The 110868-nt window shown below is 69.8% G+C and carries 112 protein-coding genes and 2 pseudogenes (1 of these 114 only partly in view); 60 read left to right on the top strand and 54 right to left on the bottom strand.

Translation table 11 applies throughout. The features are described from left to right. The 10 genes from AUC47_RS01870 to sigJ all read right to left on the bottom strand — a co-directional run. Positions 1-808, bottom strand: the 5' portion of a protein-coding gene (locus AUC47_RS01870; protein ID WP_096713541.1) for a LysR family transcriptional regulator. It extends 110 nt beyond the left edge of the window; the window shows 808 of its 918 coding nt (coding positions 1-808); the start codon lies at positions 806-808; its stop codon lies beyond the left edge, outside the window. A gap of 3 nt (positions 809-811) precedes the next feature. Continuing rightward, the gene (locus tag AUC47_RS01865; RefSeq protein WP_096713540.1) at positions 812-2497 is read right to left on the bottom strand and encodes an ABC transporter ATP-binding protein; all 1686 of its coding nucleotides are present in this window, start codon (positions 2495-2497) and stop codon (positions 812-814) included. Then, positions 2494-3339: an ABC transporter permease gene (locus AUC47_RS01860; protein WP_096713539.1), complete on the bottom strand. Its 846-nt coding sequence runs from the start codon at positions 3337-3339 to the stop codon at positions 2494-2496. Before AUC47_RS01860 ends, AUC47_RS01865 begins: the two co-directional genes overlap by 4 nt. Continuing rightward, positions 3336-4289: an ABC transporter permease gene (locus tag AUC47_RS01855; RefSeq protein ID WP_218838191.1), complete on the bottom strand. Its 954-nt coding sequence runs from the start codon at positions 4287-4289 to the stop codon at positions 3336-3338. The genes AUC47_RS01860 and AUC47_RS01855 overlap by 4 nt, the downstream gene beginning before the upstream one ends. Before the next feature lie 7 nt (positions 4290-4296). After that, the gene (locus AUC47_RS01850) at positions 4297-5877 is read right to left on the bottom strand and encodes an ABC transporter substrate-binding protein (protein WP_096713538.1); all 1581 of its coding nucleotides are present in this window, start codon (positions 5875-5877) and stop codon (positions 4297-4299) included. Between the two features lie 234 nt (positions 5878-6111). Then, positions 6112-6717: an HD domain-containing protein gene (locus AUC47_RS01845; RefSeq protein WP_096713537.1), complete on the bottom strand. Its 606-nt coding sequence runs from the start codon at positions 6715-6717 to the stop codon at positions 6112-6114. Positions 6718-6882: 165 nt separating this feature from the next. Beyond that, positions 6883-8262 carry an LLM class flavin-dependent oxidoreductase gene (locus tag AUC47_RS01840; protein WP_096713536.1) on the bottom strand — a complete coding sequence of 460 codons (1380 nt, stop codon included), beginning with the start codon at positions 8260-8262 and terminating at the stop codon, positions 6883-6885. A 68-nt stretch (positions 8263-8330) separates the two neighbouring features. After that, positions 8331-9062, bottom strand: coding sequence for a nicotinamide riboside transporter PnuC (gene pnuC / locus AUC47_RS01835; protein WP_096713535.1), 732 nt, complete (start codon positions 9060-9062; stop codon positions 8331-8333). Then, positions 9059-9616, bottom strand: a complete 558-nt coding sequence (locus tag AUC47_RS01830) for a GNAT family N-acetyltransferase (protein WP_096713534.1) — start codon at positions 9614-9616, stop codon at positions 9059-9061. Before AUC47_RS01830 ends, pnuC begins: the two co-directional genes overlap by 4 nt. Before the next feature lie 83 nt (positions 9617-9699). Next, entirely contained in the window at positions 9700-10608 is a 909-nt protein-coding gene (gene sigJ / locus AUC47_RS01825; RefSeq protein ID WP_256999400.1) for an RNA polymerase sigma factor SigJ, read from the bottom strand. Between the two features lie 146 nt (positions 10609-10754). Between sigJ and AUC47_RS01820 the strand changes: the two genes are divergently transcribed. Beyond that, positions 10755-11507 carry an SDR family oxidoreductase gene (locus AUC47_RS01820; protein WP_096713532.1) on the top strand — a complete coding sequence of 251 codons (753 nt, stop codon included), beginning with the start codon at positions 10755-10757 and terminating at the stop codon, positions 11505-11507. 98 nt (positions 11508-11605) lie between these two features. Then, complete coding sequence (locus AUC47_RS01815) at positions 11606-12955, top strand: HNH endonuclease (protein WP_096713531.1); 1350 nt, start codon at positions 11606-11608, stop codon at positions 12953-12955. Between the two features lie 47 nt (positions 12956-13002). On the opposite strand, the gene AUC47_RS01810 is transcribed toward AUC47_RS01815, so the two are convergent. Beyond that, the gene (locus AUC47_RS01810) at positions 13003-13920 is read right to left on the bottom strand and encodes a DUF808 domain-containing protein (RefSeq protein ID WP_096713530.1); all 918 of its coding nucleotides are present in this window, start codon (positions 13918-13920) and stop codon (positions 13003-13005) included. Between the two features lie 166 nt (positions 13921-14086). Here AUC47_RS01810 and msrB point away from each other — a divergent pair, with 166 nt between their 5' ends. Beyond that, positions 14087-14563 (top strand): peptide-methionine (R)-S-oxide reductase MsrB, encoded by a 477-nt coding sequence (gene msrB / locus AUC47_RS01805; protein WP_096713529.1) that lies wholly within the window; start codon positions 14087-14089, stop codon positions 14561-14563. After that, positions 14560-15102, top strand: coding sequence for a peptide-methionine (S)-S-oxide reductase MsrA (msrA, locus tag AUC47_RS01800; RefSeq protein ID WP_096713528.1), 543 nt, complete (start codon positions 14560-14562; stop codon positions 15100-15102). The genes msrB and msrA overlap by 4 nt, the downstream gene beginning before the upstream one ends. A 175-nt stretch (positions 15103-15277) precedes the next feature. On the opposite strand, the gene AUC47_RS01795 is transcribed toward msrA, so the two are convergent. Beyond that, complete coding sequence (locus AUC47_RS01795; RefSeq protein ID WP_096713527.1) at positions 15278-16087, bottom strand: alpha/beta fold hydrolase; 810 nt, start codon at positions 16085-16087, stop codon at positions 15278-15280. Positions 16088-16211: 124 nt separating this feature from the next. Beyond that, on the bottom strand, positions 16212-17681 hold the full coding sequence (locus tag AUC47_RS01790) for a catalase (protein ID WP_096713526.1): 1470 nt from the start codon (positions 17679-17681) through the stop codon (positions 16212-16214). Here AUC47_RS01790 and AUC47_RS16990 point away from each other — a divergent pair. Beyond that, positions 17680-17955: pseudogene (locus tag AUC47_RS16990) on the top strand (hypothetical protein); the annotation flags it as partial. The gene AUC47_RS01790 and the pseudogene AUC47_RS16990 overlap by 2 nt on opposite strands. Here AUC47_RS16990 and AUC47_RS01785 read toward each other — a convergent pair. Beyond that, positions 17875-18168, bottom strand: a pseudogene (locus AUC47_RS01785) (Fur family transcriptional regulator); the annotation flags it as partial. The pseudogenes AUC47_RS16990 and AUC47_RS01785 overlap by 81 nt on opposite strands. Positions 18169-18266: 98 nt before the next feature. Between AUC47_RS01785 and AUC47_RS01780 the strand changes: the two are divergent. Both AUC47_RS01780 and AUC47_RS01775 read left to right on the top strand, forming a co-directional pair. Further along, a complete protein-coding gene (locus AUC47_RS01780; protein ID WP_096713524.1) occupies positions 18267-18938 on the top strand; it encodes a hypothetical protein in 672 nt (223 codons plus the stop codon). Positions 18939-18958: 20 nt separating this feature from the next. After that, positions 18959-19486 (top strand): hypothetical protein, encoded by a 528-nt coding sequence (locus AUC47_RS01775; RefSeq protein ID WP_143740683.1) that lies wholly within the window; start codon positions 18959-18961, stop codon positions 19484-19486. A 16-nt stretch (positions 19487-19502) separates the two neighbouring features. Here the strand turns inward: AUC47_RS01775 and AUC47_RS01770 are convergent, their stop codons facing one another. The 10 genes from AUC47_RS01770 to cycA all read right to left on the bottom strand — a co-directional run bounded on the left by AUC47_RS01770 (position 19503) and on the right by cycA (position 31427). Next, on the bottom strand, positions 19503-20462 hold the full coding sequence (locus AUC47_RS01770; RefSeq protein WP_096713614.1) for a squalene cyclase: 960 nt from the start codon (positions 20460-20462) through the stop codon (positions 19503-19505). A gap of 57 nt (positions 20463-20519) precedes the next feature. Continuing rightward, complete coding sequence (locus AUC47_RS01765; protein ID WP_256999399.1) at positions 20520-21176, bottom strand: histidine phosphatase family protein; 657 nt, start codon at positions 21174-21176, stop codon at positions 20520-20522. A 182-nt stretch (positions 21177-21358) separates the two neighbouring features. Next, positions 21359-23398 carry a hypothetical protein gene (locus tag AUC47_RS01760; RefSeq protein WP_096713522.1) on the bottom strand — a complete coding sequence of 680 codons (2040 nt, stop codon included), beginning with the start codon at positions 23396-23398 and terminating at the stop codon, positions 21359-21361. Beyond that, positions 23395-24372, bottom strand: coding sequence for a glycoside hydrolase family 130 protein (locus AUC47_RS01755; RefSeq protein ID WP_096713521.1), 978 nt, complete (start codon positions 24370-24372; stop codon positions 23395-23397). The genes AUC47_RS01760 and AUC47_RS01755 overlap by 4 nt, the downstream gene beginning before the upstream one ends. Positions 24373-24401: 29 nt before the next feature. Then, on the bottom strand, positions 24402-25244 hold the full coding sequence (locus AUC47_RS01750; protein ID WP_096713520.1) for a carbohydrate ABC transporter permease: 843 nt from the start codon (positions 25242-25244) through the stop codon (positions 24402-24404). Then, positions 25241-26203 (bottom strand): carbohydrate ABC transporter permease, encoded by a 963-nt coding sequence (locus AUC47_RS01745; protein ID WP_256999398.1) that lies wholly within the window; start codon positions 26201-26203, stop codon positions 25241-25243. Before AUC47_RS01745 ends, AUC47_RS01750 begins: the two co-directional genes overlap by 4 nt. Positions 26204-26213: 10 nt before the next feature. Next, complete coding sequence (locus AUC47_RS01740) at positions 26214-27479, bottom strand: extracellular solute-binding protein (protein WP_096713519.1); 1266 nt, start codon at positions 27477-27479, stop codon at positions 26214-26216. A gap of 52 nt (positions 27480-27531) precedes the next feature. Then, on the bottom strand, positions 27532-28524 hold the full coding sequence (locus AUC47_RS01735) for a LacI family DNA-binding transcriptional regulator (RefSeq protein ID WP_096713518.1): 993 nt from the start codon (positions 28522-28524) through the stop codon (positions 27532-27534). Between the two features lie 330 nt (positions 28525-28854). Continuing rightward, entirely contained in the window at positions 28855-29784 is a 930-nt protein-coding gene (locus AUC47_RS01730; protein WP_096713517.1) for a J domain-containing protein, read from the bottom strand. A 182-nt stretch (positions 29785-29966) separates the two neighbouring features. After that, complete coding sequence (gene cycA / locus AUC47_RS01725) at positions 29967-31427, bottom strand: D-serine/D-alanine/glycine transporter (RefSeq protein ID WP_096713516.1); 1461 nt, start codon at positions 31425-31427, stop codon at positions 29967-29969. 103 nt (positions 31428-31530) lie between these two features. Between cycA and AUC47_RS01720 the strand changes: the two genes are divergently transcribed. Both AUC47_RS01720 and AUC47_RS01715 read left to right on the top strand, forming a co-directional pair. Next, the gene (locus AUC47_RS01720) at positions 31531-33009 is read left to right on the top strand and encodes an MATE family efflux transporter (protein WP_096713515.1); all 1479 of its coding nucleotides are present in this window, start codon (positions 31531-31533) and stop codon (positions 33007-33009) included. A 145-nt stretch (positions 33010-33154) separates the two neighbouring features. After that, positions 33155-33520, top strand: coding sequence for a hypothetical protein (locus AUC47_RS01715; protein ID WP_143740682.1), 366 nt, complete (start codon positions 33155-33157; stop codon positions 33518-33520). 13 nt (positions 33521-33533) lie between these two features. Here AUC47_RS01715 and AUC47_RS01710 read toward each other — a convergent pair whose 3' ends face one another. Next, positions 33534-34010: an acyl-CoA thioesterase gene (locus AUC47_RS01710; RefSeq protein ID WP_096713513.1), complete on the bottom strand. Its 477-nt coding sequence runs from the start codon at positions 34008-34010 to the stop codon at positions 33534-33536. A 34-nt stretch (positions 34011-34044) separates the two neighbouring features. After that, the gene (locus AUC47_RS01705) at positions 34045-34626 is read right to left on the bottom strand and encodes a hypothetical protein (RefSeq protein WP_096713512.1); all 582 of its coding nucleotides are present in this window, start codon (positions 34624-34626) and stop codon (positions 34045-34047) included. Between the two features lie 107 nt (positions 34627-34733). Between AUC47_RS01705 and AUC47_RS01700 the strand changes: the two genes are divergently transcribed. Together AUC47_RS01700 and AUC47_RS01695 are read left to right on the top strand one after the other, a co-directional pair. Further along, the gene (locus AUC47_RS01700) at positions 34734-35348 is read left to right on the top strand and encodes a ClpP family protease (protein WP_096713511.1); all 615 of its coding nucleotides are present in this window, start codon (positions 34734-34736) and stop codon (positions 35346-35348) included. Then, positions 35345-35938: a ClpP family protease gene (locus AUC47_RS01695; RefSeq protein WP_096713510.1), complete on the top strand. Its 594-nt coding sequence runs from the start codon at positions 35345-35347 to the stop codon at positions 35936-35938. Before AUC47_RS01700 ends, AUC47_RS01695 begins: the two co-directional genes overlap by 4 nt. Positions 35939-35944: 6 nt before the next feature. Here AUC47_RS01695 and AUC47_RS01690 read toward each other — a convergent pair whose 3' ends face one another. Both AUC47_RS01690 and AUC47_RS01685 read right to left on the bottom strand, forming a co-directional pair. Continuing rightward, positions 35945-36283 carry a helix-turn-helix domain-containing protein gene (locus tag AUC47_RS01690; RefSeq protein ID WP_096713509.1) on the bottom strand — a complete coding sequence of 113 codons (339 nt, stop codon included), beginning with the start codon at positions 36281-36283 and terminating at the stop codon, positions 35945-35947. Positions 36284-36814: 531 nt separating this feature from the next. Beyond that, positions 36815-38149, bottom strand: a complete 1335-nt coding sequence (locus tag AUC47_RS01685; protein ID WP_096713508.1) for a right-handed parallel beta-helix repeat-containing protein — start codon at positions 38147-38149, stop codon at positions 36815-36817. A gap of 36 nt (positions 38150-38185) precedes the next feature. On the opposite strand from AUC47_RS01685, the gene AUC47_RS01680 reads away from it, so the two are divergent. Continuing rightward, complete coding sequence (locus tag AUC47_RS01680) at positions 38186-39349, top strand: Dyp-type peroxidase (protein ID WP_096713507.1); 1164 nt, start codon at positions 38186-38188, stop codon at positions 39347-39349. A gap of 280 nt (positions 39350-39629) precedes the next feature. Here AUC47_RS01680 and AUC47_RS01675 read toward each other — a convergent pair whose 3' ends face one another. Continuing rightward, positions 39630-39812 carry a hypothetical protein gene (locus AUC47_RS01675; protein WP_096713506.1) on the bottom strand — a complete coding sequence of 61 codons (183 nt, stop codon included), beginning with the start codon at positions 39810-39812 and terminating at the stop codon, positions 39630-39632. 83 nt (positions 39813-39895) lie between these two features. On the opposite strand from AUC47_RS01675, the gene AUC47_RS01670 reads away from it, so the two are divergent. Continuing rightward, positions 39896-43768 carry a DUF11 domain-containing protein gene (locus AUC47_RS01670; protein WP_179297479.1) on the top strand — a complete coding sequence of 1291 codons (3873 nt, stop codon included), beginning with the start codon at positions 39896-39898 and terminating at the stop codon, positions 43766-43768. Here the strand turns inward: AUC47_RS01670 and AUC47_RS01665 are convergent. From AUC47_RS01665 to AUC47_RS01655, 3 genes are read right to left on the bottom strand one after another with little or no spacing between them, the layout of a single operon-like run. Next, positions 43746-44228, bottom strand: coding sequence for a MarR family winged helix-turn-helix transcriptional regulator (locus AUC47_RS01665; protein WP_096713504.1), 483 nt, complete (start codon positions 44226-44228; stop codon positions 43746-43748). The two genes, AUC47_RS01670 and AUC47_RS01665, sit on opposite strands and share 23 nt — an antisense overlap. Beyond that, positions 44228-44887, bottom strand: a complete 660-nt coding sequence (locus tag AUC47_RS01660) for a GTP cyclohydrolase II (protein ID WP_096713503.1) — start codon at positions 44885-44887, stop codon at positions 44228-44230. Before AUC47_RS01660 ends, AUC47_RS01665 begins: the two co-directional genes overlap by 1 nt. 27 nt (positions 44888-44914) lie before the next feature. Beyond that, a complete protein-coding gene (locus tag AUC47_RS01655) occupies positions 44915-45832 on the bottom strand; it encodes a DMT family transporter (RefSeq protein ID WP_256999397.1) in 918 nt (305 codons plus the stop codon). A 113-nt stretch (positions 45833-45945) separates the two neighbouring features. On the opposite strand from AUC47_RS01655, the gene AUC47_RS01650 reads away from it, so the two are divergent. Beyond that, the gene (locus AUC47_RS01650) at positions 45946-46782 is read left to right on the top strand and encodes a sulfurtransferase (RefSeq protein WP_096713501.1); all 837 of its coding nucleotides are present in this window, start codon (positions 45946-45948) and stop codon (positions 46780-46782) included. 18 nt (positions 46783-46800) lie between these two features. Here the strand turns inward: AUC47_RS01650 and AUC47_RS01645 are convergent, their stop codons facing one another. Further along, positions 46801-47709, bottom strand: coding sequence for a helix-turn-helix domain-containing protein (locus tag AUC47_RS01645; RefSeq protein WP_096713500.1), 909 nt, complete (start codon positions 47707-47709; stop codon positions 46801-46803). A gap of 301 nt (positions 47710-48010) precedes the next feature. Between AUC47_RS01645 and AUC47_RS01640 the strand changes: the two genes are divergently transcribed. The 3 genes from AUC47_RS01640 to AUC47_RS01630 all read left to right on the top strand — a co-directional run bounded on the left by AUC47_RS01640 (position 48011) and on the right by AUC47_RS01630 (position 50527). After that, positions 48011-48649 (top strand): acyl-CoA synthetase, encoded by a 639-nt coding sequence (locus AUC47_RS01640; protein ID WP_096713499.1) that lies wholly within the window; start codon positions 48011-48013, stop codon positions 48647-48649. Beyond that, positions 48646-48999, top strand: coding sequence for a hypothetical protein (locus tag AUC47_RS01635; RefSeq protein WP_096713498.1), 354 nt, complete (start codon positions 48646-48648; stop codon positions 48997-48999). The genes AUC47_RS01640 and AUC47_RS01635 overlap by 4 nt, the downstream gene beginning before the upstream one ends. A gap of 64 nt (positions 49000-49063) precedes the next feature. After that, positions 49064-50527 (top strand): MFS transporter, encoded by a 1464-nt coding sequence (locus tag AUC47_RS01630; protein ID WP_179297478.1) that lies wholly within the window; start codon positions 49064-49066, stop codon positions 50525-50527. 80 nt (positions 50528-50607) lie between these two features. On the opposite strand, the gene purB is transcribed toward AUC47_RS01630, so the two are convergent. Together purB and AUC47_RS01620 are read right to left on the bottom strand one after the other, a co-directional pair. After that, positions 50608-51990 carry an adenylosuccinate lyase gene (purB, locus tag AUC47_RS01625; protein ID WP_096713497.1) on the bottom strand — a complete coding sequence of 461 codons (1383 nt, stop codon included), beginning with the start codon at positions 51988-51990 and terminating at the stop codon, positions 50608-50610. After that, positions 51987-52526 carry a low molecular weight protein-tyrosine-phosphatase gene (locus AUC47_RS01620; protein WP_179297477.1) on the bottom strand — a complete coding sequence of 180 codons (540 nt, stop codon included), beginning with the start codon at positions 52524-52526 and terminating at the stop codon, positions 51987-51989. The genes purB and AUC47_RS01620 overlap by 4 nt, the downstream gene beginning before the upstream one ends. 155 nt (positions 52527-52681) lie before the next feature. Here AUC47_RS01620 and AUC47_RS01615 point away from each other — a divergent pair, with 155 nt between their 5' ends. Then, a complete protein-coding gene (locus tag AUC47_RS01615; protein ID WP_096713496.1) occupies positions 52682-52942 on the top strand; it encodes a hypothetical protein in 261 nt (86 codons plus the stop codon). Further along, positions 52939-54219, top strand: a complete 1281-nt coding sequence (locus tag AUC47_RS01610) for a hypothetical protein (protein WP_096713495.1) — start codon at positions 52939-52941, stop codon at positions 54217-54219. The genes AUC47_RS01615 and AUC47_RS01610 overlap by 4 nt, the downstream gene beginning before the upstream one ends. Before the next feature lie 17 nt (positions 54220-54236). Here AUC47_RS01610 and AUC47_RS01605 read toward each other — a convergent pair whose 3' ends face one another. Together AUC47_RS01605 and AUC47_RS01600 are read right to left on the bottom strand one after the other, a co-directional pair. After that, positions 54237-54641 carry a phage holin family protein gene (locus AUC47_RS01605; RefSeq protein ID WP_096713494.1) on the bottom strand — a complete coding sequence of 135 codons (405 nt, stop codon included), beginning with the start codon at positions 54639-54641 and terminating at the stop codon, positions 54237-54239. Between the two features lie 64 nt (positions 54642-54705). After that, on the bottom strand, positions 54706-54900 hold the full coding sequence (locus tag AUC47_RS01600; RefSeq protein ID WP_256999396.1) for a hypothetical protein: 195 nt from the start codon (positions 54898-54900) through the stop codon (positions 54706-54708). A 29-nt stretch (positions 54901-54929) separates the two neighbouring features. Between AUC47_RS01600 and AUC47_RS01595 the strand changes: the two genes are divergently transcribed. The 6 genes from AUC47_RS01595 to AUC47_RS01570 all read left to right on the top strand — a co-directional run bounded on the left by AUC47_RS01595 (position 54930) and on the right by AUC47_RS01570 (position 60315). Then, a complete protein-coding gene (locus AUC47_RS01595) occupies positions 54930-55997 on the top strand; it encodes a histidinol-phosphate transaminase (protein ID WP_096713493.1) in 1068 nt (355 codons plus the stop codon). An 86-nt stretch (positions 55998-56083) separates the two neighbouring features. Next, the gene (locus AUC47_RS01590; protein ID WP_096713609.1) at positions 56084-57211 is read left to right on the top strand and encodes a thiamine pyrophosphate-dependent dehydrogenase E1 component subunit alpha; all 1128 of its coding nucleotides are present in this window, start codon (positions 56084-56086) and stop codon (positions 57209-57211) included. A gap of 115 nt (positions 57212-57326) precedes the next feature. Further along, positions 57327-58307 carry an alpha-ketoacid dehydrogenase subunit beta gene (locus tag AUC47_RS01585; protein ID WP_096713608.1) on the top strand — a complete coding sequence of 327 codons (981 nt, stop codon included), beginning with the start codon at positions 57327-57329 and terminating at the stop codon, positions 58305-58307. Between the two features lie 53 nt (positions 58308-58360). Further along, complete coding sequence (locus tag AUC47_RS01580) at positions 58361-59716, top strand: dihydrolipoamide acetyltransferase family protein (protein WP_096713492.1); 1356 nt, start codon at positions 58361-58363, stop codon at positions 59714-59716. A gap of 60 nt (positions 59717-59776) precedes the next feature. Continuing rightward, complete coding sequence (locus AUC47_RS01575) at positions 59777-60019, top strand: hypothetical protein (protein ID WP_096713491.1); 243 nt, start codon at positions 59777-59779, stop codon at positions 60017-60019. Continuing rightward, a complete protein-coding gene (locus AUC47_RS01570) occupies positions 60016-60315 on the top strand; it encodes a hypothetical protein (protein ID WP_096713490.1) in 300 nt (99 codons plus the stop codon). The genes AUC47_RS01575 and AUC47_RS01570 overlap by 4 nt, the downstream gene beginning before the upstream one ends. 5 nt (positions 60316-60320) lie before the next feature. Here AUC47_RS01570 and AUC47_RS01565 read toward each other — a convergent pair whose 3' ends face one another. Beyond that, positions 60321-60857: a 2'-5' RNA ligase family protein gene (locus AUC47_RS01565; protein ID WP_096713489.1), complete on the bottom strand. Its 537-nt coding sequence runs from the start codon at positions 60855-60857 to the stop codon at positions 60321-60323. 46 nt (positions 60858-60903) lie between these two features. Here AUC47_RS01565 and AUC47_RS01560 point away from each other — a divergent pair, with 46 nt between their 5' ends. After that, the gene (locus tag AUC47_RS01560) at positions 60904-61953 is read left to right on the top strand and encodes a dipeptidase (RefSeq protein ID WP_096713488.1); all 1050 of its coding nucleotides are present in this window, start codon (positions 60904-60906) and stop codon (positions 61951-61953) included. A 133-nt stretch (positions 61954-62086) separates the two neighbouring features. Here AUC47_RS01560 and AUC47_RS01555 read toward each other — a convergent pair whose 3' ends face one another. Continuing rightward, positions 62087-63307: an ROK family protein gene (locus AUC47_RS01555; protein ID WP_096713487.1), complete on the bottom strand. Its 1221-nt coding sequence runs from the start codon at positions 63305-63307 to the stop codon at positions 62087-62089. A gap of 100 nt (positions 63308-63407) precedes the next feature. Between AUC47_RS01555 and AUC47_RS01550 the strand changes: the two genes are divergently transcribed. The 15 genes from AUC47_RS01550 (at position 63408) to rpsN (ending at position 76688) form a co-directional block, all read left to right on the top strand. Continuing rightward, on the top strand, positions 63408-64769 hold the full coding sequence (locus AUC47_RS01550; RefSeq protein WP_373557841.1) for an ABC transporter substrate-binding protein: 1362 nt from the start codon (positions 63408-63410) through the stop codon (positions 64767-64769). Then, complete coding sequence (locus AUC47_RS01545) at positions 64766-65701, top strand: carbohydrate ABC transporter permease (protein WP_096713485.1); 936 nt, start codon at positions 64766-64768, stop codon at positions 65699-65701. The genes AUC47_RS01550 and AUC47_RS01545 overlap by 4 nt, the downstream gene beginning before the upstream one ends. Next, positions 65701-66579: a carbohydrate ABC transporter permease gene (locus AUC47_RS01540; RefSeq protein WP_096713484.1), complete on the top strand. Its 879-nt coding sequence runs from the start codon at positions 65701-65703 to the stop codon at positions 66577-66579. The genes AUC47_RS01545 and AUC47_RS01540 overlap by 1 nt, the downstream gene beginning before the upstream one ends. Before the next feature lie 40 nt (positions 66580-66619). Next, entirely contained in the window at positions 66620-68311 is a 1692-nt protein-coding gene (locus AUC47_RS01535; RefSeq protein ID WP_096713483.1) for a glycoside hydrolase family 13 protein, read from the top strand. A gap of 191 nt (positions 68312-68502) precedes the next feature. Then, on the top strand, positions 68503-69522 hold the full coding sequence (locus AUC47_RS01530; RefSeq protein WP_096713482.1) for a metal ABC transporter solute-binding protein, Zn/Mn family: 1020 nt from the start codon (positions 68503-68505) through the stop codon (positions 69520-69522). Then, positions 69519-70361: a metal ABC transporter ATP-binding protein gene (locus AUC47_RS01525; protein WP_096713481.1), complete on the top strand. Its 843-nt coding sequence runs from the start codon at positions 69519-69521 to the stop codon at positions 70359-70361. The genes AUC47_RS01530 and AUC47_RS01525 overlap by 4 nt, the downstream gene beginning before the upstream one ends. Beyond that, entirely contained in the window at positions 70358-71236 is an 879-nt protein-coding gene (locus tag AUC47_RS01520; RefSeq protein ID WP_179297476.1) for a metal ABC transporter permease, read from the top strand. The genes AUC47_RS01525 and AUC47_RS01520 overlap by 4 nt, the downstream gene beginning before the upstream one ends. 54 nt (positions 71237-71290) lie before the next feature. Further along, on the top strand, positions 71291-71707 hold the full coding sequence (locus tag AUC47_RS01515) for a Fur family transcriptional regulator (protein ID WP_096713480.1): 417 nt from the start codon (positions 71291-71293) through the stop codon (positions 71705-71707). Between the two features lie 65 nt (positions 71708-71772). Next, complete coding sequence (locus tag AUC47_RS01510) at positions 71773-72738, top strand: permease (protein ID WP_096713606.1); 966 nt, start codon at positions 71773-71775, stop codon at positions 72736-72738. Further along, positions 72731-73519, top strand: coding sequence for a TIGR03943 family putative permease subunit (locus tag AUC47_RS01505; protein WP_096713479.1), 789 nt, complete (start codon positions 72731-72733; stop codon positions 73517-73519). The genes AUC47_RS01510 and AUC47_RS01505 overlap by 8 nt, the downstream gene beginning before the upstream one ends. Further along, positions 73509-75113 carry an Ig-like domain-containing protein gene (locus AUC47_RS01500; RefSeq protein ID WP_256999395.1) on the top strand — a complete coding sequence of 535 codons (1605 nt, stop codon included), beginning with the start codon at positions 73509-73511 and terminating at the stop codon, positions 75111-75113. Before AUC47_RS01505 ends, AUC47_RS01500 begins: the two co-directional genes overlap by 11 nt. Positions 75114-75118: 5 nt before the next feature. After that, the gene (locus tag AUC47_RS01495; protein WP_096713605.1) at positions 75119-75817 is read left to right on the top strand and encodes a DNA-3-methyladenine glycosylase; all 699 of its coding nucleotides are present in this window, start codon (positions 75119-75121) and stop codon (positions 75815-75817) included. A 155-nt stretch (positions 75818-75972) separates the two neighbouring features. After that, positions 75973-76209 carry a 50S ribosomal protein L28 gene (gene rpmB, locus AUC47_RS01490; RefSeq protein WP_025102729.1) on the top strand — a complete coding sequence of 79 codons (237 nt, stop codon included), beginning with the start codon at positions 75973-75975 and terminating at the stop codon, positions 76207-76209. Beyond that, the gene (gene rpmG, locus AUC47_RS01485; RefSeq protein ID WP_017203558.1) at positions 76209-76379 is read left to right on the top strand and encodes a 50S ribosomal protein L33; all 171 of its coding nucleotides are present in this window, start codon (positions 76209-76211) and stop codon (positions 76377-76379) included. Before rpmB ends, rpmG begins: the two co-directional genes overlap by 1 nt. Positions 76380-76382: 3 nt before the next feature. Beyond that, entirely contained in the window at positions 76383-76688 is a 306-nt protein-coding gene (gene rpsN / locus AUC47_RS01480) for a 30S ribosomal protein S14 (protein WP_067195802.1), read from the top strand. A 122-nt stretch (positions 76689-76810) separates the two neighbouring features. Here the strand turns inward: rpsN and AUC47_RS01475 are convergent, their stop codons facing one another. Continuing rightward, positions 76811-77638, bottom strand: coding sequence for an alpha/beta hydrolase (locus AUC47_RS01475; protein ID WP_096713478.1), 828 nt, complete (start codon positions 77636-77638; stop codon positions 76811-76813). A 149-nt stretch (positions 77639-77787) separates the two neighbouring features. Between AUC47_RS01475 and AUC47_RS01470 the strand changes: the two genes are divergently transcribed. The 3 genes from AUC47_RS01470 to AUC47_RS01460 all read left to right on the top strand — a co-directional run bounded on the left by AUC47_RS01470 (position 77788) and on the right by AUC47_RS01460 (position 80954). Then, complete coding sequence (locus AUC47_RS01470; RefSeq protein ID WP_096713477.1) at positions 77788-78372, top strand: TetR/AcrR family transcriptional regulator; 585 nt, start codon at positions 77788-77790, stop codon at positions 78370-78372. A 199-nt stretch (positions 78373-78571) separates the two neighbouring features. Continuing rightward, positions 78572-78859, top strand: coding sequence for an HU family DNA-binding protein (locus AUC47_RS01465; RefSeq protein ID WP_050724056.1), 288 nt, complete (start codon positions 78572-78574; stop codon positions 78857-78859). Positions 78860-78944: 85 nt separating this feature from the next. Then, positions 78945-80954: a cytochrome c oxidase assembly protein gene (locus tag AUC47_RS01460; protein ID WP_096713476.1), complete on the top strand. Its 2010-nt coding sequence runs from the start codon at positions 78945-78947 to the stop codon at positions 80952-80954. Here the strand turns inward: AUC47_RS01460 and AUC47_RS01455 are convergent. Next, positions 80951-82015: a hypothetical protein gene (locus AUC47_RS01455; protein WP_096713475.1), complete on the bottom strand. Its 1065-nt coding sequence runs from the start codon at positions 82013-82015 to the stop codon at positions 80951-80953. The two genes, AUC47_RS01460 and AUC47_RS01455, sit on opposite strands and share 4 nt — an antisense overlap. A 104-nt stretch (positions 82016-82119) precedes the next feature. Between AUC47_RS01455 and AUC47_RS01450 the strand changes: the two genes are divergently transcribed. Continuing rightward, positions 82120-83517, top strand: coding sequence for an ATP-dependent DNA helicase (locus tag AUC47_RS01450; RefSeq protein ID WP_179297474.1), 1398 nt, complete (start codon positions 82120-82122; stop codon positions 83515-83517). A gap of 88 nt (positions 83518-83605) precedes the next feature. Here the strand turns inward: AUC47_RS01450 and AUC47_RS01445 are convergent, their stop codons facing one another. Further along, positions 83606-84253, bottom strand: coding sequence for a biliverdin-producing heme oxygenase (locus AUC47_RS01445; protein WP_096713473.1), 648 nt, complete (start codon positions 84251-84253; stop codon positions 83606-83608). A 182-nt stretch (positions 84254-84435) separates the two neighbouring features. Beyond that, a complete protein-coding gene (locus AUC47_RS01440) occupies positions 84436-84750 on the bottom strand; it encodes a DUF2470 domain-containing protein (RefSeq protein ID WP_096713604.1) in 315 nt (104 codons plus the stop codon). An 86-nt stretch (positions 84751-84836) separates the two neighbouring features. Here AUC47_RS01440 and AUC47_RS01435 point away from each other — a divergent pair, with 86 nt between their 5' ends. Both AUC47_RS01435 and corA read left to right on the top strand, forming a co-directional pair. After that, on the top strand, positions 84837-86120 hold the full coding sequence (locus tag AUC47_RS01435) for a serine hydrolase domain-containing protein (RefSeq protein ID WP_096713472.1): 1284 nt from the start codon (positions 84837-84839) through the stop codon (positions 86118-86120). 34 nt (positions 86121-86154) lie between these two features. Beyond that, positions 86155-87171: a magnesium/cobalt transporter CorA gene (corA, locus tag AUC47_RS01430; RefSeq protein ID WP_096713471.1), complete on the top strand. Its 1017-nt coding sequence runs from the start codon at positions 86155-86157 to the stop codon at positions 87169-87171. Here corA and AUC47_RS01425 read toward each other — a convergent pair. Together AUC47_RS01425 and AUC47_RS01420 are read right to left on the bottom strand one after the other, a co-directional pair. Next, the gene (locus AUC47_RS01425; RefSeq protein WP_096713470.1) at positions 87168-87413 is read right to left on the bottom strand and encodes a multidrug transporter; all 246 of its coding nucleotides are present in this window, start codon (positions 87411-87413) and stop codon (positions 87168-87170) included. The two genes, corA and AUC47_RS01425, sit on opposite strands and share 4 nt — an antisense overlap. Next, the gene (locus tag AUC47_RS01420) at positions 87400-88803 is read right to left on the bottom strand and encodes an APC family permease (RefSeq protein WP_096713469.1); all 1404 of its coding nucleotides are present in this window, start codon (positions 88801-88803) and stop codon (positions 87400-87402) included. Before AUC47_RS01420 ends, AUC47_RS01425 begins: the two co-directional genes overlap by 14 nt. A 163-nt stretch (positions 88804-88966) precedes the next feature. Here AUC47_RS01420 and AUC47_RS01415 point away from each other — a divergent pair, with 163 nt between their 5' ends. Next, positions 88967-89656: a GOLPH3/VPS74 family protein gene (locus AUC47_RS01415; protein WP_096713468.1), complete on the top strand. Its 690-nt coding sequence runs from the start codon at positions 88967-88969 to the stop codon at positions 89654-89656. 11 nt (positions 89657-89667) lie between these two features. On the opposite strand, the gene AUC47_RS01410 is transcribed toward AUC47_RS01415, so the two are convergent. Further along, positions 89668-90402 carry a DeoR/GlpR family DNA-binding transcription regulator gene (locus AUC47_RS01410; RefSeq protein WP_096713467.1) on the bottom strand — a complete coding sequence of 245 codons (735 nt, stop codon included), beginning with the start codon at positions 90400-90402 and terminating at the stop codon, positions 89668-89670. Positions 90403-90467: 65 nt separating this feature from the next. Between AUC47_RS01410 and AUC47_RS01405 the strand changes: the two genes are divergently transcribed. After that, positions 90468-90824, top strand: coding sequence for a DUF4406 domain-containing protein (locus AUC47_RS01405; RefSeq protein ID WP_096713466.1), 357 nt, complete (start codon positions 90468-90470; stop codon positions 90822-90824). Here the strand turns inward: AUC47_RS01405 and AUC47_RS01400 are convergent. Next, positions 90821-91723 (bottom strand): SDR family NAD(P)-dependent oxidoreductase, encoded by a 903-nt coding sequence (locus AUC47_RS01400; RefSeq protein ID WP_096713465.1) that lies wholly within the window; start codon positions 91721-91723, stop codon positions 90821-90823. The two genes, AUC47_RS01405 and AUC47_RS01400, sit on opposite strands and share 4 nt — an antisense overlap. A gap of 56 nt (positions 91724-91779) precedes the next feature. Here AUC47_RS01400 and AUC47_RS01395 point away from each other — a divergent pair, with 56 nt between their 5' ends. Beyond that, positions 91780-92412 (top strand): DUF1684 domain-containing protein, encoded by a 633-nt coding sequence (locus AUC47_RS01395; protein ID WP_096713464.1) that lies wholly within the window; start codon positions 91780-91782, stop codon positions 92410-92412. Positions 92413-92441: 29 nt separating this feature from the next. On the opposite strand, the gene AUC47_RS01390 is transcribed toward AUC47_RS01395, so the two are convergent. The 3 genes from AUC47_RS01390 to AUC47_RS01380 are packed head-to-tail and all read right to left on the bottom strand — an operon-like array spanning position 92442 to position 96573. Next, on the bottom strand, positions 92442-93857 hold the full coding sequence (locus tag AUC47_RS01390; RefSeq protein WP_096713463.1) for an FGGY family carbohydrate kinase: 1416 nt from the start codon (positions 93855-93857) through the stop codon (positions 92442-92444). Further along, positions 93854-95038, bottom strand: a complete 1185-nt coding sequence (locus tag AUC47_RS01385; RefSeq protein WP_096713462.1) for an NAD(P)/FAD-dependent oxidoreductase — start codon at positions 95036-95038, stop codon at positions 93854-93856. The genes AUC47_RS01390 and AUC47_RS01385 overlap by 4 nt, the downstream gene beginning before the upstream one ends. A 41-nt stretch (positions 95039-95079) precedes the next feature. Further along, positions 95080-96573, bottom strand: coding sequence for an APC family permease (locus AUC47_RS01380; RefSeq protein WP_096713461.1), 1494 nt, complete (start codon positions 96571-96573; stop codon positions 95080-95082). 88 nt (positions 96574-96661) lie between these two features. Here AUC47_RS01380 and AUC47_RS01375 point away from each other — a divergent pair, with 88 nt between their 5' ends. The 6 genes from AUC47_RS01375 to AUC47_RS01350 all read left to right on the top strand — a co-directional run bounded on the left by AUC47_RS01375 (position 96662) and on the right by AUC47_RS01350 (position 102031). After that, on the top strand, positions 96662-97402 hold the full coding sequence (locus AUC47_RS01375; RefSeq protein WP_218838190.1) for a GntR family transcriptional regulator: 741 nt from the start codon (positions 96662-96664) through the stop codon (positions 97400-97402). After that, positions 97399-98055: an HAD family hydrolase gene (locus tag AUC47_RS01370; protein WP_096713459.1), complete on the top strand. Its 657-nt coding sequence runs from the start codon at positions 97399-97401 to the stop codon at positions 98053-98055. Before AUC47_RS01375 ends, AUC47_RS01370 begins: the two co-directional genes overlap by 4 nt. Before the next feature lie 104 nt (positions 98056-98159). Next, positions 98160-99467, top strand: a complete 1308-nt coding sequence (locus AUC47_RS01365) for an ABC transporter substrate-binding protein (RefSeq protein WP_096713458.1) — start codon at positions 98160-98162, stop codon at positions 99465-99467. Positions 99468-99538: 71 nt separating this feature from the next. Next, positions 99539-100411 (top strand): carbohydrate ABC transporter permease, encoded by an 873-nt coding sequence (locus AUC47_RS01360; RefSeq protein ID WP_096713457.1) that lies wholly within the window; start codon positions 99539-99541, stop codon positions 100409-100411. Beyond that, the gene (locus AUC47_RS01355; protein WP_096713456.1) at positions 100408-101304 is read left to right on the top strand and encodes a carbohydrate ABC transporter permease; all 897 of its coding nucleotides are present in this window, start codon (positions 100408-100410) and stop codon (positions 101302-101304) included. Before AUC47_RS01360 ends, AUC47_RS01355 begins: the two co-directional genes overlap by 4 nt. Before the next feature lies 1 nt (position 101305). Then, on the top strand, positions 101306-102031 hold the full coding sequence (locus tag AUC47_RS01350) for an alpha/beta fold hydrolase (RefSeq protein WP_096713455.1): 726 nt from the start codon (positions 101306-101308) through the stop codon (positions 102029-102031). Between the two features lie 90 nt (positions 102032-102121). Here AUC47_RS01350 and AUC47_RS01345 read toward each other — a convergent pair whose 3' ends face one another. Genes AUC47_RS01345 through hisD (AUC47_RS01335) form a run of 3 tightly spaced genes read right to left on the bottom strand, consistent with a single transcriptional unit; the run spans position 102122 to position 104948 of the window. Next, positions 102122-102865: an HpcH/HpaI aldolase family protein gene (locus AUC47_RS01345; protein ID WP_096713454.1), complete on the bottom strand. Its 744-nt coding sequence runs from the start codon at positions 102863-102865 to the stop codon at positions 102122-102124. Then, positions 102862-103620, bottom strand: coding sequence for an SDR family NAD(P)-dependent oxidoreductase (locus tag AUC47_RS01340; protein ID WP_096713453.1), 759 nt, complete (start codon positions 103618-103620; stop codon positions 102862-102864). Before AUC47_RS01340 ends, AUC47_RS01345 begins: the two co-directional genes overlap by 4 nt. Then, positions 103617-104948 (bottom strand): histidinol dehydrogenase, encoded by a 1332-nt coding sequence (hisD, locus tag AUC47_RS01335; RefSeq protein WP_096713452.1) that lies wholly within the window; start codon positions 104946-104948, stop codon positions 103617-103619. The genes AUC47_RS01340 and hisD (AUC47_RS01335) overlap by 4 nt, the downstream gene beginning before the upstream one ends. A 100-nt stretch (positions 104949-105048) precedes the next feature. Here hisD (AUC47_RS01335) and AUC47_RS01330 point away from each other — a divergent pair, with 100 nt between their 5' ends. The 3 genes from AUC47_RS01330 (at position 105049) to AUC47_RS01320 (ending at position 108455) form a co-directional block, all read left to right on the top strand. Beyond that, positions 105049-106050, top strand: coding sequence for a LacI family DNA-binding transcriptional regulator (locus AUC47_RS01330; protein ID WP_096713451.1), 1002 nt, complete (start codon positions 105049-105051; stop codon positions 106048-106050). Positions 106051-106273: 223 nt separating this feature from the next. Then, the gene (locus tag AUC47_RS01325) at positions 106274-107254 is read left to right on the top strand and encodes a nuclear transport factor 2 family protein (protein WP_096713450.1); all 981 of its coding nucleotides are present in this window, start codon (positions 106274-106276) and stop codon (positions 107252-107254) included. Between the two features lie 31 nt (positions 107255-107285). Next, positions 107286-108455, top strand: coding sequence for a cupin domain-containing protein (locus AUC47_RS01320; RefSeq protein WP_096713449.1), 1170 nt, complete (start codon positions 107286-107288; stop codon positions 108453-108455). A gap of 64 nt (positions 108456-108519) precedes the next feature. Here AUC47_RS01320 and AUC47_RS01315 read toward each other — a convergent pair whose 3' ends face one another. Beyond that, on the bottom strand, positions 108520-109446 hold the full coding sequence (locus tag AUC47_RS01315; protein WP_096713448.1) for a LysR family transcriptional regulator: 927 nt from the start codon (positions 109444-109446) through the stop codon (positions 108520-108522). Positions 109447-109523: 77 nt separating this feature from the next. Here AUC47_RS01315 and hisD (AUC47_RS01310) point away from each other — a divergent pair, with 77 nt between their 5' ends. Beyond that, entirely contained in the window at positions 109524-110840 is a 1317-nt protein-coding gene (gene hisD, locus AUC47_RS01310) for a histidinol dehydrogenase (protein ID WP_096713447.1), read from the top strand. Positions 110841-110868: the final 28 nt, after the last annotated feature.

The following is a 110868-nucleotide window of genomic DNA, read 5'->3' as shown; positions in this document are numbered from 1 at the left end:
TGGAGGTCGTGAGCCCCACCGAGGGGTTCACGAGCGTGCGGTACACGACGTTGTGCTGCGGAATGTCCGACAGCGACTTCGGGATGAAGCAGACGCCCATCCCGGCAGACACCATCGCCGCCTGGTCGAGGTACGAGCCCATGACCTCGAGCGAGCGCGGTGAGAACCCGGCGCGCATGCAGGCAGTGACGACCGCGTCGTAACCGGTCGGGTTCGCGGTGCGCGGTCCCTGCAGGATGCGCTCGTTGCGCAGCATCGCGAAGTCGACCTCGTCCACCCCCGCGAGGGGGTGATCGTCGGGGAGCGCCACGAGGTACTCCTCGGCGAACAGCGCGGTCGAGGAGAGGTCCTTGATGTCCGGCTCGGTGAGCAGGATGGCGACGTCGATCGACCCCTGTTCCAGCTCATCGACGAGAAGCGAGGTCGGGATGCTGCGCACCTGCACCGTCGCGGTGGGGTGCGTGCGGATGAAGCTGCGCACGGCGCCAGCGGGGGTGCTGAACATCATCGCCGGCACGATGCCGACGCGCACGCGCCCGAACTCGTGGCTGCGCTGGTCGTCGAGCAGCTGCGTGATGTGCTGCATGGCCTCCAGCACGCGACGGCAGCGGTAGTAGAACTCGCGGCCGGCTTCGGTGGGGGTGATCGGGCGTGTGGTGCGGTCGATCAGCGCGACGCCCACGTCCTTCTCCAGCCGCGAGATCTGCTGCGACAGCGCCGGTGCCGTGATGAAGAGGCTGTCGGCCGCCTGCTTGAAGCCGCCGGCATCCACCAGCGTCACGAACAGCTCGAGTCGTCGTGTCTCCATCTGCTACGCCCTCCTCAGCGCGAGGCGCTCTGCGCGCCGCACCCGCTGGACCTCGGGGTCGGGCACCGGGGCCGCGGCGATCAGGCGTTTCGTGTACTCGTCGCGCGGGTGGTGCAGCACCTCTTCGGTCGGTCCCTCCTCGACGACGTCGCCGTGCCGCAGCACGACCACGCGATTCGAGAGGGTCTCGACCACCGACAGGTCATGGCTGATGAACAGGCACGAGAAGCCGAGCTCGCGCTGCAGGGCGAGGAACAGATCGAGCACCTGCGCCTGCACCGACACGTCGAGGGCGGAGGTCGGCTCGTCGGCGATCATGAGCACCGGATCCGTCGCGATCGCACGCGCGATCCCGATGCGCTGTCGCTGCCCGCCCGAGAGCTCGTGCGGGTAGCGGTCCGACCAGTCGGGGTTCAGCTGCACGCGCTCCAGCAGTTCCTTCGCCCGTGCCCGTCGTGCGCGCGGGTCGCGCACGAGCCCCTGCCACAGCAGCGGATCGGAGATGGCCTGCCCGATCGTGCGGCGAGGATTGAGGGAGGATGCCGGGTCCTGGAAGACCATCGTCACGTGCCGTCGCAGCTGGCGCAGGGCACGCCCCGGGCGCCCGGTGATGCGTTCGCCGCGCACCTCAAGGGTGCCCTCGGTCACCGGGAGCAGCCCGATCGCGGCCTTGCCGATCGTCGATTTCCCCGATCCGGATTCGCCGACGAGGCCGACGATCTCGCCGCGCTGCACCTCGAGGTCGATGCCGTTGATGGCCTGGAAGCCGGGGCGCCGCCAGCGTCCGGGGTAGCGGATCACGGCATCCTGCAGTCGCAGCACCGTCTCGGGCAGCGGCGTCGTCGCCGTCACGCCGTCGATGCGCAGCTTGTTGCGGGCGGCCGAGAGGAAGTCGTCGGCCTTGCCCAGGTGCGGGACCGCGGCGAGCAGCGCCTGCGTGTACGGCTCCTGCGGGGTCGCGAAGAGCTGCGCTGACGGCGCCTCCTCCACGACCCGACCGTCCTTCATGACGACGACCTCGTCCGCCACGTCGGCGACGACGCCCATGTCGTGCGTGATGATGAGCACCGCCATGCCCATGCGCTCCTGGATCTCGGCGATGAGGTCGAGGATCTCGGCCTGCACGGTCACGTCGAGCGCGGTGGTCGGCTCGTCGGCGATCAGCAGGTCGGGCTCCGACGAGATCGCCATCGCGATCATCGCGCGCTGTCGTTGACCGCCCGAGAGCTGGTGCGGGTAGTGGTCGACCTTCTCCTCGGGCGCGGGCATGTGCACGTCGCGCAGGAGCTGCACCGCGCGCTCGCGCGCCACCCTGTGGTCGAGGTCGTGGTGGCTGGTGAGGGCCTCGATCAGCTGGTGACCGATCGTGTAGACGGGGTTCAGCGCCGTCATCGGCTCCTGGAAGATCGTCGCGATGCGCGACCCTCTCAGCGGCCGCAACCCCTTGTCGCGCAGCGGCACGAGGTCGGTGCCGTCGAACAGGATGCGTCCTCGGCGCCGGGCGTTGGGCGGGAGCAGGTCGAGGATCGACATCGCCGTGACCGACTTGCCGGAGCCCGACTCGCCTACGAGCGCGAGCGTCTTGCGACGGTCGACGCTGAACGACACGTCGTAGGTGACCTGACGCCAGCCATCCGGGGTGGCGAACTCGACGGACAGGCCGTCGACCTGCAGCAGCGGTTCGTTCATGAGCGCTTCTTCGCTTTCGGGTCGAGGAGGTCGCGGAGGGCGTCGCCGAGGATGCCGAACGCGAGGATCGTGAGCACGATGACCGCGCCGGGCACGAGCAGCACGTGCGGATCGGTCGTCAGGTACCGCTGGCCCTGGGCGACCATCGAACCCCAGGACGGGGTCGGCGGCACGACGCCGAGTCCGAGGTAGCTGAGACCGGACTCCATGAGGATCGCGGCGGCCATCGTCAGTGAGAACTGCACGATGATCGGCGCCGAGACGTTCGCGAGAACGGTGCGGAACAGGATGACGACGGTCGGCGCCCCGAACGTGCGTGCCGCGTCGACGTACTCCTCGCGCTTCGCGGAGAGCACCTGGCCGTAGGTGATCCGGGCGAAGATCGGGGCGAACAGCACGCCGATCGCGATGATGAGCGTCACCGGCCCCGGTCCGTACAGCGTCACCGCGAGCAGCGCCAGCACGATGGGCGGGAACGCGAGGATGACGTCCACGATGAGTCGCATCGTGACCACCTCGGTGATGCCGTTGAAGTAGGCGCCGAGAAGCCCGAGCAGCGTGCCGAGCACGGTGGCCAGCACCGTGGCGCCGAGCGCGATGAACAGCTCGACCTGCGCGCCGAACATGATGCGGGACAGGATGTCGCGGCCGAGTTCGTCGGTGCCGAGCAGGTGCCCTGGGCTGAACATCGGCTGCAGGCGGATAGCGACGTTCTGCGCGATCGGGTCGTACGGGGCGAGCAGCGGCGCGAAGGCCATGAGCACGAGGATGACGACGAGGTACACCACCATGACGGCGCGGAGCGGGGTGATCGCCTGACGGAGGCGGGGGCTGAGTTTCATGCTCGCCTCACTCGGGGGTCGAGGATTCCGTAGGTGATGTCGACGACGATGTTGATCGCGATGAAGAGCATGGCGATCACGATCACGACGCCCTGCACGACCGGGTAGTCGCGGGTCGTGACGCCGTCGACGAGCAGGCTCGACAGGCCCGGATAGTTGAACACCCGCTCCACGAGCACGGTCGATCCGAGCAGCGTGCCGAACCCGATGCCCACGACCGTGACGACCGGGGTCAGAGAGTTGCGCAGCACGTGCCGGCGGAACACCGTCATCGGGGCGAGACCGATCGACTTCGCGGTGCGCACCCAGTCCTGGGTCTGCACCTCGAGCACGGCCGACCTCGTCATGCGGGCGATCTGCGCCGCGAACCCGACCGCGAGCGAGATCGCGGGAAGGGTGAGGCTCTTGATCGCGCCGAGGAAGTCCTTCGAGGGATCCACGTATCCGCCTGCCGGGAAGAGGCCGAGGGTGATCGAGAACACGAGGATCAGCACGGCTCCGAACACGAACACCGGAAGGGCCACGCCGATGGAGCTGAGCGCAGTGACGAGAGTGTCCACCCAGCCACCGCGGCGGGCGGCCAGGGCGCCCATGGCGACTCCGATCACGATCGACAGGATCGTGGCGTAGGCGACGAGCAGGAGGGTGCGAGGGAGGCGGGCGCCGATGGCCTCGAGTACGGGCTGCGAGGTGCGGAACGACTCGCCGAGGTCGCCGGTGAAGACACCGCCGAGGAATGAGAAGTACTGCGCGAGCAGCGGCTGGTCGAGGCCCAGCTGCTCACGGAGCGCCGCGACGGCCTCCGGGCTGGGCGCCCCGCCGTCACCGGTGCTGAGCAGCAGCACAGCGGGGTCGCCCGGAACGAGTTGCAGTGCGGAGAAGATGAGGGTGAGGACCAGTAGGACCAGTCCCACCCCCATCGCCAGCCGCTTCGCGATGAAGAGGATCACGGTCTGGTCACTCCACGGAGGCGTGAGCCAGGTTGAGGGAGCTGTAGAAGACGAGGAATCCGGGCAGCGTCTCGAAGCCCTTCACCTTGTCGTTGTAGGCGTACGCCTGCTCGCGGGTGTTGATCGACGCGAAGGGTACGTCCTCCGCCCAGATGTCGGCGATCTGCGCGTAGATCTCCTTCTTCGCCGCGTCGTCGTCGGCGGCGCGAAGGCCGTCTTCGATCAGGCCGCGCAGCGTCTCGTTCGAGTAGCCCCAGCCGACGTTGAAGTTGCGGCTGTCGACGACCCAGTTCAGAAGGTACGACGGGTCGGTGATGACGCCGGCGTCGCCGGAGACGGCGAGGTCGTACTCGCCCGCGTTGCCCTTGCTGACCCGCGTCGACCAGTCAGGAGCGTCGAGCGTGACGTCGATGCCGACGGCGCGCAGGTCCTCCTGCACCGACAGCGCGTTGTCCTGCAGGAAGGTGTACTGCGAGGTCGAGAGAAGCGTCGCGGAGAAGCCGTCGGGGTACCCGGCATCCGCCAGCAGCTCCTTGGCCTTCTCGGGGTCGTAGCTCCACAGCTCGGCCGCCTTCGGGTCGTATGCGGGGTCGTCCTCCGGGATCACGATGCCGTCGAGCGGGGCGCCGTTGCTCTGGAACGCCGCGGTCACCGCGTTCTCGCGGTTCAGCGCATAGGCGACCGCCTGGCGCACCTTCGGGTCGGCGAACGGGCCGTCGGTGACGTTGAACTGGACGTACTGGAACGGGCCCTGCTGCGCGTCGACCGTGAGCCCGGCATCCGACACCCGCTGGAAGTTCTCCCACGGCACGTACTCGATCATGTCGACGTCGCCGCTCAGCAGCGCGTTCGTGCGGGCCTCGCCGTCGGGGTAGAACTTCACCTCGATGCTGTCGAGCGACACCTCGTCAGCGTCGTAGTAGTCCTCGTTCTTCTCGACCGTGAGGCCGATGCCCTGGTCGAGGTTCGTCATCTCGAAGGGGCCGGCGCCGACCCAGTTCGCCGTGTCGGCGTTGAGCGACGAGTCGGGCACGATCGCGGCGAACGGCAGGGCCAGGTACTGCAGGAACGCGGTGTTCGGCTGCGCGAGCGTGATGGTGACGGTGTCGCCGTCGGCGGTGATATCGGTGATGTCCTTGAGACCGGCGGCGAGCTGCGAGCCGTTCGCGGGGTCGCGGTAGTAGTCGAGGGAGTTCTTCACGTTGTCGGCCGTGAGCGGGGTGTCGTCGTGGAACGTCAGGTCGGGACGCAGCGTGAACACGTACTTCGTGGGGTCGCTCGTGTCGACCGATTCGGCGACACCGGGCACCACGGCGCCCTTCTCGTCGTACGTCATGAGTCCGCGATGCACCATGGTGAGCAGCTGGTTCACGGCACCGCCCTGCTGCATGCCGGTGATGGGGGTGGCCGGCTCGGCGGAGAGACCGAACACGAGGGTCTGCGATCCGCCCTCGCCGCCCGAGTCACCGGAGTCGCCCGACCCGCCGCAGCCGGCGAGGACGAGGACGGATGCCGCGCCGAAGGCGACGGCGCCGATCCAGCGGGCCGGAGTGCTCCCGTGACGGCGGAGATGCTGTGAAGCAGGCATGACGAAGTCCTTCCATGGCGCGCCGAGGCGCCATCGCTCGAGGTGTCACGAAACACGGAGCGTCGTCATCGACGGCTCCGTTGCTCGTCGGGTGAGGGGATCTCGGGTGTGGCTGAACCCTTCGAGATCGATTATGTCCACCACGCAGATAAGTGGAAAGTTCGACTTCTCAGCGCGACATAACGGATTGCTTAACCTGTACCCGCGACCTGGGGTTTTCCCGAACCGCCCGTGTCAGGTCAGGCTCTCGAGGGGATTGTCGCGGAGCTTGCGCACGACGCCGCCGTCGACGAGGCGGCAGGCGGAGGTCGACGGCTTCCGCTCGGCCTGGTCGACCACGGCGGCGCCGAACTCGTGCGCGAGCTCGAGACGCGGATGGGCGGCGAGCACCTCGTGGAGGAACTGGGCTGGCAGGCCATCCGGCCGCGCGCCCGAGATGTCGAGCGCGGTGGCGATCTCCAGCAGGTAGCCCTCGGCATCCTGCGCCGGATCCACGACCGGCCAGTTGTGCTCGATGATCACGTCGAGCACGCGGCGGCGCCGCACGGCATCCCATCCCGCTCCTGCCGTCAGCGCGACGCCGACGTGCCCGCCCGCATGCTCGTACGCGAGGGTGTGGTTGTCGAACTCGGGCGTGAGGCCGATGTCGTGCAGCATCGCCGCGACGTAGAGCAGCTCGTGATCGATGGCATCGAACCCCTCGATGGCCGCGAACGCCTCGGCCCACAGCCATGAGCGCGTGACGTGGTTCAGGATCGAGGGCGAGTGGTACTCCCGCGCCAGGGCGAGTGCGCCGCGCGCGGCGGCCGTGTCGGGAACGGGGAAGTCGTCGATGCGCATGGCGCCAGTCTCACTCGCAGCCGGAGATGACGCGAGCGGGCGGGCGGACAGCATCCCTCGGAATCCGGCCAACGGCCGACACGATCTGCGGAGATGGGCAGGAATTGCGGATGCTGTGCGCGCCGGCATCCGCGATTCGTGCCCTCCACCGCAGAAGTGGCAGGCTCAGCCGACGCGCGCGCCCACCCGGTACCGGGCCGCGCGATGCGTGTCCTGCACCCGGTCGCCCTTGCCGTGCAGTTTGTGACGCAAAGTGCCGGGCGTGTACTCCTCGGGGTAGGCGCCGCGTGCACGCAGCACCGGGATGACGTGCTCGATCACGTCCTGCCAGGTGCCGGGCGTGACGGCGTAGGCGAGGTTGAAGCCGTCGATGTCGGTCTCGTCGACCCAGGACTGCAGCTCGTCGGCGATCTCCTCGCCCGAGCCGACGATCGTCGGGCCGAGACCGCCGATCGCATTGTGGCGGCCGAAGTCGCCGACGGTCCACTCGCGGCCGAGGTCGGCCTCCTCCTTGAGGTGCTGCAGCACCGACTGGATGGCGTTGGACTCGACGTTCCCGACCGGCTCGTCCTCTTTGTATTGCGACAGGTCGACGCCCATCCAGCCCGACATGAACGTCAGCGCGCCCTCGGGGCTCGCGTACGACAGGTACTCGGCGTGCTTCGCCGCGGCCTCCTCCGAGGTGGCGCCGGTGATCACCGTGAGCAGCGTGTAGATGCGGGCGTCGTAGCGGTCGCGGCCGGCGGCTTCGAGCGCGTCGCGGATGCGCTTCACCGTGCCGGCCAGCACCTCCTTCGACGGCGCCGCCACGAAGATGGCCTCGGCGTTCTCCGTCGCGAACTTCACGCCGCGGGGGCTCGCGCCCGCCTGGTAGATCACGGGCGTGCGCTGCGGCGACGGCTCGGAGATGTGGATGCCGGGGACGCTGAAGTGCTTCCCCTCATGCCCGATCGGGTGCACCTTCGCCGGGTCGGTGAAGATGCCGCGCTCACGGTCCTCGACCACGGCGTCGTCCTCCCACGACCCCTCCCACAGCTTGTAGAGCACCTCGACGTACTCGTCGGCGTGGTCGTAGCGGTCGTCGTGGGCGAGCTGGTCGGTCTGGCCCATGTTGCGGGCGGCGCTTGGCAGATATCCGGTCACGACGTTCCAGCCCACGCGGCCCTGCGTGAGGTGGTCGAGTGTGCTGAGGCGACGGGCGAATGGGTACGGATGCTCGAAGGCGGTGCCGGCGGTGACGCCGAAGCCCAGGTGCTCGGTCACGGCCGCCATGGCGCTCACGAGCAGGATCGGGTCGTTCACGGGCACCTGGGCGCCGTTGCGGATCGCGGCCTCGTTCGTGCCGCCGTACACGTCGTAGGTGCCGAGCACGTCGGCGATGAAGATGCCGTCGAAGGTCGCGCTCTCGAGCAGCTTCGCGAGGTCGGTCCAGTACGAGATGGTGTTGTACTGCCGCGAGCGGTCGTCGGGGTGGCGCCACAGGCCGGACGACTGGTGGGCGACGCAGTTCATGTCGAAGGCGTTGAAGCGGATCTGGCGGGTCATGCGGTCCAGGAAACCGTGCGTCGGCGTTTCGGGCCAGCGTCACCGACACATGCCGTCACAGGGGCGAGTCAGCGACGACGACGCCGGGCAGTGCTGATCGGCGCGGTCTGCGGCCGTGGATCCGGCATCAGGGTGTCGACCTGCGGCTTCTCGTTCGCCTGCGCACGGCACCACACCACGAAGCCGACAGCCGTGAACACGCCGTAGAACACGTACATGAACCCGGTCGCGTAGAACCCTGAGGCGAACAGCAGCGGCACCCCGACGACGTCGACGGCGATCCAGATGAGCCAGAACTCCGTCCAGCCCTTCGCCATGCCGTAGGTGGCGAGCAGCGACCCGACGAAGGTCCAGGCGTCGGCCCACACCGGCTCGTACGACCCGAGCGCCCGGAACAGCGGGGTCAGCGCCACGGTGCCGATCACGAGGGCGAGCACGAGGCCGATCCGGGCGCCGTTCGGCGCCCATCGCGGGGTCACCCGCCCGCCGTGGTCCGACGCCTGCTTCCACCGCACCCAGCCGTAGATCGCGACGACGATGAACATGATCTGGCGCCCGGCCTGGCCGAGCAGATGCGGCAGCTCGTGGTCGGGGTTGAGGATGGTGCCGAGGAACACCGTGAGCAGCAGCACGTTGCCGACGATGCCGACCGGCCAGGCCCACACCTTGCGGCGCATACCGCCCAGAGCGCTCGCGAGACCGAACGCGTTGCCGACGACCTCGCGGACGAGCAGCGTCTGTCCGCCAGGGAGCACCCACTGCGAGTTGAAGGCTTCGACGAGCCAGACGAAGAGGTTCACTCGGCGGCTCCGTCGGCTTCGTCGGCGCCGGCGAGGTCCGGCGGGAAAGGGCGGTCGTCGAGGATCAGCTGCAGGAACGTCAGGTCGAGCCAGCGACCGAACTTGGCGCCGACCTGCGGCATCCGTCCGACCTGGAGGAAGTCGAGGCGCTTGTGCAGCACGATCGAGGGGAGGTTGCCGCTCTCGACGGCCGCGACCATGACGTGGATGCCGAGGCGGCGGGCGCGCTCGATGAGCTCGCCCATCAGCGCCGTGCCGATGCCGCGGCCCTGCTGGTCGCCGCGCACGTAGATCGAGTGCTCGACGGTGTGGCGGAACCCGCTGTGGGGACGCCACTCGCCGAACGAGGCGTAGCCGACGACGCCGGTGTCGTCGACGGCGACGATCACGGGGTATCCGCGCCCCTGTCGCGCGGCGAGCCAGGCGGCTCGGTCCGCGACGTCGACGGCGTCCTCGTTCCAGATCGCCGTGGTGTGCACGACGGCGTGGTTGTGGATGTCGGTGATGGCGTCGAGGTCGGCCGTCTCCGCATCCCGGATCTGGGGGTCGCTCATCGGATCTCCTGCGTGGGCGTTCGGGTGCGCAGGACGACGCTAGCAGGATGCCGTCGGGCCGGCGTCCCGCGCTCTCCGACAGCTCAGCTCGAGGACCCCCACAGGGTGAGCTTCTCGGGGTTCAGCACGATCCACAGGCGAGTGATGCGCCCCTCCTGCACCTGGAACTCCATCACGGAGTGGACAGCCGGTCCGTTGCGGAACACGAACCCGACGCCGCCCGCGAGCTGCTGCTCCTCGAGTGTCAGTTCCGGATGCTTCGCCGCGATGCCGAGCAGGAAGCGCGCGACCCGGTCGGCGCCGGTCACGATGTTGCGCGCCGCGCTCACGAAGCCGCCGCCGTCGCTGTGCAGCTGCACGTCGGGCGCGAGGAACCGCAGCAGGCTCGCGACCTCGCCCGTGCGCGTGGCCTCCTGGAACGCGCGCACCACGCGGTCGTGCTCGGCGCGCGGCACGGCCTGCGCGCGGTTCTCGCGCACGTGACGCCTCGCCGAGGAGGCGAGCTGGCGCACGGCGGCGGCCGAGCGGCCCACGGCCTGGGCGATGTCGTCGAAGGGCACGTCGAAGACGTCGTGCAGCACGAAGGCGACCCGCTCGGCCGGGGTCATCGCCTCGAGCACGACGAGCAGCGCGGTGGAGACATCGTCGTCGAGCGTGACGCGGTCGAGCGGATCGTCCGTCGACGCGGCCCTGGCCGGCGCAGTCCCACGGAACAGGTCGGCGGGCACAGGCTCCGGCAGCCACGGACCCACGTACTGCTCGCGCCGCCGCCTGGCGGAGCCGAGCAGGTCGAGGGCGACGCGCCCCGCGACGGTCGTCAGCCAGCCGGCGGGGTTCGCGATCGCGGCGCGCTCGCGGTCGTCGAGACGGTACCAGCGCAGATAGGTCTCCTGCACGACGTCTTCGGCATCCGCCATCGTGCCGGTCATGCGATACCCGAGCGCGAGCAGGCGCCGACGCTCGCGGAACACCTCGTCCAGGTCGTCGTCCACACCGGCTCCTCTCGCGCGCTGCTCTCGCAGGATATGACGACGCGGCGTCCGGAGATGTGAGCCTGACACTCTGCCGGGCTGCGTCGTCATCTCAGGTGAGGGCGTGCGTATGCGCGTCGGGGAGCACGACAGCAGGGAGGATGCGGATGAGGATCGCGGTCGCAGGAGGAACGGGAGTCGTCGGGCGATACGCCGTCGAGGCGGCGCAGGATGCCGGACACGACGTCGTGGTGCTGGCGCGGTCGCGCGGCGTCGACGTGCTGACGGGGGCGGGGCTCGATGCCGCTCTGGACGCGGCGGATGCCGTCATCGACGCCACGAACAGCGGAACCACGCTCTCGGCGAAGAAGGCGACCGCGTTCTTCGAGGCCGCGACGCGGAACCTGCTCGAGGCCGAGCGCCGGGTGGGGGTGGGTCACCATGTCGCCCTGTCGATCGTCGGCATCGACGGCATCGACGCCTCGTACTATGCGGGCAAGCTGGCTCAGGAGCGGGCCGTGGCGGCGGGAGCCGTGCCGTTCACGATCGCCCGAGCGGGGCAGTTCCACGAGTTCGCGGGGCAGGTGCTGTCGGGCATGAAGGGGCCGTTCGCGCTGGTGCCGAAGCTGCTCATGCGTCCGGTGGCGGCGCGCGAGGTCGGCACGCATCTCGTGCGCGTGGCCGAGGGCGGGCCGGTCGAGCGGGCGCGGGATCTGGTCGGTCCTCGCGACGAGGTGTTGGTCGACGTGGCGCGGCGACAGCTGGCAGTCGAGGGGCGGCGTCGGGGCGTGCTCGAGGTGCGGCTGCCGGGGACGTACGGGCGGGGGCTCGCCTCGGGAGTGCTGCGGGGCGATGCGGGCGCTCTGCAGGGGCGAATCACGTTCGAGGAGTGGCTGCGGAGTCCCGACCGCAGGCACTGAGGACTGCGTGGGGTTTCGTCTTCTTCGGCGGGAGTTTGCTCTGCGATCGGATGCCGGCATTCCACACTGCACTCGAACATAAGTACTAAACTGGGGGCATGGCCAACCCGCATCTGATCCCGCTCGTCGAGGCCCTCTGGCGCCTCGACGAGGCGTGGGCCGACGCCGCGAACGGTGCCGAGCTGTCGCGGACACAGCTGCTCGTCGCGCATCAGGCGGTCGGGGTGATGCAGCGCAGGCTCGACGGGATCCACGCCGAGATCGCCGCCGGGATCGCCCGGGAGTCCCGACCGGAACTCGGAGCCGAAGGACTCGCGAAGCAACAGGGGTTCCGGTCGCCGGCGACCATGATCGCCGCGACGACAGGCGCATCGACCGGCGACGCCTCGCGGCTTGTGAAGGTCGGCGAGGCGACCGCGCCCCGGGCGAACCTGCTCGGGGAGGCGCTGCCACCGCGATACCCGTTCCTGCAGAGGGTGCTCGCCGCGGGAGAGCTGAGTGCCGCGGGTGCGGCGATCATCGTGACGCTGCTCGATCGTGCTCGCCTCACGGTCGACCTCACGCGCGTCGACGAGGCGGAACGGCTGCTGGTGGAGCGGGCGCGAGGGCTGTCGCTCGACGATGTGCGCAAGCTGGTCGTCCGCGCCGAGGCCTGGCTCGACCCCGACGGCGTCGCCCCGCGCGAGGAAGCGGCCCGGTCGCAGCGGGCGCTGACGATGTTCGAGCGCGACGGCTCGCTGCACCTGACCCTGCAGACCGACATCGCCTCGGGCGCACCGATCAGAGCAGCGATCCACGCGTTCGTCGGGGCGACGTTCCAGGCGCGTGCGCAGGCACCGGACCCGGACGCGGGCGACGCGGATCATCGCACCGTGGCGATGATCCAGGCCGACGCGCTCACCGCGATCTGCGAGCACGCGATCGCCTGCGACAACGGCGGGATGCCGACCACCGGCGCGACCGTCGTGGTGCGCGTCTCCCTCGACGACCTGACCGCAGGAACGGGCGTCGCGACGATCGACGGCACCGACCGGCCCGCGAGCATCAGCACCTGCCGGCGCATCGCCGCGAGCGGGGCAGTGATCCCCGCGGTTCTCGGAGCCGACAGCGAGATCCTCGACTGGGGACGCGAGAAACGACTCTTCACCCGGGCGCAACGCCTGGCCCTCGTCGAACGCGACGGCGGATGCGCCATGTGCGGACTTCCACCACAGATGACGAAAGCCCACCACCTCCGGTGGTGGCACCGGGATACCGGGCCGACGGATCTGGCCAACGGGGTGCTGCTGTGCGAGTCGTGTCATCATCGCATCCACGACAACGGGTGGGACATCCGCATCGACGGCGCCGGCACCACCGCACGGGTCTGGCTCATCCCACCCGCCACCGTCGACCCCACCCGCACCCCACGCCTCGGCGGCCGCGCCCGCTACGACATCGCCGCCTGAGAGAGTCCAACCCCATGCCTGAGCGTCCGTCGCTCAGGCGATGGGACTCAGACGTGCACGTCGGCGGGGGATTCCTCGCCCTCGTGGAAGCTCGGCTTCTTGCCCAGCATCCGTCCGATCCCGAGCACGATTCCGACGATGACCAGCCCGGCGATGAGCCCGGCGATCGCCGAGATGATCGTGTCGACGATCCAGACCACGACCGCACCGGCCGGCTCGAGCGCGTGCTCCACGGCGTGCAGCACGTCGACCGGGAAGTGCCAGCCCACCTCGCCGAGGTTCACGAGCAGCAGATGGCCGCCGACCCACAGCATCGCGACCGTGCCGAGGATGCTGATGAAACGGAACACAGCCGGCATCGACCGCACGATGCGAGTACCCGTATGGCGCACGCGCCGCTCCGGACTCTTCGCCATCTTCAGGCCGATGTCGTCGATCTTCACCAGCAGCGCGACGGCGCCGTACACGACACCCGTCATCAGCACCGCGATCACCGCGAGGATGGCGAGGGTCGTCCAGAGGTCCAACCCCGCCTCGAGATTCGCGAGCGAGATGAGCATGATCTCGGTCGAGAGGATCAGGTCGGTGCGCACCGCACCCCACACGAGCTTGTTCTCATTGCGGGCGCCCTCGTCGGCATGACCGTGGTGCACGCCGAACCACTCGAGCACCTTCTCGGCACCCTCGAAGCACAGGTACGCGCCGCCCAGGATCAGCAGGTACGGCAGCACCCACGGTGCGAACGCCGTCAGCAGCAACGCGATCGGGATGATGATCACGAACTTGTTCGCCAGCGATCCCAGTGCGATCTTCGCGACGACCGGCAGCTCTCGCGCCGGCGTGATGCCCTGCACGTACTGCGGCGTCACAGCGGCATCGTCGATCACGACCCCGGCCGCCTTGGCCGACGCCTTCATCGCCGCGCTCAGAATGTCGTCGACGACGGCGAGCAGACCAACCGACATGTGCGTTCTCCCCAGGGTCAGAGTGCAGGTGCGTGCAGAGGTGCAACTCTATCGACTCCGCTGAAACTCACAGCGCGCTCACAGCCCCGCGGGACCAAATCCGGCATCCGCTCTGTTCTTCCCTATGACGCCGCAGCCAGCCGCGTCGGACAAAGGAGACAGGACCATGTCGAACGACTACGGCAAGACCCCGCAGGCCATCAGCGAGCTCACGCACCTGCAGTACGAGGTGACGCAGGAGGACGGTACCGAGCCGCCCTTCCACAACGCGTACTGGAACAACCATGACGACGGCATCTATGTCGACGTCGTCTCGGGACAGCCGCTGTTCTCGTCGACCGACAAGTACGACAGCGGCACCGGATGGCCGAGCTTCACCAAGCCGATCGACGCGGGTGCCGTCACCACCCGCACCGACCGCAAGCTGTGGATGACCCGCACCGAGGCCCGCTCCACCGGCGCCGACAGCCACCTCGGGCACGTCTTCGACGACGGACCCGTCGCCGACGGCGGCCTGCGCTACTGCATGAACTCGGCCGCCCTGCGCTTCATCCCGGTCGACCGACTCGAGGAGGAGGGCTACGGTCGATACAGCCGCCTCTTCGACACCACCGCCACCCGAACCTCTGAGGAGCAGTCATGACCGACACCGGCACCATCACCCGCACCCCCGGAACCGAGACCGCCGTCCTCGCCGGCGGCTGCTTCTGGGGCATGGAAGACCTCATCCGCCGTCAGCCCGGCGTGCTCGACACCCGCGTCGGCTACACCGGCGGTCAGAACGACCACGCCACCTACCGCAACCACCCGGGTCACGCGGAGGCCGTGGAGATCGTGTTCGACCCGACGAAGACGACGTACCGCGACATCCTCGCGTTCTTCTTCCAGATCCATGACCCGTCGACCCTGAACCGCCAGGGCAACGACATCGGCTCGAGCTACCGGTCGGCGATCTTCCCGCTCAGCCCCGAGCAGGAGCGCGTCGCCCGCGACACCATCGCCGACGTGGACGCCTCCGGGCTGTGGCCGGGCAAGGCCGTCACCACGATCGAGCCCGAGGGTCCGTTCTGGGAGGCCGAGCCCGAGCACCAGGACTACCTGATCCGCTACCCCAACGGCTACACCTGCCACTTCCCGCGCGCGGGTTGGGTGCTGCCCAAGCGCGAGGACGCGACCGTCTGACCGACCCTTCGCGTTCCGAGGTCTCACTCCGTGGCCTCACACCCGGGGGCCGACACGCCGCCTGACGGACGTTTCCTGCCGAAGCGTTCGACAGCTGGCGTGTCGGCCCCCGTTGTGTGCGCGTTCGGGTGCGGGGTCCGGCTCGGGGGCGAGGTCGGGCGAGGAGGCGCCGGGGTCACCCCTCGGCGAGGAAGGCCAGCGCCGCCTCCTTGAACGCCCGCGATCCGGGGGCGTTGAAGTGGTTGCGGTCGGGGATCTCGAAGAACCGACCCTGCGGTGCGGCCTCCGCGAGCGCGCGAGAGCCCTCGATGATCGCGTCCTTCGACCCCGTCGCGAACAGGATCGGCGACGCGGGCGCGTTCGAGGGGTCCGGGTCGATCGTGCGCGATGAACGCAGCCCCTCCGCGAGCGCCACGAGCGCCCGCAGGTCGTTGCCAGGCACGCGCTCGGTCAGCGCGATGTAGTTCTGGGTGGTCGGATCGCCCACCGGCACCCCGTCTTCGAGATACGCGCGCACCTGGGCGAGATCAAGACGGGCGAGGGGGATGCCGTCGGGCACACCGCCCAGCACGGCCCGGCCGATGCGCTGCGGCAGATCGCGCACGACTTCCCACCCGACCCGGGCGCCGAGCGAGTACCCGACGTAGAACGCCTCATCGACGAGGTACGCGTCCATCACCGACTCGACGTCCGTGGCGAGGGTGCGGATGCCGTACGCATCCGCCTGATGCGGCTTCTCGCTGAGCCCGTGGCCGCGCTGGTCGAGCGCGAGCACTCGGTACCCGGCCTGCGTCAGCTGCCGCACCCAGCCCGTGAGCACCCAGGTGTCGCGAGCGCTCGACGCGAATCCGTGCACGATCACCACGACCGGGGCGTCGAGCTCTCCCCAGGTGTAGGTCGCGAGGCGGGTGCCGTCGGCCGCGTAGACCTGCTGCGGCGCGGGCATGCTGTTCAGATCGGAGAGGGGAACGGCCACGGCATCCATTCTCCTCCCGTCCGCCTCGCCCCGAGACGCCGAAACCCACCGGTCCCGCCGAGACCCACCCTCCCGCACGGTGCGGGCGGTGGGTCTCGACGGTCGCGGTGGGCCTCGACGGAACGGGGATGCGTCAGACGGCGCGGCGCAGAGCCTCGCCCAGTGCGGCGTCGACGTTCGTCCAGTACTGGAAGAAGCGCTCGCGGATCGCGTCGACCGTGAGACCGCGGCCCTGACCCGTGAGGGTCTCGAGGAAGCGGGCGCGCTGCTCGTCGTCGAAGACCGTGCGGTACAGGGTTCCGGCCTGACCGAAGTCGTCGTCGTCGAGGTGCAGGGTCGCGGCGGAGCGGATCAGCTCGCCGTCGGACTCCCAGCTCGCCTCGACGCCGGCCAGCGGGTCGGCGGCGGGGCCACCCGCGGGACCGTACGAGTTCGGCGTGTACACGCGGTGCTCGGCCGGGTTGAAGTGGTACTGCATGTTGCCCTCGTGCATGTAGTTGCGCACCTCGGCCGCGTGCGGCTGGTTCACGGGCAGCTGGTTGTAGTTCGTGCCGACGCGGTGACGCTGGGCGTCGGGGTACGCGAAGACGCGGGCCATCAGCATCTTGTCGGGCGAGATGCCGGTGCCGGGCACCTGGTTGCCGGGCGAGAACGCCGCCTGCTCGATCTCGGCGAAGAAGTTCTGCGGGTTGCGGTTCAGCGTGAACGTGCCGACCTTGATGCGCGGGTAGTCCTTCTTCGACCAGGTCTTCGTCAGGTCGAACGGGTTGAAGCGGTAGGCCTTGGCCTCCTCGTACGGCATGATCTGCACGTAGACGTCCCACGAGGGGTGCTCGCCGCGGGTGATCGCGTCGAACAGGTCGCGACGGTAGTAGTCGGCATCCGATCCCGCGAGCTGCTCGGCCTCGGCCGCGCCCATCGCCTCGACGCCCTGGTTCGACAGGAAGTGGTACTGCACCCAGAAGCGCTCGCCCTGGGCGTTGACCCACTGGTACGTGTGTGAGCCGTAGCCGTTCATGTGGCGCCAGCTGCGCGGCAGACCGCGGTCGCCCATCAGGTACGTGACCTGGTGGGCCGACTCGGGCGAGAGGGTCCAGAAGTCCCACTGCATGTCGGCATTCCGCAGGCCCGAGTCGCCGAGGCGCTTCTGCGAGTGGATGAAGTCCGGGAACTTCATCGCGTCGCGGATGAAGAAGGTGGGGGTGTTGTTGCCGACGATGTCGAGGTTGCCCTCGGTCGTGTAGAAGCGCAGCGAGAAGCCGCGCACGTCGCGCCAGGTGTCGGGCGAGCCCTGCTCACCGGCGACCGACGAGAAGCGCAGCAGCGTCTCGCTGGTGGCGCCCGGCTGGAACACGGCCGCGCGGGTGTACGCCGACACGTCCTCGGTGACGACGAACTCGCCGAACGCGCCGCCGCCCTTGGCGTGCGGGTTGCGCTCCGGCACGCGCTCGCGGTTGAACGAGGCGAGCTTCTCGACCAGGTAGCGGTCGTGCAGAACCGTGGGGCCGTCGGCGCCGACGGTGAGGGAGTGCGCGTCGCTGGCGACCGGCGTGCCCGTCTGCGTGGTGGTCGCGGGCAGGGGCGTGGTGGATGGGTCGGTCATGATCTTCTCCTTCTGCGCGTGGGCGCGACGAGTGCACCCGGGGTTCCGGGGGCGTCGACGGACACGCCTACGCGGCGTTCTGGCAACTGGGGCAGAGGCCCCAGAAGGTGACTTCGGCTGTCTGGACGGTGAATCCCCCGGCCGAAGACGGGGTGAGGCACGGCGCTTCGCCGACCACGCAGTCCACATCGCCGATCGCACCGCAGCCGGTGCAGACGATGTGGTGGTGGTTGTCGCCGATGCGCCGTTCGTAGAGCGCCGCGGATCCTGCCGGTTCGATCCGGCGGAGCAGGCCCGCCGTCGTCAGGTCCGCGAGGATGTTGTGCACCGACTGGATCGACGTCGTCGGCAGCACCTCGGAGACTGCGCGGAACACGCGCTCCGCATCCGTGTGGGCCATGGATTCCATCGCCTCGAGAACGGCGACGCGGCCCGCGGTCGCCCTCAGACCGGCGTCGTGAAGCGCCGACTCGAGTGTGGTTTCCATGGCCCCGACACTACACGTTATTTTGAATGATTCAAAAGAACGGCGTGTCGTATGCCGGGATGCTGCGGCGCGAGCCGCCCTGCTAAGGTGCCTCGTACATGAGCCGATCGAAGCGCACACGCACGGAGCGCACCGGTGTCCTCCTCGCCGTCGCCTCGGTGCTCGCCGGTGGCGTGGCCTGGGTCCTCTTCGGTGGCGCGGCCTTCGCACTCGTCAGGGAGCAGCTGCACCTCAGCTGCAGCATGGGTGCGCCGGGGAGCGAAGGCGCCGACACGTGGACGTGCGCCGACGGCATCGGCTACCTGGGAGTCGCCGTGATCCTGGGCCTCATGTGGTTCGTCGCGGTCGTGGTCGGCGGCCTCGTCGCCCTGCTCGTGAGGAGCGATGGTGCCGCCAGGGCGTGCCTGGTGGTGCTCGCCGCGGCATCCGTCGCCTGGATCCTCGGCTGGACCCGATACGGCTCAGCGACCCTGGTCGGCGACGAGTACGCGCCGATGAGCGGCGTCGCGTACTGGAACCAGGCTGTCGGGCCGGCGGCGGTGGCGGCGATCACCGGAGTCGTCGTCGGCGCCGCGAGCGCGGCGATGACGGGGCGAGCGTCCTGGATCCTCGGGATCGCCGCGCCGGTCGCGCTGGTCGTGTCGGTCGTGTTGCAGCCCGGCCTGATCGTCTGCCTGGCGCCGGCGACGGGACTGCTCGCAGCGGCAGCCGCGCGCGGATCCGATCCGACCGTCCGCTCGCTCGGAACGAGAGGGCTTGCGCTCTCCTGAGGCCTCCGTAGCGTGGAGGCATGGACGGGAGACGGATGGCGACGGTCGGGCTGGTTCTCGCGGCGACGGTGGGGGTGGTCGGCTGCACGCCGGCGGATGCTGAGCGCGACCCGTCCCCTGCCCCATCGGCGTCCGCCACGGTAACGACCTCACCCGAACCCACGCCGGATCCCGCGGCGGCGAAGAAGCTCCCCATCCTCGTCGACGAGATCCCCGACTGGGCGGAGACCGTCGTACCGGGATCGGACACCGACGGGTACGTCGGCTCACTGTCCGGGTGGCTCAGCGAGCCGTCGTCCGCCCACTACAGGTCGCAGTTCTCGTCGCTCGAGCCCGGCACCTACCAGGCACAGATCGCCTGCCGAGGCGACGGCACGATCGCGGCATCCGGGGGCGATCTGGATGCCGAGCCCTCACCGAACCCGACGCAGTGCACGAACGCGACGATCGCGTTCGACATCACGACGACGAGCACGGGCCTGAAGGTCGACCTGGACCTGCAGGGCGACCCGTCGATCTTCGCGGTGTCCGTGCGACGCGTGGCCTGACCGCGGCGGACGACCGCTAGCCGCGATCAGCCCAGGCGAGCACGCGCGCGCCGATCAGCGTCAGCCAGCGCGAGGGCTCGCCCTCGGGCGCATCGACGTCGAACCAGGTGCGCCCGCGCAGGGGAGCGCCCTGCAGCCAGGTCCCGTCGGGCTGGCGGGCGGAGCGGACGAGCTCTACGGCATCCGCGATCCGCTCGTCCGGTGGGATGCCGTCGACCACCGCCGCCTCACGGAAGTGGTCGAGCGCGGTGAGCGCGCTGTACCGATACCGCGGCGGGTACACGAAGTGATCGACGAAGTCGCCGACCCGCTCGCCGGTCGACTCCCGGTACAGCAGCCGACGGCGCAGCAGGTACTCCTCGCCCGAATGTCGGGCCTCGCGCAGAGACGTGTCGCCGGTGTAGCGCTCGTACGACAGCATCCCGCGCACCGCGTTCAGCGTGGAGTGGAACGACGACCGCACCGAGTCGCCCTCCTCGGCCTCGCAGTTCCAGCCGCCGTCCGCCAGTCGGTGTTCGGGGAACCACGCCACGAGCCGCGAGACGTCGGCGCCGAGCCAGGCGCCGTTCGCGAGCGTGAAGGCGTTGATGCAGACGTCGACCTCGCCGCCCCAGAAGGGCATGTCGTCGTACTCCCAGCGGCAGTTCCGGTCGAGGCGCTCCGCGGTGTCGCCGAGCGCGGCGGCATCGACGCCCCACTCGCGCAGCTGATTCAGCGACCAGGAGGTCGCGACCCACGGCTGGTCCGGTTCGGCCGGGCCGCCGGTCTCGAAGAAGCCGGCGGGGAAGTGTGCGCCGCCGGCCCACTGCCCATCGGCATCCTGCTTCGCCAGCAGTGCGGCTCCGAACCCCTCCGTCGCCACCCGCGCCCGGGTCGCCTGCCACACGGCATCCGGCGCGCGGAGCAGGTCGCGCTCGACCTGCCAGCGCACCGCCGGATCTCCGTCGAGCAGCCACCTCGTCGTCTCCGTCGACATCGTCGTCATGACGGGCAGGCTACTCCGGCCCTGCGACATCACGTACCGGGTTCCGCGTCAGGACTCCGACGGCGCGAGGGGCAGCTCGAGCCCGTAGTTCCAGGAGAGGATGGCCGGCTGCTCGCGATAGAAGCTCAGCACCGAGACCGACCCGGCGTTGAGCGAGATCTGCGCGCCGAAGCGCGGAGCGAGCCGCAGGTACACGGCGGTGAGGATGCGGAGGAAGTGGCCGTGCGCGACCAGGGCGACGTCGCCCTCCGCGAGCACGGGCAGCACGCGCGTGAGCACGCGGGATGCCCGCGCGGCGACCTCCTCGACGGTCTCGCCCGGCGTCTCTCCGCGCACGACGCCGTGCGTGAAGGCGCTCCAGTCGTAGCCGAGCTCGGCCCGGATGTCCTTGGTCGTGCGGCCCTCGTAGCCGCCGTAGTCCCACTCGACGAGCAGCGGATCCACCTCGGCGCGCAGACCGGCGAGCTCGGCCGTGCGGCGGGCTCGCTCCAGGGGAGACGCGAGCACGAGGGAGAAGTCGTAGTCGGCCACGAGTCGCCCTGCGCCGCGGGCGAGGTCCTCGCCGCGAGGGGTCAGCGGAATGTCGGTGAGCCCGGTGTGCTTCCCCGCCTTCGACCACTCGGTCTCGCCGTGCCGCAGCAGCACGAGCTTGCCGGTCGGGTTGTCGGGAGCGGGGCGGTCGGGCAGCGGGTCGTTGGTGAACACATCGCCAGGGTACGCGCCGACCTCGCCCCTCGCCGCCGGCCCACCCCCGGCCGCGCCGCCGCCCCCCCGCGCCCGCCGCCGACCCCCCCTTTCCGCGCGAGCCACCCCCTTGCGAGCGGTGCGCAAAGGGGTGGATCAGGCGGAAAGGGGTGGGTCGGCGAGAGGAAGAAGGAGGATGCCGCTCAGCGCGTCACCGTGAAGCCGCCGCCGCGCACCCGCACCTTCCCGCCGCCGACGGCCTGCCCGCGCTGTGAGCCGTCGGCCTCGTACGCCCGACCCGAGCCCGGGGCGAGGGCGGCGACGCGCTGGTCGCGACCCGTGCCCTCGGCGTACAGCACCGCCGAGCCGGACGTCGTCGCGTACACCGCCGTCGCCACGGCCGGCTGGATCACGAGCGCGTCGAGCCGCACATCGCCGCGGCTCGTGCACCGCACGACCACCGCGTCGGCCGGGAGATCGCCGAGGCGCTGCGGCACCAGCATCCCGTCGGCCTCCGTGAGGCCGCGGTCGCCCGTGCCGCCGGCCGGAGTGCGGGTGCTCCACAGCCTCTTGCGGCCGCGGTACACCTCCCACACCGCATCCCCGGCATCGGCGGCCTGCCGCCAGATCAGAGCGTGCAGGATGCCGCCGGCCTCCGTCACGTCGAACTCCACCGTCTCGCCGGCCGGCACTCGCACGAACGCGCCGCCCGAGAGGTTGCCCTCGCCGGTCCACGCGCCGCCAGCCGGCCGCTCCACCACGCACCCCGCCGACAGCCGCGCACTCTCCGCCTCGAGCACTCGCAGCCCCGAGAACGAGCGCAGTCCGGTGATCGAGGTCGCGAGGGCCGCGACGTCGGGGTTCGCGTCGAGCAGCAGCATCGTGAGCAGGCCGTGAATGGTCGACTCGGCGCCGGAGTTGCGGTTGATGCGCCCGTCGGTCTCGACGCCGTCGAACGTGACGCCGGTCTCAGGGTCGTACACAGGCTGACCGGCCGTGTTCGCGCCGAAGAACCAGCCGGCGACGAGACCCGCGATCAGGCGCAGTCCCTCGCCGCCACCGGCCGCCGCGGCAGCGAGCGCACCGGCCACGCGACCGTGGGCGCCGTACGCGATCTGCGCTTCGGCGGGCAACGGCGCCCACGCGTTGTGCGGGCCGCCCGAGGCGAGCACCTGCGGCGTGAACGTGCCGGCATCCGCCACCGACGCCTGAACCCAGTCCCGTCGACGCAGTAGCGCCCCGGCACGACCGAGCGCCTCCGGCGCCGCCGCACCCCACGCGTGCCAGAAGCCGAGCGATCCGGTCCACGGCAGCACGGCGCCGAACGGCCACCCGCCGCGCGGATCCGTCGCCATCGCCGCCACGGCCTCGCCGTACGTCGCGAGCGCGTCTCGACTGCGCCGGTCGCCGGCCTCGGCGGCGGCCGCGAGCCCGAGCATGGCCTCGGCCGTGGCATCCGCTCCTCCGGCGATCAGCCAGGCGGGCAGGTCGCGGCCGTCGCTGCGCACGAACTGCCCAGCGCGCGACAGCGACTCGCGACCCAGCGCGTCGAGGCACAGGTGCAGGCGCTCGAGCAGGAAGGCCGCGAACGCGGCATCCTCCGCGGCGAAGGCGGCGTACCCCTCGCCGAATGCCCAGACGGAGCGGGCCAGCCAGTAGGACTCCGCGGAGTCCGACGGGTCGGGCAACTCCACAGGGATCGCGCTCGGATTCAGCGTGCCGTCCTCCTGCTGCCAGAGCACGACGCGGCCCGCGTTCGGTCCCGAGACCGTCTGGAGGAACGCCAGGGATCGCATCACGTCCCGCGCCTCATCACGGCTCTGCGTGTCGCCGGAAGCCTTCCAGTCGCGCAGGAACACGACGGCCGCACGCGCGATGTCGTCGGCGTTGTAGGCGCCCTGCGTCCAGTACCCCGTCACGGCGTCTCGCGTGCCGCCGCCCACCGGTCGATATCCGCCCGCGCCGTCGGTGTCGGCGTAGGTCCACGGCGCCCTCACGGTCGGCGCGGTCTCGATGCCGAACGTCGTGTGCGTGGCGCTCGCCGCGACCGGCACCTCCGCGAGCAGGAACCGCAGGTGCGCGAGGTTCGTGAGCCGCTGTCCCCGCGCCGCCTCGGCGGGCGCGTGCAGCGGCAGGGCGGATGCCGAAGACGCCGCCGCGGCATCCGGACGCCCGGTCGGCAGCAGCACGAGCGCCGAGCTCGCCGCCGCGGCGGTCAGGAAGGCGCGACGCGAGATCGTCATGACTCCTCCCTCAGCGCCCGGCCCCACGGCTCGGACGGGTCGTGGATCGCGACCGCGAGCGTCGTGTCGGACTGGCCGTAGTACGCGAACCACTTCCCATGGAACTTCACCAGACCCTCGACGAACGTGACGTTCGACACGAGTCCGTTCAGATCCTCGAACGTCTGCGGGCGCAGCCACGGTTCCTGCAGTCGCCCGAGCACTTTCGTCGGCTGATCGGGGTCGATCGCGATCTGGCCGCAGCGGTAGTCGACGTCGACCGTGCCGTCGTCGTGCACGGTGCGCGTCGCGCCGTTCGTGAGCATCACGAGCAGGCCGTTGTCGGTGACGACGGGCGAAGTGCCGATCTCGACGAGCGCCTCGTCCCAGGTGCCGGGCGTCGGCGAGTACATCGGCTCGGTGTCGGGCGTGCCGGGCGTCCAGTGGATGAGGTCGTCGCTCGTCGCCCAGTAGATGCCGCCCTCGCCGAAGTACATCCACCACTTCCCGTGCATCTTCCGGGGGACGATGACCCCGGCCTTCGACCAGTTGAACCCCCGCGGGTCCATGGTCTTGAAGGTGTCGAAGTCGTCGAAGAGGGGGCCGTGCTTGGTCCAGGTGCGCAGGTCGGTTGAGGTCGCCAGGCACAGCTGCGCGCTGCGGCGGTCCCACCCCGTGTACGTGAGGTAGTAGGTGCCGTCGATGAGCGCGATGCGCGGGTCCTCACAGCCGTAGCGCTCGTAGTCCTCCGACGGCGACAGGATCGGCGCGTCCTCGCGGGTGAAGTTCACTCCGTCGCTCGACCGCGCGATGCCGATGTGCGACACGATGTCGTCGGCGTGCGCGCGGTACAGCAGCACGACCTCGTCGCCGTCGACGAGAGCGGCCGGGTTGTACAGGTTCGCCGACTCCCAGCTGTCTCCCTTCGGACGCAGGATCGGGTTGCCCTCGTAGGGGGTGAACGGACCGAGGGGGAAGGATGCTCCGGTGAACATGGGTGTCCTTTCTGGCGGGTCGGCGGGCGTCAGCCCTTGACCGCCGCGCCGAGGTCGGTGGCGGTGAAATAGCGCTGGAAGACGATGAACAGGATCACGACGGGGAACGCCAGAGCCGTCGCCCCGGCGAGGATCGCCCCGTTCGGGTTCGCCGTCGACTGCGCGACGTTGGAGATGTAGTTGGCGAGCGACACCGCGAGCGGCTGCAGTGCGGCATCCTTCGTGATGAGGAACGGCCAGAGGAATTCGTTCCAGGGGCCGATGAACGTGACGAGCACGACTGTCACGAGAGCCGGGCGGATCAGCGGGATCGCGACCGAGGTCAGCAGCCGGATCTCGCCGGCCCCGTCGATGCGGGCGGCCTCGAAGATCTCCGCGGGCAGCGCCTTGAAGAACTGCACGAAGATGAACACCGCCGTGGTGTTGATGAGGAACGGCAGGATCATGCCGAGATACGAGTCGCCGAGGCCGTAGTTGCGCGTGATCTGCACGTAGAGCGGGATCATCAGCAGCTGGAACGGCACCATCTGCACGAGCAGCATGAGCACCCAGACGACGCCGCGCCCGCGGAAGTCCAGGCGGGCGATCGCGTACCCGGCGAGCAGCCCGAACACGACGGTCCCGAGCAGCACGCCCAGCGTGAAGATGAGCGAGTTGACGAGCGATCCGACGAGGTCGATCCGTGAGTCGATCGCGACGAAGTTGTCGACCGTCCAGCCGCTCGTGGGCAGCAGCTCGCTCGGCGAGTTCGTCGGGCTCTCCTGGAACGCCCCGACCAGCATGAAGTAGAACGGGAACGCGAATCCGATCGCCGCGGCCATCAGCAGGATGATGCTGAGGATGCGGGGCAGTGAACGTCGGCGGGTCATCATCGCTCCCTCGTCGCGCGGTTGGCCAAGAGCGACAGCATGCCGACGAGGATCACGAGGATCATGCCGATCGCCGCCGCGGTGTCGGGGTTCTGCTGCTGGATGCCCAGCTGGTAGATCAGCAGCACCGGGGTCGTCGACGCACCGTCGGGTCCGCCGCCGTTCGTGAGCAGGTACGGCTCGGTGAAGAGGTTCGCACCGGTGATGATCGACAGGATCAGCACCAGCGTCGTCGCGCTGCGCACCCCGGGCACCGTGACATTCCAGAACCGGGCGAAGGCCCCGGCGCCGTCTGTCTCGGCCGATTCGTACAGCTCCTTGGGCACGTTCTGCAGCGCCGCCAGGTAGAGCAGTATGTAGAAGCCGAGCTGCTTCCACGTCACGTAGAACGCGATCATCGGCATCGCCAGCCCGCTGTTCACGAGCCACGAGGGGTCGGGGGCGAGCGGCCCGAGGATCGTGTTGATCAGGCCGTTGCCCGAGAACAGCAGCATCCACACGCCGACGAGCGAGACGCTCGCCGTGAGGTACGGCACGTAGAACGCGACACGGTAGGCGGCTGCCCAGCGGATGCCGGTGTTCAGCGCCGCCGCGAGCACGAGCGACAGCACGGCGGTGAGCGGCACGTTGATGACGAGGAAGATGAGGGTGTTGCGGAACGCGCCGAGCACCCGCGGGTCGGTGAGCACGGTGACGAAGTTGTCGAATCCGACGAACGGACGCTCGACCACCGCGCCCGGTGCGGTGAAGAAGTAGTCGTGGAAGGCGATGTAGACCGCGAAGCCGAGGGGGAACGCGAAGATCGCCAGCACGAACACGAGATACGGCAGCGCGAACAGGCCGCCGATCGGCTGCGCACCGAGCCAGCGGGTGCGCAGCGATCTCGATGACCGGGCCGGGGGCGCGGCCGGGGCGTCTGGTGCCCCGGCCACGTCCGCGACCGCGTCGTCTCGGAGAGTCATGACTCTGTCGTCACTCGGCGACGAGATCGTCGACCTTCGCGGCGGCGTTCTTCAGGAAGTCGTCGATCGACTCCTTGCCGAAGATCACCGCCGACGAGTACTCGTCACGGAACGCCTGCCACGCCTCGACCGAGTTCGGGATGCTGGGCACGTCCGCGGTGTTCTCGGCCTGCTCGGCGAATGCCACGTAGTTCGGGTTCGCGTCGAAGTAGTCCGCGTAGGTGCCGGTCAGGTCGGTGCGCATGGGCATCTGGCCGGTCGCCTCGAGCAACTGTCCGTCGCTCTCCTCACTCGTGGAGAACTTCAGGAACTCCCATGCGGTGCCCTGGTTCTCGCAGGCCGTGAACATCGACACGCTCTTCGAGTCGGCGAACGTCGTCGGGTTCTCGCGACCGTCGCTGGTCGGCACGGGCATGAAGCCCACGTCGACCGTGTCGGCGTACGACGGGATGGCCCAGGGCCCGGCGAGCTGCATGGCCGTGGTGCCGGCCGACATCGCGTCGTCGGTCGACGCCTCGTTCGGAGAGAGCTTCTCCTGGTAGAACGTCGACCAGAAGTCGGACACCGTGCGGCCGGCATCCGAGTCGAACGTGGCCTTGCCGTCTTCGACGAGCATCGTGCCGTCGGTCTCGGCGAGATACAGCGGATAGAAGTCGAACCAAGGCTGGTAGAACTCGCTGGTCGGCGCCGGCCAGATCGCACTCTGCACGCCCGAGGCGACGATCTTCTTGGAGCCCTCGATGAACGCGTCGTACGTGTTCATCTGCGGGTTCTCGGGGTCGATGCCCGCGGCCTGGAACAGCGCCTTGTTGTACATGACCATCACGGGGTTGGACTTCCACGGGACCTGGTAGTACGCGCCGTCGGTGGAGTAGGAGTCGACCTCTCCGCCGCGCTCGGTGATGTAGTCGTCGGCGCCGTCGATCTCGCTGAGGTTCACGAGTCCGCCCTGCTTGACCCAGCCCGACACCGCGGCGGGTGCGACGTTGTAGACGAGGCACGGGGCGGTGCCGGCGGTGATCGCGGCCGTGATGGCCTCCTCCGACGACGAGCCGGCCGGGATCTCCTGCGCGGTGACCTTCTCGTCGGGGTGCTCGGCGTTCCAGGCGTCGACGACCGACTGGCCCCACTCGACCTCCTGCTCGTTGTTCGAGAGCCAGATCTTGATCGGACCGGTGCCGTCGGCGGAGCCGCCTCCGCCGCCTCCGCCCGCCGAGCAGCCGGTGACGACGAGTGCGGTGACGCCCAGCAGTGCTGCTGCACGGATCTTCTTCATGGTGTCCTCCTTGACGCGATGTGTTCGGGTGGTGCTGATGGCTTCGGGTGGGTCAGTCGCCGGTGCTCTCCCGGAAGTGCACGACGGTGCAGTCGACATCCTGGATTCGCGGCTCGGCGCCGAGGATGTCGGCCTGGAGCAGACGGGCGGCGGCGCGCCCGCGAGCGGCCGGGCCCGACGAGACGCTCGTCAGGGCGGGGGAGAGGTGGGCGGAGAGGTGGTCGTCGTCGAACCCCGAGATGGCGAGGTCGCGTGGCACGTTCAGCCCTCGCGACCGCGCGTACGAGAGACCGGCGATCGCCATGGTGTCGTTCGAGTACAGGATCGCGGTCGGCCGATCGGGCAGGGCGAGCAGCTCGGCGGTGCGCTCGCGACCGCTGGATGCCGTGAAGTCGCCTTCGCGCAGAAGGCTGTCGTCGCCGATCGCGGCGACGTAGGCGTCGGCCCGCACGCGGGAGTGCACGTAGTCGAGCGGACCCGAGACGTGCGCGATGCGAGTGTGTCCCGCGGCGCGCAGGTGGTCGATGATCTCGGTGACCGGCGCCGCGTCGTCGGTCCGCACGCACGAGAAGCGGGTCGGCCGCTCGTAGGCCCCGACGAGCACTGTCGGGATGCGGAGCTCCTCGAGCAGCGGGACGCGCCAGTCGTCGGTGCGCAGGTCGAGCAGCACGGCGCCGTCGGCGCGGCCGTGGCTCAGGGTGCGGTACGCGCGCTCCTCGGCATCCCGATCCGGCACCACCTGAAGCAGGAGCGCGGTCTCGGTCTCGGCGAGCACAGACTCGACGCCGGCGATGAACGCGGGGAAGAACGAGTCGTTCGCGATGACCTCGGGATCGCGGGCGAGGACCACGGCGACGGCGTTGGCGCGCTGTGTGGCGAGGGCTCGGGCGCTCTGGCTCGGCACCCACTGCAGCTTCTCGACCGCGGCGAGAACCTTCGCCCTCGTGTCGTCGGAGATGGGCCGCTTGCCGCTGAGGGCATGCGAGACGGTGGCCTTGGTGACGCCTGCCTCGCGGGCGACATCGGCGATGGTCGTGCGGCTCATGCCACCTCCTCGGGTCTGTGTCGCGGCTGTCGTGAACCGGTTTGACGAGTGTAAACCGGTTTGACGGCATCCGTCAACGCATCTTGTTCTCCCCCTCTTGCCTTCCCCCTCCTCTCCCCTTGCCTCCTCCGCCGGCCCACCCCCTTGTGCCCGAACCACCCCGTTCGGTGCGGCTCGTACAGGGGTGGCTCGACGTGAAAGGGGTGGCTCGACGTGAAGGGGGTGGCTCGACGGGCCGGGGGTGGTCCGCCGTGAAGGGGGTGGCTCGGCGGGTGGGGGAGGCGAGACTCGGGGCGAGCGCGAGCGGGCGAGTTGGGGGATGCCGCGGCGTCAGACGAACGTGACGGTCTGCTGCAGCCTCGTGCGGACGTCGAACAGCTCGTTGCCGCCGATCGCCCGGGCGCCGGGCACGCCCTGCCGCAGCACCATCGCGAGCGCGCTGCGCCGCACCACGACGACCGGCACACCGCGACTGGTGCCGAGCGGCGTGACCGCCTGCGCGAGGTCGTCGTCCGGCAGCACGATGATGGCTCCGCCGAACCTCACCTTCGCGGCCTTGGCGACCGCGCGCATCCGGGCCAGGGCGGCGGTGACGGGCGCCCTCGTGCCCAGGCTCGGGCCGGTGATCTCGCCGCGGCGGAAGCCCACGACGCCGCCGAAGTCCTCCGACATCACGCCGTACAGTCCCGACGGGCTCAGCACGACATGGTCGAGCTTGTCGTCGGGGTCAGGACTCGTCGCGACGTCGTGCCACACGGTGTACCCCATCCCGAGCGCGCTCACGGTGCGGGCCGTGGCCTCTTCGGCCAGGGCGTCGGCGAGCATGCGGCGCAGCTCGCGAGGCGCCGAGCGCACGAGCGCCGGGTCGTAGGGGTCGGGCACCTCGACGCCGAAGCCCGCCCACTCCCGGATCAGGGCCAGGTAGCGCTCGCGCCGCCATCCGCCGGGGTGCCCGTACGAGCGGGCCTTCGGCCGGGTGTCGGTGCGGGTCGCGGCCTGCGGCCGCCATCCCGCCTCTGCCGAATCCGTCGGGATGCCGGGGTGCACGCCGCTGCGCCGATCGTAGGCCGCGCGCAGTTCGGGGGTGCCGACGAGCTCCCATGCGCGCTGCACCTGGATGAAGACCGCCGCGTCTCCGCCCGTGTCCGGATGGGTCTGCCGCAGTCTCAGGCGGTATGCGCGCCGGAGCTCCTCGTGCTCGACGTCGGGCTCCACGCCGAGGATCTCGTAGGCCGAGGCCGAGAGCGGACTGTCGAACATCGCTCTCCTTCCGCGACCGCGGCGTCCAGAATATCCGCCTGCCGCTGTGTGTCGGCCGCGCGCGGCATCCGTCGAGCGCACCCGCAGGTGGAAATCCCGGATGCAGGCCGGGAACGCCCATTCCGACCTGCATCCGTGTTCTCGACCTGCAGGTGGGCAGTGCCGTCCAGGTGGGCCCGGCCCTACTCCGCGGACTCCCGCAGGTACGCGATGTGCGCGGCGTGCCGCTCGAGGTGGTTCTGCGACTTCCGCACGAACAGCCACGCGACGATCAGCAGCGCGAACCAGATCGGCGTGACGAGCAGCGCGGTCAGGGTGTCGGGCTGTGTCGTGAGCGCCCAGAGGATGAAAGCGAAGAACGCGAGCACCACGAACACCATGAAGACGCCGCCCGGCATCCGGAATCCCGACGTCGCCGCCTTCTCCGGCCGGTTGCGACGGTAGGCGAGATAGCTGAACAGGAAGATCGTCCAGACGAACATGAAGCACACCGCCGAGACGGTCGTGACCATGTCGAACGCCGTGCCGATGTCGTCGCCCGCGTACAGGAGCACGACGCCCGACAGCAGCAGGATGCAGGAGAGGAAGAGCGCGTTCTGCGGCACCCGGCGCTTCGACAGCCGACCGAACAGACGGGGGGCGTCACCGTCCTGCGCGAGGCCGAACACCATGCGCGAGGTCGAGTAGATGCCCGAGTTCGCGCTCGACATGGCCGAGGTGAGCACGACGAGGTTCACGACCGTCGCGGCGATGCCGAGTCCGGCCAGGGCGAACATCGCGATGAAGGGGCTTTCACCTGCGACGTACTCGGTCCACGGCGTGACGGCCATGAGGATCACGAGCGCGCCGACGTAGAACAGCAGGATGCGGATCGGGATGGCGTTGATCGCCTTGGGGAGGTTCTTCTCCGGGTCCTTCGTCTCGGCGGCGGCGGTGCCGACGAGCTCGACGCCGACGAACGCGAAGACCGCGATCTGGAAGCCGGCGACGAAGCCCAGGAACCCGTGCGGGAACATGCCACCGTGGTTCCACAGGTTCGCGAAGCTCGCGGTGCCGGCCTCGTGCTGGAAACCCGTGACGATCATGACGAGCCCCGTGACGATGAGGGCAACGATCGCGACGATCTTGATGAGCGCGAACCAGAACTCCATCTCTCCGAAGGCGGCGACGGTGGGCAGGTTCAGCGCGAGCAGGATGACGACGACCAGCAGGCCGGGGATCCACAGCGGGATGCCGGGGAAGAGCGCGTCGGTGTACCCGGCGATCGCGATGACGTCGGCGACGCCCGTGACCACCCAGCAGAACCAGTAGGTCCAGCCCGTGAAGAAGCCGGCCCAGGGACCGAGCAGGTCGCTCGCGAAGTCGCTGAACGACTTGTACTTGAGGTTCGACAGCAGCAGTTCGCCCATCGCCCGCATGACGAAGAACAGCATGAATCCGATGATCATGTAGACGAAGATCACCGACGGGCCGGCGACCGAGATCGTCTTTCCGCTGCCCATGAACAGGCCCGTGCCGATGGCCCCGCCGATCGCGAGCAGCTGGATGTGGCGGTTGCTCAGCGCTCGCCGCAGGTGCTGCTCGTCGGACCCGGTCTGAGTGCCGACGCCGTCGTCGGATGCTGATCGCTTCGTGGTGCTCATCCCATAGACCGTAGTTGCCGATCGGGGATGGTGCTGGCCCGAATCGATTCGATAAAATGGTGGCTCCCCCGATCCGTCCCCCAGTCCTGCGAGCCGCTTCCCCATGGCCACCTCCCTCACCACGGGTCGCCCGTGGCGTGTCATCCTGTCGTTCTCGATCCCCTTGCTCATCGGCAACGTGGTGCAGCAGATGTACCAGTTCGCCGATGCCGTCGTCGTCGGACGCCAGCTCGGCGTGCAGTCCCTCGCGGCCGTCGGCGCGACCGGCAGCCTGCTGTTCCTGCTCATCGGCTTCGCCTGGGGCCTGACCAGCGGTTTCGCGATCCCGATCGCGCAGGCGTTCGGTGCCGGCGACGCTCCCGGCGTGCGGCGTTCCGTCGCGACGGGAGTCATCCTCACCGGCATCACGAGCGTGGTGCTGACGATCGTCGCGCCGCTCATCTCGCGCCCCGTGCTCGAGCTGCTGCAGACGCCCGCGGAGCTGCTGCCCGAGGCGACGATCTTCACGCAGATCAGCTTCCTCGGCGCGAGCGCGACGATGTTCTTCAACTACCTCTCGGCGATCATCCGCGCGATCGGAGACTCCCGTACGCCGCTCGTGTTCCTGACGGTGTCGTGCGCGCTGAACGTCGGGCTCGTGGTGCTCATGGTCGGACCCCTCGACTGGGGCGTCGGCGGTGCTGCGCTCGCGACCGTCGTGGCTCAGGCGGTCTCGGTGGCGCTGTGTCTCGAGTTCGTGCGGCGCCGGCTGCCGATGCTGCACCTGCGCGCCGTCGACTGGCGGGTCACGCGCGACGACGTCCGCGAGCACCTCCGCCTCGGTCTGCCGATGGGCTTCCAGGCGTCGATCATCGCGATCGGCACCCTGACCGTGCAGGTCGCGCTCAACACGCTCGGCTCCGACGCGGTCGCGGCGTACACCACGGCATCCCGCGTCGACGGCCTCGCCGTCGCGTTCCTCTCCTCGCTCGGTCTGGCCGCGTCGATGTATGCGGCGCAGAACCTCGGCGGCCGGCGGCCCGACCGCATCCGCCGCGGCGTGATCGAGGGCACGTGGATGGCGATCGGCGCGGGGCTCCTGCTCGGCGTCGTCATCATCGCCTTCGGCGCCCCGCTCGTGCGTCTGTTCGTCGGCCACGGGGTCGAAGCAGACGAGGTCGTCGACCTCGCCCACCTCATGCTCATCATCAACGGGTGCGGATACTGGGCGCTCGGCATCCTGTTCGTGCTCCGAGGAGCGCTGCAGGGGCTCGGCCACACGCTCGTCCCGACCGTCACCGGCGTGATCGAGCTCGTGATGCGCGTCGGCGCCGCCGTCGTGCTCGGAGCGCTGATCGGCTTCGAGGGTGTCGCGCTCAGCAATCCGCTCGCCTGGCTCGGCGCGATAGTGCTGCTCGTGCCCGCCTACATCCGCGCGCATCGCGACCTCGCGCACATGAAGGTCGACCCGGTCGAGGCGACCGAGACGTCGACCATGGCCATCGTCGGCCCCACCGACGGGTCGATGGTCGTGGATGCCGTCGTGACCCAGCCGATCCGCACCGTGCGCGGGTCGCGGTTCGGCTGGCTGACGCGTCGTTGAACGGCTCGTCAAGATTACGCAACATCATCCTGCAGATGGATGCTGCGACGGTGCCTCCTTCGTACTGTTGGTAGTGCGGAGGGTCCGCTGACGGGGGGTCGTCATGACGTCATCGAGGGTTGCGAGCGATCTGGCATCGATTCTGGTGCCGATCGGCATAGTGGGGGCCGTGCTGGCCGGGTTGTGCGCGCTCGTCGCGGCGATCGCCATCACGCGCGGAGCGGCCGGTCTGGCCGGCGGCGCGGTCGGGGTCTGGATCCCCGCCGCGGTGCTGAGCCTGGCCGCGTCGTTCGCGAATCAGTGGACGCCGGTCATCGTCTCGGGTGCGCTGCTGGTCGGTCTGCTCGTGATCGGAGCGGTGGTGCGCGGCATCGTCAACGCCGGGGAGCCTGCGCGGTCGACCGCGCGCGCTGCGCGCGTCGCGGCGGTGGTCGCCGCTGCACCCTCATCCGCCGCCCCGGCCACGACGGCGCCTCCCGCAACCGGCACGATTCCGGCACTCGCCCGCTGACGCGTCACACGCATCAGTGCTTCGGCAGCGCGACCGTTCCGGTGGTGAGCCGCTCCGTCGGCATCCGGTCACGGTTGTAGGTGATGTCGCGGTAGCCGTGCGGGGTGGGGCGGCCGTTCTCGTCGAGGCTGACGAACACGATCTTCTCGATCGTCAGGATGCGCTTGCGCGTGATCATGTTGCGGGCCACTGCGCGCATCGTGAGCGAGGTGATGCCGAAGTGCGTCGCCTGCAGTCCGAGTTCGATGAGGTCCCCCTGCACGGCCGAGGCCTCGAAGGTGATCTCGGAGATGTGCTTCGTCACCGCGCGGTAGTTGCCGAGCTGCACGATCGCGTAGATCGCGGCCTCCTCGTCGATCCACTTCAGCAGGCTCCCGCCGAAGAGCGATCCGTTGGCGTTCAGGTCCTCGGGACGTACCCACTTGCGGGTGCGGAAGTTGATGCCGTCCTCCGACCACTGCCACTCGGGTGTCTGTTGCTGCGTGTCCATGGCTCGAGGGTAGGAGGCTCGTGAGTCGGCGATGTTACGCGCGTGCGAAGGATCTCCGCGCCCGCCCGACCTCGTCGGCGACGTCCTGCTCGAAGGGAAGCAGCGACCACGGGATGCAGGCGTCGGCTGACACGTTCATCGCGCCGACGTCGTAGGTGTCCGGCTCCAACTCATGACGGAGATAATCCAGCAGATCCGCGCCGTAGAAGACCACGTCGGTCTGCCGGACCGAGAACACGGGAGCACCCGGCCCGGCCGGGGCGGCAGGCATGTACCGATGGGCGAACAGGGGCACCAGCGTCGGCCACTGTCCGACCCGCTCGGTCTCGATCGCTCTGCGCGCGTCGGCGCTCGAAGGTCTGACACCCCAGCCGGCAGGCCAGAACACGTCGTCCTCGACATCGAGCAACACGCCGTCGCGCGGCCAGTCGAGCCGGGATCGGATGCTGTCGGAGCTGTCTCTCGTCCAGTGCAGCCACCGTTCGCCCGCGGGTTGAGCGCGCGCGAGCAGGCGCCGGTGGTCGGGACTGAACACGAAACCCACCGTCGTGCACGACACCCATGATGCAGGAGATCGCACGATGTGCAGGAGCAGGAGCGACGAATGCTCCTGCATTGCGAGAGATCTCCTGCAGTGCATGCGACGGGGAGCCTCTGCTCACGGCGGATCCGCCCCCGGCGGATTCTCTCGCGGCCCGCGCACGGGCGACGGATGCTGGGGGCATGAGCGAAGACAACCCCATCCCGCAGTTCGGGCCGGAGGCCCGCCGCGCGCTGTTCCACGAGCGGGTGCTCGTGCTCGACGGCGCGCTCGACGACGACAACGGCACGCTGCTCATGACGCAGCTGCTGACCCTGTCGGTCGAGGATCCGACCACCGACATCGCCCTGTGGATCCACTCCCCGGGTGGTTCGGTGCCCGCCATGCTCGCCATCCGCGACCTCATGACCCTGATCCCGAACGACGTCTCGACCCTCGCGCTCGGGCTCGCCTGCAGCGCCGGCCAATTCCTCCTCTCCGCCGGGGCGAAAGGCAAGCGCCGGGCACTCCCGCACGCCCGCATCCTCATGCACCAGGGGTCGGCGGGCATCGGCGGATCCGCGGTCGAGATCGAGACCCAGGCCGGCGACCTCCGCCACATGCGTGACACCGTGCTCGGCCTCATCGCCGAGGACACGGGCCAGCCGCCCGAGCGCATCTTCGAGGACTCGCTGCACGACCGCTGGTACACCGCGCAGCAGGCTCAGGACTACGGCTTCATCGACGGCATCCTCGACTCGGTCGCCGAGATCATGCCGCGCCGTCGGGCGCGGGTCGGGCTGGGGGCGGGGTCATGAGCAGCTACACGATCCCGAACGTCATCGCGCAGCATCCGCGGGGCGAGCGCGTCATGGACGTGTACTCGCACCTGCTCGCGGAGCGCGTGATCTACCTCGGCACGGGCATCGACGCGGGGGTCGCGAACGCGCTCATCGCGCAGCTGCTGCACCTCGACGCCGACAGTCCGGAGTCGGCCGTGCAGTTCTACATCAACAGCGAGGGCGGCGATCCCGGCGCGGCGCTGGCGATCTACGACACGATGCAGCACATCCGCCCGGCTATCGCGACGACGTGCGTCGGGCAGGCCATCGGCCCGGCGGCGCTGCTGGTCGCCGCGGGCGCGGCGGGGCAGCGGTCCGCGCTGACGCACGCGCGCATCGTGCTGCATCAGCCGGCCGGACAGTCACGCGGTGCGATCCCCGACCTGATCCTCGCGGCTGACGAGGTCGTGCGGGTGCGCTCCGATATGGAGTCGACCCTCGCCAGGCACTCCGGTCGCACCGTCGAAGAGCTGCGAGCCGACACCGACCGCGACCGCGTGTTCACGGCATCCGCCGCCCTCGACTACGGTCTCATCGACACGGTGCTGGGGGAGCGGGCGGTCTGAGCCGGGTCAGGCCGCGAGGGCGAACGCGCCGCGGGAGGCGGATACGGCAGCGGATGCCAGAGCAGCCGTCGTCCGCAGCTCGTCGGCCACTGCGCTCGTGAGTTCGATCAGGGAGGCGTCGAGCGCGCCGGCGATCGCGGCGATCATCTCACTCGACGGTTCCTTGAGTCCGCGTTCGACCTCCGAGAGGTACTGCGGTGAGACGCCGGCGCGGTCTGCGGTCTCGGTGAGCGTCTCCTCGCGGTCGTGTCGTCGGCGCCGCAGCTGATCGCCGAGCAGGTGGCGCCACAGCGGTTCGGGGGCGGTGGATCGGGGTGCTCGGGGGAACGGGACGATGTCGGCCATGACTCACGGTACGACGAGCGCGAGCCGGGGGCCGAGCGGTTCTGCTCAGAGCAGAACGCGGTTCGCCGACCGTCGGATGCCGAGCGTTCACCATCTTCGGCCGTGAGTGTAAACGCCTGCTTGCTACGTTTCTGCCCGCCGGAGCCACGCCGAACTGGTCGACGCCGGTTGCCACTGCAAAGGGGAGCACGGTGAGCGGAGAGCGCGACGTGGGGTACGTCTCGTTCTCCGTTCCCTCCCCGTGAACATCGCGCGAGGAACCCGCATGACGATCGATGACGACGCTTCGCTCACGAGGAGGAGCCGTCCGGCATTCGCGCACGCCCGCCGCCCGCAGACCTCGGGTCAGCCGCGCCTCCGGGGGTGCAGCTGATCTCCGAGACCAGCCGGCATCCCGGCCCCTCGAACACGACGGGATGCCCGGGTGCGAGAGCCTTCGACGCCCCCTCCCTCAGGGGGCAGAGGCACGGCCTCGGCCTCGCACGGATGGGGACGGATCTCTCCCGTTCCGTCCCCATCCACGGGGTCGCCTCACCAGCGGATCGCGGAGACCTCGGCGAGCAGATCGGGCGACGGGATGCCGACGCTCGCCACGTCGATCTGCGGGACGTCTTCTGCGCCCTTCCACCGCTGCAGCGGAGCGTCGACCAGGCCCAGATCGGGCTGCGTGGGGGGAGCAGCGACCTCGGAGAACGGGATGCCGGCCGGCCCCGCTTCCGAGTCGAACGCTGCGGTCGGGACGGGGCCCGGTGCGGAGCACGGAGACAGCGTCTGCAGATCGGTCGGGGCGGTGACGGCATCCCCGTTCCCCTCCCAGCAGTTCCCGGAACCCGGAGCGCGCGACGCCGGCGCGAAGACGAGGTCGGTGCCGTTCTCGCGCAGGGTGTTGCCGGTGACGCGGTTGTCCTCCGGGCCGAGATTTTCCGCGGACGTGACGACGACTCCCGCGGTCGGATTCGCCTCGATGAGGTTCGCGCTCACCTCGTTCTCGGTGCCCCCGGCGATGCCGACCCCGATTCCGAAGCCGCCCTCGGCCTGCTCGGGCGTTGCGACCTCGTCGTTCGCGGCGATGACGTTGCCGACCAGGGAGGCTCCGCGCTGCGGCACGTACGCCTCCTGGTGGTCCGAGGCGATGGTGGCTCCCACCCGATTGCCCACGAACCGGTTGCCGGTGACGACGAGCCCGCCGCCCGCGTTGGCGATCTCGAAGCCGACCGCGTTGCGCTCGGCGACGTTGCCGCTCACCACGATGCCGCACCGGTCGCACTGGCCCACGTAGATGCCGGAGTCCGCCCCGCCCGAGGCGTACGAGCCCGTGATGACGCCGTCGGCGGCGTTGAAAGCGTAGATGCCGTAGAGCCCGTTGTTCGAGGCCGTGACGTGGTCGATCCGGAATCCGTCGAGCAGCGGGAAGTCGTCGGTGTCGATCGTGCGGTAGCCGTCATGTCCGCCGACGGGGGTGCCGTCGTCGCTGCGCATCCCGGTGACCAGCACGCCGTTCTGCGTCGCGTTGCGCACGGTGAGGTTCTGCACCGTCACCCCCGGCGCCGAGACGACCACGCCGTTGCCTCGCCGCACCTCGCCGTCGATGACGACCTCGTTGCGCGCCTCCCCGCGCAGGGTGATGCCCGCCGTGTCGATCGCGACCGTCTCCCGGTACACCCCGGCGGCGACGAGCACGGTGTCGCCCTCGGCGGCGGCGTCGACGGCGTCGGTGATCGTCTCGTGATCCGCGGGTACGCGCAGCAGCGCGGGGGCCCTGTCGTCCTCCGTGGCGGACTCGGTCGCGGAGCACCCGCTCATCAGCAGCGTCGGCACGAGGACAGCGGAGACCAGAAGGGTCAGGGGGGCGACTCGGGCGCGCATCGCCCCAGCATAGGGAGCGCGCGGAGCGGGAGCAGTATGAAGCACCACCAGCATCGAGTCGAGCAGGACCGGCGTCCTCAGGGGCTGTCGCGACGGGCCCTTCTCGGTTCGGGAGGGGCGGCGGCGCTCGGCCTCGCTCTCTCCGGGGGAGGTGCGTCGGACGTATCGGCGGCCGTCTCCGGAATCGGCACCGAGCGAGTGGATGCCGCGGGCTCGCGGCAGGCCGGCATCGCCCGACCGCGCGTCGCCCAGCCGCATCTGCTGCTCGCGGTCTACGACCTGACCGGCGATCCCGCGGCCGTTCTCGCCGCCCTCGGTGCGCTGATCCTCGAGCTCGTCGAGGGGCGTGACCGCGCTCTCGTCGGCCTCGATCCCGGCGACCTGACGGTGACCGTGGGCGCCGGGCCGCGCCTCGTCGCGGCGGCGCGGAAGGATGCGCCCGGTGCCGAGGCGCTGCCGACGTTCCCGCGCGAGGAGATCGACGATCGACACCGCGGCGGAGACATCGTCGTGCAGGTCTGCGCCTCGGATCCGCTGCTGCTGCCGCTCGTCCTTCTCCGGCTCGCCGAGAAGACGCCCGCGCTGCGGGAGCGGTGGCGTCAGCGCGGGAGCCGCGGCACTGAGGAGCGCGTTCGTCGAGGACACTCCGCGCCCCGCAACCTCCTCGGTTTCGTGGACGGCATCGCGGTCCCCACGACGAAGGAGGAGTTCGCGGCATCCGTCTGGATCCCCGACGGGCCCGCCGCAGGAGGCACCGTCATGGTCGTCCGCCGGATGGAGATCGACGTCGCCGCGTTCCGGTCGCTGAGCGTCGCGGAACAGGAGGCGGCGATCGGGCGCCGCCGCGCGAGCGGTGCGCCCCTCTCGGGCGGGCGCATCGGCGACGACGTGAACCTCCAGGCCAAGTCCGCCGACGGCCGGTACCTGCTCCCGATCGACGCCCATGCTCGGCGAGCGCATCCGCGGCCGACCGGTGTACCGCTCATGATGCGCCGCTCGTACTCGATGGATGAGCCGCTGGGACTGCTCTTCATCAGCATGCAGTCGGAGCTGTCGACCTTCACGCGAACGCTGGAGCGGATGTCGGAGTCCGACGCCCTCCTCGCATTCACCCGCACCACGGCATCCGGATCCTTCCTGGTGCTGCCGGGATTCGACCGCGACCGCCCGCTCGGCTCGTCGCTGTTCGGAGTCGCGTGATGGTCGTTCTCCGTCGATCGACGAGACGTCGCAGCTGGGCGGTCGTCGGGCTGTGCGCAGCCCTGTTCGCGGCGATCCTCGCGACGATCGTCATCTCGGGTGCCGGAGCCCCGGAGCCCGCGCCGACTCCCGCCACCTCGGCCGGACCCCGAGCACTCTCCGCCGAAGAAGCCGAACGCCTCGCGATCTCGCGATTCCTGGCGTATCAGTCCGGCAGCACGCAGTTCCGCGCGGAGGTCGAGTCGGGTGGCGCACCCATCCAGCTGCAGGGACGGATCGATCACCGGGCGGGAGTCGGCATCGCCGCCGCCGAGCTCGACGGCGAGACTGCCGTCGTGAGCTGGACCGCCTCGACCTTCGTGGGCTGGGAGGGCACGACGGCGGGGTCCGGCATCCCCGCGGCGCCGCCCGCCGAACCCGGCGGAGCGCGGCCCCTCGACCCGTCGGCATCCGCGGTCGACACCGTGCTTCTCCTCGTGCTCAGCCTCGGCGCGGATCGACCGGAGAACGCGCAGCTGCTGGCGCAGTCGGATGCCGAGTGGCTGCGTGTCGACGAGATCGACGGGGTCCCGGTCGGCGACCCTCACCAATGCGGCAGCCGAACCGGGCGTCGGAGGCTTCGGCAAAGCAGGCGGCCTCGGCGACCTGACCACGCTGGCCGCGCTGCCGCCGGTCGAGATCGGCGACCGGGTGTGGCTCGACCTCGACGGCGACGGCGTGCAGGAGGCGGGGGAGGACCCGATCGCCGGCGTGACGGTACGGCTGTACGACACCGCGGGCGGGCTCGTCGCCACCGCGGTCACCGATGCGCAGGGCAACTATCGCTTCTCGTCGTCGCCCGGCGGCTCGACCGCGGCCGCGGTGTACGGGCTGCCGCTGACCCCGGACACGGACTACGAGATCCGGCTCGACAGAGCCGAGGACTACGCCGACGGCGGCTCGCTCGATGAGGTCGTGCCCACTCGAACGACCGCCGGCGGCGATCCGGCGGTCGATTCGAACGGGGTGCCGCAGAGCCCGTCGCTCATCACCGCGGCCGTGCGGACGCCCGGTCCGGGGTCGGCCGATCACACGTTCGACTTCGGTTTCACTCCGAACTACTCGCTCGGCAACCGCATCTGGTTCGACGACGGTCCGGGTGCGAGCACGAACAACGGGCGCTTCGACCCTGGGGAGGACCCGGTCGAGGGCGCGGTCGTCGAACTCCTCGACGGATCAGGCGACCCGGTGCGCGACGCCGACGGCGATCCGGTCACCGCGACGACGGACGCCGAGGGCTTCTACCGCTTCGACGGCCTCGCCCCGGGCACGTACCGGGTGCGCATCGCCGCCTCGAATTTCGCCGACGGAGAGGTGCTCGCCGACTGGGTCTCGTCGACCGGCGCGTCGACCGCCTTCGATGCGACAAGCAACAACGTCGACAAGGGGCAGGATGCCGCAGACCCGGCTGCCACCGGCATCGCCTCCGGCCCGATCGCGCTCGGCCCCGGCGTGACCGGAGAGGCGGACGGCGGCGGGGCCGGCGCCGGAGCCAACGGTCCGCGAGGCGACCGCTTCGACAACCTGACGGTCGACTTCGGGCTGGTGCAGCTGATCGACCTCACCCTCGACAAGGAGCTCACATCGGGTTCCGGTCCGTACCGGGTCGGCGATGAGGTGACGTTCCGACTGACACCGAGCAACAACGGGCCGGGCACGGCCGTATCGGGCTTCACGGTGTCCGATCGCCTCCCCGCGGGTCTGGAGTACCTCTCGGCGACCGGCACGGACTGGTCGTCCGCGACGGCGAACGGTCAGGAGATCACGCTGACGTGGCAGGGCGCGCCGCTCGCGGCGACCGCGGCGGCCGAGCCGATCACCGTGACGGCTCGCGTCACGAGCACGACGGCGGGTGACCTCGTCAACGTCGCGGCGGTCGAGCCGGCGCCGAACCAGCCGACGCCCGAGACCATCCCGGTCGGGAGCGCGCCCGACCGCTACGAGAACGGCGACCCGACCCCGTCTTCCGACAACCCGTCCAACAACGACGACCGGGCGATCGTTACGGTCGCGGCACCGACGCTGAGCCTCGGCAACCGTCTCTGGTTCGACACCGGTGCGGGGGCGAACACCGACGACGGCCGCTTCGACGACGGTGAGGATCCGGTCGTCGGAGCAGTCGTCGAGCTGCTCGACGCGGACGGCGACCCGGTGCTCCTGAACGGCGCCCCGGTCACCGCGACCACCGATGTGAACGGCTTCTACCGCTTCGACGGACTCGCCCCGGGACAGTACGTGGTGCGCGTCGCCGCCGAGAACTTCGCCGACGGCGGCCCGCTCGCGGCGCAGCTGTCGAGCACGGGAAGCAGCGCCGCGTTCGACAGCGGCTCGAACGACGCCGACAAGGGCGTCGATTCGCGCTTCCCCGCCAGCACCGGCATCAGCTCGGCCGTCATCACGCTGGCGCCGGGCGTCACGGGCGACGGGGATGACGGTGCCGCGGGCGCGGGGCAGCACGGTCCCTACGGCGACGGCTTCGACAATCTGACCGCCGACTTCGGGTTCGTCCCGGCGCTGTCGCTCGGAAATCGGCTGTGGTTCGACAGCGGCACCGGCGCGGGACAGGCGAACAACGGCGCGTACGACCCCGGCGAGGACCCGGTGGTCGGCGCGGTCGTCGAGCTCCTCGACGGCGCCGGCGAGGTCGTGCGCGATGCCGGCGGAGACCCGATCACCGCGACGACCGACGCAGACGGCTTCTACCGCTTCGACGGTCTGCCCACCGGCGACTACCGCGTGCGCGTGGCGGCGTCGAACTTCGAGGACGACGGGCCGCTGACGTCGTGGTTCTCATCGACGCCCACATCTACCGATACCTCGGCGAACAACCGCGACACGGGCGAGAACACGAGCGACCCCTCGGCGACGGGGGTGAGCTCCGGCGTGGTGACCCTCACCCGCACGAACCCGGTCGACGACGTCGACGCCGGCGCGACGGGCGCGGGCGCGCACGGACCGAACGGCGACGCCGCCGACCTGCTGACGGTCGACTTCGGCTTCACGCAGGCGTTCGCGGTCGGTGACCGCGTCTGGATCGACGACGACGGCGACGGCCGTCAGGACGACGGCGAGGCATCGGTCCCCGGAGCGCTCGTCACCCTGCGCGACGGCTCGGGCAACCCGGTCACCGACCTCGACGGTCAGCCGGTTCCGCCGGTGCGCACGAACGCGGACGGGAGGTACGTCTTCGACAATCTGCCGCCCGGAACATACACGGTCGCGTTCAGCGAGACGCCTCCCGGATTCCGGTTCACCACGCCGCGCCAGGGTGACGCTCCCGGCGACTCCGATCCGGACGTGAGCGGCATCACGCCGCCCTTCGAGGTGGGGCCTGGGCGCGTGAACACCACGGCGACCGAAGACGCCGACGGCGTCACGGTCGCGCGGCGCATCGATCGCACGATCGACGCCGGACTAGTACCGGTGCTCGCGGTCGGTGACTTCGTCTGGATCGATTCCGATCGCGACGGCAGGCAGGATCCGACTGAGGCGCCTGTCGCCGGTGTCACCGTGACCCTCGTCAACCCCGACGGGTCGCCGGCGGTCGACGCCGACGGCGCCCCCGTGCCGTCGGTGACGACCGATGCGAACGGCCACTATGTGTTCGACAACCTGCGCCAGGGCGACTACCGGGTGCGCTTCACGGATCTTCCCGCCGGCTACATGCCGACCATCCAGTCCGCGCCGGGCGTCTCGACCGCCGCGGACTCCAACCCCGACGCGACCGGTCTCACCCCGGTGTTCACGCTGTCCGGCGCGGGTACCGAGGTGCGACCGGTCACCGCGGCGGACGGGACGACGCGTGCCGTGCGGATCGACCCGACGATCGACCTCGGGATCGCGCAGCAGCTCTACGCCGTGTCGGACTTCGTCTGGTTCGACGCCGACCGCGACGGTCGACAGGATGCCGAAGAGAGGCCGGCCCCCGGCGTCACCGTGGCGCTGTTCACCGCGGACGGCACACCCGCCGTCGATTGGCGGGGCACCCCCGTGCCCGCCGTCAAGACGGATGCGGCCGGGCGCTACCTGTTCGACGGTCTCCCGCGCGGGAGCTACTACGTGCAGTTCTCCGACGTGCCGCGCGGGTTCGAGTTCACGCGTCAGGGCGCGGGCGGGGCTGAGGACTCCAACCCGAACCGCGCCGGACGAAGCCCGGTGTTCACGCTCGGCCCCGGGGCATCCGACATGCGGTTCGTGGTCGACGCCGACGGCACCCTCGTGGCCTCGTTCATCAACCCCACCATCGACGCCGGACTCGTCGAGATCGAACCCCCACTGCCCACCACGGGCGGAGCGGTGCCCTGGGTCGTCATCGTTCTCAGCCTCGTCCTCATCGGCGGTGGAGCGGGCCTGCTCGTCATCCGTCGCCGGAGGTCCTGAGGGAGAGCGCGTCGGTGACTCCGGGCAGCAGCTTGGTCGCGATGCGACCGAGCTGCTCCCGTTCCTCATAAGTCAGGGGATCGAGCACGAGCTCGCGGATCTGCGCGACGTGCACGGGCGCGGCATCCCGCAGCAGATCCCGACCCTCGGGGGTGAGGGCAGCCGTGAGCGTGCGCTTGTCCCGTCCGCAGGAGGTGCGGGTCACCCAGCCCCTGTCCTCCAGCACGTCCAGCGCATGGCTCAGGCGTGATCTGCTGAGCCCCGCGATCCCGGCGAGATCGGTCATCGTGATGGCCGCGGCATCCTCCCTCGCGAGCGAGACGAGGATCGCGTAATACGCGTGCTTGAGCCCGGTCTCCGCCTTGAGAGTGCGGTCGAGCACCTGGGGGAGCAGCTGCACGAGGCGGATCGTCGGCAGCCACGTCGCCATCTCGGCGTCGTCCAGCTGCCGGTCGCTCATCACGCCGCCGTCAGGTCGATGGTGTGCGAGGTGTGGTCGCGCTTGGCCTCGAGGTAGCGGTGGTTCGCCGTCGTCTCGTGCACGCCGGTGCGCACCTGCTCGACGACGTCGATGCCCATCGCGGCGAGCTGTGCGGCCTTGTCGGGGTTGTTGCTGAGCAGGCGGATGCGCCCGGCGCCCACCACCCGCAGCATCTGCGCGGCGACGGTGTAGTCCCGCTCGTCCTCGCCACGGCCGAGCGCGACGTTCGCCTCGTACGTGTCGAGGCCGGAGTCCTGCAGGGCATAGGCGTCGAGCTTGGCGTACAGGCCGATGCCGCGACCTTCCTGGCGCAGATAGAGGAGGAAACCGCCCTCGTCGGCGATCCGCTCCACGGCCTCGCGCAGCTGCGGTCCGCAGTCGCACCGCTCGGAGCCGAAGACGTCGCCCGTGAGGCACTCGCTGTGCGGGCGCACGAGAGGCGCATCGCCCCCGTCCGCCGAACGTTCGAGAGCGCCTCGCCAGTCGCCGAGTCCGAGCAGCAGGTGCTCGCGGCCGTCGGCGAGACCATCGAAGGTGACCACGTCCGCCGTCGTCGAGTAGCCGTCGCCGAAGCGCATCGGCACCCGCACGCGCGTCCGCTCGGTCGCGATCGGCACGACGGTTGAAGTTTCAATCATGTGGGGTGAAACGCCGACCCCGCGCTTCTATTCCCGCGAATCCGTCTCGGTTTCGCTCACCGCCGCGCGCCGCGGGCGCACGAGCTTCAGCTCGCTCGCGAGGATGCCGAGCACGACCAGCGCTCCGCCGAGCAGTGCGGTGACGGGCAGGCGCTCGCCGGCGACCCGACCGACGATCGCCGCCCAGACCGGCTCGCCCGCGTAGATGATGGTCGCGCGGGTGGGGGAGACCGACTTCTGCGCCCAGTTCATCGTGAGCTGGATGAGACAGCTCGCGGCTCCCAGACCGACCGCGCAGCCGACCCAGACCCAGGAGAACTCGGGCAGCGACTCGCCGACGACCGGCATGGTCAGCAGCCCCAGAAGACCGGCCGTGAGGAGCTGGACCACGGTGATCCGCCCGAGGTCGATGCGCCCGGCGAACAGCGAGATGAGGATGATCTCGGCTGCGATGGGCAGGGTGCTGATCATCGTGACGATCTCACCGCTGCCGAGCGACAGCGCGAACGCGTCAGGACCCGCGATGAGGACGAGGCCGACGAACGCGAGTCCCGCGCCGACGAAGGCCATGACCGGGGGACGCCGACGGAAGACCGCCCACTGCGCGAGCGGCACGAGCGGCACGTACATCGCCGTGATGAACGCGGACGTGCTGGAGTCGATCGTCTGCAGGCCGACGGTCTGCAGACCGTATCCGAGGTGGACCATCACGCCGATCGCGACTCCGGCGCCGATGTCGCGCCAGCGGATGCCGCGCAACGCACCCCGGAAGATCACGACGCTGATGGCGCCGGCGACGAGGAAGCGGATGCCGACGAAGAACCACGGCCCGGAATGCTGCATCGCCCAGTGCACGAGCAGGAACGTGCTGCCCCACACCGCGGTGATCGCGATGAGAGCGGTCTCCTGCGGGCGGAGCCGCATCCAGCGGAGTCGAGAGGGCATGCTGTCCCTTCCCGACGCGGCCGTCACGAGCCTACCGCCGCGGCGATGCGGCGAACGTGACGGCGTGTGGCGCCCGCGGCCCGACCCTGCCGTGCGCTGGGTAGCCTCGCATCATGAGCAACTTCGTGAGCGTCGCCGAACTGAACGAGCTGCGGACGTCAGGGGTGCCGGTGCGGGTGATCGACGTGCGCTGGCGGCTCGATCGGCCGGACGGCCGCGCCGACTACCTCGCGGGACACATCCCCGACGCGGTGTACGTGCCACTCGACACGGAGCTCTCGTCGCACGGCGAACCGGCCGACGGACGGCATCCGCTTCCGACGACGGCGCAGCTGCAGGATGCCGCGCGCCGCTGGGGTGTCCGCGACGGCGACGTCGTCGTCGCCTACGACGACGCGAAGGGCGTCGCCGCCGCGCGAGCCTGGTGGCTGCTGCGTCAGGCGGGTGTGGACGTGCGTGTGCTCGAAGGCGGGATCCGCGGGTGGCGCGACGCCGGGCACGACGTGACCACCGACGATGTGACGCCGGAGGCGGGGGATGTCACGCTCACGCCGATCGGCGCGGACGCGATCACGATCGACGAGGCGGCCGCGCTGCCGGCATCCGGAGTTCTGCTCGACGTGCGCGCGGGCGAGCGCTACCGCGGGGAGGTCGAGCCGCTCGACCCGCAGGCCGGCCACATCCCCGGCGCGGTCAACCTGCCGACCGTGCTTCACTTCGACTCCGCCGGACGCATCCTCGACCACGACACCGTGCGGGCGACCTTCGCCGCGGTGGGAGTGACCCCCGGCACGGCCGTCGCCGCCTACTGCGGATCGGGCATCACGGCCGCGCACACCGCCCTCGTGCTCGACGAGGTCGGGATCGAGGCCAAGGTGTTCCCGGGTTCGTGGAGCCAGTGGTCGAACACCCCCGGTCGCCCCGTCGCGGTGGGCGACCAGCCCGGCTGAGCGGGATCGCTCGGCCTATCACCGACCGTCGTCGTAGCTCCAGCTGAGACTGAGGGCGCCGGGGCCGAACCCGCGTCGGATCTGCGCCACCGACGTCCGTCCGCCGATCTCGGTCGTCGTCGTGGTGGTGCCCTGCGGATTGTCGACCCGCTCGGTGACGTGGTCGGGGATCGCGTCGGGATGGAAGCGCGTCCACACCAGCAGCTCTCGGCACTTCATCGCCACGGCATGGCCGGTCTCGCGCTGCGGCGGGTAGCCGGGCGGGTAGTCGACGGCCCACTCCACGATGGTCGTGTCGGGGGCGGCGAGCGGAGAGTCGAGCTCGAAAAGCACTCCGTGCACCTCGCCGTTCGGGTGCGAGTAGCGCGCCGCGATACGGCCGCCGGCGATCGCGGTGATGATCGGCGCCGGTGTCGGCTCTCCGGGCGTGAGCTCGAGAAAGGGGATCGAGCTGACGGTGCCCACCGTCGACTGCACGATGCTGCGGGTCTGGCAGTGCGCGACGTTGCCGGCGGCGTCGACGTCGGTCACCGAATGGGTCGTGAGCTCCCGCGCGGTGTCGGGGTACTCCGCGCCGAGTGCGGCGAAGGCGTCTCGCACCGACCGCTCGAGCTCCTGCTCGTTCATCGGGAACTGATTGGGACCGACCGGCCCGGTGCGGTTCGTCGCTCCCAGCCGCGCCGTCAGTTCGCCGGGCGCCAGATGCAGGAGCCGTTCGATCTCGGCGATCGCCGCGAGAGACTGCACTCCTTCGGGGCGTCGGCGACCCGAACGCCAGTAGCTGAGGGTCGCCATTGACACGCCGTTCCCGCGGGAGCGCAACATCTCGTGCAGGCGGGCGAGAGACAGTCCGCGGGCGTTGATGGCGTCTCTCAGGGCGCTGGAGAACTCCTCCGAAGAACGACGGATGCTTCTCTCGAAACTCATCACACCACCCCCACCGGTATGTGAACAACCGGCCCCTACAGTGAGCATACGACCACTCAGGCATCCCGAAGGGGACGAGGTGCTGTTTCTGGGGTCTACAGGGTTGCATCGAGGCAGGCAGGGTGCCCGACCTTGCACTCGATCGACTCGACGCGGTGCCGCCCCCGTCACTGCGTATCACGTGGGGCCTGACGATCGATCTGGGGAGATCCGTCAGGCCTCACGGACGCTCCCGGCCGTCCGCACCCGCTGCGCCCCGCGCGTAGACTGGGAGGAACCACCCGGAGGACTCTGGATCGTCATGTCTGCCCCTGCTCGCGCGTTCACCCCGCGCCACGTCCAACTGCTGCGCGCGCTCTTCGCCGCGGCGGCGGCTGTGATGATCACCTTCTCTCCGGATCACTCCGCGGCCATCGGCCTCTCGGTCTTCAGCGGGTTCGTGCTCACGTCCTCGCTCATCATGCTGCTCGCGGTCTGGCTCGTCTTCCCCGCCGGGCAGCGCTGGTCGTGGGTGGTGCTGGCCCTGCTCGGATTCGCCGCGGGCATGACCGCCGGCGTACCGGCCTGGCGCACCGAGGACCTCTTCTTCGTCGTGGTGATCGCCTGGGCTCTCGCGACCGGCGTCGTCGAGCTCATCGTCGGCCTGCGCGCCCGCCGCGCCGGTGAGACGACCGCCCGCGACTCGATCACGGTCGGTGCCTTCGGCATCCTGCTTGCGGTGCTGCTGCTGACCATCCCCGCCGGCTTCGTGCAGCCGTACGCCATCCAGGGCGCCGGCGAGTTCGAACTGACCGGCATCATCCTCGGCGTGGGCATGTTCGGCGGCTACGCGGCGATCATCGCCGTGTTCCTCGGCATCGCCGGCCTCACGCCGAATCGTGTGGAGCCCGCCGCCGTGGCATCCGCCCCCGCCCCGGTCGAGCACGGAGGTGACCGATGAGCGACGAGAAGCCCACCCGCCGCGACATCCTGCGACCCCTGCACCTGCTGGGCATCGCCCTCGCGTGCGGTGTCTTCGCCGCGATCGTGACGCTCGTGTCGACCGGTGCCTTCACCGCTCGTGTGAACACGGCGATCGCGAACGGCAGCTATGAGGGGCTGACGCCCATCGCGCTCGGCCTCGTCGTCGGCGGCGGCGCATTCATCGTGACGCTGCTGTTCCTGGCGATGCTGATCCTCGTGGTCGACCCCGCAGACGTGACGAAGACCGTCGACCGTCCGGTGCTCTACGACGCCGAACCAGACGCCGACGCCGACTCCGAAGGGCCGGCGAAGCGCTCCGAGTCCTGACGGCTCACCCGGGTTATTCGGGCCTCCGCGGAATATCGGGGATGCCGACGGGCTTGTCTCCAGGGTGACAGCCTCCATCGACCGCGCCTCCGTCGGACTCCGTTCGGAACGCGGACCGGTGCTCGGCGCGCTCATGCTGTCGACCGGGCTCATCGCGATCGACGCGACGATCCTGGCTACGGCGGTGCCGAGCATCGTGCGCGACCTCGGCAGCTACCAGCAGTTCCCGTGGCTGTTCTCGGTCTACCTGCTCGCGCAGGCCGTGAGCGTGCCGATCTACTCCCGCTTCGCCGACACGGTCGGACGCAAGCCCATCATCCTGCTCGGGATCGGGCTGTTCCTCGTCGGCTCGCTGCTCTCCGGCTTCGCGGGGAGCATGACCGCGCTCATCGTGTTCCGCATCGTGCAGGGTCTGGGAGCCGGAGCGGTCGCGCCCATGTCGATGACCATCGTCGGCGACATCTACACGGTCGCCGAACGCGCCAAGGTGCAGGGCTACATCGCCTCGGTGTGGGCGATCTCGTCGGTCGTCGGCCCCGCCCTCGGCGGGATCTTCGCGCAGCTCGACGCCTGGCGCTGGATCTTCTGGATCAACATCCCGCTCTGCCTGATCGCAGCCTGGATGCTGCTGCAGAAATATCACGAGCAGAAGCAGACCCAGCGGCATCGCATCGACTACGCGGGCGCCGCGCTGCTCACGGTCGGACTCACCGGACTCATCCTCGGGATGCTGGAGGGCGGCAACGCCTGGGACTGGATCTCCTGGCCGAGTGCCGTGTGCTTCGGGGTCGGTGCTGCGGCGCTCGTGGTGTTCGCGCTCGTCGAGCGCCGCGCCGCCGAGCCGATCGTCGACCTCCGGCTCGCGGCGAGGCCTCTCATCCTCACCACCACGATCGTCTCGCTCGGCATCGGCGCGCTCATGACCGGCGTCACGAGCTTCGCTCCCGCCTACCTCGAGGGGTCGATCGGCATCGCTCCGCTGCTGTCGGGCCTTGCCGTGGCCGCCTTGACGCTCGGCTGGCCGCTCGCCGCCGCGAACGCCGGACGTCTGTACCTGCGCATCGGATTCCGGCGCACCGCGCTCACCGGGCTCGGGATCACGGCTGTCGCCGCCGTGGCGCTGGCGGTCGTCTCGCCGTGGCCGAATCCGTTCGCGATCGCCGGCGTGGCGTTCGTGCTCGGCTTCGGGCTCGGCTGGAGCGCCGCGCCGACCCTCATCGCCGCGCAGGCCTCGGTCGGGTGGGGCGAGCGCGGGGCGGTCACCGGCATGAACGCGTTCGCGCGATCAGCCGGCAGCGCGCTCGGCGTCGCGGTGTTCGGAGCCATCTCCAACGCGGTGATCGCGCGGGGAGCGGGATCCGACGACCCCGCGACGATCGTGAACGCCTCGTTCTGGGTGTTCGTCGCTGCGGCGATCGTGGCGGTGCTGACTCTCGCCGCGGCGTTCTTCATGCCGCGCGACCCGGCGGGCGCCGTCGACGCCCCCGGTCAGCGACGGGACCCCGGGTCCGTCTCGGTTGGCACCTGATGCCGCAATCCCGAGCGGATTCCCGCATCAGGTGCCAGACGAACGCGTGAGAAACCCTGCGCCCGAGCCGAGCGCGTGACTCAGCGCGCGAGCTGCTCGGCGATGCCCGTGTACGTCGCAGGGGTGAGCGCCAGGAGGCGCTGCTTCGCGGCATCCCCGATCTCGAGCGTCTGGACGAAGGCGGCCAGATCCTCGGCGCCGACGCGGTGCCCGCGCGTGAGCTCCTTGAGCAGCGCGTACGGGTCCTGGATGGTGGAGCGACCGGCGACGACCTCCGCGCGGATCACGGTCTGGATGGCCTCGGCGAGCACCTCCCAGTTGACGTCGAGATCGGCCAGCAGCACGTCGCGCGACAGCGAGATCGCATTGAGTCCGCGGCGCAGGTTGTCGAGTGCGAGCAGCGAGTGCCCGAAGGCGACGCCGATGTTGCGCTGGGTCGTCGAATCGGTCAGGTCGCGCTGCAGACGGCTCGTGACGAGGGTCTGACCCAGCGACGCGAGCAGGGCACTCGAGATCTCGAGGTTCGCCTCGGCGTTCTCGAAGCGGATGGGGTTGATCTTATGCGGCATGGTCGACGACCCCGTTGCACCGGCCACGGGAATCTGCGCGAAGTAGCCGAGGGAGATGTACGTCCAGATGTCGGTCGCGAGGTTGTGCAGGATGCCGCCGGCGTGCCGCACCCGGTCGTAGAGCTCGACCTGCCAGTCGTGGGACTCGATCTGCGTCGTCAGCAGGTTGAATCCGAGCCCCAGACCCTCGATGTACTCCCGAGCGATGGTCGGCCAGTCGGCGTCGGGGTCGGCGGCGAGATGCGCCGACCAGGTTCCGGTCGCGCCCGAGAACTTCGCCAGATACTCGGATGCCGCGATCTGTCCGCGCACGCGCTCCAGACGCCACGCGAAGACGGCGAGTTCCTTGCCCATGGTCGAGGGCGTCGCGGGCTGGCCGTGCGTGCGCGAGAGCATCGCCGCATCGGCGTGGTCGGCCGCGAGCTCGCGCAGCTTCGCGATCACGGTGTCGAGAGCGGGCAGCCAGACCTCTTCGACAGCGCGCTTGACGGTGAGTGCGTAGGAGGCGGAGTTGATGTCCTCGCTCGTGCACGCGAAGTGCGTGAGCTCGGCGATGCGGTCGAGACCGAGCGAGCTGAGGCGATCGCGCACGAGGTACTCGATGGCCTTGACGTCGTGCTGGGTGACGGCCTCCTTCTCGGCGAGCCAGTCGATCTCGGCCTGACCGAAGTCGCGGTAGAGGGCGCGGAGGCGCTCCTTGTCGGCATCCGACAGCGGGCTCGTCTCGAACAGCGAGCGGTCGGTGAGGGCGATCAGCCACTCGACCTCGACCTCGACCCGCGCGCGGTTGAGTCCCGCCTCCGAGAGGAAGTCGGCGAGCCCGGTGACCGCAGTGCGGTAGCGGCCGTCGAGGGGGCTGAGGGGCTGCGGGGGGAGCGAGGGCGTGAAAGTCAGGGGAGTCCTCCTGATCGGGCCCCGATGCCTCGGGGCGAGCGGGGCTGGCGAAGAGCCGGCTCGAGCTGGCGGAACAGCCCGCGGGTCGCCGTCTCGATCATACCGAGCACCGAATCGAACATCTCGGGGCCGGCGTAGTACGGGTCTGGCACGTCGAGCGACGGTGCTGCGGGGTCGAAGGCGAGCAGCAGCGTGACCTTGCCCTCTTCGTCCTCATCGCGCGCCCACTCCCGCAGCACGCGCTCGTGGGTGCGGTCGAGCGCGACGACCAGATCGTTCTCCGCGAACGAGGCGTAGGTGAACTGCCTGGCCCGATGCTGCGACCCGTCGTAGTCGCGGCGCGCGAGGGCGTCGATCGTGCGGTGGTCGGCGCGCTCGCCCAGGTGCCAGTCGCCGGTACCAGCGCTGCGCGACACGATGCGCGAGCCGAGACCCTGGCGCTCTGCGAGATCGCGGAAGACCACCTCCGCCATCGGGGAGCGGCAGATGTTCCCCGTGCACACGAAGATCACGCGGAAGGGATCTTCGGACGTCACCGGTCCATTCTGCCCTCCGAGGGCTGATCGCGCGACGCCGGATGCCGCGGCCACGTGTTCTGCACCGCCCGCCTCCCCGACGACATGCTCACGGATGCCGGTCGCGGACGTGCGCTGCCGACGCGCGCGTCGCCGGAACAGCGGATGCTGAGGGCATGCTCTCCATCGCTCCCGCCGACACCCTGACCTCCGATGCGCTGTGGGTGCTGCTGCAGGCGCTCGCCGAGGTCGGTGTCGCGCGAGACGCCCTCGACGGCGCCGCCGGCGACGTGCTGGCGCTATCCCACGACGCCGAGTGGCGGTCGGACGGGGTGACGGCGCTCCGCGACACCCTGAGCGACCTCGCGACCCGGACGCGGATCGCTGCGGCCGACGCGGGGCTGCACGAGGCGCGGATCGCGAGCGTGACCGCGTGAGCGGGGCGGACATCGGCCACGGCGGGGCGATCTCGGTCGACCCCGACGCGCTGCGGGAGCTGGCGAACCGGATGGATGCCGCGGCGGTCGGCCACGACGAGGCGGCCCGGGTGCTGCGCAGCGCGTACGAGCGGATCGTCGACACCCCGGGACTCAGCGCCCTCGTCGACACGGTCGCGATGTGGGCACTCGGTCATCGCGCAGCGGTGCTGCACGGGGAATGCGTCGACGCGGCCGCGAGCACCCGGTTGATGGCCGACACCTACGAATACGTCGAGCTGCTCGTCGAGGCGCGGACGCGAGGCCTGGGCGCGGCCGGGGACGAAGCGCGCGCCGGGATGCGGCGGCTCGAGGAGTCCGATCCGCGGATCCCCGATCTCGCCCGCGGGCTGATCGAGCGGTGGGAGGACGAGCGGTTCGCTGGGTTGGTCACGCAGGTGCCGCTCGGCGGGCTCCTGGGCCCCGTCGGCGTCTTCCCGGCTCTCGTCGGCGCCGCGTCCGGGCGCGGCGTGATCACCCGCGGGTCCCGGCTGCGCGGGGCGGCGGACGCGGTCACGGTGAGCCCCGTGAAGACCGCGATGCCCTCAGCGGCCCCTTCGGGTCTCGCGGGTGCGCTGAATCGGATCCCCGAGAAGCGCGGAGCGCAGGTAGCGGTCGAGAAGTACTCGTTCGCGGGTGGCGTCGCGAAATACGTGGTGTACGTGAAGGGGACCCAGACGTTCGCCCCCGGCGACATGGGCGGGCCCGATCCATGGGACATGAAGTCGAACTTCCAGTTGTATGTCGGGCAGAACTCCGCCTCGTACGAGGCGACGCTCGCGGCGGTCGAGGCCGCCGGTGCGGAACCCGGAGACGAGGTGCGGATCGTCGCGCACTCGCAGGGAGGCATGATCGCATCGCACTTCGCGATGGAGAGCGCATACGACGTGCCCTTGGTCGTGACGGCGGGAAGCCCTGTCGACCCCACGCTCGACAGCGACCAGACCCTCGTGACGCTCGGCTACACCGACGACTCGGTGCGGGCGCTCGCGGGCGGGGGCTCGCCGGCTGGGACGGGCTCGCCGGACAGTGTCTCGGTCACCGCGGAGCACTCTCCGGGGTTCGCGCGGGGCGACTTCGGGGATCCGCATCTGCTCGCGTCGTACGTCGAACTCGCGGAGGATGCCGACGCCGCGGGAGACCCGCGAATCGAGAGCGTCGATCGGCTCTGGGGCGAACTCGACGACGCCGACGTGATCGAGCGCACCGAGTACCGCGCCGAACGGGTGATTCCCTGAGGTCGGCGTTGGTCGAGTCAGTCCCGGCGGGACTTACGGCGCTGCGGACGCAGGATGAAGCCGAAGATGCCGTTGATCACCGAGATGATGAGTGCGGCGACCACACCCCACCAGAACGAGCCGACCGTGAGGCCCCAGCCGAAGCCGCTCGTGATCCAGGCGGTGAGCCACAGCAGGAAGCCGTTGATCACGAACCCGATGAGCCCGAACGTGATGATGTACAGCGGGAACGCGACGATCTTGACGACCGTGCCGATGATCGTATTCACCAGCGCGAAGATCGCGGCGACGGCCAGCAGGGTCAGCACGAGCTGCAGCGTCTCTCCCGGAGGGAACGCCGTGACCGTGACCTGCAGAGCGGGGATCAGCGTGACGACCCAGAGGGCGAACGCGTTGACGACGACTCGGATGATGAAGCGCATGGTCAGGCCAGTCTCGCACGAGGGTGCGCGGATGTCAGGTGGAGCCGGAGGGGCGGATCGTCGCTCACTGGGATCGGATGTGCGCCGCGATGATCGTCGCGATCTGGTCGAGGTCGATTCGGCTCTGTGCGACATCGAGCACGAAGTCGAAAGCCTCGTCATTCGTGAAGGTCAGCTCGAACCCGTTCATGCGGATGAAGATGAAGGTCAGGACGAGCGAGATTCTCTTGTCCCCGTCGAAGAGCGCGATCGTGGTCACCAGAGCCCTGTGGATCCTAGAGTGGTGCTGTGACCGACCCGATCCTCCCGCGCATCCGCCCCGCCATCGCCGCCCTCGCGCCGTATCGACAGGGCAAGCAGGCCGGACCCGACGCGTTCAAGCTCTCGAGCAACGAGAACCCCTTCGATCCGCTCCCCTCGGTCGCCGAGGCCCTGCAGCACACGACCCCGGTCAACCGCTACCCCGACGCGACCGCGCTGCGCCTCCGCGAGCGCCTGGGCGCCCGGTACGGAGTCGACCCCGATCAGGTGCACGTCGCGGCGGGCAGCGTGTCGATCCTGCACCAGCTGATCCTGGCCACGGCCTCCGTCGGCGACGAGGTCGTCTACGCGTGGCGCTCCTTCGAGGCGTACCCGAGTCTCCCGCTCGTCGCCGGTGCGACCGGCGTTCAGGTTCCGCTCACCGCCGACGCGCGTCATGATCTGGACGCCATGGCCGATGCCGTCACCGACCGCACCCGCGCGGTGATCCTCTGCACGCCCAACAACCCCACGGGTCCGATCATCACGCGCGCCGAGTTCGCCCGCTTCATCGATCGGGTGCCGGCGGATGTCCTCGTCATCCTCGACGAGGCGTACGCGGAGTTCGTCACCGACGAGAACGCGATCGACGGTCTCGCCGAGCGCGTGTTCGAGCAGCATCCGAACGTCGTCGTGCTGCGCACGTTCTCCAAGGCCTACGGTCTCGCCGGCCTGCGGGTCGGCTATGCCATCGGCAACGAGAAGGTGCTGGACGCGGCGCGCACCACCGGCATCCCGCTGTCCGTCACGTCGGCAGCGGAGAACGCCGCCATCGCGAGCCTGGATGCCGAGTCCGAGCTCTTGGAGCGCGTCGCCGTGCTGGTCGAGCGCCGCACCCGGCTCCTCGACGGTCTGCGGGCGCAGGGGTGGGACATCCCGGATTCCCAGGCCAACTTCGTCTGGCTCCCCACGGGCGCGGAGACGGATGCCGCGGCTGCCGCCTTCGCCGAGAACGACCTCGTCGTCCGTCCGTTCTCGGGCGACGGCATCCGCATCTCGGTGGGCGAGGAGGCGTCGGTCGATCGCGTGCTCGCGGTCGCCGCCATCCTGCGCTGACCGGCCTTTTCTTCGGATTCCCGGCAGTTACGAGGGCGTCCTAGGTATACGTGACCTGGCATGCGGGCGCGGGTAGCGTGGACCGCGTGAGTACCCCCGAGACCCCCCTCGTGCGTGTCCTTGACGCCGACGGCAGCTTCGCCCCGAGCCCGGCAGCCGAGCAGTATCTGCCTCTCATCGAGGCGATCAGCGACGCCGAGCTCGAGCAGTTCTACCGAGACATGGTCGTCATCCGGGCGATCGACACCCAGGCGACGAACCTGCAGCGGCAGGGCCAGCTCGCCCTATGGCCGCCGAGCCGCGGACAGGAGGCCGCTCAGGTCGGCTCCGGCCGGGCAGCCCGCGCGCAGGACACGATCTTCCCGTCGTACCGCGAGCACGTCGTCGCCCGAATCCGGGGCGTCGACCCCGTCGACATCATCAAGCTCATGCGCGGCGTCTCGCATGGCGGTTGGGATCCGACCGACCCGAAGAACGGCAACACCCGCCTCTACACGCTGGTGCTCGGCTCGCAGACCCTGCACGCCGCCGGCTACGCGATGGGACTCTCGTTCGACGGCCGCACCGCGACGGGCGACCCCGACCGTGACGAAGCCGTCATCGTCTACTACGGCGACGGCGCCTCCAGTCAGGGCGACGTGCACGAGGCCATGGTCTTCGCCGCGAGCTACCAGGCTCCGACCGTGTTCTTCCTGCAGAACAACCACTGGGCGATCTCCGTTCCCGTGACGACGCAGTCCCGAGTGCCGCTCGTCGAGCGCAGCGCCGGCTACGGCATCCCGAGCGTGCGCGTCGACGGCAACGATGTGCTCGCCAGCTACGCCGTCTCGCGGGTCGCGCTCGACGAGGCGCGCGCCGGCGGCGGACCCCGCGCCATCGAGGCGGTCACCTACCGCCTCGGCGCTCACACCACGAGCGACGACCCGACGAAGTACCGCGGCTCCGACGAGGAGGAGTCGTGGGCCCTGAGGGACCCGATCGTGCGCATGAGGGCGTTCCTGGAGAACCGCGGTGCGTCGGCGCAGTTCTTCGCCGACACGGATGCCGAGGCGGCCGACGCCGCGGAGGACCTGCGTGCCCGCACGGTCGAGCTCGGACCGCCCAGCGCCGACAAGATGTTCGACCACGTGTACAGCGACCCGCATCCGCTCATCGCGGAGCAGAAGGCGTGGCGCGCCCGGTACGAGGCGTCGTTCGAGGGAGGGCAGGCATGACCCGGTCCGCGCAACTTCTGCGGCCTTCGGCACTCTCTGCGGCCTCTGCACGCAGCCGAGGCCGCAGAACCTGCTCATGGCCGCAGAACTTCACGACGTCGAGGACGGTGCAGGCATGACTCTCGAGACGATGCCGTTCAGCAAGGCGCTGAATGCCGGTCTGCGCAAGGCGATGGAGGACGACCCGAAGGTCCTGCTCATGGGGGAGGACATCGGCAGGCTCGGTGGCGTGTTCCGCGTGACCGAGCACCTCCAGCGCGACTTCGGCGACCGGCGCGTGCTCGACACCCCGCTCGCCGAGTCGGGCATCGTCGGCACGGCGATCGGCCTGGCCATGACGGGATTCCGCCCCGTGATCGAGATCCAGTTCGACGGGTTCGTGTTCCCGGCGTTCGACCAGATCACGACGCAGCTCGCCAAGCTCACCAACCGTCACGAGGGTGCGCTGAGCCTGCCGATCGTGATCCGCATCCCGTACGGCGGGCACATCGGCGCGGTCGAGCACCACCAGGAGAGCCCCGAGGCGTACTTCACGCACACCCCCGGTCTGCGGGTGGTGTCGCCGTCGACGCCGAACGACGCGTACTGGATGATCCAGGAGGCCATCGCGTCGAACGACCCGGTGATCTTCATGGAGCCCAAGAGTCGCTACTGGCCCAAGGGCGAGGTGGAGCTGGATGCCTCCGCCGCGCCGTTGCACGCCTCGCGCGTGGTGCGCACCGGGTCCGACGTCACGCTCGTCGGGCATGGCGCGATGGTGACGACGCTGCTGCAGGCGGCCGCGCTCGCCGAGGGCGAGGGCACGAGCTGCGAGGTGGTCGACGTGCGGTCGCTGTCTCCGATCGACTACGAGCCGATCCTCGGGTCGGTGCGCAAGACCGGACGCATGGTCTACGCGCAGGAGGCGCAGGGCTTCACGAGCCTCGGCTCGGAGGTCGCGGCGACCGTCATGGAGCGCGCTTTCTACGCACTCGAAGCCCCCGTGCTGCGGGTGTCGGGGTACGACACACCCTTCCCGCCCGCGAAGCTCGAGGGCGCGTACCTGCCGGATGCCGACCGCATCCTCGAAGCCGTCGACCGTTCCCTGGCCTACTGACGACCCTGGTCGTTGAGCGAGCGCAGCGAGACGAAACGCAGTAAGGATCAATCATGAGCACGCAGAACTTCACCCTTCCCGACGTGGGCGAGGGCCTGACCGAGGCCGAGATCGTCGCGTGGAAGGTCGCGCCCGGCGACACCGTCGCGATCAACGACGTGATCTGCGAGATCGAGACGGCGAAGTCTCTCGTCGAGCTGCCCTCGCCGCACGCCGGTGTCGTCGGTGAGCTGCTGGTCGCCGAGGGGGAGACGGTCGAGGTCGGCTCGCCGATCATCACCTTCGTGACGGATGCGCGCGACGACGCCGGCCCCGGCGTGATCGCGACGGCCGAGGCTCCCGCTCCTGAAGAGGGGGGCGGCTCCGTGCTCGTCGGCTACGGCTCCGGGGGTGGTGCGACCTCGCGTCGCAAGCGCCCGGCGGAGCGCCCGGTGCGCTCGTCGGTGGGCGTGATCGCGAAGCCGCCGATCCGCAAGCTCGCCCGCGACCTGGGCGTCGACCTGACGACCGTCACCCCGACCGGCGCCGACGGCGAGGTCACCCGCGACGACGTCGTGAAGCACGCCGAGCAGGCGAGCGTGTTCCGCAACATCCAGACCCCCGAGTGGGGCGACGTGCGCGAGGAGACCGTCCCCGCTCCGCAGCCGCCCCCGGCCGGGCTCGCCCGCGGGGTGGCGCCGGCTGCGGCATCCTCTCCGGCATCCGACGATCGCACCGAGTCCATCCCGGTCAAGGGCGTGCGCAAGGCGACGTCGTCGGCGATGGTGCAGAGCGCGTACTCGGCCCCGCACGTCACCGTGTGGAAGGACGTCGACGCGACCCGCACCATGGAGCTGGTAAAGCGGCTGAAGGCGTCGCCCGACTACGCCGACATCCGTGTCTCGCCGCTGCTGATCGTGGCGCGCGCCGTGATCTGGGCGGCCCGCCGCACGCCGATGGTCAACGCCGCCTGGATCGAGACCGAGAATGGCGCCGAGATCGCGGTGCGCCACTACGTCAATCTCGGCATCGCCGCGGCGACCCCGCGCGGCCTGCTCGTGCCCAACATCAAGGACGCGCAGGATCTCAGCATGAAGGACCTGGCCAGGGCTCTGAACCGGCTCACCGTCACGGCACGGGAGGGCAAGACCACGCCGGCCGACCAGCAGCACGGAACCATCACGATCACCAACATCGGCGTCTTCGGGATGGATGCTGGAACGCCGATCATCAACCCCGGCGAGGCCGGGATCGTGGCGATGGGGACGATCAGTCAGAAGCCGTGGGTCGTGGACGGCGAGGTCCGCCCGCGCTGGGTCACGACGGTCGCCGGCTCGTTCGACCACCGCGTCGTGGACGGCGACGGCATGAGCCGCTTCATCGCGGATGTCGCGAGCGTGCTGGAGGAGCCCGCGCTGCTCGTCGAGTGATCTGTCACGGCACTCACGCCGTGCACTACTCTCGGGGGAATCGCGAGAGGGGCACCCTGGATGAGCTATCGGTCACACCGCGCGGGGCTCATCGTCGTCCGCGTCGTCCTCCCGTGCTGGACGCTCCTGATCGGCGCGTTCCTCCTGTGGTTCGGTGTCACGCTGCATTCCCGAGCGCCCGGCGATGCGTGGGTGATCATCGCGCTGAGCGCTCTCGTCATCGCCGCCTCGATCGTGACGCTGTGGTGGCTGAATCGACGCGCACCCGCGGCGCGGTCCACGAGAGCGGGGCGGAACGGATGATCGAGGGCCGAGGCGGCTCCGACGAGAATGCGCTCAGGAGGCGGCTGCAGGAGGTAGAAGCTGAGCACGCCGAGCTGTTGCGCAACTCGATGGGTGCCGCGACCATCGGCAATCCGGAGTTGATCGGACGCTCGAAGGAACTCGAGAGAGAGGCCGACGAACTCCGAGCACGACTCGGGGAGGAGTCCAGATCCCCTGCGGCGGCCTTGATGCGAAGTCAGGTGACCGGGTGGCTCGCCCTCGTCGGCGCAGTGATCGCGATCATCGCCGGCGTCGCTCTCCTGACACCGCGTTGACTCTGTCACCGACCGAGGTCGGCCAGCACGGTGGTGATCCCGGCATCCCCATCCCAGCGCCGCACGACGCCGGCCCGTCCGCGAATATCCCCGCCGACGCAGTCGAGCGCAGCGGGCAGATCGGCGACGCGGATGCGACGCGCGAGGGCGACGTGCGGCATCCATTCGCCGTGTCCGGTGTGGGGCGCGTCCTCGACGGGGCCGGCGGCCGACAGCACGACGTCGCGCAGTGCCAGCAGCTCGGCCGTCGGCACCACGCTGCGCGCCAGCACGCGCCGCTCGCCGCTGCCGAAGAGCAGCGGAGCCCCGAGCGTGATCGGGAAACCCGTCATCGCGGCGAAGATCTGCGCGGCCACTGGCGCGAGACCGACTCGCGCCACGAGCGTGATGTGCGGCCGGTTGCTCGCGGCCGTGTGCGCCGCGAGGCTCGACACCCCGAGGGCGGCGAGGGCCTCCCACTCCGCCCTGACCGCGGCCTCGGTCTCGGGGTCGAGCAGCAGCTCGATCGCTGAGGCGGAGCGCCGCGGCTCGTGATCTGGCACGGTCCGATTATCCCGCCGCGGGCGCCGGTGCCCCTAGCCTCGACCTATGACCGACTCACCGCTGACCGATTCATCGCCGGCCGGACTCATCGACGGCCACAACGACCTGCCCTGGGCGGCGCGCGCCCGCGCCGGCTACTCCGTCGAGGGGCTGGATGACGGCGCCCCGTCCGCATTCCAGACCGATCTGCCTCGGATGCAGCAGGGCGGCGTTCTCGGGCAGTTCTGGTCGGTCTACGCGGAAGACGAGCCGGGCGTGGATGCCGTGCAGTACACCCTGGAGCAGATCGACTTCGTCCACCGCCTCGTGCGCCGATACCCGGACCGACTCGCGCTCGCGCACACGGCCGCCGACGTCGAACGCGCCGCGCGAGAGGGACGGATCGCCAGTCTGCTCGGCGCGGAGGGCGGCCACAGCATCGGCGGATCGCTCGCGACGCTGCGGATGCTCGCGCGGCTCGGCGTGCGGTACATGACGCTCACGCACAACAACAACACGCCCTGGGCCGACTCCGCGACCGATGAACCTCAGCACCACGGGCTGAGCCAGTTCGGCGAGTCGGTGGTGCGCGAGATGAACGCCCTCGGCATGCTCGTCGATCTCTCACACGTGTCGGAGGCGACGATGGACCACGCGCTGCGCGTCACCGACTCGCCCGTCATCTTCAGCCACTCGTCGTGCCGGGCGGTCACGGATCATCCGCGAAACGTGCCCGACGGCATCCTGCAGCGACTCGAGGGCAACGGCGGCGTGATCATGGTCTCGTTCGTGCCCGTCTTCGTCTCGCGGGACTGGGCCGACTGGTTCGCGGCCGGACAGGAGGGCGACGCCCCGCCGGTGACCATCGACCACGTCGTCGCACACCTCGACCACGCCCGTGAGGTCGCCGGCATCGAGCACGTCGGCATCGGCAGCGACTTCGACGGGTTCGACCACTTCCCCGAGGGGCTCGGCGACGTCTCGGGATTCGCGCGACTGCGCGAGGCCCTGTCGGCGTCGGGATGGTCGGAGGCCGACATCGACAAGGTGTGGTCGGGCAACATCCTGCGGGTACTGCGCGCCACGGACGAGCGGTTCGCCGCGCAGCTGTCCTAGCCGCGCCGGGGCGCGATTACGGAAACCCCAGAGGGCTGTGAAGTCCGACGGCGTGTCGCGACACGACGCGCCGACGCGGCATCCGAACGTCTCCGTTCTCCGTAACCGAGCAGCGGATGCCGAGCCGGGCAGCCTACGCGCGGGCGGCGAGCCGACGCTCGGCCAGCAGCGGCACGGCACGCTCGCGCGCCGCTCGCCGTGCCGTCGCGACGGCGCCGATCGAGACGACCTCGGCGCCCAGCGACGAGGCGAGGATCTCGGGTGCGGGGAGGTGCAACTGTGCGGGGAGAACCTCGCGCGCCGCCGCGAGCACGGGCTCGATGCTCTCGGCGACGGCGCCGCACACCACGACCCGAGCCGGGTCGTACATGCTGCCGAGCACGCCGACGATGCGGGCGAGGGTCTCGCCGACCCGCGCGGTCGCGAGCAGGGCGTCGGGATCGCCGGACGCCGCGGCCATGAGCACGATCCGCGGATCGACCTGCTCGGCATCCGCCAGGCGACCGATCGCCGTGTCGTGTGCGATCTCGCCGCTGTCGACGGCCGCGCGCACCTGGTCCTGCAGCGCATAGCGCAGCCCGACCGCCGAGCCGACGCCGATGATGTGGTCGAACACGACGCCCTCGCCGACCCCGCCGTGCGCGCCGTGCAGCACGTGTCCGTCGACGACGACCCCGCCGCCGAAACGCTCGCTCGCGAGGAGGGCGACGTAATCGCGGCATCCGATCGCCGCGCCCGACGACCCCTCGGCGATCGCGGCGAGTTGCGCGTCGTTCTTGACCTCGACGACGCGCGTCCAGTCGGAGAGGGCCGCGGCGAGGCCGGGATTGGTGCGCTCCCAGAAGCCGTCGGGATGCGGGGGAGAGATTCCGTTGCGGTTCACCGGCGCCGCCACCCCGACGCAGATCGCGAGGATGTCGTCGCGCACGGCATCCGCTTCCTCCAGCGCCCGCGTCATCTGCCCCAGGATCGTGTCGCGCCGGGCACGAGCGGACTGCGAGGAGTCCAGGGCGGTGCGGTGGTGCACGAGGGTGCGGTCGAGCACGTCGGCGACCGTCACGGTGAGGTGGCTGTCACCCGCGTCGACGCCGATCACGACACCCAGGTCGGGGGCGAGCGCGAACCGGCGGGCGGGGCGGCCGGAGCGGTACGCGCCGGCGGCGCGGGCATTCGGCAGCTCCCGCAGCACGTCGGCGCCCAGCAGGGTGTCGATCGCGTCGATGGTCGTCGACCGGGTGAGCGACGTACCCGCCATCGCCTCGGTGGCGGTGAACTCGCCGGCGGTCCAGGCGAAGTCGAGCACGGCGGCGACGCTCGCGCGTCCCGTCCCCAGCCCCGCCGACACTTCCGCCACGGTCTTGACCTCCCGTCGTCCAAATGAGACAGTACCTCTTGACGGAGTAAATTCGCTCACTAGATTTAGTGTGCGCATCTACAGCGATGGAAGGACGACGGTGTCTGGGAAACGAACACGCGCGCTGCGGATGACCGCGGGGGCTCTCGGGCTCACCCTGGTCGGAGCCGCCCTCACGAGCTGCGCCGCCGGAGACGGGGCGGAGACCATCCGCTTCACCTTCAGCAAGCGCGAGGCCATCGAGTTCATGACCGAGCTCGTGGCCGAGTACAACGCCTCGCAGGACAAGGTGAAGGTCGAGATCGACACGTCGGGCGTCGACGTCGTCTCGGCGAGTTTCGTGCGCGGCAACCCGCCCGACATCATGCTCGCCAACTACAACTACGAGGTCGCCCGATTCGTGCAGCGCTGCGCGCTCAGCGACCTCTCCGAGACCGAGGCCGCGGGGAGCATCCGCGACGACCTGCAGCCGCTGATGGAGCAGTACGGCTCGTGCGAGGGTCGTACCAGCGCGCTGCCCTACTCGGTGATGGCGGCATCCGTCATCTACAACAAGCAGATCTTCGACGAGCAGGGCCTCGAGGTGCCGCAGACCTGGGAGGAGCTGCTCGCGGTGTGCGACCAGCTCAAGGCAGCCGGCATCGACCCCTTCTACGCCACCTTCAAGGACGACTGGACCGTCGCCCAGGGCTGGTACGACTACACGGCCGGCGGCTCGCTCGACGTGATCGAGTTCTTCGACGCGATGGCCGAGGAGGGCGCCGACGTTGGCGCCGGGTCGGACGTCTCGTTCGAGAAGGACTTCGCCGAGCCCATGGACCGCATGATGCAGCTCGCGACGGAGTACACCAACGAGGATGCCGCGAGCCGCGCCTACGGCGACGGCAACCTCGCCTTCGCGAACGGCGAGGCGGCCATGTACCTGCAGGGGCCGTGGGCGTTCAGCGAGATCGCGAAGACCTCGCCCGACCTCGACCTCGGCACGTTCCCGCTGCCGATGACCGACGACCCCGCCGACCTCGGCGTGCGCGTCAACATGGACCTCGCCGCGATGATCCCCGAGGAGTCTCAGCACAAGGAGGCCGCCCGCGACTTCCTCGAGTACCTCTTCCTTCCCGAGAACATCGAGGAGTACAACGCCTCACAGCTCGGGTTCACCCCGACGAAGGACGCGCCGGCGCCCGACGATCCGCGCATCGAGGGCATGGTGGAGTACTACCAGAACGGCCAGATCTACCAGGGCCCGTCGGTGCTGGTGCCGCGCACGCTTCCGGTCTTCAATTACGCGCAGGCGATGGTGCTCGGGCAGTCGACCGAGGCGACGCTGAAGACGATGGATGCCGACTGGGCCCGCATCGCGTTCCGCGCGCCCATCCCCAAGACCGGCGACGCCGCCGCATCCGGCGACGCCGCCGCATCCGGCGACTCCGCATCCGGCGAGACAGAGGAGTCCACGCCATGACCACCACGACCACCCGACCGCCCACGAGCACGACGACGATCCTCACCGGTGAAGCGCGAAAGGTCCGTCGTCACACGAAGCGCGTCGAGCCGATCTACTACCTGTTCCTGCTGCCGACCCTGGTGATCTTCACGCTCGCGATCACGGTGCCGGGCGTGATGGGCATCTTCTTCAGCTTCACCGATTCGATCGGACTGGGCGAGTGGAGCTTCAACGGCTTCACGAACTACGTCGCCATGTTCAGCGACCCGTCGATCCTGCAGAGCTACCTCTTCACGTTCGGCTTCTCGATCGCGACCGTGATCGTCGTCAACGTGATCGCGTTCCTGCTGGCGGTGGGGCTGACCTCCCGCATCCGCTTCAAGACCGGATTGCGCACGATCTTCGTGATCCCGATGGTGATCTCGGGCATCATCATCGCCTACGTCTTCAACTTCCTGTTCTCGAACTCGATCCCCGCGGCCGGCGCCGCGACCGGCATCCCGTGGCTCGAGACGAGCCTGCTCGCGAACCCCGACCTCGCGTGGATCGCGATCGTGATCGTGACCGCGTGGCAGGCCACGCCCGGGACGCTGCTCATCTACATCGCCGGTCTGCTGTCGGTTCCGGGCGAGGTCTACGAGGCGGCGAGCATCGACGGCGCCAGCAAGGCGCAGCAGCTCACCCGCATCACGATCCCGCTGGTCGCCGGCTACGTGGTGATCAACGTGATCCTCGGGTTCAAGGGCTTCCTCAACGCCTACGACATCATCGTCGGCCTCACCAACGGCGGTCCGGGAACCGCCACCCGCAGCGTCGCGATGACCATCATCGCGGGCTTCAACGGCGGCGACTACGCCTACCAGATGGCCAATGCGACCATCTTCTTCATCGTCGCCGTGCTCATCTCCCTCCTCCAGCTCTCGCTGACGCGCGGAAGGAACGCACTCTGATGTCGACGCAGACACTCACCACCGTCACCGCCGACGGGAAGAAGCCCCGCACGAAGATGGAGCGGGTCAACTGGTCGGGCACCATCATCCTCATCCTCTGCGCGGTCACCGTGCTGCTGCCGCTGTACGTCACCATCTCGATGGCGTTCAAGACGACAGGGCAGGCCGTCGACGGCAACGCGTTCTCGCTCCCGGCCCCGTTCAGCATCGACGGCTTCGTGGAGGCATGGAACCTCACGAAGTTCCCGGTCGGCGCGGGCATCTCGCTGCTGGTCACCGCCGGCACCGTGATCGCGACGATCGTTCTCGCGGCCTGGGCGTCGTACGCCATCGTGCGCAACTGGGACCACAAGCTGTTCCGCTGGTCGTTCTTCTACCTGCTCGCGGCGATGTTCATCCCGTTCCCCGTCGTCGCCCTGCCGCAGATCCAGCTCACGGGCCGCGTCGGCCTCGACAACCCGTTCGGCGTGATCATCCTCGCGACGATGTTCCAGCTCAGCTTCAGCGTGCTGCTCTTCACCGCGTTCCTACGCTCGATCCCGATCGAGCTCGAGGAGAGCGCCCGCATCGACGGCGCGACGACCTGGCAGACGTTCTGGCGGCTGATCTTCCCGCTGCTCGCCCCGATGAGCGCGACCGTCGGAATCTTCGCGTTCCTGTACGCCTGGAACGACTTCATGATGCCGTCGCTCATCATCTCCGACCCGGCCCTGCAGACGCTGCCGGTGCGGCAGAACCTCTTTCAGAACCAGTTCAGCAACAACTACAACGTCGCCTTCGCGTCGTACCTCATGGCCATGGCCCCTGCGATCCTCGCGTATCTGTTCACGCAGCGCTTCGTGATGGAGGGCGTGACGCAGGGCGCCGTCAAGGGCTGACGCGAACCACCGCCCCAAGAAGAAGGAGCACCACCCTCTCATGACCGATGCGACTCTCACCGAGACCCGCAACGACCACTCCGACGACACGGCGGCCTGGTGGCGTCAGGCGATCGTCTACCAGATCTACCCCCGCAGCTTCGCTGATGCGAACGGCGACGGCCTGGGCGACATCCCCGGCATCGTCTCGCGCGCCGACTACCTCGCCGAGCTCGGGATCGACGCCGTCTGGCTCAGCCCGTTCTACCCCTCGGCACTGGCAGACGGCGGATACGACGTCGCCGACTACCGTGACGTCGATCCGCGGCTGGGCACGCTCGCCGACTTCGACGACATGGTCGCGGCGCTGCACGAGCGCGGCATCCGCGTCGTCGTCGACATCGTGCCGAACCATTCGTCGGATCTGCACGAGTGGTTCCAAGAGGCGCTCGCCGCAGGGCGCGGATCGGCCGCCCGCGAGCGGTACATCTTCCGGGAAGGATCGGGGCCGGACGGCTCCGAGCCGCCCACTGACTGGACCGCCGCGTTCGGCGGATCGGCGTGGGAGCGCGTCGAGGACGGCCAGTGGTACCTGCACAGCTTCGCCCCGGAGCAGCCCGACCTGAACTGGGACCACCCCGAGGTGCGCGAGGACTTCCTGAAGACCCTGCGCTTCTGGTCGGACCGCGGTGTCGACGGCTTCCGCATCGACGTCGCCCACATGCTCACCAAGGACCTCAGTGAGCCGCTGCCCAGCACCGTCGAGCTCGACGCGATGCCCCATGACGGCAACCACCCGCTGCACGACCGCGACGACGTGCACGAGATCTACGCCGAGTGGCGGCGTGTCTTCAACGAGTACGACCCGCCCCGCACGGCCGTCGCCGAGGCCTGGGTCTCGACGCCGGAGCGCCGCGCGCGCTACGCGTCGGCCGAGGGACTCGGGCAGGCGTTCAACTTCGACCTGCTCGTGGCCGACTTCGACGCGGAGCAGTTCCGCACGGTCATCACCGACAACCTCGCGCAGGCCCGGATCACGGGGTCGTCGACGACGTGGGTGCTGTCGAACCACGACGTCACTCGGCACGCCACCCGCTACGGCCTCGCGCCGCTGAACGGACGCACCGGCGTCAAGCAGGGCGTTGAGTGGGTGCGGGATGGCGGGCCGGCCGATCAGCTCGACCGCGAGGGCGGTCTGCGCCGGGCACACGCCGCGACGCTGCTGCTGCTCGGACTTCCCGGCAGCACGTACCTGTACCAGGGCGAGGAGCTCGGGCTGCAGGAGGTCGCCGAGATCGCGCCGGAGCAGCGTCAGGACCCGTCGTTCTTCCGCGGGGCCGACTTCGACGGCCTGGGACGGGACGGATGCCGCGTGCCGCTGCCGTGGACGGCATCCGGTCCGTCCTTCGGCTTCGGTGCCGGCGACGCGCACCTGCCGCAGCCCGAGTGGTTCGCCGAGTACGCGGTCGACGTGGAGGAGGCGGATCCGTCGTCGACGCTCGCTCTGTACCGCGAGGCGCTGCGGCTGCGTCGACTGCTGCAGACCGAGGAGGGCCTGGAGTGGGTCGAGACCGGGCGCTCCGACGTGCTGCGCTTCGCGCGGCCGAACGGCTGGCAGATCGTGACGAACTTCGGCACCGAGCCGTTCGACCTCGGCGCGGAGGCCGACGACCTCGTGCTCGGCACGCTCGTCGACGGCGCGGTGCCCGGCGATTCGACGGTCTGGCTCGCCCCGCAGGGCCTCGTCGCCTGACTCGGGGCGTGCTGCGATGGGGGCGAGACCGCTCCCGCTCGCTCCGAAGCCCATCACCCCCGCCGAGCCCCATCACCCCGCACGTCGAGGGTGGTGGGTCTCGGCGCGCGCGGTGGGTCTCGATCTGGGGTGTAACGAGTGAGCACCGGGCTGGTTTGATAATGGTTCTCATTAGCGCGTAGAGTGGGAGCATGAAGAAGCCGGTCGTCGCCCTCGCCCTCGCATCCGTCGCCGCTCTGACGCTGGCGGGATGCTCCACCGCGCCGGCCGCGGGAGAGGGCGGCGACGACGGCATCACGGTCGTCGCGAGCACCAACGTCTACGGCTCGCTGGCCGCGCAGATCGGCGGCGACCGCATCGAGGTGGACTCGATCATCACCTCGGCCACCCAGGATCCGCACTCGTACGAGGCCTCGGCGCGCGACCGCCTCACGGTGCAGAAGGCCGACCTCGTCATCGAGAACGGCGGCGGCTACGACGCCTTCATCGACACGCTGCTGCAGGATGCGCAGGACCCCCACGTCATCACCGCGGTCGAATATTTGCACGACTACCCCGGCAACGAGGGGCACGAGCACGCGGAGGGCGAAGAGGCCGACCACGCGGACGCCGAGGCGACCGAAGAGGCCCACGACCACGACCACGCCGAGGGCGAAGAGGGTCACGAAGGCCACGACCACATCGAGGGCTTCAACGAGCACGTGTGGTTCGACGTGCACACCATGATCCACGTGGTCGAGGCGATCGCCGACGAGCTGACCGAGCTCGACCCCGAGGGCGAGGCGGACTTCACCGCCAACGCCGAGGCCATCGTCGCCGACCTCGAGGGCTTCGAGGCCGACCTCGAGACCCTGAAGACGGATGCCGCCGGCGCCGAGGTCGTCATCACCGAACCCGTCCCCGGGTACCTGGCCGAGTCCGCCGGTCTCACCGACGTGACGCCCGAGGGCTTCGCGGAGTCCGTCGAGGAGGGCTCCGACGTCGCGCCCGCCACGCTGCTCGCCACCCTCGACGTGGTCTCGTCCGGCGCCGTGCGCGCCGTGCTGACCAACGCCCAGACCGGCGGGCCCGAGACGCAGCGCGTCGAGGATGCCGCGACCGAGGCCGGCATCCCCGTCGTCGCCTTCACCGAGCTGCTGCCGGAAGGATCGTCGTACGCTGAGTGGATGAGTGACGCGATCCAGAGCCTCGCCGACGCATTGACGTCGTGAGCGGCGCCGCCGACTCCGAGGCACGTCCTACGCCGCGCACCCCCGTCCTGGAGGTGCGCGGCGCCGCCCTGCACCGCGGCGACCGCGAGCTATGGTCGGGTCTCGACCTGACCGTCGAGCCGGGCGAGTTCATCGCCGTGCTCGGCCCGTCGGGATCGGGCAAGACCACGCTGCTGCGCAGCATCCTGGGCCTGCAGCCTCTGTCTGCAGGAGAGATCCGGGTCGCGGGGGAGCCCGTGCGCAAGGGCAACCGTCGCATCGGGTACGTGCCGCAGCAGCGCTCGCTCGCTCCGGACACGAGCATGCGCGCCCGTGATCTCGTGGCGCTCGGCGTGCAGGGCAGCCGATTCGGATTCCCCGTGCCGCACCGCGGCGACAAGGCGAAGGTCGACGATCTGCTCCGGGCGGTCGGCGCCTCGCACTTCGCGGACCGCCGCGTCGGTCTTCTCTCCGGCGGAGAGCAGCAGCGGCTGCGGGTGGGGCAGGCGCTCGCCGACGAGCCGTCGCTGCTCCTCTGCGACGAGCCGCTGTCGAACCTCGACCTCGCGAACCAGGTCGCCGTGACCGACATCATCGACCGCCAGCGCCGCGAGCGCGAGGCCGCCGTGCTGTTCGTCACGCACGACATCAACCCGATCCTCGGCCGCGTCGACCGCATCCTCTACATCGCCGGCGGGCGTTTCCTGCTCGGCACGCCAGACGAGGTGCTGCAGACGCGGGTGCTCACGGAGCTCTACGGCACGCCCGTCTTCGTGCTCCGCGCCGGTGACCGGCTCGTCGTCGTCGGAGTGCCGGATGCCGAGCCCCATCACGATCACGATCACGAGGCCCACGCATGAGCGCCGTGACCGGCATCGTCCAGACCGTGGACTGGAGCGACGTGTTCTCGTTCCAGGACTACGGCGACCTCGTCTCCCTGCTCGCGAACTCGATCGTCGCGGGCGCCGTGCTCGGCATCGTCGGCGGCCTCATCGGCGTCTTCGTGATGCAGCGCGACCTCGCCTTCGCGGTGCACGGCGTGAGCGAGCTGTCGTTCGCGGGGGCCGCCGCGGCGTTGCTCTTCGGCGGCAGCGTCGTCGCGGGATCGCTGGGCGGTGCGCTCGTCGCGGCGATCCTCATCGGCGTCCTCGGCGCGAAGGCGCGCGACCGCAACTCGATCGTCGGGGTGCTCATGCCGTTCGGCCTCGGCCTCGGCATCCTGTTCCTCTCCCTCTACGACGGCCGGAGCGCGAACCGGTTCAGCCTGCTGACCGGGCAGATCGTGTCGGTGTCGAGCCCCGACCTGGGGTGGCTGCTCGGCATCAGCATCGTCGTGCTGCTCGGCCTGCTGCTGATGTGGAATCCACTGCGCTTCGACTCGCTCGACCCCGAGTCCGCCGCCGCCCGAGGGGTGCCGACGCGTGCCGTGAGCCTGCTGTTCATGGTGCTGCTCGGGCTCATCGTCGCGGTCAGCGTGCACATCATCGGAGCCCTGCTGGTGATGGCGCTGCTCGTGACGCCGGCCGCGGCGGCGATGCGCGTCTCGGCCGGCCCGGTCGCCGTGCCGCTGCTCGCGGCGCTCTTCGGTTTCGTGTCGGCGGTGGGCGGCATCCTGCTCGCGCTCGCCGGAACGCTTCCGGTCAGCCCGTACATCACGACCCTGTCGTTCACGATCTACGTCGTGTGCTGGATCGTTCAGCGGGCGCGCAGCGGCGTGCGGCGCGTGCGGGCCTGACCGCCTCGCCCGCTCCCAGCCCCCGACAAGGGCGGCGCGCCTAGAATCGTGGGTATGGCTCAGCGGAACACCTGGCAGCGCGAACGCGTGCGCGAAGCGCTCGCCGACGCGCGTGGTTTCGTGAGCGCCCAGAGCCTGCACGCCTCGCTCCGCGACGACAACACGGGCATCGGCCTCGCGACCGTGTACCGGGCACTGGCCGGACTAGCCGCCTCCGGCGACGCCGACTCGCTGCAGAGCCCCGAGGGTGAGGCGCTCTACCGCGCGTGCACCACGCAGGGCCACCACCACCACCTGATCTGCCGCAACTGCGGACTCACGGTCGAGATCGAGGCCAAGGACGTCGAGCAGTGGGCGCACCGCACCGCCGCGCTGCACGGATTCACCGACGCCGCACACGTCGTCGACATCTTCGGCCTCTGCGCCCCCTGCACCAACAAGCGCGCCGCAGAAGAGGCAGCGATCGCGTGACCGCGCAGGCCACGACCCGGACGGCGCATTCGCATCGGCCCGTCAGGCCGCCGCGGTCGCCGTGGATCGGCGTCGCGCTCGGCGCCGGCATCGTCGCCGCGCTGTTCCTCGTCGACGCGTTCCTGCCGAACCTGTACGAGGCGGCACTCCCGAGTCGTGCGCAGGACGGACTGACCCTCGCGCTCAGCGTGCTCATCGAGGCGCTGCCCTTCGTCATCCTCGGCGTGCTTCTGTCGATCGTGGTGCAGGTGTGGCTGCCGTCCGACGTCATCCACCGCTGGCTCCCGAAGCGCGCGTGGGCGCGTCGAGCCGTGCTGTCGCTGCTGGGGATGCTGATCCCGGTGTGCGAGTGCGGCAACGTGCCCTTCGCCCGCGGACTCATGATGCGCGGCCTCGCGCCCGCCGAAGCGCTGACGTTCCTCATCGCGGCGCCGATCGTGAACCCGATCGTGATCCTCACGACGCACGCCGCGTTCGGGTTCGACGACGGCATCCTCGTCGCACGTCTCGTCGGCGGATACCTCATCGCGAACCTCATCGGCTGGATCTACAGCCGCCACCCCTCGCCCGACGCGCTGCTCACGCAGCGCTTCGTCGACACGTGCGAGCGGGTCACGCACGAGCCCGGCACCCCGGTCCGTCGCAGCCTCACGCAGTTCCTCGTCGAGCTGCGCGCGGTCATGCCGGCGCTCATCATCGGATCCGCCTTGGCCGGTGCGGTGCAGGTGCTCATCCCGCGGGAGCTGCTGCTCGCGATCGGGTCCAACCCCGTGCTGTCGATCGTCGCGATGATGGCGCTCGCCATGACCGTCGCGATCTGCTCGAACGTCGATGCGTTCTTCGCGCTCTCGTTCGCCTCGACGTTCTCGTCGGGTGCGATCGTCGCGTTCCTGCTCGTCGGTCCGCTCGTCGACGTGAAGATGCTCGCGCTCATGCGCACCACCTTCACCACGCGCACCCTGGCCGGCATCGTCGGCGTCGTGGTGCTCGCCGCCTTCGCCATCGGAATCGGGGTGAACGTCTTTGTCTGAGCAGTCCGTCTCGCGGCGCCGCGCCCTCGCCGCTCGCTGGCTGGGTGTGGGGCTCGCGAGCGTCGTGTCGATCGTCACGCTCGGTCTCGGGGCGACCGGTCGCCTCACGCTCTACATCAGCCCCGAGTCGGTGTGGTTCGCCTGCGCCGCCGCCGTCGTCACGCTCGCCGCCGCGATCTGGTCGTGCACCCTGCCGCTCGGCGCTGAGAGCGACCACGGACATGATCACGGTCACGATCACGGTCATGCGGATGCCGAGGGCGAGCCGCCCTCCGCTCGGCGGGCCTTCGCGACGGCGGGCACGGTCACAGGCGGAGTGATCGCGTCGGGCGTCGTGATCGCCGCCCTCGTGCTGCCGCCCGCGTCGCTCTCGGTCGAGCTCGCGATGTCGCGCGCGGGGGAGCAGACCGCGCTCTTCGCCGGCGCCGACGACGTGACGCTCGGAGTCGCCGACACCTCGACCTTCGGCGTGGGCGATTGGGCGAGCGTGTTCGCATCCGCGACGAACACCGCCGCGTACGACGGCAAGGCTGTGTCGCTCACGGGATTCGTGACCCCGGCGGATGCCGACGGCGTGAACCTCACGCGACTCGTCATCACGCACTGCGTGATCGACGCCCAGACGGCGACGCTGCCCGTCACGATCGATGACGGCGAGTTCAAGACCGGACAGTGGGTGCAGGTCGAGGGGACCGTCACGGCCGATGCGGACGGCCGGCTGCACGTCGACCCGACGTCGGTGACGCCCATCGACGAGCCCGGGGATCCGTATGAGTACTGACGAGCCCGCCGTCCCGCGCACCCGCGCCGAGATGCGCGCAGCCCGCGAGGCTGCGGCCCGTGCCGAGGCCTCCGCCTCCCGGTCGTCGAGCGAGACTGACGCTTCTCCCGGGTCGTCGAGCGACGACGGCGGAGCCGACCCTTCGCACGGGTCGTTGAGCGAGGACGGCGGAGCCGACCGAGACGAAACGCGGCGGGTTCCGGTCGACGTCGTCCCGACACCACCCCGCGACCGCCGGTTCCTCGTCGCGCTCGGAGCCGTGCTCGGCATCCTCGTCCTGGTCGGAGCGGGTCTCGGGTTCGTGAGCCTCACGCAGGGACCCCGCATCACCGAGGTCCAGGTGAACCCCGAGCAGGCGATCGACACGTCGGGCAGTCGCGTCATCCTCACGACGAATCAGTCGCTCGCGGCGATCGACGAGTCGCAGGTCACGGTCGAACCGGCCGTGCCGTTCACGCTCGACGCGGCGGGGCGCGGTGTCGGCATCCGCTTCACCGTCCCTCTCGACGACGACACCGAGTACACGGTGCGCGTCGCCGACGCGACCGGCGCGGGCGGCGGCCCGTCGGCGACGCTGTCGACGAGCTTCACCACGCCCGCCTCGAAGATCTTCCTCCTGAACCGCGATGCGGACGGCGACGACAAGATCTTCCGCACCGACCTGACCGGAGAGAAGGCCGAGCCGGTCTTCGCGGCCGACAAGATCAACGACTTCCGTGCCACGTCGACCCAGCTCGTGGTCTCGGTCGAGGAGGACGAAGGGTCGAAGCTCCTCGTGATGAAGCGCGACGGCTCCGATCAGCGCGAGCTGAAGCTCCCCGGCGACGGCTATGTCGGGGCGATCCAGGTCTCCGACCGTGGCGGCTACGTCGGCTACAGCTATTCCGACCGCGAGCTGAGCGACACGGAGGGCCGCGCGAGCGTGCTCGTCACGCAGTCGCTCAGCGGTGACGACGATCCGGTGGTGACCGAGGTCGGCGGCAAGGAGGCGAACATCTTCGTCTGGCAGTTCGTGCCCGACAGCTCGGCGGTGCTGTTCATCGACTTCGACGGCGCCCTGTCGCTCATCGACCGGTCGTCGGATGCCGGTGTGCAGTCGCTCGGGCTGGCGACGACCATCCAGGGGATCAGTCGCGGCACCTACACGGCCATCGTCGAGCGGCTCGACGGCACGGTCGTCGAGCTCAACCTCACGGACGGCTCGGAGCAGCCCCTCGCCGCCTCGAACCCGGACTACGGCACGGCGACGACGATCACTCCGTACCCGGGCGGCACGCTGCGGCATGTCGTGGCGCGCGACGCGAACGGCATCCCGTCGGGTCAGGCCATCATCACCGTCGACGACGAGGGGACCGCGACGCCGCTGGTCGAGGTCGGCCCAACCGACTCCATCCTGCAGGCGTGCGCCTCGCCCAGCGGCCAGTACGCCGCGGTGGTCATCGCGCCCGACCTGACCGACAACCCCTACGACCAGATGCTCCTTCCCCTGCCGGAGAACATGGAGACGCACCTGATCGACCTGCGCACCGGCGAGGAGCTCGTCGCGCTCACCGGGTTCGACGCGTCGTGGTGCCAGACGGCGCCGCAGTTCTGAGCGTCATGGCTGCCGTGCCCTCCCTGCATCGCGCCACGCGCGCCGAACTGTCCGCTCTGCCGGTCGAGGTAGCGCCGCTGCTGCTGGGCGGCGAGCTGCGCACCCTGGTCGGCGGATCGGCCGTGCATCTGCGCATCACCGAGGCCGAGGCCTACCACGGCCAGGGCACGGGACCGCTCGCCGACCCCGGTTCGCACGCCCGCATGGGCCGCACGGCGCGCAACGCCACGATGTGGGGCGAGCCGGGGCACCTGTACGTATACCTCAGCCACGGCATCCACTCCTGCGTGAACGTCGTCTCGGGAGCCGAGGGTCAGGCGGGCGGGATCCTGCTGCGCGCCGGCGAGGTCGTGCACGGAGCGGATGCCGCGGCCATCCGTCGCGGAGCCGAACCGCCCCTGACACCGCGACTCCTCCGTGATCTCGCGCGGGGTCCGGGTCGGTTCGGGCAGGCGGCAGGGCTGCGGCATCCGATCCACGACGGGATCGACGCGATCACGGGTGCCGAGCAGGAGGGCGCGCGGGCGGAGCTCTGGCTCCGCGACGAACCGGTCGCCGATGTCGCGACGGGACCGCGAGTCGGTGTCGCGGGAGTCGCGGGGACGGACGCCTTCCCCTGGCGATTCTGGATCGCCGGAGATTCCACCGTCTCGCCCTTCCGCTGGGGGAGGGGTGCGCAGGCCGCCTCGGTGGCCGACGCGTGACCGTGCTAGACTGACTCTTTGTCTGCGCACACTCCTGTGCGTAGTTCGTGTGCTCCCCCTCTTCTCAGCCGAGGAATCGGCGGTCGAGAGGGTGCGCGCAGACAAGGGATCTTGGGTGGGGCCGTCCGGCCTCACGGTAATGAAGGAGTCACATCATGGCAGCAGTGTGCCAGGTGACCGGTGCTGTTCCCGGCTTCGGTCACAACGTCTCGCACTCGCACCGCCGGACGAAGCGCCGCTTCGACCCGAACGTGCAGAAGAAGACGTATTTCGTCCCGTCGCTCGGTCGTAAGATCACGCTCAACGTGTCCGCCAAGGGCATCAAGGTGATCGACGCACGCGGCATCGAGAACGTGGTCAAGGACCTCCAGGCGAAGGGTGTGAAGCTCTAATGGCCAAGAAGGCACAGGACGTCCGTCCGATCATCAAGCTGCGCTCGACGGCAGGTACGGGTTACACGTACGTGACGAAGAAGAACCGCCGCAACACCCCCGACCGTCTCGTGCTCAAGAAGTACGACCCGGTCATCCGTCAGCACGTCGAATTCCGAGAGGAGCGTTGATCCATGGCTAAGAAGAGCAAGATCGCTCGCAACGAGCAGCGCAAGGCAGTCGTGGACCGCTACGCGGAGCGTCGTCTCGAGCTGAAGAAGACCCTCGTCGACCCGAACGCGTCGGACGAGGCCCGCGAGGCCGCTCGCGTTGGCCTGCAGAAGCTGCCGCGCAACGCGTCGCCGGTCCGCCTGCGCTCGCGCGACGTCATCGACGGCCGCCCCCGTGGTGTCCTCACGAAGTTCGGCATCTCGCGTGTCCGCTTCCGTGACATGGCGCACCGCGGCGAGCTGCCCGGCGTGACCAAGTCGAGCTGGTAAGCCACAGCATCCAGTCAGAAGGGGCGAGGATCTTCGGATCCTCGCCCCTTCTGCATCCCCGGTTCTTTCTCTCCTGCCCTGCGCGGACGCTTGCCTACGATCTCCTGCGCGACCCGGCCTCATCAGGCGACGGATGCCGCGGAGTGCTCCGTCGCCCAGGCGAGGGCGTCGTCGGCGATCTCCTGCCAGCCGTCCTGGCTGACGAGGCGGTGGGTGCGGCCGGCGTATTCGCGATACTCGACGACCGAGGGGCTTCCGGTCGAGCGGTACTTCTTGACGATCGCCCTGCCGATCGCCGGCGGCACGACGTGGTCGATCTCGCCGGTGATGACGAGCAGAGGTGCGCGGTCCGCTCGTGCGTAGTCGACGCGCGTGACACCGCCCTTCTCGTTCAGCACCGAGCTCACGCCCTCGAAGAACACGCGGTTGTACGAGTTCACCGCGTACTCCTCCCAGAGCACGTCCGACTCTGCGCGGCTCAGGTCGTTGCCGAAGGTGAAGTGGAAGTGGCGCTTCGACAACGGCTTCGCACCCTTGATACCGAACGGGTTGGACAGGATCGGTGTGCCTGTCCAGAGCGTCGAGAGCGGCAGCGCGGTCACGCCGGCGGTCTGTCCCGGCGCAACGCCGACGTAGGCGACCCCGAGGCCGCGGTCGGCGAGCATCTGGGTGATGACGCCGCCGAACGAGTGCCCCATGATGATCGGCTTCACCGGGAGGGCGCGGATGATGCGCTCGTAGTGGTCGGCGATCTGCGCGAGGCCGATGTCCTTCAGCCCCGACGGGTCGCGGCGGATGTCGGCGACGTCGCGGTCGTCGATACCGGGCCAGCCCGGGACGATGACCTCGTGGCCCAGCGCGCGGTAGCGCTCCGCCCAGGTGTCCCAGCTCTTCGGCGTCATCCACAGGCCGTGGATCAGGACGATCGGTGTCTTGTCGGTGGTGGCCATCTCGTCTTCTCCTCTGTTCCGATCCCGCCGGTGCGGGATGCGATATCGTGATAGTAGACCGAACGTTCTATCCACCGCAACCATTCCCAAAAAGTCGACGTCGTGATCCGGGGAACGACAGGACGGATGCCACGATGAGAGGGATCACCATGGACACCACCACTCTCCGGCGGCCCAGCGCCGCGCGCACACGCCTGATCGACACGGCGACCCGTCTCTTCTACGAGGAAGGGATCCACGCGGTCGGCGTCGACCGGATCATCGACGAGGCGGAGGTGACGCGAGCCACCCTCTACAAGCAGTTCGGCGGCAAGGAGAACCTCGTGCTCGCCTACCTTCGCAACGAGGACGAGCTGCTCCGGGCGATGTTCGATCAGGCGGGCGCCGATGTGACGGACCCAGCGGCTCTCGTCGACGCGGTCATCGACGGCATCGCCGCCGACATTCGGCACCGGCACACGCGAGGCTGCCCCTTCATCAACGCCGCGGCGGAGTATCCCGACGCCGGGGGTCCGGTGCGCACCCTCATCGACGAACACCGCGAATGGTTCCGCTCGACTCTCGAGGAGGTCGCTGCGGGGGCCGGGCTCGACCATCCGTCCGACGTCGCGGCGTCACTCGTGCTACTCCGCGACGCGGCGCTCGTCGGCGGATACCTCGACGGCGAGGACCGTGTCGCCCCGGCCTTCGAACGCACCGCGCGGGCCGTCGTCGAGGGCCATCGCCCAGCGTGACGGGGCCCGTCTCGGCCCGTCCTCACACGTCACTTTCGTCACATCTGCACCACGACACGCCAAGGAAAAGCCCAAAACCCGCGAAATGACGCGGAAATGTGGGTCGTCGTTGGTACATTCAAGGCGGTCACACGACCAACGGCAGGCAGCCGCCTGCCGCACCACAAACGATGCGACGGATCCGTCGCTGGAGGATGACATGGCTGACAAGTCCATCACCAAGACCGAGCTCGTCGCGAGCATCGCTTCCGCCACCGGCCAGAGCCAGGCCACCGTCTCGGGCGTTCTCGACGCGCTGTTCTCCTCGGTCTCCGACGCTGTTGCCAAGGGCAGCAAGGTTTCGATCCCGGGCTGGATCTCGTTCGAGCAGGTCGCGACCGCCGCTCGCACGGGCCGCAACCCGCAGACCGGTGCCGAGATCAAGATCCCGGCCGGCAAGCGCGTCAAGGTGACCGCCGGTTCCAAGCTCAAGGCTGCCGTCAAGTAAGACCGCACCTCTCGAAGGCCGCTCCCGATCCGCCGGGGGCGGCCTTCGGCGCGTCCTCCCCGGCCGCGCGGCTTAGGCTGGAGGGGTGAGTTCCCGCGCCGTGTCAGCCCCGACGAGCCCTGCCTATCGTGCAGTCGGCGTCGGCATCCTGCTCGCGGGCGGACTCGTCGCCGTCGTCGTCGCCCTGATCCTCGGCGGAGGCGCGGCCCCGCTCCTTCTCCAGGACCCCGGACCGTTCGTGCGCTGGGCGATCCCCGTGGTCAAGCTGGTGATGAACATCGCCGCCGCGGCCATGCTCGGCTCCCTCGTCCTCGCCCTGTTCGCGCTGAAGTCGGAGCAGAAGTCCTTCGAGGTCGCGCTCAACACGGCATCCGTCGGCGCAGCCGTGTTCACGGTCACCGCGGGCATCAGCGCGTTCCTCACGTTCATGGCCGCGTTCAACCCGCAGCTGAGCGCCGAGCGCGAATTCGGCACACAGCTCGGCCGCTTCCTGCTCGAGACCGCGCTCGGCCAGTCGTGGCTCATCACGACGATCATGGGGTCGATCATCACCGTGCTCGTGTTCGCGTGGCGCAGCTGGCTGCCCACACTCCTGACGGCGATCCTCGCCGCGGCATCCTTCCTCCCTCTCGCGACCCAGGGGCACTCCGGAGAGCTGTCGGGTCACAACGTGGCCGTGAACTCGATCCTGCTGCACACGATCGGCGCGGCGGTCTGGCTGGGCGGCCTGCTGCTCGTTATCGTGCTGCGCGGTCGCTCCGACATCGGCACGGCGAAGCTCGTCTCCCGCTACTCGAGCCTCGCCATCGCGGCGTTCGTGGTCGTCGCGGTCTCCGGACTCGCCCGGTCGGTGGTCGCCCTCGGCGACATCACGCAGCTCATGACGCCGTACGGCGGCATCCTCATCGCCAAGGTCGTGCTGCTCGTCGGCATGGGACTGTTCGGCGCCTGGTATCGCATCCGCCTCATCCCACGGCTCGACGGGCCGCAGGCGGCGCGCTGGTTCTGGATGCTGGTGCTCGGCGAGATCGCGCTGATGGGCCTCGCCTCCGGCGCCGCCGCAGCACTCGCACGGACACCCCCGCCCACGGGCGAGGAGGCGGCGTTCGTGCAGACGCCCGCCGAGAACCTCACGCGTTCGCCGCTGCCGCCCGAGTTCACCATCGATCGCTGGTTCACGGCGTGGGACATCGACATCCTCTGGCTCGTCGCCGCCGGCTTCGGTCTGTTCTTCTATCTCGCCGGTGTGCGTCGCCTGCAGAAGCGCGGCGACCGCTGGCCGATCCACCGCACCGTCTTCTGGGTGCTCGGGATGCTCATGCTCGTGTGGGTGACCGGCGGGCCCATCAACGCCTACCAGGAGTACCTCTTCAGCGTGCACATGCTCGGGCACATGATGCTGTCGATGGCGATCCCGCTGCTGCTGGTCTCCGGCGCCCCGGTCACCCTCGCGCTCCGCGCGATCCACAAGCGCGACGACGGCACGCGCGGCGGTCGCGAGTGGATCATGTGGGCCGTGCACTCGCCGTTCGCGAAGGTGGTCACCCACCCGTTCGTCGCGGCGGCGATCTTCATCGTCTCGCTCTGGGCGTTCTACTTCACCGACCTCGTGCGCTGGTCGATGTACGAGCACCTGGGCCATGAGTGGATGGTCGCGCACTTCCTGATCTCGGGGTACCTGTTCGTCATGAGCCTCGTCGGGGCCGACCCCGTGCCCTACCGCCTGCCGTACCCGGGCCGTCTCATCACCCTCATCGCTGTCATGGCCATGCACGCGTTCTTCGGCATGGCGATGATGATGCAGGAGGGGCTGATGGTCGCCGACTGGTTCGGCTCGATGGGCCGCGACTGGGGCCCCTCCCCGATGGAGGATCAGTACATCGGCGGCGGCATCGCGTGGTCGATCGGCGAGATCCCCACCCTGATCCTCGCGATCACGGTGGCGATCCAGTGGAGCCGGAGCGACACGAAGCTGCAGAAGCGCCGCGATCGGCATGCCGACCGCACGGGCGATGCCGAGCTCGAGGAGTACAACGCCCGGCTCGCCGAGCTCGCCGACCGCGACCGGCGCGAGGCCGAGCGCGCAGCGCGCTAGTCCTGCGGCGCGTCCTCCGGCGACCCGACCCGGATCGACGCCGAGCCGTCGGGCAGGATCGCGATGGTGCCGTTCACCTGGAACGGCACGTCCTCGGAGACCGCCTGCACCTTGCCGTCGAAGAGGGAGCGGATCTCGACCTCGACGTGCGCCACGGCATCCGTCGGGGGGATGCTCCACTGGCCGTTCTCGTCAGGAACGACCGTGACCTGCGGCTGCGCCGCGATCGACCACTGCGGCAGCGAGGCGATGCGGTTCGACACCTCGAGCCCGAACGGGCAGGCCGTCGGCTGCAGCACCTCCTGCGTCGTGCACTCGGTCAGGAACTCCTCGACGCGCTGCTGCACGACTGCCACGAACTCCTCGGTCGGCTCGGTCTGCACGTCGAGCGGGGTGATGGCGAGCGGGGTGTCGGCCAGCACGCCCACACCCGTCGACGTCGAGATCGGCGTGTCGACGGTCACGGAGTAGATGCCGGGCGTGAACACCAGCATCGGGAGCGGATCGAGCGGGGTGGCGTCGGCGGAGATCTGCCGCCGGTCGACCTCGAATCCGTTGATCGCGAACCGGTCGGCGCCGCGCAGCGTGAGGTTCACCACCGCGAGCGGGCTGGTGGTGAAGCGCCAGTTCGGGGTGACCCCCGCCCAGCCGTCCTGCGCTACCGAGAACGTCGTCGTGCCCTCGTGCTCGCCCGCGCGGTACGACACCGTGACCGCCACATGGTCGCCTTCGGGCTTCTCCGAGACGACCTCGACCTGCGAGAGCGGCGCGAGCGCGGCTTGGCGCAGCATGGCTTCGGATGCCGAGGCCATGATCCCGGCATTCTCCAGCGTCTCGCTGTCGATGGCCACCCCCGGCACACGGAGCGCGTCGGCGGCCTTGCCCTGCGAGAGCAGGTCGAGATATCGCTGGACGAACGCGGACGGGCCGTAGAACTGCTGGTACAGCGTGGCGCCGCCCGCCGCGAGGGCGGCGACGAGCACGAGTCCGACGACGGCGAGGAGCGCGAGGTCGGCAGCGAGACGGGAGCGCCGGGGCGCCTTCGTCTCGACCTGCTGCATGGCGCAAGTCTAGGAGGGGGCGCTGGGGGGACGCCGAGCGTCGACGGGGCGCCGCCTCCGTGTCAGAGGGATGCCGTGCCGCTGCGCCACGTACCATGAGAGTCGTGTCCTTTCCCGCCCTGTCAGACGAGCAGCAGGAGCTGTTCCGGCTGATCGAGGACACGAGTGAGCACGTCTTCATCACGGGGCGCGCCGGCACGGGCAAGTCGACCCTGCTGCAGTACTTCTCGTGGAACACCAAGAAGCAGATCGCCATCTGCGCGCCGACCGGAGTCGCCGCCCTCAATGTGGAGGGACAGACGATCCACTCGCTGTTCCGCCTGCCGATCGGGTTGATCGGCGACTCCGACATCGACCAGAACGACAACACCCGCCGGATCCTCAACGCGATCGAGACGCTCGTGATCGACGAGATCTCGATGGTGAACGCCGACCTCATGGACGCGATCGATCGCTCGCTCCGACAGGCGCGCGGCAAGCGCGGCATCCCGTTCGGCGGCGTGCAGGTCGTGATGTTCGGCGATCCGTACCAGCTGGCGCCGGTGCCGCCGCGCGGCGACGAGCTGCGGTACGTGAAGGATCACTACCGGTCGTTCTGGTTCTTCGACGCGAAGGTCTGGGTCGGCTTCGACGGCGACGACGCCGCCGCACCCTCGGGTGACGCGCTCTTCGCGGTCGACACCCGTGCGGAGCTGCATGTGCGCGAGCTCGTGCAGATCCACCGGCAGTCCGACGACGGGTTCAAGGCCATGCTGAACGCCGTGCGCTACGGCCGCGTGACCGCCGAGATCGCCGGGGTGCTCAATACGCAGGGTGCGCGGACGCCTCCCGAGCCCGAGCCGGGCGAGGTGCCGATGATCACGCTCGCGACCCGCAACGACATCGTCAACGGCATCAACAGCCGTCACCTCGCGGCGCTGCCGGGCAAGGAGCAGACAGCGAAGGCCGAGATCAACGGCGAGTTCGGCCGCGGAGAGGCGTCGCTGCCCGCTGAGACCGAACTCAAGCTCAAGGTCGGCGCGCAGGTGATGTTCCTGCGCAACGACACGTCGATGTCGGGGGAGCCGCCGCGGTGGGTCAACGGCACGATCGGAACGGTCGTGCGCATCCTCGGCGAGACCGTGCGCGTCGAGATCGACGGCGAGGAGGTCGACGTCGAACCCGCTGTGTGGGAGCGATTCCGGTACTCGTACGAGCCGACGACGAAGAAGCTGACGCGCGACGTCATCGCGGAGTTCACGCAGTTCCCGCTCCGTCTGGCGTGGGCGGTTACCATTCACAAGTCGCAGGGGAAGACCTACGACCGGGCGATCATCGATCTCGGATCCGGTGCGTTCGCCCCCGGTCAGACCTATGTCGCGCTCTCCCGGCTCACGTCGCTCGACGGACTGTATCTGTCGCGGCCGCTCCGCCCGAGCGACATCCGCGTCGACGAGGACGTGCGGCGATTCATGCGCGACGCGTGGCTGGCGCGGTCGACGCCGGAGGTGGGCCGCGCCTGAGGCGTCAGCGGGGTGTGGTGCGTTTCGTCTCGTCGCTGCGCTCCTCGCGCAACGACCCGGTGGCCCGAAGGTCGTCGAGTGAGCGGCGTCAGGCGGCGACGCGCGCGCGGTCGAGGTCTTCGAAGAGCTCGGTGTTGAAGCGGTAGGCGAGCAGCACCTCGTCGATCACGCGCTCGCGCTCGGCGTCGTCCCACGGGGCGGCGTCGAGCTGCTCGCGGTAGACGTCCTTGAAGGCGTTCGGGTCGGCGATGTCGTCGAACAGGTAGAAGCCGATCCCGTTGGTCTCGAAGCCGAAGCGACGTGCCATGACGCGGCCGATGAAGATGCCGCCCGACAGGTCGCCGAGGTACCGGGTGTAGTGGTGGGCGACGAAGCCGCCGGCCCAGGTCGCGCCGACCTGGCGGATGCGCTCGACGTAGCGCTGCGTGGTGGGCAGCGGGCTGATGAGCTCGCGCCACTCCTCGCCGAGCAGGAACGCGAGGTCCGCCTCGAGGGCGGGGAGGCGGGTGAGCTTGTCGCTGAGGAAGACCGACGCGACGGGGTCCTGACGCATCCGATCGCCCGCGCCCTCGAGCGCCTCGTAGATGAAGTAGTGCTGGGCGACGAGCGAGATGTAGTCCTCGCGGGATCCCTCGCCCTTGAGCAGATCGGACATGAAGCCCGCCCCTTCGCTGCGCGAATGCGAACCGGAGGAGCGCTCACGGAGGGCGGCGGAGAAGGAGAGGATCTCGGACATGTCCTCAGTGTAAGGGTTGCCTAACTTGAAGCGAAACCCTCGATGTCACGCCGCCTGCGCCCCACTCCCACGCCGAGCCACCCCCTTCGCATCGAACCACCCTCTTCCCACCGTGCCGTAGGGGGTGGCTCGGCGAGAAGGGGGTGGCTCGGCGAAACGAAAGGCCGCGTCCGTGCGCGTCGTCAGTCGTGAGGTCGGGGTTCGATGCCCAGCTTCGCGCAGGCGAGGTCGTAGATCGCGACGACCTCGCGCCGCACCGCCGGACGCTCGGTGATGGGACCGCCCGGCCACGGGACGCGCAGCTCGGATGCCGTGCCCCCGCGGGTCACACTCCACGTGCCGCCGTCACCGTCGAACCCGGTCATGGTGGACCCCGTGACCTCGCCCTCCTCGTCGGTGGAGAACGCCCGGGCGATCAGCAGGTTGTCGTCGGTGTGGTCGCCGTTCATGTGGCGGAGGACGGCGGCGATGATATCGGCATCGAACGTGTGGGGCATGATCATCACCCTACGGGCACGCCCGATGCGTACTTTCAGCATCCGCGTTCTAGACTCGGGAGACACGTCTTCCGGGGGTCCCCTTCATGCAGCTTCTCTCGTCGCGCAGGTTCCGCGCAGCAGCGGCCGGCGTCGCCATGCTCGGGATCTTCCTCACCGGGTGCACGTCCGAGCCCTCCTTCACCTACGAGCCACCGGCTCAGGTCGACGGCGCTCTGCCCGACGACACGGTCGCGGCCATGCAGGATGCCGTGAACAACGCCCTCACGGCTTCGGGCGCGACCGGCGCCGTCGTCGGCGTCTGGGTGCCGTGGAGCGGCACCTGGGTCACCGGCGTGGGAACCCAGGAGCCGGGCGCAGGTGATGAGATCAGCACCGACATGGCGTTCCGCATCGGCGATGTGACCCGCCTGATGACCTGCGACGTGCTGTACGCGCTCGCCGACGAGGGGACCGTCGAGCTCGACGATCCCGTTCCCGACTACGTCTCGGGTGTGCCGGACATGACCGACATCACGCTGGTCGACCTGTGCAACGGCACGAGCGGCATCGGCTCGTCCGAGGCCGTCGCGAAGTCCGCGTGGCTGAACACTCCTGAGCGTGTCTGGGCTCCGCTCGAGCTGGCCTCCTACGGTCTGGGTGCCGGCCGCATCGCGCCGCACACCGCCTACCGCGAGTCCGACTCCGGATACCTGATCCTCGGCCTGGCGCTGGAGCGCGCCTCCGGGATGACGGCCGCCGAGCTGATCTCCGAGTACGTCACCGAGCCCCTCGGGCTCGCGGACACGTCGCTGCCGCGGGCGACTGCGGCCCCGCCGTCGACCGGCCCCGTCATGAACGGCCACTATCTGTCGGCGGTCGAGGGCGGATACAACTGCGCGGCCCCCGTGGACATCACGACCCTGTCGTCGAGCACCGGGTTCACCGACTCCGGCGTCGTGTCGACCATCGAGGACCTCGGTCGGTACGCCCAGGCCGAGGCCGCCCAGGTACTGCGCACCGAGGAGGAGCCGAACCGCTTCGGAGCGCCGCTGCCGGCCTACGACGGTGCTCCGTCCTGGCAGCAGGCGACCGGCGGTGCGAGCCTCGTCGGATCGATGATCGGACAGTACGGCTGGACTCCGGGTTACGCCACCGCCGCGTACTCCGATCCGACCACCGGGTTCACGGTCGCGGTGTCGCTCAACGACTCGACGCAGGGCGGTACGATCGCCGCGTACCTCGCGTGGGAGCTCGCCGCCATCGCGTCGAAGGCCCCCGCGGCGTCCGGGCAGACGGCCCCCGAGTTCGGCCTGCCCTTCACGGCTGAGCAGTATCACCAGGCGATCGCCGACACGGCCGTCGCCTGCGTCGCGCCCGCCGAGGGCTGAGCGCAGCCGGCAGCGCCGGAGCGGGAGGAGCGCCATGCCGATCATCGACAACGCCATCTACGTCGACGGCGTCCGCACCGAGAATCCCGCCAGCCTCAGCGAGACCTTCGAGCTCATGCACGCGCGCGGCGGGATGAGCTGGATCGGTCTGTACCGTCCGAATGAGCAGGAGATCCGCGAGGTGGCCGACGAGTTCGGCATCCATCAGCTCGTGGTCGAGGACGCACTCGCCGGCCACCAGCGCTCGAAGCTGGAGCGCTACGGCGACGTGCTGTTCATGGTGCTGCGCTCCGCCCGCTACCTCGACGCGACCGAGGAGGTCGAGTTCGGCGAGATCCACGTGCTCGTCGGGCCGGAGTTCGTCGTCACGATCCGCCATGCCGAGTCTCCCGACCTGGGCAGGGTGCGTCGTCGCCTCGAGGGCGATCCCGCCCTGCTCACGCAGGGCCCGGAGGCCGTGCTGTACGCGATCCTCGACGAGGTCGTCGACGAGTACGCGCCCGTGCTCGCCGGCCTCGAGAACGACATCGACGAGATCGAGAGCCAGCTGTTCGAGGAGGGTGTCGACGCGACGCAGCGCATCTACGAACTCGGACGCGAGGTCATCGACTTCCAGCGGGCGACTCAGCCGCTGTCCGGCATGCTCGACGCGCTGCTGCGCGGCTCGGAGAAGTACCACGTCGACGAGGAGCTGCAGCGGTACCTCCGCGACGTGCTCGACCACACGCTGCGGATCGCCGACCGAGTCACCACGTTCCGCACCGTGCTCGACAACGCGCTCACGGTGGAGTCGACGATCGTCGCCCGCCGCCAGAACGAGGAGATGCGGCGCATGACCGAGCTGAGCATCCGCCAGAACGATGAGGTCAAGCGCATCTCCGGCTGGGCCGCGATCCTCTTCGCCCCGACCCTCGTCGGCACCGTCTACGGGATGAACTTCGACCACATGCCGGAACTGCACTGGGCATTCGGCTATCCGATGGCGATCGGACTCATGCTCGCGATGGGCGTCGGCCTCTACGTCGCGTTCAAGCGCAAGGGCTGGCTCTAGCGGCCCTCGGGCTCGCGGTCCACCGGGCGGCCCTGGTCGTCGACCTCGACGCCCGGTCCGGGTCCGGGCCGCACCGCGGCATCGGGGGCGATGTCGATGCGCGTGACGCCGTCGTGCTCGGTGACCTCGATGCGCGGCGCCGCGTCCTCCTCCGTCGCGTTCGGGGCGGCGGTCAACTGGTCGTGACGCTTCTCGTCGAAGGTCATGTCGTCGACGCTGCTGGTGTCGTCAGGCGTTGCCATGGGTGTCCTCCTGGGTGGGGGCGGTGGTCGTGGGGGAGTCGGAGGCGGTGGTCGCCGTGCGATCGGAGCGCGCGCGTCCCCAGCGGGCGAGCGCGAAGAGCACCACGCCCACGGCGAGCAGGATGGCGCCGAAGAGCCACACCACCGGCCGCTGCTGAGTGAGCAGCAGGATGCAGGACGCGACGCCGAGCACCGGCACGAACGTCCAGACCCGGAAGTGGTCGTGCTCGACCCGGTCGCGACGCAGCACCAGCACCGAGACGTTGACGCTCAGGAACACGAACAGCAGGAGCAGCACCACGGTCTCGGCGAGTGTCGCGAGGTCGCCGACGAGCGTGAGTCCCATCGCGACGAGGGTCGTGGTGAGGATCGCCCCCCACGGAGTCTTCCGGTTGGGGAGCACCCGCCCGAGCACACCGGGGAGGAGGCGCTGCTCGGCCATGCCGTAGGTGAGGCGGCTCACCATGATCATGGTCAGCAGCGCGCCGTTGGCGACGGCGATGAGCGCGATGAGGCTGAACAGCCAGGAGGGGATGCTGACGCCGGTGGCCTCGACCACCGCGAGCAGCGGGCCGCTGGACTCCTGCAGCTCGGAGGCGGGGAGGGCGATGGAACTCGCGACGCCGACGAGCACGTAGACGGCACCGGCGGTGAACAGTGCCCCGAACAGCGCACGCGGGTAGGTCCGGCGCGGGTTCTTGACCTCTTCGATCATGTTCGCGGAGGTCTCGAAGCCGACGAACGAGTAGTACGCGATCACCGCTCCGCCCAGCACCGCGAGGGCGACCGGTGTGCCCTCGGGGGTCGCGGTCAGGCGCGATGCGTCACCGCCCCCGCCCGCGACGAAGATGCCGACCACGGCGATCACGATCACGAGGCCGCTGAGCTCGATCGCGGTCATGACGAGGTTCGCGCCCATCGACTCCCGGATGCCGCGGGCATTGAGCGCGGCCACGATGGCGAGGAACACGATGGCGACGGGCGTCGCCGGCAGGTCGAAGAAGGTGCCGAAGTAGTCGCCGGCGAAGGCGATCGCCAGGCCCGCTGCGCTCGTGACGCCGGCGGCGAGCATGCTGAAGCCGACGAGGAACGACACGATCGGACTGCGAAAAGCGCGCTCCGCGAAGACCGAGGCACCCCCCGCGCGCGGGTACTTCGTCACGAGCTCCGCGTAGGATCCGGCTGTCAGCAGGGCGAGGAGCAGCGCGAGCAGCAACGGGGCCCACAGCATCCCGCCGACCTCTTCTGAGAGCACGCCCATCAGCGCGTAGATCCCGGCGCCCAGCACGTCGCCGAGGATGAAGGCGAACAGCAGCGGGCCGGTGATCGCGCGCCGCAGCTTGGTGGGCGTCTCCGCGCCGGTGGGCGCGGCAGTCGTGTCGGATGCCATGCGCTGAACCCTAGGAACGTCTTCGCCGCCGGGCGACGGGGTTGACACGGCGCGGTCCGGTCGGCCAGGCGGCGTCGGCGCGGTCCGCTCTGCCGCGTGCCGGCGTCGGGAATCATTCCTGCGGCGGATGCCGAGCGTCGGCGCTCGTGCATACCGTTGAGTCATGCTGATCGTCGAAGAGCTCCACATGCTCCTCCTCCGTCCCGACGGCCGGGTCGACTCCTCGGTGAGCGTCAATCGCCTGTACGGCGAGATCGCCGCCGTGCTCACCGACCTCGCTCTGCGCGGCCGCATCACCCTCACCGACGAGCGTCACCCCGTCGTCGGGATCGCGTCGACCGAGCCGACCGGGCATCCCGTGCTCGACACGACGCTCGAGCGACTGATCCCGCTGCGCGGCAAGCGTCTGCAGTCGCTCATCGCACGTCCCAAGCTCGACCCGCTCGAGGTGGTCGTCGAGTCGCTCCTGGTGCAGGGCGTGCTGATTCGCGGGGAGCGCGGCTTCTTCGGCTGGGGATCGGTCCGCACGCCCGAGTCCGACCCGGCCCCGGAGCGCGTGCTGCGGGCCCGGCTCGCCGATGTGATCGCGGGCGACCGTGTCGCCGCGAGGGCCGACCTCTCACTGCTGTCCATCCTGCAGAACCTGAATGCGGCGCACGCGATCCTCCGCGAGGAATGCGCGGGCGCGTCGGCTCGCGACCTCAAGAAGCGGATCGAGCAGCTGACGGCGGAGTCGCCGCAGGCCGACGGCACAGCGGTGGGCGACGCCGTGGCGAACGCGCTCAACGCCGCCATGGCGGCGGCGATGATGGCGGCCATGACGCCGGCGATCGTCGCGGCCACGGTCAGCTGAGCGCGCTTCCGTCACACGGTCGGGAGCCGCTCGATGAGCGGATTGCGGTCGACGGGGTCGACGACGATCCCGGTCACGGCGTCGACGTCGAGCACCGGGTAGTGAGAGGTCGCACCGATCTTCTCCTCGCTGCCGAGCACGTAGGTGCGCCGGCTTCGGGCGGCGACGGCGCGCTTCGTCGCCGCATCGTCGAGGCGACCGGTGGTGAGGCCGTTCTCGGGGTCGATGCCGGTGACGCCGAGGAAGAACGCGTCGGCGGCGAGGTGCTGCAGGGCCTCGATGGCGAGCGGGCCGCTTGCGACGAGCGAGTGTCGCGACAGCTCGCCGCCGATCATCACGACGCGCGCATCGGAGTGCTCGGCGACCGCCAGCGCGACGGCCGGGCTCGGGGTGATCACGGTCAGATCGGCATCCGCGGGCAGCATCCGGGCCATCGCGAGTGTGGTCGTTCCCGCGTCGAGGACGACGGTGGATGCCGGGGCGATCAACTGCACGGCGCGGTGCGCGACCCGCTCTTTGCTCGCCGAGGCGAGCCGGAGGCGTTCCTCGACGGGGCGATCGGCCGCGGGGACCGGCAGCGCGCCGCCATAGACGCGAACGAGCTCGCCGGCCTCGGCCATCTCGCGGAGATCGCGCCGGATCGAATCCTCCGACAGCGACAGCTCGCGGGCGACGTCCTTGGCGACTACGCGTCCCTCGCGACGCAGAATCTCGCGCAGATGCGACTTCCGCTGAGCGCTCAACATGCGTTCTCCTTCGAGAGTTTCACGGAGTTGCACGTTTGTGCACGGTTAACGATACAGTCCTCGACATGAACACACCACTCCTCATCCTCATCGCCGGCCCGTACCGTTCCGGAACCGGCGGCGACCCCGACCTCATCGCCCGCAACCTCACACGCCTGGAAGAGGCCGCTGCTCCGATCCACCGGCTCGGGCACGTCCCGATGATCGGGGAGTGGGCGGCACTGCCGATTCTGCGCGGTCTCGACGAGCGCGAGGCCGAAGAGGGCGACGTCATGTACGAGACCGCTCGTCGCCTCCTGCAGCACTGCGACGCCGTCTTGCGGCTGCCCGGCGAGTCGGCCGGTGCCGACAAGGACGTCGAGATCGCACGGGAGCGCGGTCTGCCCGTGTACCGGTCGCTCGACGAGATCCCCGCCGTCTAGACGTCGAACCGCACGCCGGTGAGCTGCTCCGCCGCCGTCCAGAGAGCGGCCCCGGTCGACCGGGACCGCACCTCGTCCGAGGCGCGGACTCGGCGGGGTGCGCCGCGGAACTCGAGCAGCCCGCCCGGTCCCCAGTAATCGCCCCCGGTCGCGTCGGGTGACGTCGCGGCGTGCACGATCGGCGCGGCACCGGCATCCTTCCCCTGCACCAGTCCGCGCGTCAGCGAGGCGAGGCGTCGAGCGATCGGTCGTACGGGGGCGAGGCCGTCGCGGATCGGGGTGAGCGGATCGACCGCATAGCCGGGGTGCGCACAGAGCGCCGAGCGTGCGGTGCCGCGCCAGCGTCGGTCGAGTTCGAACGCGAGGGCCATCACCGCGGCCTTCGACCGGCCGTACTGGCGTAGCGAGGCTCCGGTCCACGCGGCGTCGATGGTGCCCGGGTCGATGCGTGCGAAGCGGTGGGCGATCGACCCGACCGCGACGACGCGGGCGTCCGGCGCCAGCGAGGGCAGGAGCTGCGCCAGCAGGGCGAAGTGGCCGAGGGCGTTGGTACCGATCATGAGGTCGTGTTCGTCGGCCGTGCGGTCGTCGGGGTCGGCCGCCTTCACCCCGGCGTTGCAGATCACGCCGTGCAGCGGCTCGTCGACGCTCGCCGCGGCCGTGGCGACGCTGGTGAGGGATCCGAGATCGAGGGAGAGGATGCCGACGTCGGCGCCCTCGACCCGCTCGCGGATCGACCGTTCGGCCACGCCCGCGCGCTCGGTCGAACGGCATCCGAGGAGCACGCGCGCGCCGCGGGCGGCGAGCTGCTCGGCGCACCAGTAGCCGATGCCGGCGTTCGCTCCGGTGACGAGGGCGGTGCGGCCGACGAGGTCGCGTGCCTGCGGAGTCGGGGTCATCACTCCAACCTAGGGTGCCCGGCCTCGGGGGTCGCCGCCTCCCGTAGCCTGGGCCCATGACCACGCAGAATGCACGAACGGCCCTCGAGGTCGCCGACTGGCGGCGCCGCGTCTTCTCGCTGTACGCCGCGATCCGTGAGGCGGACTCGCCCGAGGAGGCCCATGAGCTGTGGCGCATCGAGCGGGACGAGCTGCTGCTGCGGCATCCGGCGACTCCGCTCCTGCCCGATGACCGGGTGCTCTTCGAGGGTGCGCCGATCCCGTCGTACGACCCGGAGTGGCGCTTCGAGCTGCCGATCCTCGACGCAGAGCCCGGGGGCTTCGAGTTCGCGACGGGCACCGACGGGGTGGTGCCTTTCGAGCGGATCGGACTCGTCGAGATCCCCGGCGTGGGAAGTCTCGACGTCTGGCGCCTGACGACCTATGGCGGCGGCCTGTTCGTGCCGGTTCGCGACGCACTCGCGGGCACGCCCGGCGGCACGTACGGCGGCGGACGCTACCTGCTCGACACGATCAAGGGCGCCGACCTCGGATCGGATGCCGAGCGCGGCACCGTCGTGCTCGACTTCAACTTCGCCTACAACCCGTCGTGCGCCTACGACCCGGCATGGGCGTGCCCGCTCGCTCAGCCGGGCAATGTGCTGCCGGTCGCAGTGCCGGTCGGCGAGCTGTACGCAGGCGGCGTCTGAAAGCGCCTCTCCGACCGGCGGCCGGTGGGTCAGGACAGCGATTCCGCCACGGCGCGCCAGCGCGCCGAGAACTCCTCGGCACGGTCGGCCGACCACTGCGGCTCGTACGTCTGCGACGGCGACCACGGCACGATGGCCTCGTCGAGCGTGAGCGCGGGGTCCGCCGCGCACCGGGCGAGTGCGGCGGCGCCGAGCGGTGTCGCGTGCTGCGACGGATACACGTCGACGGGCACCCGCATGAGATCGGCGACCGCCTGCATGAGCACCCGGCTGCGCGTCAGTCCGCCGTCGACCCGCAGTCGCTGCAGGGGTGCGCCCAGGTCGGCCGACATCGCGCGAGCCAGTTCGGCCACCTGCGCGGCGATTCCCTCCAGCACGGCGCGCACCAGGTGTTCACTGCCGGTGGAGAGGGTCATGCCGGTCAGGGTGGCCGTCGCATCGGGTCTCCACCAGGGAGCGGCGAGTCCTGCGAGGGCCGGCACGCACAGCACGCCGTCGGAGTCGTCGGCGGCGACCCGGTCGAGGTCGGCCGCCGTGTCGATGAAGGTGAGCTTCTCGAGCCAGCGCACCGCTGACGCCGCGGTGTACACCTGGCCGTCGAGGCAATAGCTCGTCTGTCCGCCCTGCTGCCAGGCGACGGACGACGACAGACCGGCGGTCGAGCGCACGGGGTCCGCACCGGTGTTCGCGAGCAGGAACGCCCCGGTGCCGAACGTGCACTTGGCCTCGCCGGGCCGCAGGCAGTGCTGTGCGACGAGCGCTGCCTGCTGGTCGACGATGAGCCCGCCGACCGCAGCGCTGCCGCCGAACGCGGTCGTCGTGCCCGCGATCTCGTCGGACGCGAGGATGCGGGGGAGTCGCTCGTCGGCGAGTCCGAACAGGTCGAGCAGCCGGGGATCCCAGGCGGCGCTGTCGAGATCGACCGCGAGTGAGCGGCTGGCCGTCGAAGCATCGGTGACGAACTCGCCGGTGAGGCGGTGCAGCAGCCAGCTGTCGGAGGTCGTCACGACGCCCTCGCGCGTGATGTTCCTGCGGATCCACGCCTGCTTCGGCGCGGAGAAGTACGGGTCGAGCACGAGTCCGGTGCGGCGGGCGACGTCATCCGCGTGGTCGCGCAGCTCGGCGCAGACCGATTCGGCGCGGCGGTCCTGCCACACGATCATCGGCGACAGCGCGGTGCCCGTGTCGGGGTCCCACGCGAGCACGGTCTCGCCCTGGTTCGCGAGGGTGACGATGTCGACCTCGGCCTTCGCCTCGCCGACCGCGGTGCGCCCGGCGCGGAGCACCGACTCGAGCAGCGCCTCGGGGTCCTGCTCGACCCCGCCGCCCGAGAGGTACGTCGGCCGGACGGCGACCTCGCTGAGCGCGAGGATCTCGCCGGAGTCGTCGACGACGACGGCCTTGGTGCCCGACGTGCCCTGGTCGATCGCGAGCACGGTGGTCATGACGGCTGATCCTCGCCCGCGACGGCACCCGGCAGCACGCCGCGGTGCTCGGCCGTGCGACGCCACCACGGCGTGCTCGCGACCGGAACCGGCGCCGTGGGTGTGGGCGGCTGCAGCGGACCGACCTCGATGCCGATCGCGGGCAGCAGTTCGGCCACGTGGTCGGCGATGCCGAGCGAGGCGGTGAGGCCCGTCGAGCGAATGGCCGCGACGTTGATCAGGCGGGCGTCCTTCTCCGACGACCCGATCACGTAGTTGCTGCCGCGACCGGCAGGGCGGAGCCCGGCGTAGCTCGCGATCGGCTCGAGCCCGTCCAGCGCGGGGAACTGCGCGACGGCCTTGGCGAGGATCTCGTCCCGCGCCTCGGCGCGCACCGTCCAGTCGTCCTTGTCGTCGAGGTCGACCGCGGTGGGACCCGCGATCACCCTGCCGTCGAGCGTCGGGAAGACGAGCACGCCCTTCGTGCGCTTCGTCGGCACCGGCAGGATGATGCGATCGAGCGTCGCGCCGTCCGGGAGCTCGAACACGAAGAACTCGCCCTTGCGCGGGTAGATCTCGAAAGAGTCGTCGCCGATGAGCCGGGCCACGTCGTCGGCGTGCAGGCCGGCGGCGTTGACGACCGCGGCGGCTCGGATGCTCGGGCCGTCGGTCGTCTCGACCACGATCGCGTCCTCGCCCGGCGTGAGGGCGGCGACGCGTGCGTCCAGCTCGACCCGCGCTCCGGCGGCGACGGCCGACGCCGCGAGCGCCGCCGTGAACGCGACGGGGTCGCTGACGGACTCGCCCGGCACGAGCAGAGCCCCGTCGGACTCGCGGATCTCGACCTGCACGCCGTTCGCGGTAGCGCCTGCTGTGAGCGCGGCGACCGTCTCGGCATCCTCGTCCGTGTGCGGCACGAGTTCGGCGCCGCAGTGGATGACGGGCACCCCGAGCGCGTCGAGGATGGCCGGACGGATGCGGGCGGCGCGCAGGATCAGCTCGGTCTCGAGCTCGCCCGGCGTCGAGTCGAATCCGGTGTGCAGCACTCCGGAGTTCGTGCCGCTCGCCGCGAGACCGAGCGCGCTCTCGGCCTCGAGGAGCACGGCATCCACTCCGCGGTGCGCGAGCGTGTAGAGCAGGGCCGACCCCACGACGCCTCCGCCGATCACGACGACGGGGAGGGTGGGAGAGGGGGAGTTCATGATGGTTCCACTTTCGCTGATTTCTCTGGAGGAGGGGCGTCTCACCGGGAGGCGGACGCGGTGTCGTCGTCGAACGTGCGGTCGACGTCGGCCATGTCGGGCATGGTGAGACCACGGCGTCCGCGTGTCGCGAGCAGGTAGACGAGGTACGCGATGCCGATCACGAGCATGATGCCGACGTACAGTCGCGGCTGCTCGAACGAGACGTCGCGGAAGATGAGCAGCTCATACACGAGCCAGACGCTCGCGAGGATCAGCACCGGCACCTCCCACCGGCCGAGCGTGAACCCGGCGCTCGCGGGGAGCGAGCGGCGTTTCACGATGTACAGCAGAACCGTGCCCGCGTAGATGATCGCCGGCAGCAGGGTCGCCGCCGAGAACAGGACGAAGAGCGCGTCGCTCGTGCCGCTGAAGATCGCGAGGATCGCCTGCGTGATGACGAGGTAGCCGAGCGTCGCCGCCACCGGGGTGTGCCTCGTGCGACTGACGCGGCGGAGCAGCTGCCACGCGGGGAAGCGCTCATCGCGCGACATCGCCCAGATCAGGCGGGTGCCGCTGAGCGTGATGACCAGGCCGCACGAGAAGATCGAGATGACGACGAGCACGAGCAGGATCTTGCCGACGACCGGACCCAGCACCGAGGTGATGACGGTCGCCACGGGGGTCGCCGACTCGGCGAGCTCCGCGGTGTCGCCCGCGAGCGCGGTCACGGCGATGAGGAACAGCATCCCCAGCACGCCGAGGGCGACCACGGCCTGCACCATGGCGCGGGGGATGACGCGCTCGGGGTTCTTCGTCTCCTCGGCGAGGTTCGCGGCCGACTCGAAGCCGACGATCGTGAAGGCACCGAGCAGGAACGCGAGCGGGAACGGGCCGGCTTCGGTGAGGCCGCCGAAGTCCCAGTACCCCGCCTCGGCGACGGGTGCCGTGGCGAACAGCTGGGTGAAGTCGAGGCGGCCGAGCGCCGCGCCGACGGCGAACAGCAGCACGGTGATGCCGATCATGCCGATGATCTGCACGGTCACCGCGACCTCGTTGACGCGGTTGGTGGCCTTGGTGCTCAGGGCCACGAGGATCGCCTGCAGCAGCATGACCAGCGCCGTGATGACCCAGCAGTTGGCGGGGCTCGGGGCGTAGCCGAACAGCTCGGGCAGGATCGTCGCGGCGATCGTGTAGTCGACCGCGACCACCACGACGACGAGGAACGCGAACGATATCCATCCGGTGAGCCAGCCGAGGATCGGATTCGCCAGGCGAGAGACCCACTGGTACGCGTAGCCGCTGATCGGGATGCGCGCCGCGAGCGCGCCGAAGATCAGCGCGACCATCGTCTGCCCCACGACGGCGACGGGCCAGGCCCAGATGCCGCGGGGGCCGCTGCTGTTCAGCACCGCTCCGTAGGTCGTGAAGATGCCGGTCGCGATCGAGACGAACCCGAAGGCGACGGCGAAGGATGCGTAGAGCCCGAGCTCCCGCTTCATGCGGGTGCCGGCCGGGGCGGCGGACGGGGCGAGGGGAGATTCGGGTGCTTCCATGACTCGACCTTCATTGGACGACAGTTGGTATAGACCAACATGGTCTATACCAAGGTACGGTAGGGGCGTGACCGGTAGCGTGTCAAGAGTGACCAGCGCATCCTCTGAGGAATCGGCGGCCGCGAGCGCCCCCGCCTACGTCCGCATCGCGGCCGAGGTGCGTGCCCGCATCGACGCCGGGGAGCTCACGCCTGGAACGCCCCTACCGGCGGAACGCGACCTGAGCGTGGAGCTCGGAGTGAGCCGCATGACCCTCCGCCGTGCGCTGGGCGTGCTCGAGAACGAGGGACGCGTGCATCGCGACGCGACCCGCGGCACCTTCATCTCGGAACCCCGAGTGCGCCTGCGGCTCGGATCGTTCTCGCAGGAGATCGCCCGCGCGGGCGGGAACCCCGGCGCCGAACTGCTCTGGGCCGAGGAGCGACCTGCCGACGACACCGTCGCGGCGGGGCTCGGCATCCTCGCAGGCTCGCCCGTCTACGCCCTCCGACGCCTGCGGCGCGCGAACGGCGAGCCCCTCGCCGTCGAGACGACCTACTACCGCGCCGATCTCGTGCCGGGGCTGCTCGACGGCGACCTCGCCGGGTCGCTGTGGGATGAGGTGCGCTCGCGGTTCGGCCTCGCGCTCGCCCGCACCTCCGCCGAGCTGGAGGTGGTGGTGCTGGATGCCGATGACGCGCGCCGTCTCGGCACGCGCGGTGCCGCGGGCGGGCTGCAGCTGACGCGACGCACGTTCCTCGCGGGCGGCGACTGCCTCGAGTTCGCCGTCGACGTGTACCGGGCGGATCGCGTATCGCTCATCATCGATCGGGCGGTCGACGCGGAGTGATCACGGTCTTCGACCTCGACGGCGTGCTCAGCCGCGCCGACACCATGGCCGCCCTCGTTCTCGCGCGGCTCCGCACGCGGCCGTGGCTCGTCCTGCCCGTCGCGGTGCTCGCGCTCGCCGCCGCGCTCGTGCCGGCGGCCGGAGCGCTGCGCCCGCGATGCAACCGCGCCGTCGTGCACATCGTCCTCTCCGGGGTGTCGGAGCCGGAGTACGCGCGGCTCGCCGTCCGTACCGCGCGACGGCTCGCCGCGAGACCCGACAACGTGCGGCCTGACGTGCTGGCGGCGCTGCGGCGAGCGTTCGACGACGGGGCGGGCATCGTCATCACCGCGACCGAGCGCGAGCTCGCCGCGGCATACCTGGAGGCTCTCGGCGTCGGAGGGATGCCGCTGCTCGCATCCCGGTTCCGCTTCTCCGCACGAGGTCCGCGCTTCGCCGATCACAACGTGGGCGAACGCAAGGTCGAGACCCTCGAGGTGATCCATCCGGGAGCGATCGTGGATACTCTCTACACGGATTCGTCGAGCGACCTGCCGCTCGCTCGGCGGAGCGCAAGAACCGTGCTGGTCGACGCCCGACCGCGCTCGGTCCGCGAGTTCTCACACCACGGTGTTCCGTTCCAGCCGCTCGGCGAGGGACGGCGCGGGGACTGAGCGGGTCGACCCGCGAGCGTTGGCGCAGTATACGTATTCAATTTATGCATTTCGCTCAAATATAGGCTTCCCTAAGTTGACTGCATACGTATACCATCGGCGACATGGCACACACACAGCACCGAGCACTGCCGGTCCTCGCACTCGCAGCCGTGGGCATCGTCGCCCTCACCAGCTGCGGCGCGGGCACCCGTACCGACAATGAGAATTCCACGACGGTGTCCTGCGACTACACGGCACCCGAAGGCAAGACGACGGTCAACGTCCTCGCCTACAACTCCTCCGCGATCGACCCGTTCACCGACACCATGGTGTCGAGCTGCTCGACCGACGATGTCACGCTGAAGCACGACCCGATCGACTTCGGCGGCCAGGTCACCAAGACGACGGCGACGCTCGCCGGCGACACCGGCACCTACGACATCATCGAGACGTACGGCTTCGTCATCCCCGGCTTCGGCGAGGAGGAGAAGCTCGTTCCCCTGAACGACCTGTGGGACAAGTACGCCGACGACTACGGCCTCGACGACATCAGCCCCTCGATGGTCGAGGGCATGTCGTACGACGGCGACATCTACGCGATTCCGATGCAGGCGCAGATGTTCGTCATGGCGTACCGCACCGACATCTTCGAGGACCTGGGCCTCGAGGTCCCGACCACGTTCGACGAGATGATCGACGCCGCCGAGCAGATCAAGGGCGCGGGACTCATGGACTACCCGATCGCGCTGCCCTGGCTCGCGACGGCCGATGTCACCACGGGTTTCCAGGGTGCGATGAACTCGCTCGGGGCGGACTTCGTCACCGCCGACGGCGAGGTCACGCTCGACACCCCCGAGGCCAAGCAGGCCGTCGAGGCGATGCTCGCGCTCAAGCCGTACATGGACCCGCAGGTCACGACGTTCGACCAGCCCAAGGTCCAGCAGCAGATGTTCAACGGCACCGCGGCCATGTCGATCATGTTCTCCGGTCGCATGTTCGACCTGACTCTCGACTCCAACTCGAAGTTCGCTGATTCGTTCGGGTTCGCCGGCGCGCCGAAGGTCACCTCCGACGCGGAGTACTCGTACAACCGCCTCTCGATCGACGGCTGGTCCATCCCGTTCAACACGAAGCTCGACCACGACATGCTCTTCCAGATGATGGCCTCCGCCGTCAGCGAGGACGCGTCGAAGGCATCCGTCCCCGCGGCCTACCCGGCGCGCGAGGGCATGGTGACGGAGAAGAACTCGCCGTACGGCGCGGCGGCGAACGACTCGATCGCCAGCGCCATGCCGCCCATCGTGTCGCCGATCGCGGCCGACATCACCAACGAGATTCGGCCGATCCTGGTCTCGATCCTCAACGGCCAGATCGCGGTCGACGAAGGACTCGCCCAGATGCAGGCCGCCGGCGAGAAGATCGCCGGCTGACCGACGCACCGACGTCATGACTGTGGCCTGAGCGTGAGTTCAGGCCACAGTCCGTCCGAGGGAGGACGCATATGAAGGCACGCGAGTTCTGGCTGCTCTTCTTCCCGAGCCTGCTGGTGATGGGGGCGCTTCTCGTGCTCCCCCTGGTGCGCACGGTGCAGTGGAGCTTCGAACAGGTCCGCTACGGCACACCGGGCACGTTCATCGGTCTGGAGAACTTCACCGACGCCCTGACCGATCCGCGCTTCCACAAGGCGGTCGTGTTCACGGTGGTGGTCACGGTGATCACCACCGCCATCCTGCTGGTGTTCGGCTACATCATCGCCACCGGCATCAACCGCATCACCGCGTCGCGCCCCCTGGTGCTCGGCATCATGCTCGTCTCGTACGTGCTGCCGAACCTCGTGGGCGCTGTCGCGTTCTCGTGGCTCTTCGACGACAACTTCGGCGGGGTCGTGAACCGCCTCATCGGATTCTTCGGAGGCACCCAGGTGCTGTGGTTCACGGACCAGGTGCCGAACGCCATCCTCGTCATCGCGAACACCGTCTGGCACATGCTGCCCTTCGCGATGCTCATCATCCTCGCGGGTCTGCAGGGTGTGCCGAACGAGCTGAAGGAAGCGGCCAAGATCGACGGAGCCAACGCGTTCCAGACGCACATCAGCGTGATCATCCCGACGATCCGCGGCGTCCTCGGGTTCGTGACCCTGATCACGATCATGGACGTCCTGCGCATGTTCGACAACCTGATCCCGCTGTCGCCACAGGCGCAGAACATCGGCAACGAGTCGATCATGCTCTACGTCTACTCCGTGGCGTTCGCCGACGGCGCCGAGAACCTCGGTCTCGGCAGCGCGATCAACGTGCTCACCATCCTCCTGATCCTCATCATGCTGATCCCGTTCATCCGGGGCATCTTCAAGGAAGCGAAGGCCGAACGATGAGTCTCACCACCAACGAGCTCTCGACGAGGGCCATCGTCACGGGCGGCGCACCGAAGCGTCGCCGCCGCGGCGGACCGAACCGCCCGCCCGTCATCACGGGGCTGCTGCTCGGCATCCTCTGCGTGGTGGTGCTGAGCCCGTTCATCTGGATGACGCTGTCGGTGACCAAGCCCACCGACGTCGCGTTCTCGAACCCGCCTGTGCTCTGGGACTACCAGCCCACGCTGCAGGCCTTCGTGGATCTCTGGGAGACGACGTACTTCGCCGACTACCTCGTGAACACGCTCGTCGTCGCGGTGGTCTCGACGGTGATCGCCCTCGTGATCGGCATCCCGGCGGCGTACGCGCTGTCGCGGTTCCCCAGCTACGTCTCGGCGATCCTGCTCGTGCTGGCCCTGATCTTCCGGGCGCTGCCGCGGTTCTCCGTCGTGCTGCCGATGTACGACATCAGCCGTGCGCTCGGGATCTACGACACGACCTTCGCGCTCGCGATCGCCCTGGTCGCCATCAACCAGCCGTTCACGATCTGGTTGCTGCGCAACTTCTTCGCCGAGATCCCGCGGGAGCTCGACGAGGCGGCGATGATCGACGGCTGCACGCGGATCGGGATGCTGCGACGCGTCATGATCCCGCTGATGGGACCCGGCATCCTGACCGCCGGCATCTTCGTCTTCCTGTTCGCGTTCCAGGAGTACCTCACGGCACTCGTGCTCACCGACACGTCGTCGAAGACGGTGCCGGTGTTCATCGCGACGCAGCTCGGACAGACCCTGCCCATGCTGCAACAGGCGGGCGCCGCGTCGATGCTGTTGACGATCCCCGTGTTCGTGATCGCGTTCATCGCTCAGAAGTACCTCGTCGCCGGCCTCAGCGACGGCGCCGTCAAGGGCTGACGTGTCGGCGTCCGCCCCGAAGCTGGTCCTGCTCGCCGGCATGAACTGCACGGCAGACCTGTGGGCGGAGGTCGGCTTCGACAGGGAGGACGGAGGGGCGATCCGGCCGCTGCTGGATCGCCCCTCGCTCCGTGCGCAGATCGACGCGCTGCTCGCGGAGATACCGGCGCAGTCGGTGATCGTCGGGCACTCGCTCGGCGGCATCGTCGCCATGGCGCTCGCCCTCGCCGCCCCGCACCGCGTCGCCGGGCTGTGCCTGGTGTCGACCAACGCGAAGGCGCCGACAGACGCCCAGCGCGCGGGGTGGAACGAGTGGATACGCCGTCTCGACGACGGGGCGAGCGCCCGAGCGCTGCAGCAGAGCATCCTCGAACCGCTGCTCGGTGAACGCCTCGCCGCCGAGCGCCCCGATCTCGTCGAGCGAGCCCTGCGGATGGGTGACGAGACGGGCGACGACCTGCTGCGCACACAGCTGCAGTTGCAGCTCACCCGCGTGGATCTGCTGTCGCGGTTGTCGTCGCTGCGGATGCCGACGCTGGTCGTCTCCGGACTGGACGACGTCATCTGCCCGCCGCACTTCCACACCGAGATCGTCGCCGCTCTGCCCGATGCGCGACTGGTCTCATTGGATGCCGGTCACCTGCTGCCGCTCGAGCGCCCGCGCGAGTTCGGCGACCTCGTGCGCTCGTGGTGCGCGCAACAGGTCAGGGCGTCGGCGGTCGCGTGAGCGGCGTCGCGCATATCGCAGGAGATCTCACGCAGCGAAGGACGGATGCCGTGCTCGCGTCCTTCGTCACGCGAGATCTCCTGCCGAAGGTCAGCGGGCCGGCGCGGTCAGATCGCGGAAGTGCGCCATGAGCGACGACGCGAGGTTGTAGACCACGAGGTCGGCACCGGCCGCGAAGGCTGCTGCTGCGGCATCCTTCGTGCCGACGATGTCCATGCGCAGGGCACCGGTGCGCGAGAGCGCCTCGTTCACGACCGCGACGGCTTCCGCCACCGGGAGGTCGTCGGGACCGGATGCCGCGGCGAGGTCGGCCGGGCCGATCATGATGCCGTCGAGGCGCGCTGTCGCGACGATCTCGTCGATGTTCGCGACCCCGCGGGGCGATTCGATCATGCCGAGCACGAGGGTGTTCTCGAGCCACCGGTCGCGGTGATCGGCCGCCGCGACCTCGCCGAAGCGGCCGGCGCGGCTGTACGTGGCGAAGCCGCGCGATCCGACGGGCGGGTAGAGCGCGGAGTCGACGAGGTCGGCGGCATCCTCGGCCGTGTCGAGGTGAGGGGCGAGGATGCCCTGCGCGCCCTGGTCGAGTACCCGCAGCACGAGGCCGCGGTCCTTCTCGCCGACCCGCACGATGACGGGTACGCCGTGCACCGCCGCCAGGGCGATGTGACTGCGCAGCGCGACGATGTCGGCCGGTCCGTGCTCGCAGTCGATCAGCACGAAGTCGAAGCCGGCGACGGCCAGCATCTCGACGGTCTCCTCGGCCGGCATGCGCAGGAGAGCGCCGATGAGCTTCTCACCGGCGCTCGCGCGCTGCCGCAGCGAAGGGCTCATGCGACCATTCCCGCCGAGAGGTCGACGTCGGCGCCGCACATGCCCGGCATCGCGAGCATGGCGACGACGGCCGCGCCGACCTCATCCTCTGTGACCATGCGGCCCAGCGCCGCCCGCGAGACGAAAGCCTGCTCGGCGTCGTCGACCGAGGTGCCGGACCGCTCCGCCTCGAGGCGGAAGTTGCGGGCCATGCGCGGGCCCTGCACCGGCCCAGGCGAGAGCGAGTTCACGCGCACGCCGGCCGGTCCGACCTCGAAGGCGAGCGTCGAGGTGAGCCCGATGACCGCCATCTTCGAGGCGCAGTACGGCGTGCGGTGCGCGAGCGGGCGCTTGCCCGAGACGGATGCCACGTTGATGACGTCGCCGTCGCCCCGTTCGATCATGCCCGGCAGCAGCGCCCTGCACAGCAGGAAGGTGCCGCGCACGTTGACGTCGAAGACCTCGTCCCAGTCGTCGACGTCGATGTCGGTGAGCGCCGCCACCGGACCCGGGATGCCCGCGTTGTTGACGAGGATCGACACCTGGGTGCCGACGAGCGCGTCACGCAGGGCGTCGACGGATGCCGGGTCGGCCACGTCGCACGAGAGCGCGCGGACGCGGTCGCCGAGCTCGCGGGCCACCGCATCGAGCTTCGCCGTGTCGCGACCCACCACGACCACCGCGGCGCCGGCGGCGTGCAGGGCTCGGGCGATCGCCGCTCCGAGTCCGCTGCCGCCGCCGGTGACCACGGCCGTGCGACCGGTGAGGTCGGTCATCGTGCGGCCGCGTCGACCGCGGCGTGGCTCTCGTCGATCCAGTCGAACCGCGTGCCGGCGTGACGCCACGCGCGCGCGTCTCCCGAGCGCGCGTGGCCCTCGAACAGCTCGACGCGGGCGGCGCGGCCGCAGACGGCACCCAGCTCGGCGGAGGACTCGGTGTTCTGAACCTCCTGGTACGTCACCGTGCGGAGGTACTTGCCCACCCAGAGACCGCCGGTGTAGCGGGCGGCGCCGAGCGTGGGGAGCACGTGGTTCGTGCCGATGACCTTGTCGCCGTAGGAGACGCAGGTGTTCTCGCCGAGGAACAGCGCGCCGTAGTCGTGCATCTTCGTCAGCGCCTCGCGCGGGTTCTCGGTGAAGATCTGCACGTGCTCGAACGCGAAGTCGTCGGCGATGCGGTACGCCTCATCGAGATCGTCGGCGACGATCACCTGACCCCAGTCGCGCCAGGCGGGACCGGCGTAGTCGCGCGTCGACATGCCGGGGAGGATCTTCTCGATCCAGTCGATGACCTCCTCGCCGAGCTTCTGCGAGGTCGTCACCAGCACAGCGGGGGAGTCGGGGCCGTGCTCGGCCTGGGACAGGAGATCCACCGCGGTGAAGAACGGGTCGGCGTGCTCGTCGGCGACGATGAGGATCTCGGTGGGCCCCGCGAAGAGGTCGATGCCGACCTCGCCGAACAACTGGCGCTTGGCCTCGGCGACGTAGGCATTGCCGGGCCCGGCGATCATGTTGACCGGCGCGATGGTGTCGGTGCCGACCGCCATCGCCGCGACCGCCTGCACGCCGCCGAGGATGTAGATCTCGTCGGCGCCGGCCATCTTCATCGCCGCGACCGTCGCGGCGGGGATCTCGCCGCGGATCGGCGGGGTGCAGGCGACCACGCGGGGCACGCCGGCCACCTTGGCGGTGATGATCGTCATGTGAGCCGAGGCGGTGAGGGGATACTTGCCGCCGGGGATGTAGGCGCCGGCGGCCTGCACCGGCACGTGCTTCTGACCGAGGAAGACACCGGGAAGCGTCTCGACCTCGATGTCGACGAGCGAGTCGCGCTGCGCCTGGGCGAACCGGCGCACCTGACTCTGCACGAACTCGATGTCCTGAATGACCTGATCGGGCAGGGTGGCGATGATCTCGTCGATCTGGGCGTCGGAGAGTCGGTACGACTCGGGGCTCCACTTGTCGAACTGCTCGGCGTAGCGGCGGACGGCGTCGTCGCCGTTCTCGCGGATGTCCCCGATGATCCCCCGGACCCGTTCGGCGACGTCCTGCTGAGCGGTGTCCGCGAACGTCTTCGTCGGCGCGGACTTCAGATACAGGGGCATGGCCCATCCTTTCGTTGCATACGTATGCTCCGATTATGACCGCGTATGCATTCCAGCGTCAAGGGCAGTAGAATTCGACAGATCGAGGGGGAGGCCTGACATGGTCGTCACGAGCCGGGACGTTGCCCGCTTGGCCGGGGTGTCGCAGCCCACGGTGTCGCGGGCCCTGCGCGACGACGCGCGGGTGTCGGAGGCCACCAAGCTCCGCGTGCGGGAGGCGGCGCAGCTGCTCGGGTACGTGCCCAGCGAGGCCGGTCGCGCGCTCTCCTCCGGGCGCACCCGCCGCATCGGGCTGTTGCTCACCGATCTGGACAACCAGTTCTACTCGCACATCATCGCCCCGGTGCACCGCGAGCTCGAAGCCCTCGGTTATCAGTTGATGCTGCACACCGAGAGCGCCGACAACGACACGATCGTCGAGAGGCTCCTCGCCAACGGCCTCGACGGAGTCATCCTGGCGACCACGACCGTCGACTCCGTCGCCCCCGTGCGGTTGCGCGATCGCGGGCTGCCCTTCGTGTACTTCAATCGCATCGGATCCCTCGTCGATGCGGACTCCGCGGTCGTGAACTCCGTGCCGGGCTATCGGGAGGCCGTTCGAGCGGCCGTCGCTCTCGGTCATCGGCGCATGGGCGCGGTGCTGGGGCCGAGCAACACCAGCACGGCGCAGGGGAGAGAGGCGTCACTGCGCGACGCTCTGAGCGCCGAAGGGCTGCAGCTCGACGAGCGCGACGTCCGCCGCACCCCCTACGGCGCGGCGGAGGGGGAGGCCGCCGCGGCGGAGCTGCTCGCCGGCCCCGACCGCCCCACCGTGCTCTTCTGCGGCAACGACGTCGTCGCGTACGGCGCGCTCAACGCCGCTCATCGTGCCGGCCTGCGGGTGCCCGACGACCTCTCGGTGATCGGCTTCGACGACCTTCCCGAGGCGGCCTGGCCCATCATCGACCTCGCCACGGTCGGCTATGACATCGTCGGCATGGCGCGCGCTGCGGCCGACCTCATCGTCCGGCGCATCGAGGATCCGGATGCGGAGATCCGGATGTCCGGGTTCGCGTCGACCTTCATCGCGCGCCGCACTCTGGCACCCGCGCCGACGCGCTGACTCCGCAGGCATCTCCACTCCGGCGCCGACGGCTGCTCCTGCGTCCGCCCGGGGCGTCGACGCCCGCATCCGTCCAGGCGTTCGATTCGCCGCCAGCCCGGAATGTCCACCGTGTGCGCTGAGGGATCGCTTGCGCCCCGTTGTGCATACGCATACACTGACGACAACGCGACGTGCGATCACCGATGAACCGCAGTCGCGCATCTCGAAGGAGTGGAAAAGCGTGTCTCTCGACCCGGTCGCCTACCTGCCGTACAAAGACCCCGACGACTTCATCCGCGAGGTCACCGACCTCATCTGGGTCGATCGGTCGATCAGTTTCATCCGCGACAACTACGAGCCCGACTCGATCGTGCACGGCGCGCTCGGCACCTCCACGACGCGACAGGAGGTCATCGAGGGGTCGCTCATGCGGATTTCGGCGACGCCGGACCGCGTCGGACAGGCGGAGGACGTCATCTGGGAGGCCCGCGGCGACGACGCCTTCCTCAGCTCGCACCTGGTGCTCTCGGGAGACCTGCACTCGCCGTACGTGAGCCGCACGATCGCGAACTGCCTCTACCGCCGCGGCCGCATGGTCGAGGAGTGGGTCGTGCGCGACACGCTCGCCGGCGCGCTGCGTCGCGGCGACGACCTCGACGAGCTGGCCCGGGCGCAGGCGTTCCGTGGCTTCTCCGGCTCGTGGACCGAGCCCGCCCCGGCCGACCCGATCGCCAAGGGTGACTCGGGTGTCCGCCCCGACGAGTACCGCGTCGAGGTCGAGACCGTCCTCGACATGATCCAGACCGTCTGGAACGACCGCGATCTGCAGAAGGTCGAGAAGTACTTCGACCGCGACCTCACGCTGCACACGGTCGGCGACCGCACCATCATCCGCCCCGAGGGGTATCGCCGTGCGCTGCTTCGCCTGCTCGAGTCGTTTCCGGGCGGGCAGTTCGAGATCCGCGACATCCAGACCAACTACGACGTGCGCTACGCGGGCCTGCGCGTCGCGGTGGTGTGGAAGTTCGTCGGCGACTACAACGGCGTGCCGAACTACGGCCCGCTCACCGGCAAGCCGGTCGACCTGATCGGCATCTCGCAGTTCACCTTCCACAACGGCGCCATCGTCAAGGAGGTGCGCCTGTGGGACGACATCGCGCTCCGCGCGCAGATCGCAGGATCACGGGGCGACGAGCCCGTGGCCTTCGCCAACATCTACTGATCATTCACTGATCGACAAGGGAGAAGAAGAAATGAGTACCGTCATCGAGGGCACGAAGGACGTCGTCGTCGACACCGAGGAGATCCAGCGCCGGACCATCCGTCGTTCGGACTGGGTGCCGTGCAACTCGGCGTTCATCGACTGCCGCACCCCGGGGTCCGATCGCAAGGAGAATTACTCCTTCATCGGCGCCGGCGTCTCGCAGAACGCGAGCCAGTACGTGAACCTCGAGGTCAACCACGGGTTCAACACGGGCGCCGCAGGGATGCCGAACGGCATCTCGAACAACCTGCACCTGCACTTCACCGCCGAAGTCTTCATCAACCTCGGCGGCGAGTTCCGGCTGCGCTGGGGCGTCGACGGCAAGCAGGGCGAGTACATCAGCCACGACGGCGACATCGTCACGATCCCGACGTGGATCTTCCGTGGCTTCACGAACGAGGGGCCGGACGACGGCATCCTCTACACGGTGCTCGGTCGCGACGACAACGGCGGCATCATCTGGGGTCCGTCGGTGCTGCGTGAGGCGGAGTCCTACGGTCTGCACCTCACCGCCGACAACAAGCTGATCGACACGGTCGCGGGCGACGTGCTGCCCGACGACGTGGCGCTCATCAAGCCGATGAAGCAGCACTACATCGACGAGCTCACCGAGTACTCGGTCGAGGACATGCGCTCGCGGGTCATCCAGCCCGGCGATCGCAAGTACTCCGCCGCGGCGCTGCTGTGCGCGGCGGTCGAGGGCGGCCGGGTCGAGCTCGCCACCGCGATCGGCTACGGCATGAGCGAGAACCGCCGTCAGGTGCCGAACGTGCACGAGCCCCACTCGTTCAACCTCGCGTGGGTCAAGGCCGAGCCCGGTCAGGGTGTGCTGCGCCACCGTCACGACAAGACGCAGGCACTGCTGTTCAAGACCGGCCGCTGGGAGGTCACCCTCAACGGCGACCCGTCGACGACCGTGAACCTCGGAGCCGGCGACACCTTCTCGGTCCCCGAGGGTGCGTGGCGGGAGTACCGCTGCGTCGAGGGCGACGAGACCGGCTCCGGCACGGTGCTCGTCATCAACGGCGGCGACGACCGCGTGTACCTCGAGTGGGCCCCCGAGGTCGTCGAGGCCGCAGCGGCCGCCGACTGGACGATCGACCCCAACGGCTACCTCGCGCCGCTCGGCGTGATGGTCACGGCCACGGAAGACGACTGAGCCGCAACGTCCGAAGACGGGGCGCGGGGAGCTGTGGCTCCTCGCGCCCCGTCTCGTCTGCGGGTCACCGCAGCGGCGTGCGCCCCGCGTGCTCGGGAAGGGCCTCGCTCAGCATCCGCTCGGCGAGCTCCGCGAGCTTGCGCGTCGCCGGCGACAGCAGGACCCCCTCGCGCTGCACGAGCGCGATCGTGTCGTGCATGGGCTCCGCGAACGGGAAGGTGCGGATGCCAGGGGGGAAGCCTTCGGACTCGGCGATGGACCGCGACACGATGGTGTCTGCCGTGCCCGCGGCGACGAGACTCAGTGCAGTCTCGACGTGCTCGACCTCGACCGACGGCTCGATCGTGAGGCCGTGCAGGCGGGCGCGCTCCAGCAGCTGTCTGCGCGTCGGGTCGTCCCATCCGGCGAAGGCGTCGTAGAGCACGAGCTTCGACTCGGCGACCTCGGAGATCGTCACCGGGCCCCCCTCGGCCGCGCGGGTGGAAGAGGCGTAGAGCACCTCGTCGCGGAACAGCGGCTTGACCTCGAGGCCGTCCTCGTCGATCGGCAGCACGAGCAGACCCGCCTCGAGCTCGCCCCGCGCGATGGACCGCGCGACGTGCGCCGAGTTGATGCCGACCAGCCGCAGCCGGACGTTCGGATGCCGGTGGTGGAACGTCTCCGCCAGGTCGGCCAGTGCGTAGTACGCCGCGTTGCGGAGCACCCCGAAGGTGCAGATGCCGCGGTCGAGCGAGGCGAGCGAGTGGATCGTGTCGATGCCGTTCTGCACGGCGCTCACGGCCTGTGCGGCGTGCGGGCGCAGCTCCTGCGCGGCGGCCGTCGGCACGAGACGGCGACTGCCGCGGACGAAGAGGGTGGCGTCCAGCTCGCGCTCGAGGCGGGCCACGAGCTCCGACACGGAGGCCTGCGTCATGCCCAGGCTCGCCGCCGCCGCGGTGAACGAGCCGTGTTCGAGAGCGGCGAGGAACGCGGTGAGCTGGGTGATGGTCACAGCCCAATGGTAAACCCGATGCGTGCGTACGGATCATCAGGCTTGTCGAATGGGTGCCGTCGATCTAGCCTTCCTGCATGCGTTACTCTCCTGCAGTCCTCGCGCGCCACGAGGGCGCCTTCCATCACCTCAAGACCCCGGGCGTCGACGCGCCGGCCGCGCAGCGCGACCCCGCCGTGATCGACACCGTCACGGCGATGCTCGCCGACATCCGCGAGCGCGGCATGGACGCCGTGCTCGACTATGCGAGGAAGCTCGACAACTACCAGGGCGCCGCCATCGAGCTCACCCCCGAGCAGATCGCGAGCAGCGGCGACCGTCTCGACCCCGCTCTGCGCGAGGCGATCGAGCTCGGTGCCGCTCGCACCCAGGCTTTCGCCCGCGAGCAGCGCTCGCACCTCTCCGACTTCGAGACCGAGCTGGTGCCCGGTCTCGTGACCGGAGCGAAGTACATCCCCGTCTCCCGTGTCGGCGCCTACCTGCCCGCCGGACGCTTCCCGCTCACCGCGAGCGCGTTCATGACCGTGGGCGTCGCGAAGGCCGCCGGCGTGCCGACCGTGATCGCCTGCACGCCGCCGCAGCCCGACGGCGGAGCCAACGACGCCGTCGTCTACGCCGCGCACCTCTCGGGCGTCGACCGCGTCTTCGTCATCGGCGGGGTGCAGGCCCTCGCGGCCATGGCCTACGGTCTGCTGGGCGAGCTGCCCGTCGACATGCTCGTCGGCGCGGGCAACGCCTTCGTCGCCGAAGCCAAGCGACAGCTCTTCGGCACGGTGGCGATCGACCTGCTCGCGGGTCCGAGCGAGGTCGCGGTCATCTCCGATGAGACGGCCGATCCGGAGCTCGTCGCCGCCGACCTGCTGGGCCAGGCAGAGCACGGGCCGAACTCACCCGCCGCGCTCATCACGACGTCGGAGGAGCACGGTCGTGCAGTGATCGCCGAGATCGACCGCCAGCTCGAGACGCTCGCGACGGCCGGAATCGCCGGACCCGCGTGGCGCGACTACGGTGTCGTGACGGTCGCGAAGGACCGCGAGACCGCCGTCGCCCTCATGGACGACCTGGCGCCGGAACATCTGGAGATCCTCACGGCCGACGACGACTGGTACCACGAGAACCTGCGCAACTACGGCTCGATCTTCCTCGGTCCGTGGAGCACGGTGGCCTACTCCGACAAGGGCATGGCCGGCACGAACCACGTGCTGCCCACCGCGGGCGGTGCCAAGCACAGCGCCGGTCTCTCGGTCTCGCGCTTCCTCAAGCCGCTCACCTACCAGCGCATCAGCCGTGAGGCGACCCCGGCGCTCGCGGATGCCGTGCAGGTGATCTCCGACTCCGAGGGCATGGCCGCGCACAGCGCGACCGCGACCCTGCGCACCGCCCGCCTCGGCTGACGAGCCGCGCACACAGATGAAGAGCCCG

The organism is Microbacterium sp. SZ1 (assembly GCF_002362255.1).
Taxonomy (GTDB): domain Bacteria; phylum Actinomycetota; class Actinomycetes; order Actinomycetales; family Microbacteriaceae; genus Microbacterium.
This window is presented reverse-complemented; position numbering and strand designations above follow the sequence as displayed.

Coding starts and splice junctions, on each gene's coding strand:
- AUC47_RS01865 (WP_096713540.1), bottom strand. CDS start 2,497: ATGAACGAACCGCTGCTGCAGGTCGACGGCCTGTCCGTCGAGTTCGCC.
- AUC47_RS01860 (WP_096713539.1), bottom strand. CDS start 3,339: ATGAAACTCAGCCCCCGCCTCCGTCAGGCGATCACCCCGCTCCGCGCC.
- AUC47_RS01850 (WP_096713538.1), bottom strand. CDS start 5,877: ATGCCTGCTTCACAGCATCTCCGCCGTCACGGGAGCACTCCGGCCCGC.
- AUC47_RS01845 (WP_096713537.1), bottom strand. CDS start 6,717: ATGCGCATCGACGACTTCCCCGTTCCCGACACGGCCGCCGCGCGCGGC.
- AUC47_RS01840 (WP_096713536.1), bottom strand. CDS start 8,262: ATGACCCGCCAGATCCGCTTCAACGCCTTCGACATGAACTGCGTCGCC.
- AUC47_RS01830 (WP_096713534.1), bottom strand. CDS start 9,616: ATGAGCGACCCCCAGATCCGGGATGCGGAGACGGCCGACCTCGACGCC.
- AUC47_RS01820 (WP_096713532.1), top strand. CDS start 10,755: ATGAGGATCGCGGTCGCAGGAGGAACGGGAGTCGTCGGGCGATACGCC.
- AUC47_RS01815 (WP_096713531.1), top strand. CDS start 11,606: ATGGCCAACCCGCATCTGATCCCGCTCGTCGAGGCCCTCTGGCGCCTC.
- AUC47_RS01810 (WP_096713530.1), bottom strand. CDS start 13,920: ATGTCGGTTGGTCTGCTCGCCGTCGTCGACGACATTCTGAGCGCGGCG.
- msrB (WP_096713529.1), top strand. CDS start 14,087: ATGTCGAACGACTACGGCAAGACCCCGCAGGCCATCAGCGAGCTCACG.
- msrA (WP_096713528.1), top strand. CDS start 14,560: ATGACCGACACCGGCACCATCACCCGCACCCCCGGAACCGAGACCGCC.
- AUC47_RS01795 (WP_096713527.1), bottom strand. CDS start 16,087: ATGGATGCCGTGGCCGTTCCCCTCTCCGATCTGAACAGCATGCCCGCG.
- AUC47_RS01790 (WP_096713526.1), bottom strand. CDS start 17,681: ATGACCGACCCATCCACCACGCCCCTGCCCGCGACCACCACGCAGACG.
- AUC47_RS01780 (WP_096713524.1), top strand. CDS start 18,267: ATGAGCCGATCGAAGCGCACACGCACGGAGCGCACCGGTGTCCTCCTC.
- AUC47_RS01775 (WP_143740683.1), top strand. CDS start 18,959: ATGGACGGGAGACGGATGGCGACGGTCGGGCTGGTTCTCGCGGCGACG.
- AUC47_RS01770 (WP_096713614.1), bottom strand. CDS start 20,462: ATGTCGACGGAGACGACGAGGTGGCTGCTCGACGGAGATCCGGCGGTG.
- AUC47_RS01760 (WP_096713522.1), bottom strand. CDS start 23,398: ATGACGATCTCGCGTCGCGCCTTCCTGACCGCCGCGGCGGCGAGCTCG.
- AUC47_RS01755 (WP_096713521.1), bottom strand. CDS start 24,372: ATGTTCACCGGAGCATCCTTCCCCCTCGGTCCGTTCACCCCCTACGAG.
- AUC47_RS01750 (WP_096713520.1), bottom strand. CDS start 25,244: ATGATGACCCGCCGACGTTCACTGCCCCGCATCCTCAGCATCATCCTG.
- AUC47_RS01745 (WP_256999398.1), bottom strand. CDS start 26,203: ATGACTCTCCGAGACGACGCGGTCGCGGACGTGGCCGGGGCACCAGAC.
- AUC47_RS01740 (WP_096713519.1), bottom strand. CDS start 27,479: ATGAAGAAGATCCGTGCAGCAGCACTGCTGGGCGTCACCGCACTCGTC.
- AUC47_RS01735 (WP_096713518.1), bottom strand. CDS start 28,524: ATGAGCCGCACGACCATCGCCGATGTCGCCCGCGAGGCAGGCGTCACC.
- AUC47_RS01730 (WP_096713517.1), bottom strand. CDS start 29,784: ATGTTCGACAGTCCGCTCTCGGCCTCGGCCTACGAGATCCTCGGCGTG.
- cycA (WP_096713516.1), bottom strand. CDS start 31,427: ATGAGCACCACGAAGCGATCAGCATCCGACGACGGCGTCGGCACTCAG.
- AUC47_RS01720 (WP_096713515.1), top strand. CDS start 31,531: ATGGCCACCTCCCTCACCACGGGTCGCCCGTGGCGTGTCATCCTGTCG.
- AUC47_RS01710 (WP_096713513.1), bottom strand. CDS start 34,010: ATGGACACGCAGCAACAGACACCCGAGTGGCAGTGGTCGGAGGACGGC.
- AUC47_RS01705 (WP_096713512.1), bottom strand. CDS start 34,626: ATGCAGGAGCATTCGTCGCTCCTGCTCCTGCACATCGTGCGATCTCCT.
- AUC47_RS01700 (WP_096713511.1), top strand. CDS start 34,734: ATGAGCGAAGACAACCCCATCCCGCAGTTCGGGCCGGAGGCCCGCCGC.
- AUC47_RS01695 (WP_096713510.1), top strand. CDS start 35,345: ATGAGCAGCTACACGATCCCGAACGTCATCGCGCAGCATCCGCGGGGC.
- AUC47_RS01690 (WP_096713509.1), bottom strand. CDS start 36,283: ATGGCCGACATCGTCCCGTTCCCCCGAGCACCCCGATCCACCGCCCCC.
- AUC47_RS01685 (WP_096713508.1), bottom strand. CDS start 38,149: ATGCGCGCCCGAGTCGCCCCCCTGACCCTTCTGGTCTCCGCTGTCCTC.
- AUC47_RS01680 (WP_096713507.1), top strand. CDS start 38,186: ATGAAGCACCACCAGCATCGAGTCGAGCAGGACCGGCGTCCTCAGGGG.
- AUC47_RS01665 (WP_096713504.1), bottom strand. CDS start 44,228: ATGAGCGACCGGCAGCTGGACGACGCCGAGATGGCGACGTGGCTGCCG.
- AUC47_RS01660 (WP_096713503.1), bottom strand. CDS start 44,887: ATGATTGAAACTTCAACCGTCGTGCCGATCGCGACCGAGCGGACGCGC.
- AUC47_RS01655 (WP_256999397.1), bottom strand. CDS start 45,832: ATGCCCTCTCGACTCCGCTGGATGCGGCTCCGCCCGCAGGAGACCGCT.
- AUC47_RS01650 (WP_096713501.1), top strand. CDS start 45,946: ATGAGCAACTTCGTGAGCGTCGCCGAACTGAACGAGCTGCGGACGTCA.
- AUC47_RS01645 (WP_096713500.1), bottom strand. CDS start 47,709: ATGAGTTTCGAGAGAAGCATCCGTCGTTCTTCGGAGGAGTTCTCCAGC.
- AUC47_RS01640 (WP_096713499.1), top strand. CDS start 48,011: ATGTCTGCCCCTGCTCGCGCGTTCACCCCGCGCCACGTCCAACTGCTG.
- AUC47_RS01635 (WP_096713498.1), top strand. CDS start 48,646: ATGAGCGACGAGAAGCCCACCCGCCGCGACATCCTGCGACCCCTGCAC.
- AUC47_RS01615 (WP_096713496.1), top strand. CDS start 52,682: ATGCTCTCCATCGCTCCCGCCGACACCCTGACCTCCGATGCGCTGTGG.
- AUC47_RS01605 (WP_096713494.1), bottom strand. CDS start 54,641: ATGCGCTTCATCATCCGAGTCGTCGTCAACGCGTTCGCCCTCTGGGTC.
- AUC47_RS01585 (WP_096713608.1), top strand. CDS start 57,327: ATGACTCTCGAGACGATGCCGTTCAGCAAGGCGCTGAATGCCGGTCTG.
- AUC47_RS01580 (WP_096713492.1), top strand. CDS start 58,361: ATGAGCACGCAGAACTTCACCCTTCCCGACGTGGGCGAGGGCCTGACC.
- AUC47_RS01575 (WP_096713491.1), top strand. CDS start 59,777: ATGAGCTATCGGTCACACCGCGCGGGGCTCATCGTCGTCCGCGTCGTC.
- AUC47_RS01570 (WP_096713490.1), top strand. CDS start 60,016: ATGATCGAGGGCCGAGGCGGCTCCGACGAGAATGCGCTCAGGAGGCGG.
- AUC47_RS01560 (WP_096713488.1), top strand. CDS start 60,904: ATGACCGACTCACCGCTGACCGATTCATCGCCGGCCGGACTCATCGAC.
- AUC47_RS01545 (WP_096713485.1), top strand. CDS start 64,766: ATGACCACCACGACCACCCGACCGCCCACGAGCACGACGACGATCCTC.
- AUC47_RS01540 (WP_096713484.1), top strand. CDS start 65,701: ATGTCGACGCAGACACTCACCACCGTCACCGCCGACGGGAAGAAGCCC.
- AUC47_RS01535 (WP_096713483.1), top strand. CDS start 66,620: ATGACCGATGCGACTCTCACCGAGACCCGCAACGACCACTCCGACGAC.
- AUC47_RS01530 (WP_096713482.1), top strand. CDS start 68,503: ATGAAGAAGCCGGTCGTCGCCCTCGCCCTCGCATCCGTCGCCGCTCTG.
- AUC47_RS01520 (WP_179297476.1), top strand. CDS start 70,358: ATGAGCGCCGTGACCGGCATCGTCCAGACCGTGGACTGGAGCGACGTG.
- AUC47_RS01515 (WP_096713480.1), top strand. CDS start 71,291: ATGGCTCAGCGGAACACCTGGCAGCGCGAACGCGTGCGCGAAGCGCTC.
- AUC47_RS01500 (WP_256999395.1), top strand. CDS start 73,509: ATGAGTACTGACGAGCCCGCCGTCCCGCGCACCCGCGCCGAGATGCGC.
- AUC47_RS01495 (WP_096713605.1), top strand. CDS start 75,119: ATGGCTGCCGTGCCCTCCCTGCATCGCGCCACGCGCGCCGAACTGTCC.
- rpmB (WP_025102729.1), top strand. CDS start 75,973: ATGGCAGCAGTGTGCCAGGTGACCGGTGCTGTTCCCGGCTTCGGTCAC.
- rpmG (WP_017203558.1), top strand. CDS start 76,209: ATGGCCAAGAAGGCACAGGACGTCCGTCCGATCATCAAGCTGCGCTCG.
- rpsN (WP_067195802.1), top strand. CDS start 76,383: ATGGCTAAGAAGAGCAAGATCGCTCGCAACGAGCAGCGCAAGGCAGTC.
- AUC47_RS01475 (WP_096713478.1), bottom strand. CDS start 77,638: ATGGCCACCACCGACAAGACACCGATCGTCCTGATCCACGGCCTGTGG.
- AUC47_RS01470 (WP_096713477.1), top strand. CDS start 77,788: ATGGACACCACCACTCTCCGGCGGCCCAGCGCCGCGCGCACACGCCTG.
- AUC47_RS01465 (WP_050724056.1), top strand. CDS start 78,572: ATGGCTGACAAGTCCATCACCAAGACCGAGCTCGTCGCGAGCATCGCT.
- AUC47_RS01455 (WP_096713475.1), bottom strand. CDS start 82,015: ATGCAGCAGGTCGAGACGAAGGCGCCCCGGCGCTCCCGTCTCGCTGCC.
- AUC47_RS01445 (WP_096713473.1), bottom strand. CDS start 84,253: ATGTCCGAGATCCTCTCCTTCTCCGCCGCCCTCCGTGAGCGCTCCTCC.
- AUC47_RS01440 (WP_096713604.1), bottom strand. CDS start 84,750: ATGCCCCACACGTTCGATGCCGATATCATCGCCGCCGTCCTCCGCCAC.
- AUC47_RS01435 (WP_096713472.1), top strand. CDS start 84,837: ATGCAGCTTCTCTCGTCGCGCAGGTTCCGCGCAGCAGCGGCCGGCGTC.
- corA (WP_096713471.1), top strand. CDS start 86,155: ATGCCGATCATCGACAACGCCATCTACGTCGACGGCGTCCGCACCGAG.
- AUC47_RS01425 (WP_096713470.1), bottom strand. CDS start 87,413: ATGGCAACGCCTGACGACACCAGCAGCGTCGACGACATGACCTTCGAC.
- AUC47_RS01420 (WP_096713469.1), bottom strand. CDS start 88,803: ATGGCATCCGACACGACTGCCGCGCCCACCGGCGCGGAGACGCCCACC.
- AUC47_RS01415 (WP_096713468.1), top strand. CDS start 88,967: ATGCTGATCGTCGAAGAGCTCCACATGCTCCTCCTCCGTCCCGACGGC.
- AUC47_RS01410 (WP_096713467.1), bottom strand. CDS start 90,402: ATGTTGAGCGCTCAGCGGAAGTCGCATCTGCGCGAGATTCTGCGTCGC.
- AUC47_RS01405 (WP_096713466.1), top strand. CDS start 90,468: ATGAACACACCACTCCTCATCCTCATCGCCGGCCCGTACCGTTCCGGA.
- AUC47_RS01400 (WP_096713465.1), bottom strand. CDS start 91,723: ATGACCCCGACTCCGCAGGCACGCGACCTCGTCGGCCGCACCGCCCTC.
- AUC47_RS01395 (WP_096713464.1), top strand. CDS start 91,780: ATGACCACGCAGAATGCACGAACGGCCCTCGAGGTCGCCGACTGGCGG.
- AUC47_RS01390 (WP_096713463.1), bottom strand. CDS start 93,857: ATGACCACCGTGCTCGCGATCGACCAGGGCACGTCGGGCACCAAGGCC.
- AUC47_RS01385 (WP_096713462.1), bottom strand. CDS start 95,038: ATGAACTCCCCCTCTCCCACCCTCCCCGTCGTCGTGATCGGCGGAGGC.
- AUC47_RS01380 (WP_096713461.1), bottom strand. CDS start 96,573: ATGGAAGCACCCGAATCTCCCCTCGCCCCGTCCGCCGCCCCGGCCGGC.
- AUC47_RS01365 (WP_096713458.1), top strand. CDS start 98,160: ATGGCACACACACAGCACCGAGCACTGCCGGTCCTCGCACTCGCAGCC.
- AUC47_RS01360 (WP_096713457.1), top strand. CDS start 99,539: ATGAAGGCACGCGAGTTCTGGCTGCTCTTCTTCCCGAGCCTGCTGGTG.
- AUC47_RS01355 (WP_096713456.1), top strand. CDS start 100,408: ATGAGTCTCACCACCAACGAGCTCTCGACGAGGGCCATCGTCACGGGC.
- AUC47_RS01345 (WP_096713454.1), bottom strand. CDS start 102,865: ATGAGCCCTTCGCTGCGGCAGCGCGCGAGCGCCGGTGAGAAGCTCATC.
- AUC47_RS01340 (WP_096713453.1), bottom strand. CDS start 103,620: ATGACCGACCTCACCGGTCGCACGGCCGTGGTCACCGGCGGCGGCAGC.
- hisD (WP_096713452.1), bottom strand. CDS start 104,948: ATGCCCCTGTATCTGAAGTCCGCGCCGACGAAGACGTTCGCGGACACC.
- AUC47_RS01330 (WP_096713451.1), top strand. CDS start 105,049: ATGGTCGTCACGAGCCGGGACGTTGCCCGCTTGGCCGGGGTGTCGCAG.
- AUC47_RS01320 (WP_096713449.1), top strand. CDS start 107,286: ATGAGTACCGTCATCGAGGGCACGAAGGACGTCGTCGTCGACACCGAG.
- hisD (WP_096713447.1), top strand. CDS start 109,524: ATGCGTTACTCTCCTGCAGTCCTCGCGCGCCACGAGGGCGCCTTCCAT.